The organism is Acinetobacter guerrae (assembly GCF_009372255.1).
Lineage (GTDB): Bacteria > Pseudomonadota > Gammaproteobacteria > Pseudomonadales > Moraxellaceae > Acinetobacter > Acinetobacter guerrae.
This window is the reverse complement of sequence record NZ_LXGN01000059.1, coordinates 1-82,447: the sequence shown is the minus strand read 5'-3', so window position 1 is coordinate 82,447 and position 82,447 is coordinate 1. Positions and strand designations below refer to the sequence as shown.

General features: G+C 38.2%; 70 protein-coding genes, 3 tRNA genes and 1 pseudogene. 34 read left to right on the top strand and 40 right to left on the bottom strand.

The features are described from left to right. The 3 genes and pseudogenes from A7A69_RS15945 to A7A69_RS15935 form a co-directional block, all read right to left on the bottom strand. Positions 1-632, bottom strand: a pseudogene (locus A7A69_RS15945) (transposase); the annotation flags it as partial. Positions 633-712: 80 nt separating this feature from the next. Beyond that, positions 713-1,498: a 3-hydroxybutyrate dehydrogenase gene (locus tag A7A69_RS15940; protein ID WP_152878592.1), complete on the bottom strand. Its 786-nt coding sequence runs from the start codon at positions 1,496-1,498 to the stop codon at positions 713-715. A gap of 81 nt (positions 1,499-1,579) precedes the next feature. Beyond that, positions 1,580-3,010 (bottom strand): GntP family permease, encoded by a 1,431-nt coding sequence (locus A7A69_RS15935; protein ID WP_152878591.1) that lies wholly within the window; start codon positions 3,008-3,010, stop codon positions 1,580-1,582. Between the two features lie 483 nt (positions 3,011-3,493). Here A7A69_RS15935 and A7A69_RS15930 point away from each other — a divergent pair, with 483 nt between their 5' ends. The 5 genes from A7A69_RS15930 to A7A69_RS15910 all read left to right on the top strand — a co-directional run bounded on the left by A7A69_RS15930 (position 3,494) and on the right by A7A69_RS15910 (position 8,662). Further along, on the top strand, positions 3,494-4,393 hold the full coding sequence (locus tag A7A69_RS15930; protein WP_152878590.1) for a LysR family transcriptional regulator: 900 nt from the start codon (positions 3,494-3,496) through the stop codon (positions 4,391-4,393). A gap of 149 nt (positions 4,394-4,542) precedes the next feature. Continuing rightward, a complete protein-coding gene (locus A7A69_RS15925; RefSeq protein WP_152878589.1) occupies positions 4,543-5,247 on the top strand; it encodes a CoA transferase subunit A in 705 nt (234 codons plus the stop codon). 2 nt (positions 5,248-5,249) lie between these two features. After that, the gene (locus A7A69_RS15920) at positions 5,250-5,891 is read left to right on the top strand and encodes a 3-oxoacid CoA-transferase subunit B (protein ID WP_152878588.1); all 642 of its coding nucleotides are present in this window, start codon (positions 5,250-5,252) and stop codon (positions 5,889-5,891) included. Positions 5,892-6,004: 113 nt separating this feature from the next. Further along, entirely contained in the window at positions 6,005-7,423 is a 1,419-nt protein-coding gene (locus A7A69_RS15915; RefSeq protein WP_151981420.1) for a short-chain fatty acid transporter, read from the top strand. A 57-nt stretch (positions 7,424-7,480) separates the two neighbouring features. Next, a complete protein-coding gene (locus A7A69_RS15910) occupies positions 7,481-8,662 on the top strand; it encodes a thiolase family protein (protein ID WP_152878587.1) in 1,182 nt (393 codons plus the stop codon). Positions 8,663-9,016: 354 nt separating this feature from the next. Here the strand turns inward: A7A69_RS15910 and A7A69_RS15905 are convergent, their stop codons facing one another. From A7A69_RS15905 to A7A69_RS15885, 5 genes are all read right to left on the bottom strand, one after another. Then, entirely contained in the window at positions 9,017-9,634 is a 618-nt protein-coding gene (locus tag A7A69_RS15905) for an ATP-binding cassette domain-containing protein (protein WP_152878586.1), read from the bottom strand. 7 nt (positions 9,635-9,641) lie between these two features. Continuing rightward, entirely contained in the window at positions 9,642-10,331 is a 690-nt protein-coding gene (modB, locus tag A7A69_RS15900; RefSeq protein ID WP_151981416.1) for a molybdate ABC transporter permease subunit, read from the bottom strand. After that, entirely contained in the window at positions 10,331-11,113 is a 783-nt protein-coding gene (modA, locus tag A7A69_RS15895; RefSeq protein ID WP_152878585.1) for a molybdate ABC transporter substrate-binding protein, read from the bottom strand. Before modA ends, modB begins: the two co-directional genes overlap by 1 nt. Positions 11,114-11,319: 206 nt before the next feature. Beyond that, positions 11,320-18,339 carry an autotransporter outer membrane beta-barrel domain-containing protein gene (locus A7A69_RS15890; RefSeq protein WP_171500833.1) on the bottom strand — a complete coding sequence of 2,340 codons (7,020 nt, stop codon included), beginning with the start codon at positions 18,337-18,339 and terminating at the stop codon, positions 11,320-11,322. Positions 18,340-18,486: 147 nt separating this feature from the next. Then, complete coding sequence (locus tag A7A69_RS15885) at positions 18,487-18,834, bottom strand: ESPR domain-containing protein (protein ID WP_152878583.1); 348 nt, start codon at positions 18,832-18,834, stop codon at positions 18,487-18,489. Positions 18,835-19,564: 730 nt separating this feature from the next. Between A7A69_RS15885 and A7A69_RS15880 the strand changes: the two genes are divergently transcribed. The 3 genes from A7A69_RS15880 to A7A69_RS15870 all read left to right on the top strand — a co-directional run bounded on the left by A7A69_RS15880 (position 19,565) and on the right by A7A69_RS15870 (position 22,496). Next, positions 19,565-19,654 (top strand) — tRNA-Ser (locus A7A69_RS15880). Between the two features lie 1,321 nt (positions 19,655-20,975). Next, entirely contained in the window at positions 20,976-21,566 is a 591-nt protein-coding gene (locus A7A69_RS15875) for a DUF1269 domain-containing protein (RefSeq protein WP_120371064.1), read from the top strand. Between the two features lie 228 nt (positions 21,567-21,794). Beyond that, entirely contained in the window at positions 21,795-22,496 is a 702-nt protein-coding gene (locus tag A7A69_RS15870) for a VIT1/CCC1 transporter family protein (protein WP_120371063.1), read from the top strand. Positions 22,497-22,890: 394 nt separating this feature from the next. Here A7A69_RS15870 and A7A69_RS15860 read toward each other — a convergent pair whose 3' ends face one another. Both A7A69_RS15860 and A7A69_RS15855 read right to left on the bottom strand, forming a co-directional pair. Then, positions 22,891-23,670, bottom strand: coding sequence for a TIGR03915 family putative DNA repair protein (locus A7A69_RS15860; protein ID WP_152878582.1), 780 nt, complete (start codon positions 23,668-23,670; stop codon positions 22,891-22,893). A 30-nt stretch (positions 23,671-23,700) separates the two neighbouring features. Beyond that, positions 23,701-24,960 carry a putative DNA modification/repair radical SAM protein gene (locus A7A69_RS15855; protein ID WP_152878581.1) on the bottom strand — a complete coding sequence of 420 codons (1,260 nt, stop codon included), beginning with the start codon at positions 24,958-24,960 and terminating at the stop codon, positions 23,701-23,703. Between the two features lie 217 nt (positions 24,961-25,177). Between A7A69_RS15855 and A7A69_RS15850 the strand changes: the two genes are divergently transcribed. Further along, positions 25,178-26,218: an NAD(P)H-dependent flavin oxidoreductase gene (locus A7A69_RS15850; RefSeq protein WP_152878580.1), complete on the top strand. Its 1,041-nt coding sequence runs from the start codon at positions 25,178-25,180 to the stop codon at positions 26,216-26,218. 23 nt (positions 26,219-26,241) lie between these two features. On the opposite strand, the gene A7A69_RS15845 is transcribed toward A7A69_RS15850, so the two are convergent. The 7 genes from A7A69_RS15845 to badH form a co-directional block, all read right to left on the bottom strand. Beyond that, positions 26,242-26,763, bottom strand: a complete 522-nt coding sequence (locus tag A7A69_RS15845; RefSeq protein WP_152878579.1) for a DinB family protein — start codon at positions 26,761-26,763, stop codon at positions 26,242-26,244. A gap of 12 nt (positions 26,764-26,775) precedes the next feature. After that, a complete protein-coding gene (gene dusB, locus A7A69_RS15840) occupies positions 26,776-27,822 on the bottom strand; it encodes a tRNA dihydrouridine synthase DusB (RefSeq protein WP_152878578.1) in 1,047 nt (348 codons plus the stop codon). A 317-nt stretch (positions 27,823-28,139) separates the two neighbouring features. After that, a complete protein-coding gene (locus tag A7A69_RS15835; RefSeq protein WP_152878577.1) occupies positions 28,140-29,438 on the bottom strand; it encodes a DcaP family trimeric outer membrane transporter in 1,299 nt (432 codons plus the stop codon). A 135-nt stretch (positions 29,439-29,573) separates the two neighbouring features. Next, positions 29,574-31,229 carry a cyclohexanecarboxylate-CoA ligase gene (gene aliA, locus A7A69_RS15825; RefSeq protein ID WP_152878576.1) on the bottom strand — a complete coding sequence of 552 codons (1,656 nt, stop codon included), beginning with the start codon at positions 31,227-31,229 and terminating at the stop codon, positions 29,574-29,576. Positions 31,230-31,352: 123 nt separating this feature from the next. Next, positions 31,353-32,510, bottom strand: a complete 1,158-nt coding sequence (aliB, locus tag A7A69_RS15820; RefSeq protein WP_120371055.1) for a cyclohexanecarboxyl-CoA dehydrogenase — start codon at positions 32,508-32,510, stop codon at positions 31,353-31,355. Between the two features lie 12 nt (positions 32,511-32,522). Beyond that, entirely contained in the window at positions 32,523-33,305 is a 783-nt protein-coding gene (gene badI, locus A7A69_RS15815) for a 2-ketocyclohexanecarboxyl-CoA hydrolase (RefSeq protein ID WP_152878575.1), read from the bottom strand. A 51-nt stretch (positions 33,306-33,356) separates the two neighbouring features. Beyond that, positions 33,357-34,124, bottom strand: a complete 768-nt coding sequence (gene badH, locus A7A69_RS15810) for a 2-hydroxycyclohexanecarboxyl-CoA dehydrogenase (protein WP_151981398.1) — start codon at positions 34,122-34,124, stop codon at positions 33,357-33,359. A 395-nt stretch (positions 34,125-34,519) separates the two neighbouring features. Here badH and A7A69_RS15805 point away from each other — a divergent pair, with 395 nt between their 5' ends. From A7A69_RS15805 to A7A69_RS15795, 3 genes are all read left to right on the top strand, one after another. Then, positions 34,520-35,038, top strand: a complete 519-nt coding sequence (locus tag A7A69_RS15805; RefSeq protein ID WP_152878596.1) for a MarR family winged helix-turn-helix transcriptional regulator — start codon at positions 34,520-34,522, stop codon at positions 35,036-35,038. A 142-nt stretch (positions 35,039-35,180) separates the two neighbouring features. Further along, on the top strand, positions 35,181-36,389 hold the full coding sequence (locus tag A7A69_RS15800; RefSeq protein WP_152878574.1) for a DUF1615 domain-containing protein: 1,209 nt from the start codon (positions 35,181-35,183) through the stop codon (positions 36,387-36,389). Continuing rightward, complete coding sequence (locus tag A7A69_RS15795) at positions 36,356-37,009, top strand: HAD-IB family hydrolase (RefSeq protein ID WP_120371051.1); 654 nt, start codon at positions 36,356-36,358, stop codon at positions 37,007-37,009. The genes A7A69_RS15800 and A7A69_RS15795 overlap by 34 nt, the downstream gene beginning before the upstream one ends. 23 nt (positions 37,010-37,032) lie before the next feature. Here the strand turns inward: A7A69_RS15795 and proB are convergent, their stop codons facing one another. The 8 genes from proB to uvrB all read right to left on the bottom strand — a co-directional run bounded on the left by proB (position 37,033) and on the right by uvrB (position 46,758). Further along, positions 37,033-38,166, bottom strand: a complete 1,134-nt coding sequence (gene proB, locus A7A69_RS15790; protein ID WP_152878573.1) for a glutamate 5-kinase — start codon at positions 38,164-38,166, stop codon at positions 37,033-37,035. A 94-nt stretch (positions 38,167-38,260) separates the two neighbouring features. Continuing rightward, positions 38,261-39,487, bottom strand: coding sequence for an Obg family GTPase CgtA (cgtA, locus tag A7A69_RS15785; protein ID WP_120371036.1), 1,227 nt, complete (start codon positions 39,485-39,487; stop codon positions 38,261-38,263). Between the two features lie 153 nt (positions 39,488-39,640). Continuing rightward, positions 39,641-40,315, bottom strand: coding sequence for a hypothetical protein (locus A7A69_RS15780; RefSeq protein ID WP_187349249.1), 675 nt, complete (start codon positions 40,313-40,315; stop codon positions 39,641-39,643). 11 nt (positions 40,316-40,326) lie between these two features. Further along, positions 40,327-41,070, bottom strand: a complete 744-nt coding sequence (locus A7A69_RS15775) for an MFS transporter (protein WP_152878571.1) — start codon at positions 41,068-41,070, stop codon at positions 40,327-40,329. A 178-nt stretch (positions 41,071-41,248) separates the two neighbouring features. Next, positions 41,249-42,706 (bottom strand): glyceraldehyde-3-phosphate dehydrogenase, encoded by a 1,458-nt coding sequence (locus A7A69_RS15770; RefSeq protein WP_120371033.1) that lies wholly within the window; start codon positions 42,704-42,706, stop codon positions 41,249-41,251. 270 nt (positions 42,707-42,976) lie between these two features. Continuing rightward, positions 42,977-43,915: an EamA family transporter RarD gene (rarD, locus tag A7A69_RS15765; RefSeq protein WP_152878570.1), complete on the bottom strand. Its 939-nt coding sequence runs from the start codon at positions 43,913-43,915 to the stop codon at positions 42,977-42,979. Between the two features lie 103 nt (positions 43,916-44,018). Then, positions 44,019-44,609: a lipocalin family protein gene (locus tag A7A69_RS15760; RefSeq protein ID WP_152878569.1), complete on the bottom strand. Its 591-nt coding sequence runs from the start codon at positions 44,607-44,609 to the stop codon at positions 44,019-44,021. Between the two features lie 127 nt (positions 44,610-44,736). Continuing rightward, positions 44,737-46,758: an excinuclease ABC subunit UvrB gene (gene uvrB, locus A7A69_RS15755; protein WP_120371030.1), complete on the bottom strand. Its 2,022-nt coding sequence runs from the start codon at positions 46,756-46,758 to the stop codon at positions 44,737-44,739. A gap of 166 nt (positions 46,759-46,924) precedes the next feature. Between uvrB and A7A69_RS15750 the strand changes: the two genes are divergently transcribed. Continuing rightward, positions 46,925-47,725: an A1S_2505 family phage non-structural protein gene (locus tag A7A69_RS15750; RefSeq protein ID WP_120371029.1), complete on the top strand. Its 801-nt coding sequence runs from the start codon at positions 46,925-46,927 to the stop codon at positions 47,723-47,725. A 191-nt stretch (positions 47,726-47,916) separates the two neighbouring features. Further along, positions 47,917-49,353, top strand: coding sequence for a sensor domain-containing diguanylate cyclase (locus A7A69_RS15745; RefSeq protein WP_152878568.1), 1,437 nt, complete (start codon positions 47,917-47,919; stop codon positions 49,351-49,353). 21 nt (positions 49,354-49,374) lie between these two features. On the opposite strand, the gene ykgO is transcribed toward A7A69_RS15745, so the two are convergent. Together ykgO and A7A69_RS15735 are read right to left on the bottom strand one after the other, a co-directional pair. Beyond that, entirely contained in the window at positions 49,375-49,500 is a 126-nt protein-coding gene (gene ykgO / locus A7A69_RS15740) for a type B 50S ribosomal protein L36 (RefSeq protein ID WP_010588981.1), read from the bottom strand. A gap of 150 nt (positions 49,501-49,650) precedes the next feature. Next, positions 49,651-49,833: a hypothetical protein gene (locus A7A69_RS15735; protein WP_152878567.1), complete on the bottom strand. Its 183-nt coding sequence runs from the start codon at positions 49,831-49,833 to the stop codon at positions 49,651-49,653. 217 nt (positions 49,834-50,050) lie between these two features. Between A7A69_RS15735 and A7A69_RS15730 the strand changes: the two genes are divergently transcribed. Then, on the top strand, positions 50,051-51,283 hold the full coding sequence (locus tag A7A69_RS15730) for an aminotransferase class I/II-fold pyridoxal phosphate-dependent enzyme (RefSeq protein WP_187349248.1): 1,233 nt from the start codon (positions 50,051-50,053) through the stop codon (positions 51,281-51,283). A gap of 72 nt (positions 51,284-51,355) precedes the next feature. Here the strand turns inward: A7A69_RS15730 and A7A69_RS15725 are convergent, their stop codons facing one another. The 3 genes from A7A69_RS15725 to A7A69_RS15715 form a co-directional block, all read right to left on the bottom strand. After that, positions 51,356-53,185 (bottom strand): FAD-dependent monooxygenase, encoded by a 1,830-nt coding sequence (locus tag A7A69_RS15725; RefSeq protein ID WP_241675280.1) that lies wholly within the window; start codon positions 53,183-53,185, stop codon positions 51,356-51,358. Positions 53,186-53,233: 48 nt separating this feature from the next. Next, positions 53,234-54,157, bottom strand: a complete 924-nt coding sequence (locus A7A69_RS15720; protein WP_152878566.1) for a VOC family protein — start codon at positions 54,155-54,157, stop codon at positions 53,234-53,236. A gap of 92 nt (positions 54,158-54,249) precedes the next feature. Then, positions 54,250-55,107: a fumarylacetoacetate hydrolase family protein gene (locus A7A69_RS15715; protein ID WP_152878565.1), complete on the bottom strand. Its 858-nt coding sequence runs from the start codon at positions 55,105-55,107 to the stop codon at positions 54,250-54,252. 159 nt (positions 55,108-55,266) lie between these two features. On the opposite strand from A7A69_RS15715, the gene A7A69_RS15710 reads away from it, so the two are divergent. Further along, the gene (locus A7A69_RS15710; RefSeq protein WP_151981383.1) at positions 55,267-55,950 is read left to right on the top strand and encodes an FCD domain-containing protein; all 684 of its coding nucleotides are present in this window, start codon (positions 55,267-55,269) and stop codon (positions 55,948-55,950) included. Between the two features lie 33 nt (positions 55,951-55,983). On the opposite strand, the gene A7A69_RS15705 is transcribed toward A7A69_RS15710, so the two are convergent. Continuing rightward, positions 55,984-56,409, bottom strand: coding sequence for a hypothetical protein (locus A7A69_RS15705; protein WP_120371065.1), 426 nt, complete (start codon positions 56,407-56,409; stop codon positions 55,984-55,986). Positions 56,410-56,645: 236 nt separating this feature from the next. On the opposite strand from A7A69_RS15705, the gene A7A69_RS15700 reads away from it, so the two are divergent. Continuing rightward, positions 56,646-56,721, top strand: a tRNA-Asn gene (locus A7A69_RS15700). A gap of 151 nt (positions 56,722-56,872) precedes the next feature. On the opposite strand, the gene glnA is transcribed toward A7A69_RS15700, so the two are convergent. Continuing rightward, complete coding sequence (gene glnA, locus A7A69_RS15695; protein ID WP_120371022.1) at positions 56,873-58,282, bottom strand: type I glutamate--ammonia ligase; 1,410 nt, start codon at positions 58,280-58,282, stop codon at positions 56,873-56,875. A gap of 352 nt (positions 58,283-58,634) precedes the next feature. Here glnA and yddG point away from each other — a divergent pair, with 352 nt between their 5' ends. Then, the gene (yddG, locus tag A7A69_RS15690; protein WP_151981381.1) at positions 58,635-59,525 is read left to right on the top strand and encodes an aromatic amino acid DMT transporter YddG; all 891 of its coding nucleotides are present in this window, start codon (positions 58,635-58,637) and stop codon (positions 59,523-59,525) included. 64 nt (positions 59,526-59,589) lie between these two features. Here yddG and A7A69_RS15685 read toward each other — a convergent pair whose 3' ends face one another. Beyond that, entirely contained in the window at positions 59,590-59,805 is a 216-nt protein-coding gene (locus tag A7A69_RS15685; protein WP_120371020.1) for a cold-shock protein, read from the bottom strand. A gap of 413 nt (positions 59,806-60,218) precedes the next feature. Between A7A69_RS15685 and A7A69_RS15680 the strand changes: the two genes are divergently transcribed. Then, positions 60,219-60,294 (top strand) — tRNA-Glu (locus tag A7A69_RS15680). Between the two features lie 382 nt (positions 60,295-60,676). On the opposite strand, the gene A7A69_RS15675 is transcribed toward A7A69_RS15680, so the two are convergent. Further along, positions 60,677-61,060, bottom strand: coding sequence for a hypothetical protein (locus tag A7A69_RS15675; RefSeq protein WP_152878564.1), 384 nt, complete (start codon positions 61,058-61,060; stop codon positions 60,677-60,679). A 34-nt stretch (positions 61,061-61,094) separates the two neighbouring features. Here A7A69_RS15675 and A7A69_RS15670 point away from each other — a divergent pair, with 34 nt between their 5' ends. From A7A69_RS15670 to A7A69_RS15610, 13 genes are all read left to right on the top strand, one after another. Then, positions 61,095-61,352 (top strand): hypothetical protein, encoded by a 258-nt coding sequence (locus tag A7A69_RS15670; protein ID WP_152878563.1) that lies wholly within the window; start codon positions 61,095-61,097, stop codon positions 61,350-61,352. A gap of 109 nt (positions 61,353-61,461) precedes the next feature. Then, the gene (locus tag A7A69_RS15665; protein WP_152878562.1) at positions 61,462-62,943 is read left to right on the top strand and encodes a replication initiation factor domain-containing protein; all 1,482 of its coding nucleotides are present in this window, start codon (positions 61,462-61,464) and stop codon (positions 62,941-62,943) included. Then, the gene (locus A7A69_RS15660) at positions 62,933-63,262 is read left to right on the top strand and encodes a hypothetical protein (protein ID WP_152878561.1); all 330 of its coding nucleotides are present in this window, start codon (positions 62,933-62,935) and stop codon (positions 63,260-63,262) included. Before A7A69_RS15665 ends, A7A69_RS15660 begins: the two co-directional genes overlap by 11 nt. 130 nt (positions 63,263-63,392) lie before the next feature. Next, positions 63,393-63,707: a hypothetical protein gene (locus tag A7A69_RS15655; protein ID WP_152878560.1), complete on the top strand. Its 315-nt coding sequence runs from the start codon at positions 63,393-63,395 to the stop codon at positions 63,705-63,707. A gap of 11 nt (positions 63,708-63,718) precedes the next feature. Then, the gene (locus A7A69_RS15650) at positions 63,719-63,922 is read left to right on the top strand and encodes a hypothetical protein (RefSeq protein WP_151788550.1); all 204 of its coding nucleotides are present in this window, start codon (positions 63,719-63,721) and stop codon (positions 63,920-63,922) included. A 23-nt stretch (positions 63,923-63,945) separates the two neighbouring features. After that, a complete protein-coding gene (locus tag A7A69_RS15645) occupies positions 63,946-64,230 on the top strand; it encodes a hypothetical protein (protein WP_152878559.1) in 285 nt (94 codons plus the stop codon). A 97-nt stretch (positions 64,231-64,327) separates the two neighbouring features. Beyond that, positions 64,328-65,557 carry a virulence factor TspB C-terminal domain-related protein gene (locus tag A7A69_RS15640; RefSeq protein ID WP_152878558.1) on the top strand — a complete coding sequence of 410 codons (1,230 nt, stop codon included), beginning with the start codon at positions 64,328-64,330 and terminating at the stop codon, positions 65,555-65,557. Beyond that, on the top strand, positions 65,550-65,828 hold the full coding sequence (locus A7A69_RS15635; RefSeq protein WP_152878557.1) for a DUF2523 family protein: 279 nt from the start codon (positions 65,550-65,552) through the stop codon (positions 65,826-65,828). Before A7A69_RS15640 ends, A7A69_RS15635 begins: the two co-directional genes overlap by 8 nt. 65 nt (positions 65,829-65,893) lie before the next feature. Further along, on the top strand, positions 65,894-67,417 hold the full coding sequence (locus A7A69_RS15630) for a zonular occludens toxin domain-containing protein (protein ID WP_152878556.1): 1,524 nt from the start codon (positions 65,894-65,896) through the stop codon (positions 67,415-67,417). Next, positions 67,414-67,668 carry a hypothetical protein gene (locus A7A69_RS15625; protein WP_152878555.1) on the top strand — a complete coding sequence of 85 codons (255 nt, stop codon included), beginning with the start codon at positions 67,414-67,416 and terminating at the stop codon, positions 67,666-67,668. The genes A7A69_RS15630 and A7A69_RS15625 overlap by 4 nt, the downstream gene beginning before the upstream one ends. Positions 67,669-67,921: 253 nt before the next feature. Then, entirely contained in the window at positions 67,922-68,743 is an 822-nt protein-coding gene (locus tag A7A69_RS15620) for a tyrosine-type recombinase/integrase (RefSeq protein ID WP_152878554.1), read from the top strand. A 217-nt stretch (positions 68,744-68,960) separates the two neighbouring features. Continuing rightward, positions 68,961-70,379 (top strand): amino acid permease, encoded by a 1,419-nt coding sequence (locus tag A7A69_RS15615; protein WP_120371019.1) that lies wholly within the window; start codon positions 68,961-68,963, stop codon positions 70,377-70,379. A 133-nt stretch (positions 70,380-70,512) separates the two neighbouring features. Then, positions 70,513-71,436: a lipase family protein gene (locus A7A69_RS15610; RefSeq protein WP_120371018.1), complete on the top strand. Its 924-nt coding sequence runs from the start codon at positions 70,513-70,515 to the stop codon at positions 71,434-71,436. A 52-nt stretch (positions 71,437-71,488) separates the two neighbouring features. Here the strand turns inward: A7A69_RS15610 and fdhD are convergent, their stop codons facing one another. From fdhD to hrpA, 4 genes are all read right to left on the bottom strand, one after another. Next, positions 71,489-72,286 carry a formate dehydrogenase accessory sulfurtransferase FdhD gene (fdhD, locus tag A7A69_RS15605; RefSeq protein WP_152878553.1) on the bottom strand — a complete coding sequence of 266 codons (798 nt, stop codon included), beginning with the start codon at positions 72,284-72,286 and terminating at the stop codon, positions 71,489-71,491. Between the two features lie 59 nt (positions 72,287-72,345). Next, positions 72,346-74,757: an FdhF/YdeP family oxidoreductase gene (locus A7A69_RS15600; RefSeq protein WP_152878552.1), complete on the bottom strand. Its 2,412-nt coding sequence runs from the start codon at positions 74,755-74,757 to the stop codon at positions 72,346-72,348. A 262-nt stretch (positions 74,758-75,019) separates the two neighbouring features. Then, positions 75,020-76,129 (bottom strand): beta-ketoacyl-ACP synthase III, encoded by a 1,110-nt coding sequence (locus A7A69_RS15595; protein WP_151981373.1) that lies wholly within the window; start codon positions 76,127-76,129, stop codon positions 75,020-75,022. A gap of 31 nt (positions 76,130-76,160) precedes the next feature. Further along, on the bottom strand, positions 76,161-79,982 hold the full coding sequence (hrpA, locus tag A7A69_RS15590) for an ATP-dependent RNA helicase HrpA (protein ID WP_152878594.1): 3,822 nt from the start codon (positions 79,980-79,982) through the stop codon (positions 76,161-76,163). A 388-nt stretch (positions 79,983-80,370) separates the two neighbouring features. Between hrpA and ahpC the strand changes: the two genes are divergently transcribed. Next, a complete protein-coding gene (ahpC, locus tag A7A69_RS15585; protein ID WP_120371013.1) occupies positions 80,371-80,934 on the top strand; it encodes an alkyl hydroperoxide reductase subunit C in 564 nt (187 codons plus the stop codon). A 176-nt stretch (positions 80,935-81,110) separates the two neighbouring features. Then, a complete protein-coding gene (locus A7A69_RS15580) occupies positions 81,111-81,317 on the top strand; it encodes a KTSC domain-containing protein (protein WP_120371012.1) in 207 nt (68 codons plus the stop codon). Between the two features lie 104 nt (positions 81,318-81,421). Here A7A69_RS15580 and A7A69_RS15575 read toward each other — a convergent pair whose 3' ends face one another. Next, a complete protein-coding gene (locus A7A69_RS15575; protein ID WP_152878551.1) occupies positions 81,422-82,009 on the bottom strand; it encodes an O-methyltransferase in 588 nt (195 codons plus the stop codon). Positions 82,010-82,048: 39 nt separating this feature from the next. Next, the gene (locus A7A69_RS15570; protein ID WP_120371010.1) at positions 82,049-82,264 is read right to left on the bottom strand and encodes a DUF1653 domain-containing protein; all 216 of its coding nucleotides are present in this window, start codon (positions 82,262-82,264) and stop codon (positions 82,049-82,051) included. Between the last annotated feature and the right edge of the window lie 183 nt (positions 82,265-82,447).

Below are 82,447 nucleotides of genomic sequence, written 5' to 3'. Positions count from 1 at the left end.
TGCTCGTTGCTCATGATAAAAGTAAGTACTTCGAGCCATTTGTGATGCACGTAATAGATATTTCAATTTATAGCTTTGCCTTAATTCAGAAATGAGTCTTGTAACCGTTGCTGTTCGGCTTGCTCCTGTTCTTGCTGCTTCTGAATAAAGGCTCTCCGCTTTTTTAAATAAGCATTCTCGGCACGTAGATATGCAAGCTCTTCTAGTAACTGTTCTTGAGTTTTGTCTCGATCTTCCAAGGTACATTGGACTCTTGTTGTCTTAGGTTTTGGCATCTGTTTAGATCGTCCTCTAGGCTTAGGCTTCAAACCCTCTATACCGCTTTTCTGGTACTGATGCAACCACATCGAAATTGTACCAAGTTCTTTAAGTTTGAACTTAACAAGTATCTCTGCATAACTAAGACCATCATTTAATACTGACTCAACAACTTGTAATTTAAACTCAACACTATAAACCTGATTTTTAATAACTCGATTTAACCCATCAGCTCCATGAATCTTATAAATATCGCCCCACTTATTTACAACACTCTTATGTATTTTGAAAACTTTACCAGTTGATTTGAAACCACCATCGTTAAGATAGTGATGCACAACTTTAAGTTTAAATTCTTGGGAATATTTAGCCATAGAAAAGCACCCTTCAAATTAGACTAAGTGTCCAACTTTCGGGGTGCAGTTCAAATTCGTGGTCTTTTTATCAAAACAAACTACTGAGCAGTATATCCGCCATCCATCACTACAGCTTGTCCTGTCACTCCACCCGCCTTATCACTGCACAAGAAAATAGCATAATCAGCAATTTCCTCGACACTTAATAAACGCTTTTGCGGAACCATCGCCAAAATCACATCTTCCAACGCACTGGTTTCACTCACATTTCGCGTTTTAGCCAAATCGGCAATCTGCCCACGAACCAAAGGTGTATCTACATAGCCAGGACACAAAGCATTTACTGTAATACCATCACGTGCGCATTCTAATGCTGCAACTTTAGTCAAACCAATCACACCATGTTTGGCACTATTGTAACCCGCTTTGCCTGCAAAACCGATCAAACCATTGATTGATGCCATATTGATAATACGACCTGATTTTTGTGCCTTCATAATAGGAAAGGCATGTTTAATCCCAATAAATGAACCCGTTAGCATGACAGCAATTAGCTTTTGATAAACTTCAGTTGGGAATTCCTCAATTGCTGCCACATGTTGAAACCCTGCATTATTAATTAAAATATCCAGTGTTCCGAAGGTTTTTTGGGTCAGTGCAATTGCAGCTTGATAGGCTTGTTCATTGGTCACATCACAAGGCGCCGAGATGGCATCAAAACCTTGACGTTTAAGTTCCTGTGCAGCTTCTTCACATTTTTGCGCATTCATATCTGAAATGACAACTTTAGCGCCCTCTGCTGCAAATTTTTTCGCAATTTCTAAACCAATACCACTTGCTGAACCTGTAATAAATGCCACTTTACCATCGAGTTGTTTTGTCAATTTCTTTCTCCTGCTAACCAATACAATGACTTCAATTTTTGCAAAACCAAAGCGATTGAGCACCTTGTATTTATCAATAAATTACACAATACCAAACCATGTAAATGCTGCAATTGCCACAAATACAGCAACTGTTTTAATGATCGTAACCGCAAAAATATCTTTATAAGATTGCTTATGTGTTAAACCTGTTACAGCGAGTAAGGTAATTACAGCTCCATTGTGAGGAAGCGTATCCATACCACCTGATGCCATCGCCACAATACGATGCATGACTTCAGGCGGAATACCTGCAGCCAAAATAGCAGCATTGTATTGCTCTGCCATTGCACTTAAAGCAATACTCATCCCCCCAGATGCTGAACCTGTAATCCCGGCCAATACTGTTGTTGTTACTGCACCATTGACCAATGGATTGGTAAATGCAGTTCCCAATGCATGACTCACCAGAGCAAAACCTGGTAATGCCGCAATAATCGCACCAAAACCATATTCTGATGCAGTATTCATAACAGCCAGAAGTGATCCACCAATACTGGCATTGATACCTTCCTTAAATTGGCTCACTACACGGCCATAATCAAATAAAATAGCCGCGATAATTCCTACAATCAGTGCTAAACCCACTGCCCAAATCGCACCCGTTTTTGCAACATCAACCGTATAATTTGCAAGACCAATTGCATTAAAATCAAAACCATTCGGATACCATGTTTTAATTGCAGTCGATAAATACTTATTCATCACAGCAACCAACACCAATGGAACAAATGCCAAAATTTGACGAACAATGGAACCATTATTGCGTACATTTTGCTGTACCGAGTTTATAGGTGTCTCAACATTTAAGGTTGTCTCACCATCAAAACCAGCATAGCCCTCACCCGCTTTGGCAGCAACACGACGACGCCATTCAAGATAAAATAAACCTGTACTCAATACGAATATCGCACCAATAATGCCTAAAAATGGAGCAGCATAAATATTGGTTCCAAAGAATGTTGTTGGTATCACGTTTTGAATTTGTGGCGTCCCCGGTAGCGCGTCCATGGTAAAGGTAAATGCACCAAGTGCAATCGTGCCGGGAATTAGACGTTTAGGAATGTTAGCTTGCTGAAATAACTGATTGGCAAATGGATAAATCGCAAATACAGCTACGAATAAACTTACACCGCTATAGGTCAAAATTGCGCCCAAGATGACTACAGTCAAAATCGCTTTTTTTGCCCCAATCAAGTTCACAATGGTTTTTGCAATAGATTCTGCAATCCCTGACATTTCAACCACTTTGCCAAAAATTGCACCGAGTAAAAATACCAGAAAATAATCTTTGATAAAGTTGACCATTTTCGGCATAAAAATACCCGAATAAAATGGTAGAACATTACCTGGATTAATTAAAAAAACCGCCAATAATGCACACAGTGGTGCCATCAAAATGACCGAAAACCCGCGGTAAGCGGTGTACATCAGTAAACCTAAAGACAGCAGAATAACAAATAAATCCCACATATTCTTTCTTACTCCATTATAAAGAATATAGGTCAGGTTTAACCCAAATATTTAGCCTAATATTTGATAACAGCTTCCCTAACAATAAAATAAATAAAACTTGTCAAAAAATAAAATTTCAACCATTTAAAAACAGGATTTTATATTTATTTTAAAATATCAACATTTAAAAAAAACACAAGAAAATTATCTAAAACAATATTAAATAAAAAGTTAACCATTGAAATATATAAACTTTATTAAAATAAATCAAATCGTGCATTTATTTAAAAAACAAATTAATTATTAAATAAAACTCATCAATTATTAAATAAAATTGCAATCTTGTTTTATTTACAGCCGATTTAATTCATCTACAAAATATAAGTTTTTATTATTCATTTAATCCTTTTGAATTTTACAAAAAATTAAGCATTCCAGTCACAGATTTAGATATAATTTTGCTTTAAAATCAAAAACTTTTGATTGGGACGGAATCTACAAATGACCCTTAAACAACTCAAAGCTTTTTTGGCACTGGCACGCACACTAAATTATGCCAATGCATCGGCTGAGCTTCATTTAAGTCAATCTGCTTTGAGTTTAAGTATCAAATCTTTAGAAGAAGAGTTGGGTGGAAAATTATTTAAGCGTAATACTCGCCGTGTCGAGATGACTCAAGAAGGCAAATCTTTAATTCCTTATGCTAGAAAGTTACTGGCAAACTGGGAAGATATGGAAAATGATGTAAAACAACGTTTTAAACTCAATCGCGGTACTTTAAATATTGCTTCAATGCCCTTTGTTACCCATGCAATTTTACCCGAAGTGATTCAGACTTTTTCCAATGCCCACCCAAATTTAAGTTTTTCAATTCATGATATTCCCAATGAAAAAATTATTGAAAATGTATTAGACGGAATTTTTGAACTTGGAATTTGCTTTCAGCCAATTTTGAATGAACAGTTGGAATTTAAAGCTTTATTTGATGAAGATTTTTTAGCTCTAATCCCCAAAACGCACCTATTAGCGAGTAAAAAAACAATCACATGGCAAGAGTTATATGCCAATCCATTTATTACCTTACAACACCCTTCAATCGTGCGTTACCTACTTGAACAAAACGCCTCACGTTTAGGTCTGGTGCTTGATTTAAAAGTAGAGTGTCACCAGATTAGTACATTCTCAAGTTTTGTGGCTTTAGGCATTGGCGTGAGTGCAATTCCACGTCATTTCCAACATTCGATCGATAAAGAGCATAATGTGTTACTGGAAATTGAAAATAGTCACGTACACCAAGCTGTCGGTATTATTTATAAAAAAGAAACTGAACTTTCAAATATTTCCAGTGAATTCATTCAAACACTTTCAAGTTATCCTTACGAAAAAATCCTTCAATTTTAATGTCTATAGGAAATCAACGATCAAAAAACGATATTCGCACATCAAACAGATTCATTAATTTTTCTCATTAATCCTTTAAAATTTTCAACTTCCTTAAATAAATTACAGATGTTAATAATAAGAAAACATAGGGACGTTGAGTAAACACAATGAATAAATTGTATGAAAGTGCGGAACTCGCACTACAGGATATTGTTAAGAATAATCAGACTCTTGCTGTTGGTGGTTTTGGTTTATGTGGTATTCCAGAAGCACTGATCAATGCACTAAAAGAAACCCACGTTACTGGTTTAACCTGTATTTCCAATAATGCAGGTGTAGATGATTTTGGTTTGGGAATTTTACTTCAAACAAAACAAATCAAAAAAATGATTTCGTCTTATGTCGGTGAAAATAAAGAATTTGAACGCCAATATCTTAATGGTGAGCTTGAGGTTGAACTGACGCCACAAGGAACTTTAGCAGAAAAACTTCGTGCAGGTGGTGCAGGCATTCCTGCGTTTTATACTCAAACTGGTGTTGGAACGCTGATCGCAGAAGGCAAAGAACAGCGCGATTTTGATGGTAAACCTTATATTTTGGAGCCTTCTTTAACTGCCGATATTGCATTGGTAAAAGCGTATAAAGCTGACAAAGCAGGTAATTTGATTTTTCATAAAACGGCACGTAACTTTAATCCCGAATGTGCAATGGCAGGAAAAATTACCATTGCGGAAGTTGAGCAAGTCGTCGAAATTGGTGAGCTAGATCCTGATGAAATCCATCTGGCAGGTATTTTTGTACAACGTATTGTACTCAATGCGCACCCAGAAAAACGTATTGAGCAAAAAACCCTAAAAGCACAGGAAGCATAATCATGGCATGGACACGTGAACAAATGGCACAACGTGCCGCAAAAGAATTACAAGACGGTTTTTATGTCAATCTCGGTATTGGCTTACCGACACTCGTCGCTAATTATATCCCAGAAAATGTTGATGTCTGGCTTCAGTCCGAAAATGGTTTATTGGGCATTGGAGAATTTCCAACCGAACAAACTGTGGATGCAGATTTAATCAATGCAGGTAAACAAACGGTCACCGCACGTGCGGGCGCTGCATTTTTTTCAAGTAGTGAATCCTTTGCCATGATCCGCGGTGGACATGTCAACATTGCCATTTTGGGTGCAATGGAAGTCTCTGAAAAAGGTGATCTTGCCAACTGGATGATTCCAGGCAAAAAGGTCAAAGGCATGGGCGGCGCAATGGATTTGGTCGTGGGTGTACAACGTGTCGTGGTACTCATGGAACATTGTGCCAAAGATGGTACACCTAAAATCGTATCTGAATGTAGTTTGCCACTGACAGGTCAGGCAGTGGTACATCGTGTCATTACCGATTTGGGAGTTATGGACATTACATCAGAAGGTATCAAACTGATTGAACTTGCAGATGATGTCACTTTTGAACAGATTCAAACGGCTACTGGTGTCAATTTAATTACAGAGATAGAAGCTTAGTAACTCCAATTGTTGCTATTTTTCTTGGAGAGTTTAATTAACGATTAATCGGGAAATAAGTGGTGATCACGTTTGGATGAATGATCACCTTTAATATCAGATGGATTTTGATCATGAATAAACAACCTGCAATTTTAGAACGATTTGCGATTAGTATTAGTAACTGGTCAGAAAAATGGTTTCCTGACTCTTATATCTTTGCCCTCTTGGGTGTCATTATTGTGGCTACTGCTGCGCTGTTCATTGGCGCACCTGTCAAAGAAGTCGCGAGTTCTTTTGGCAATGGCTTTTGGAGCCTGATTCCATTTACCTTACAAATGACCATGCTAATTATTGTGGGCTATGTCGTTTCCGTATCGCGCCCTATGAGAAAACTGATCCAGAAGATGGCCAGAATTCCGCACTCAGGGCGTAGTGCGATTGTTTTGATAGCGACGGTTAGCTTACTTATTTCTCTGGTGAATTGGGCGATTAGCACTATTTTGACTGCACTTTTGGTGATTGCACTTGCCAAACGTAAAGAACTCAATATGGATTATCGTGCTGCGGCTGCCGCAGCCATTATTGGAATGGGTGCAACATGGGCGCTTGGGATTAGTTCATCTGCGGCTCAATTACAGGCCAATAAAGCCAGTTTGCCTGATTCCATTTATAATCTAACAGGCGTCATTCCATTTACTGAAACCATATTCCTGTGGCAATCGATTGTAATGACCGCAATTTTAATTGTTGTTTCAATCACCATTGCCTATATGTCTGCGCCTAAAGGGCAGAATGTCAAAACCATGCAGGACTTTAATCTTAACTTTGATGAAGAAGAAAAACAGGAACTTGAACAAACTAAGTCGAAACGTCCAGGGGACTGGCTAGAAAATTCACCAATACTCACGATTTTGGTTGTGGCATTAGGTTTAATCTGGATGATTTTGGAATTTTCTAAAAACAATCCAATTATTGCGATTTCAAGTCTCAATACTTATAACTTTATTTTCCTGATGCTTGGACTGGCATTACACGGCACACCACGCAATTTTCTGAATGCAGTGAGTAAAGCGGTTCCTGCTGTTTCAGGGGTTCTTATTCAATTTCCACTTTATGGCAGTATTGCCTACATGATGACTCAGGCTGTTAATGCTGAGGATTTATCACTTTCGCATTATATTGCACACTTTTTTGTTTCAATTGCTTCACATGATACCTTCGCAGTAGTAATGGGAATTTATTCAGCAATTTTAGGCTTTTTCGTGCCTTCTGGTGGCGGAAAGTGGATTATTGAAGCACCTTATGTCATGCAGGCTGCGAATGATCTGAAATATCATCTGGGTTGGTCGGTACAAATTTATAATGCAGCAGAAGCATTACCCAACTTAATCAATCCATTTTTTATGTTACCCATGCTCGGTATTTTAAAACTCAAACCCAAAGATGTGATTGGTTTTACGGTCACTCAATTGGTTGTACATTTACCTTTAGTGCTTTTTTTACTGTGGATATTAGGTCAGACTTTGACCTATGCCCCACCCGTATTTTAAACAATGATGATGAGGTTCAGATCTACAATCTGAACCTGCATAGGAAGGAATCATTTCATGTCAAAAATTGTGATCGTCGCTGCAACTCGCACCCCAATGGGCAGCTTTCAAGGAAGTCTTTCTGGTTTAACTGCACCAGATCTTGGTGCAGTTGCCATTCAAACAGCAGTGAAGCAAGCCAATATTCCCGTCAATGAAATTGATGAAGTCATTATGGGCTGCGTACTTCCTGCGGGCGTTAAACAAGGCCCTGCACGTCAAGCGATGCGTAAAGCGGGCTTACCTGATCATGTCGGTGCAACCACGATCAACAAAGTCTGTGGTTCTGGTATGAAAGCTGCCATGCTGGCAAGCGATGCGATTAAAGCAGACAGTATTAAGATTGCCGTCATTGGTGGCATGGAATCCATGAGCAATGCGCCTTATTTATTGCCGAAAGCGCGTACAGGCTACCGTATGGGACATGGTCAGGTCATCGATCATATGTTTATGGATGGTTTGGAAGATGCTTATACAGGACGTGCAATGGGTTCCTTTGCACAGGACATGGCAGATAAGAAAAGCTATACACGAGAACAAATGGATGAATTTGCAATTCGCTCTTTGACTCGCGCACAAAAAGCCATTCAGGAAGGCTATTTTAAAGCTGAGATTGTGCCTGTTACGGTCACTACTCGCAAAGGCGACGTTGTGGTTGATACCGATGAAAATCCGGGCAATGCGAAAATCGATAAGATTCCCACATTACGTCCTGCGTTTGCCAAAGATGGCACTATTACTGCTGCAAATTCAAGCTCCATTAGCGATGGTGCATCGGCACTGATAATCACTTCTGAACAAGAAGCCAACCAGCGCGGCCTAAAAGTTTTGGCTGAAATAAAAGCGTATACGACCAATTCTCAATTACCTGAAGAGTTTACGATTGCACCCGTAGGTGCGATTGAAAAACTACTCAAGAAAGTCGGCTGGTCTGCCGAAGAAGTCGATTTATGGGAAATCAATGAAGCTTTCGCTATGGTAACAATGGCAGCGATTGATGCATTTAAACTCGATCCTGAAAAAGTGAATATCAATGGCGGTGCTTGTGCATTGGGTCATCCATTGGGCTCATCAGGTTCACGCATTATCGTAACTTTGATTCATGCTTTAAAACGCTTAGGCAAGCGCAAAGGTATTGCGGCGCTGTGTATTGGTGGAGGCGAAGCAACTGCTATTGCGATTGAAATCGCGGTTGAATAATCGAACTAACTCATCCATTCAAGAAAGAATATCTAAGCTGAATTGATGAAAATTTGATACGCAAAAACGTCATCTGCAACTGTACGAGCCATGGCTATATTGGCAAGATCCTGTTTTTACGAATGCCTATATAAACAGTAACTTTTCGCAAGTGTTGCAGATGACAATGGTTTTGCCTGCTTTTACTAAAACATTACGACGCTTTAAACACGTTTCAAGTCGAACTTAAAGTGAAGAAACCATCTAATTAGAACAAATAAAGCTTTAAAATTTGAAATAGATCTAGTTCAGATTAAACATTTTAATTTGCTTTTTTTTTATTAAAATTTGATCAAAGCTCATTTATACGTTTATTTACACATACCAAATACTGTCCGTGAGCTGCCGAATTTCATCGATATCATGACTGACATACAATATTGGAATCTGAATTTCTTGCTTAATTTTTTGAAAAAAAGGAATAATTTCAGCTTTATGGGCTGCATCCAAAGCAGATAAAGGCTCATCTAATAATAAAAGTTGCGGAGAGTACAGCAAAGCTCGCCCCAAAGCCACGCGCTGCTTTTCTCCACCAGATAATTTAGCAGGCATACGATTTAATAGATGATCAAGCTTTAATAAGTCAACAATATAATCTTCTTTAAAATATCTTTTTTCAGGTGCAATTCGGTTAAACCCAAAACGCAAATTCTTACTGACATTCATATGTGGAAACAACTGTGCATCCTGAAAAACAAGCCCTATGCGACGTTGCTGTGTGGTCAAATTAATTTTTTGTGAATGATCAAACCAAGTTTGTGCCTGAATTTTAATCCAACCTGCTTGAGGTGTATTCAGTCCTGCAATCGCATGTAAAATACTGGTTTTTCCTGAACCAGATGCGCCAAACAAACCAACGACACGCTGATCGGATTGGAAAGCTTGATTTAAACTAAACTTTCCGAGTTTCAACTGGATATGACAATTCAACATAGACTTTCTATCCCCGCTTATTTTTCTGATAGCGATGGAACCATTGGGCAAACCATAACGTAAAAAAAGCAACGCTTAAGGAAAGAATAATCAAACGCCAAACTTGATGTTCAGTATCAGGTTGTTGCATTAGACTATACATTGCCAAAGGCAAAGTTCGGGTTTCTCCTGCAATATTCCCTACAAAGGTAATCGTCGCACCAAACTCCCCCAAACTACGACAAAAACATAAAATTGCACCAACTAAAATGCCACTACTTGCTAATGGCAAAGTGATGCTAAAAAAAGTGCCTAATCCTGAAGCACCGAGTGTTTTAGCTGCCATTTCCAGACGCTGATCGACCAGTTCAATCGCAAGACGAATCGATTGAACAAACAAAGGAAAGCCCATCACCGCGGCGGCCAAAACAGCGCCTTTCCAGTTAAAAGCTAAACTTAAACCCCAAGCATTCAGATATTGCCCCAATATGCCATTGTTACCAAAAACCTGTAGCAGTAAATATCCTGGAACAACAGGTGGCAAAACCAAGGGTAAAAACACGAATGTTTCAAACAGTGATTTTCCCCAGAATTCTTTTCTTGCCAGCAACCACCCCACAAGCAAGGCTGGAATCAAATTGACCAATAAACTAAAGACCGCAACCTGACAAGATAATTTGAGGACATCAAGTTCCTCTGCCGACAGAGAAAAAAACATTATTTAGCAGGTAATAACACAGTAAAACCGTATTGTTTAAAAACGGTATTTGCCTGTTTTTTCTGTAAAAATTGATAAAATTTTACGGCGGATGGGTTATTTTTGATGAGGCCTAAAGGATAAATAATCGGTGCATGGGTATTTTCAGGAAATACTCCCACAATTTTAACATCTTTACTAATGGCAGCATCAGTTGCATAGACAATACCTAACTGACATTCGCCTCGGGCAACAAAATTTAAAGCAGCTCTGACATCCTCTGTTTCAACCAATTTGGGCTGAAGTTTTTGCCACCACCCTAATGAAGTAAGTGCCTGTTTTCCATACTTTCCAACAGGAACGCTTTTGGTATCCCCTGTACACCATTTCCCTTGAAAAGCTGTACTTGGATCGACATTTTTATCCATCTTAATATTATTGATTGTCGAATTTTTAGGTGCAATTAAAACCAGTTTGTTGCCCAATAAATTAATACGCTGATTAGACACAATGAGTTTTTTATTTTGCAGATAATTCATCCATTGTTCATCTGCCGAGATAAACACATCTGCAGGCGCACCTGCTTCAATTTGTTTGGCTAAAGTCGATGAGCCTGCGTAGGAGGTTTTAACTTCTATTTTATTTTGTTTCTCAAAAACTTTTTCTAAATCTGCAATCGCATTGGTTAAACTTGCTGCCGCGTAAACGGTGACATCATTGGCTGCATGAGCTTGAATGCTTAACCACGCACTACAACTCAATAGCGTTGAAATTATTATTTTTTTTGTGTAATGAGTTGACATGATGATTGCCTTTTTTTCAATATATTTTTAGAAATATATCGATAATTTTGTAAAAGTACAATCGATAAAATTAAGTAATTTAGAGATAATCGTTGGGTGTCTTTTCAGATTTTAATCAGAAAATTTAACTGCATTCATCAACTGAATAAATAAAAAAAAATGGCCATTTTTCAATGACCATTTCTGATGTTTAAATTATAAAGCCTTTACCATTGATATTTGAATCCAGCCATTGCCTTAACTTCTTTGTAAGATTGGTCTCCAATGGTGTAAGAGATATTACCCCAACCATTCCAGTTATTGCTTGTATTTCCTTCAAAGCCAAGTTTCAACTGATAACGGTTTTCTGGATAATCATTTTCAAAGCGATAAAGATCATTAAACACTAAACCTTGATCTTCATACTGACGTAGCCAGTTAACTTCTACAAATGGTTGAACCTGATTAACTTTGGTGGTATCAACATAAGTCATTCGACCACCTACACGTGATTCAAGTGATTTAGTTGTACTCTTATCAACCTCTAACCCTGATTCATGTGAACTTCCATCAGATCTAAGTTCGCCATAAGTCATTTGAACTTGTGGCTGGAATTGCCATTGTTTCAGTTTATCCTGAGACTCCGAAGCCAAGAATGTATGACCAATTTCTACCGAAACATTAAAACCTTCACTATCGTATTTGGTCGTCTCATATCCATTTAAACCGACTTTATTATCGTCATACCAGTTATATAATGCCCATGCATCCACATAACTATCCAGTGGGCGATCGGAATCTTGATAAATTGTCCCGTAGATACCTGCACTGTAGGCGTTATCAATACTGGCAGATGCTTTTGTCCCTGTACGACGAGAAGTACTGTCAAAATCACTTTGACCAAAACCACCCATGACCCCTAAACGAGCTCGATAATCCTTACCATTATTTTGCCAGCGATCCCAATTGATCACATCAGTACCAATTTGCAAGATTTGGCTATCACCATCCAGTTTTAATTGCTCATTGACCGCATTATAACGAGCGCCATTGACAACGGAACGGAACCAAATCGAGTTTGCGGTATTATTTGATTTTAAACTTTGGGCATATTGTGGCTCACCTAAACGGTCATGTAATGTCATATTAAACATCGACAAAGCATTTTGGTTGGCTAGGTAAGCACCAATAATTGGGTTTACAAAATGGTAGTCTGTTTGATTTTCATTTTCATCTGGAGGAAACACTGGATTATATGAACTTAAGTACCAGCTATCATCTTGGACACCTTTAAACAGTTGATACTCATATATACCAATTGCAACTGGCGCACCTAAAGTAAAGGAACCTTTGTCAGATGTACCCGCAACATCAACAATTTTAATTGCATCTGGCTGTGTGTAAGCACCCTGACCACCCACTGGTTTAACATAAATTGAAGTTGCACCGCCCGCACCTAAAATCACGTTACCACCAACCACCATTTGGTCAGTTTCAGTTTCTTCGAAACCTTTATTTAACACTGTATTGAGATATAAAGAACCGCCATTTGCAGTATAGTTACCATCAATATTGAGTTTGCTTCCTGTGCCTGTTGCACTACCTAAAATAATGCTGCCCGAGTTATTAAAGTTACCTTTGACCAGATAACTGGTTGCTGTGGTTAATTCTTCTTTATCCAACCCACCAACAATGAAAGTACCTTTGTTATTTACATCTCCCGCAATCGAACCATAACCTGCGAAAGTCGCATTTGGAGAAATATCTAAAAGTTTAGACTGTAGATCAACACTTTTCTCAGCAGTTCCAGCAATTAAGCCACCGCTTTGGACGTAGGTATTTCCAGTGTATTTCGCTGAATTTTGAGTCAATTCAACATTGTTTGAACCTGTTTTGAATACATCACCAGTGCCTTGTACGATGTTATTGACAGTCCAATCTTCTGAGCCTGTAAGAGTCAACTTACCTTCATTATTTACAACAGATTGACCTAAATGCTGTGTGGCTGAGGCAGTTAATGCTGCATTATCAGCAATGTTAAAGTTACCTGTAAAGGCATTGTTATCATCAGCAAGCACAACATCTGATGTACCATTAATATTGGCATTGCCATTATTTGATAAATTATTGGCAAAAGTTCCTGATGCATTATTAATATTCAGATTACCCGCAAGATCTATATCACCATCACCCAAACCTTGCGTACTATTAATATTTACAATGGCATCTTTAACAATATTGGTTTGACCGTGATAAGCCTGATTCGCACCATTTACATTGAGCGAACCACCATTAACATTTAAGGTCGCTAATTGATCTGAAGTAATGTGACCATTAACTGTACCACCATTATCAACATTCAATGTTCCCTTATCGAGTGCTAATGTTGAGGTAGTTTCTGTATTGACCTGACCTACATATTGAGTCGTAGCATTGAAGTTAACTTGTGTATTTTCTTTTAAAATCAAATTACTGGTATGTTTATCTTTCTGACCAAGTACAGTATCTCCACCAAGGTTCAGTTTGCCTTTAGCAACCGTTGTTGTTCCAGTATAATCATTAGCTGAATTTGACAGTGTAATTGAGTTATTTGTTGAATTAATCTCAATATTACCAGACCCACCATCTAGATCTGTAATACGTGCTCTAAAGTCTTCACCTTTACCTGTTGATGTTGGTGTCGTCTCCAGATTCAATGTTTCCCCATCTTTAATTGCGACTTGTTGTAAAATGTACGCTGCATAGAGTCCGTCCTGAACACCATTTTCATTATATGTTGATGCGCCTATTCCATAACTACCAATTGCAACAACTGAATCATTCTGGCGAATATCCTGTTTGGAATTAGGCTGTTCTGTAGGTTGGCCTGAAGTTGCATCAATCATATTCACAGTGATATTGGCTGCATCACCCGTTACGCTATTGGTTGCCTGAACCAAAGTCACCAAGTTGATACCATCATCTTGTTCAAGTAGGGTTTTGTTATTGACATCCTCAAGGAAATCATCTTCGTTATAATCATTGTCAAAGCCATTGGTGACCAGATTAACTGTACCATTTTTAGATACATCTAAATCTTTCACCTCAATATGACTATCTAGTTGTTGTTCTTTACTGCCAATAAATGATTTTTCAAAATTTAGTGTTCCCTCATTAAATGTCAGGCCACCCATTTTTTGGACGCCATTATCAGCTTTAACTGTGGCAATACCATTTTGATCCAATTGCAAGGTTGCATTGGTTAATGCTTTTGTATTATCACCTTCGATTGCAAAGGTACCATTACCTAGTGCTAAAGTACCTGTGAAATTATTCTGAGTATAAGCCGCATTTCCAAAATCAAACGCTTTACCATTGGTATCTGTTTTGATTGTACCCGCACCTTTAATACTTTGATCTAACACATAGTCGGAACTAGTTTTGTCAAAGTTAATGAAGTAAGTACCACCTTTGTCCAAATCAACAACATTTGTGGCTACGCCATCCCCCAAAAGTTGTAAATCTACATTGTTTACTTCAAATGTCGAACCATCGGTAACATGCAAGTTCTCGAAATTTTTGACCTGATCTACACTGGTCATTTGATAATAACTATTGTTGAGAGTCAGTACATCATCACCAGTTCCCCCATCAATCTGATCAAACAGTTTACTGCTACCATCTTTAGTTGTATTGATCAGCGTATAACTATCTTTTCCAGAACCTGAACTGATTGTACCGTTATCTGTCCCACCATAGATATTTACGGTATTTGTTCCATTACCTAAAGCAACCTGATTGGTTTTACTCGTGTCTTTCAAGTTAACAATATTATCGCCATCACCCGCAGTAATTGCACCCGAAATAGTGGCACCATTTGAAACAGTGATATTATTTTTACCATTTCCTAATGTTATATCTGCTGTCGTGCTCTTATCCTGAGCTGTAATGGTATTATTACCGTCGCCAAGAGCCAACGCTCCAGTTTGACTATTATTTTGTAGGTTAACAATATTATTACCATTTCCAGCTGATATTTCGTCAACTGAGGCTTTATCTTTAACAGTGATCTGATTATTACCATTACCTGCAGTAATTTTATCTGCTGTACTTTCATTTTCAAGTAATACGGTATTTGCTGCGTCACCAAGCTTCACACCACCCTCAATCTTACCTTCCCCTATATTCTCAACTGTAACAGCGACTGTTTGTCCCGTTGCATCAACTGCTAACGTTCCACCCTTCGAATTAATTTCTCCACTATTTACAAACTTAATAGGAGATGTTGCTTGTGTTTGAGTTAAATCAACCACGGCACTGGTCGTAGAATTTGAAGTCAAAGTACCCGTTTGCTCAATATCTGTAGTGGTTCCTTTAACAACCAAAGCGGATTGACCATCAGATGAATTAATATTAACACTGGTTCCGGATTTAACGGTTCCAGAGGTATTGGTCACAATACCATTACCTCCTTTATCATTCACATTAATGAGCAAGCCTTCTGAACCACGAGTATCCAGATTTGAATTAGACATTGTCGGATTACCAGCCGAATCTTGTCCTTCTAATGTTATACCCGCTGCATTGTCACCTGAAACTGTGATGGTACCTGTTCCACTTAATTTAAAGGTACCAGCGGCATCTCCTGAAGTATTCAAGAAATGGATACCACTGCCAGTTCCATCTACCGCAATATTTGCGTTTTCCGTGGATAGATTAGAACCTGCCATGACACGAATTGCATCAGCACTATTTTCACCTTTAATCACACCCTTACCACCAACGGTCAATGATGCATTTTCATTAAGACGAATCGCTGCTGTGCCATCAACTGCGGTAATATCACTATTGTTACTTACTTTCGATGGTGTATTTGGGTTGGTTTGATAGACATCAATACCAATACCATTAGACTTAATTTGGCCTTCATTTGTTAAAGTACCACCATCGATATACACGCCTGTGGTGTTATTTGCTGTGCTAAAGTCAATAGATCCTTTTTGAACCAATTCACCTTTATTCACAACTTTATAACCAATCGCATTTGCAGCAACAGTAGCATTAGAGCCACTAGAACTTAAAACTGCTTCAGAAATAAGTTTAGCACCGTCCTGACCTGTTTTATTGCCTAAAAGATCATAGGTATTTCCATCTACCGTCGCAACTGTTGCACCGTTTCCTGTCACTGAAATTTTAGTATTTGCGTTCAGTTTGACTTTATCATCTGTACCTGCACCACTATTAATATTTAAGCCTGTCGAATTGTCGCCAACAACATTAATAACTGCCGTACCACTATCAAATGTCGTGCCTTTGGTGGCAACCGTATAGCCATTGGAATTGCTTCCATTTACATTGGCAGTAAGACTTCCTGTACTTCCATCATATGTTGCCCCATTATCTACGCGGAATAATGTGGAAGACTGGTTATCCAAATCAAAATCAGCAGGATCTAAAAACTCAATTTTAGAAGATTGTCCCTGAGAATTTTTACCAGACACCCAAAAAACCACTTGTTGTTTGGCATTCGGATCTGCTGGAACATCAACCTGAGCACCAGCTTCTACAATGATTTCACCGCCTGTACGTGCATATAGACCTGTAGAGTAACTACCCTCAACTGTAATATTTGATCCATTTTTTAAAGTCACTTTAGCATTATCATTTTTAATGCCATACACCCGCGCCGATGCATCATCTTTACCAACTACAGATATATCACCTTCGTTAATGACTTCAGCGCCAGATGCAGCAAAAATACCTGCACTGCCTGAGTTGGTAACATTAATGGTTCCTTTATTTGAAATGCTATTCCCATTTGCTTCTTTAATGTCACCCGCAACCTTTATACCTGCACTATTTTTACCGCCGACATTAATGGTGTCATTATTTACAACTTGTAGATTTTTTACGCCATCCGTACTTTGTGCAATATTGATACCCGCACTATTGACTGCATTTTCAGCAATATTGATCGTACCGTCATTATTAATAAGGACGGTAGTACCAGAATTATCAGCTATAGCACTAATGGCATTGTTTGTATTATTTAAATCTAGATTGTCATCTTTAGCGCCACCAGTGGTAGAAATAACATTCATCTCCCCTTCATTGGTAAAGCTTCCTGAATTTTTAATATGTACGCCTGTTGCTGTCCCCTCAGCAGTGCCACTGGTACTACCTATATTATAAACACCATCTTTTGTATTGGTGGCTGTTGCACCATCTAATACTTCTGTGGCAATACTACGGCTTAATTTATAGTATTCATTTGGATGATTTACGTTAGGACTATTTTTTTCCGCATTACTAATATTAATGGTGCCTTCGTTGGTATAAGTAGAATCAGCGCCTGTGACCTGATCTGCCCAGTTAGTCACATTTTTGCCATTGCTACCTTTAGCGTCAAAAGTAATGACGCCAGTATTGGTAAAGGTTGAACCAGTCTCAATTAAAGCATTTTGAGTATAAGGACTTGCAACAGTAACTTCTCCATTATTATTTACAACCCCTTTATCATGCGCCCATACATTATAAGCATGATGCCAAGTATCACCAATCGCTTCTACATTGCCATTTAGGTTAACCACACCACCCGTATTTGCTTCAAAAATAGCGCGTTTTCCAACCGCTGCTTTCATGGCATCACTAAAATAATAACCTTGAGCATCATAATTTAATGCTAATGGGTCATATTCATAATGATAAATTTTATCACCTGCTTTAAATGCCTTATTAATTTCAGCATCGTAGTCTGTCGCTGCCAATGAATTATTTTTTATCGCGGCAATAAGAGCATTATTATAGCTATCTAAACTCGCTTTGCTGTCAATCGTAAAGCTTTGTCCCTGAAAAGTGATCGTGGAACCAGAAAGCTGTTTGGATGGCCCGAAATCCCCTCCTTTTTTTTCTGCATCTGCTGGATTACTGACAGATTCTGTATACGCAAAAGTAACTTTTATGTCCTGATTTTGATTAATAGTTGCTTTATCTTCAGCAGCAAACAAAGAACTTTGTTTCACCTGACCTGGTTTCCAGTCGATTTTTTCGTCTGCCTTAATATCAAGCGTTGTTCCACTGCCTGTCGCTGTAGCAATTCTTAAATCGACAAAGGGTTCAGTAGGCTGTCCCGTAATAATTTGGGCAGTAAAGTTGGTTGCAGTATCAATATTACCTTGAGTATCAATACCATCAACATTATAAACGGTCGTGGTTCCTGTCGATCCATCTTCTTTTACCCAAGTAATGGTATCTTGCTTTTGAGCCAAGTTCCAATCCTGAAAAGTAGGTAAAGGATTAACCACTGCGTTATTATTCGATTTATCTGTAACAGTTAAAGCACCCAGTTCAGCTAAAGTTGAAGCGGGCTTATATTCAATTGGAATTGGTGTTTTTGGCCCTTCTGGATCGGGTAATCATTTCACAGCATTATTTAAGCTAAATGTATTGCTGCCTGAATTAAATACCTGATTTTTTCCTTTATAACTTGCAGAGTCAGTTGAATCTATACCTGTAACTTTGCCACTTCCATTCTTAATTAAAGCACCTGAAGTATAGGACGGGTTGACTGTTGCATCCGCTGCATATGCGGTTGCTAACCCTCCGACTCCCGATGACATTGCTAAAATCATACTCGCCATTAACTGCTTAGGAACATTGACTGTTTTGCTAGATCGGGTTTTTTTATTGCCTTTTGCTAGCTCAGACACAACAACCAGTTGATTAGTATGTTTATTAAACACGATCTTATATGCTTTATTCATATGTTATACCCTTCGTCTTCTATAGTTATATGCAGTTGTGATTTATGTAATAAAATTATCGGTTATACTTATTTACAAGACATGTAATTTTTTCTTTCGCTATTCCTATAAATATGGTGCTTTACATGTTCTTGTTATTGATAATTTTACCTTCTCAGGATGTATATAAGCTAACACACCTAAACTGTAAAAAAAATATACTATTTTCAAATTTCATATTAAATAAATCATAGCGTTTATAACAAAAAGTTATTGTCAAAGTAGTTATTGAATATTAAATTTTATTATTAAGTTAATATTAAATTAATTTTTAGATTATTTAAATAATATTAGCATGATGTGAAAACCATCATTCGGATTAACAGCACAGATATAGAATACAATTCACATTAAAATTTCATTAAAAATAAATCTTTTACAATTAAAATTATATTTATAGTCCTTAGCATCAGATCAATGCCTTTATAAGCAAATAAAAAAATAGAGGACTTAGCCTTACCTCGAGCTTAGGCATTTCCTTTATCGATGGTACGCATGATTGCTTATGGCATTCGATCCCATATTCTCAAATAATCAGCCATAACATGTGGCCCAAAGGTCACGTTGAATTCTATAAAATTCCCCAAAACGGCAAAAGCATAACAGAATTGCTCTAATTTTGATCTTTCAATTTTTTTTTCATTGAAATAATTTGCCAAAACACACTTTTATTTATATGATAGCCGCCATTGGAAGCGTGGCAGAGCGGTTTAATGCACCGGTCTTGAAAACCGACGAGGGTGTGAGTCCTCCGTGAGTTCGAATCTCACCGCTTCCGCCAAATATCTAAAAGAGCCTTTGTAATTACAAAGGCTCTTTTTTTTGTGTCATTACTCTAATCTAAATAGAACTCATGCTTTATAAATTTGGTTTAATTGAGACCTATTTATGTCATAGAGGTAAGTGTTTAGAATGAATTTATCCTTATTACATTGTCACTGGTGACAGAAGTTAAAAACCTAACTTTTCTCTTATACTTTTTTAAATATTTCAGATAAGCTTAGCTGCTAAATTTGCAACGAGTCCAAGCTCATAATAAATGTAAAAAATTCAGGATTATATTTATATACTTTTTACTATTCCACCACTAAAAGTCTCTTTTTTACTTTAATGCCATTTATTTAAATGCACACAACTTTAATTAATATTTTACACTTTATTTAAAGAATCAACAGTTATATGCATCATAAAAATATCAACACATAAATCAAATCGATAATTATATTAAAATCAGCACTACCATTTTCATTGGTAAAATTTTGATAACTACAGACTATTGAGACAATATCAACTAATTTCTTAACTTGTACTTCATTTATTTATTTCAGACCAATTTTAAGTTTCACTTCAATTTTAAACCTCGATTAATTACATCAACTCCACTTCAGCCTTCGATAGAGATAGCCACTAGATCTTTATTTTTTCGCAATTTCAATCTAATTTTACATCTTATAAAATAAATATATAACAATAGCTTATACAACAAAAAAAGATCTACAATAGCACTACTTTCTTCACTTTTATACTTCAAATTGGACATCTAACAACCCAACTAAAAACTTTTTGCACATCATGTCGATCAATATTTATCTTAATAGGCTTTTTTTCAAAAGAAATTATGACTCTAAACAACAAAGTTAAAGATATTTTCCAATCTAAATAAAAGAATTATTTAACGAATATTACGGATGAATAAAATATTGTAAGTTTACGTGATTAAAAGTAAACAATGCATTTCATCAACAACTAAAATTATTAGTTAATTGTATAATAAAAACTAGTGCCAAAAGATGTAAAAAACCCACCATTTCAAACATATTACTTCATAAAATATTTAACTAAATTTCAAAGAATACCAATTTTAATTGCGATTAATATCACAATTACAAAAAAAGAAATAATTATAAATAATTTACAAAGAAACAAAAAACACATCTAAGATAAAAACAAATACTTTTACTTACCTTTCTTATACATCTCCTTTTTGCTTAAAACTCTAAGCTAAATCTGCTAATGTATTAGGTACATTAGAAACAACAAGCTTTAATAACAACTATTTATTCATCCATAACTAAATTTTATTTATATAGGAAGATCTAACAATGAGCCATAATATTTTACTTCTGACTTGGGATAATTCTTCAAAAGCCTATGAAGCCTATAGTCAGGTCAAAAATCAAATCACAGATAATGTATATCAGCTAGCAGTTATTGAAAGACAAACTGATGGTCAACTTAAAGTTAATGATGGCTATAGCTATACTGCCGGAAATAATACAATTGGTGGTGGCCTTGTTGGAACTCTGATTGGTATTCTCGGTGGTCCATTAGGTATGTTGCTAGGCTTTTCAACGGGCGCCCTGATCGGGTCATTGGTAGATATAGATGATGCAGGAACAGATGAAGCAGTTTTGACTGAAATTAGTAAACTTCTTCCTCTTGGTTCAACGGGTCTACTTATTGATCTTGAAGAACAAGATGAAAATGTAACCGACAGCATTCTCAGAGGCTCTGGCGGGGCGATCTACCGTTGGGATTATGATGTTGTTGAAGCAGAGGTTGAAGCCTCTATTGAGGCGTGGGAACAAGCCAATAAAGAAGCAAATAAAATTTTAAAAGAGCAACGTAAAGAAGAAAATAAACAAAAACGTCAGCAAAAATGGTCTGAATTTAAAGCAAAATTTAAAAAATAATCGATGATCCTTCCTAGGTTTCATTAAATGAAATAGCCGTTCTTATCACTATTCATTTTTTATATGAGTTGTAATGAGAGCGATTATTTTCATTGAAATGTTAGTTCAATTTTAATTTTTAAAATTTAGTGAACTCACTCAGATGAAGTATTCAATGATTTTCTTGCTTTTTTTTAATAGATTAAGCATTCTTAGCTATAAATTATAATAGAACAAAGCCTACACTTTATGTCGTACTCCCATCATGCTGAACCACATTTCATTCAACGCACAGGTTGGCTTCGTGCATCCGTTTTAGGTGCCAATGATGGCATTATTTCTGTGACCAGTTTAGTGATGGGAATGGCAGCCAGTGGCGCAAACACGCACACTTTATTTATTGCCTGTCTGGCTGGTCTAATTTCAGGTGCAACCTCAATGGCTGCGGGTGAATACGTTTCAGTTCAGTCTCAAAAAGATATCGAACATGCAGATTTAAAATTTGAAGCAAAATTACTTGAAAACCATCCACATTTAGAACTCGAAGAACTGACCACTATTTATATTCATCGTGGTTTATCACCTGAACTTGCCAGAGAAGTCGCCATTCAACTCACTGAAAAAGATGCTCTGGAAGCACACGCTCGTGATGAAATTGGAATCATTGAACAAACTGCTGCTCGCCCAATTCAAGCTGCATTATCATCTGCATTATCTTTTTCATTGGGTGCGCTATGTCCAATGTTGGCGATTTTATTCAGCTCAAGTGCGTATACAGCGCAAACGGTTTTAGTTACAGGCATTATTTCCCTGATGATTTTAGGTGCGTTATCTAGCTATTTTGCAGGTACTTCACTTTGGAAAGGTAGTCTTAGAATTACAATTTGGGGGATTTTAGCGATGGCTTTTTCAAGCTGGATCGGTTCATTATTTCATGTCAATCCCATGTAAAATTGACCTCAGATTAAATTTGAAGGAGTAACAAGCATCATGTGGAATTCAGTTTTGGTTTAATTTTGCAAATTTACTCATATCCAATAGCAATGCAAATTGGAGAGTATTTTCCTAAAATAAGGAATTAATGATTCCCCTTTTAATATCGCCCCTATCGAAGCGTAATGTATATGGCGAGCTATGCAACGTACTTAAAAATTTAATATTGGATTGAACTATCCAGCCGTTTCCCTGCAAAATGAATTATTAGTTTGCTCAGGCAAGTTGGCTTAGAAACTGAACAGCTTCATTTTTTTGGCTCGCGTTCATTGATCATCCATGGAGAACTGTTTTGGGGAAATGATTGTTATAGGGTGCTTTACTTTAGACTGGTCAAAATCTATCAACTAAATTACAGAATTTTTTCATTCATATAGCGCCAGTAGCGTTTCGGAACATATTGAATATGCAGTTTGATGTTATTACGTGCATCGATATTCACGCTTTTAAAATAATCTTTCCAAAGTTGATCATATAAGGCTTCATTCTCATCTAATGCCAAATTGAAATCCTGACTAAAACCATTATCCAGATTTTTATCAATATAAGATGCATCTAGCTCAACCTGATGCGTTTGATTTAAATCATAATAAATTCCATAATGCCGTTTTTCATCATAAATTAACCATTTTTGATCCTGATAACGTGCTTTAAAATGCTTTTCAATGAGTGGCAGTACATTAAAATCAGGGCGTACTAAACTGATAAACAGACCTTCTTGGGTTTTCTTGAATCGAACAAAAGCTTCCATACGATGCTTTTCACGACCTACCTGCTTTGTCCATTGGGATACACCGAGCACATCGACATGACCATAGTTTTTTTCAACTGAAAATGAACTTTGAAATACATAGATGGCAAAGTTAAACAAATGCTGAAATGCAATCAATTGCTCAGATAGAAACGTATAATAGAAACGCTTTAACCCTTCTGAAGACAGTTTTTGACTCAAGCCTGTCCAGACACGTTGCGCCTGCTGTTCATGACTCGCAACCAGAATACTTTCTGCAAAAAGTGAGTCTTGTACCTGATGCTCAAGTGCCAGTTGTACGTCAAACTCTTTGAACTGAAATGCTCTAAAAATACAGCTTAACAGTCCAGTCAAACTCCCATCAAACTGATAAATAATCATCTTAGAAATATCATTTCAACCATCATACTATTAAAAACCAAAGCCTAATTGTGGTGAAATCTGTTTGGTATATTTAGACTGACCTGATTGTAAAATTTGTTGGCGAACTTGATGTGGTTGTAAGTCACGTTGAAACTGAGGTGTATCCACACAGCGAATAAAATGCTGCGCTCGGCTATAAGCCACCCCCATGCGTTTCAACTGATCCATTCGTAATGCACCAAAACGTCGTGCCTGAACAATTTTTTTAGCTGATTTCACACCAATACCAGGGACACGCAAAATCATTTTATAATCGGCTTTATTCAAATCGACAGGAAATTGCTCTGGATGACGCAGCGCCCAGCTCAGTTTAGGGTCAATATCCAAGTCTAAATTAGGATGTTGTGGATTGACAATTTCATCGGCAGCAAAGCCATAAAAACGCATCAGCCAATCGGACTGATACAACCGATTTTCACGCAATAAAGGCGGTGCAGAACCTATTACAGGCAAGGCTTTTTCTTGTTCATTGATTGGGATATAACCCGAGTAATACACCCGTTTAAGTTTAAATTCTTTGTAATGATGATCTGCCATCATCATGACATCATAATCTGTTTCGCTGGCTGCACCGACCACCATTTGCGTGGTTTGTCCTGCTGGAACAAACTTGGGAACAGAACGAATTAGTTTTCGTTCATCTTTCAACTGTATTAAACGATCCCGCACGATCCCCAAATCTTTTTGCACTTCGGCATGTGTCTTTTCTGGGGCAAACCGTTTTAATCCTGCTTCAGTCGGCATTTCCAGATTAATACTCATCCGATCTGCATATAGCCCTGCTTCTGTAATGAGTTCGGGCGATGCACCTGGAATAGTTTTTAAGTGAATATAGCCATTAAAGTTTTCTTCAAGACGTAACTTTTTTACTACCTGCAACATACGCTCCATAGTATGATCTGCCGATTTAAAAATACCTGAACTTAAAAACAAACCTTCAATATAGTTACGTCGATAAAAGTTAATGGTCAGATCAACCACTTCCTGTACTGTAAATGCAGCACGTTGAATGTCATTTGAACGGCGCGAAACACAGTAAGCACAATCAAAGATACAGACATTACTAAATAAAATTTTGAGCAAAGACACGCAGCGACCGTCTTCGGTATAAGAATGGCAAATTCCTGAACCCGTATTGCCTATACCTTTGTCTTTATTTTGCCGATTACTACCACTGGATGAACAAGACACGTCATATTTGGCAGCATCAGCTAAAATTTGCAGTTTTTCGCGGATGCGATCAGACATGAGTATTACCCCTCATCATAGTTTTAGCTATACAGCATATATTATAAAAAATTGTAGAATGTACTGAATATTTCATGCTGACTAAAACGACATGAGATGTCGTCGTAAATGTAATTCAAATTTACACACTATTATTTAACAACTAAATAACCAACATTATTTGCATCTTTTAAACGATTCACGCTATGGTGATAAAAAAGATCGGGGTTATGAGAATATGTCAATTTTACAGCAACTTGGAATTAAACACCCTATTCTATTAGCGCCGATGGCAGGTGTATCAACACCAGAACTGGCAGCAGAAGTTTCTAACTCTGGTGGATTAGGTTCTCTTGGTCTTGGAGCAAATAATGTCAGTTCGGCTAGAGAACAAATACTTAAAACACAAGCCCTTACAGATGCACCATTTCAGATTAATTTCTTCTGTCATCAACCTCAAGTTTTAAATGAACAGCAAGCCCAAAGCTGGATTGATTACTTAACACCTGAATTTAAACGTTTTAATGCGACACCCCCTCAAACCTTGAATTGTATTTATCCAAGTTTTTTGGACAATGATGATTTTTTAAATCTGACATTGGAAACCAAACCTAAAGCGGTTAGTTTTCATTTTGGTATTCCATCTGCACATCAAATACAAGCCTTAAAACATGCAGGAATCTTAACATTGGTTTCAGCGACAAATCTGACCGAAGCCAAAGCAATCGAAGCCGCAGGAATTGATATTGTGATCGCACAAGGCATTGAAGCAGGTGGGCATCGTGGAATATTTAATGCTGAGATGGATGGTGCAGTGAAAACCGCCGATCTGGTGCAACTGATTACTCAGCATTGTAAAATACCTGTGATTGCAGCAGGTGGTATTATGAATGGTCGTCAAGCCAAACAAATCATAAATTTGGGCGCTCAGGCTGTGCAACTCGGTACAGCTTTTGTGCAATGTAAAACGTCGAATGCCAATGCAGCTTATCGTCAGGCACTTTTGAACCAGCCCCTTACTCAAATCACTGCAAGCATTTCTGGTCGTCCAGCACGAGGGATTATTAACCGTTGGCATATCGAAATGGATCAACCACAACGCCCACCAGTACCCGCTTATCCCTATACTTATGATTTGGCGAAACAGTTACATGCCGTCGCCACTCAAGCTGGAGATCATGGTTACGGCGCATTTTGGGCAGGCAGTAATGTCGCGCAGATTCGTGAAATGGAAGCACGAGATTTAATTAATCAACTGGTGTTAGAAATGAGTGAATAAGCATCATTTGAGCATCTATAAAATTATGGATGCTTCTCTAGCAGCATATATACCAGATCAAGTATAGGACATGTATAGCCTAATGCTGTCAAGGCTGCTGTGATTTGAGCCCGATGGTGTGTACCATGATTAAAAACATGTAATAGTGTCGCAGCAAAAGGTAAACACTTCTGCTCACCTGAGGTCGTTTGATAGTTTAAAACTCCATTTAATGTTACGTCATCTAATTGCTGAATCAACGGAATCCAACGATGACTCTTTGATTCGAGCTGATCAAGCAGCTTTATAATATCGGTTTCTACAATTGCATTTAACCTTAAATGTGGAGAAATAGACTGAGAAAATCGGACATACCAAAGAAAGTGTTCTCCAACCAAAAGATGATTTAATGTTCCAAAGATACTTTTAAAAAATAAGCCTGTATCGCGTTGTAATTCCTTATGAGAAAGCTGTCTTAAACTTTGCAGGAGTTGATGTGTCGCCCAAATATTATATTCTGCTAAAAGCAATAAACTTTGTTTACTGATTTTATATGGGTCTGTCATGTCAGCACACCCTTAACTTATTGCCAATAGGTCGACCTGTTCAACCTGAACATCACTCATGAGATGTCCTTGATCTAGCAGTTGAGTAAAATAAGCCTCTACAACTTTTGCCTGCTCATGCGTACTTTCAACTTTATACATATTTTGGCGAAACTCATTACTTGAACGTAAACCTTTTGTGTACCAAGCAATATGTTTACGAGCAATTCGGCAGCCCGAATATTCTCCATAAAATTGATAAAGCTCATCCAAATGCCCAAGTAGCACCTGTTTTACTTCTGCAATATCAGGTGCAGACAAATGTTGACCTGTTTTCAGATAATGCGCAATTTCCCGAAAAATCCACGGACGACCCTGTGCTGCACGACCAATCATAATGGCATCTGCACCTGTATAATCTAGTACAAATTTAGCTTTTTCTGGGCTATCAATATCGCCATTGGCAATCACAGGAATATTTATAAGTTGTTTTACATCCTTAATCAAATCGTAACGCGCTGTATTTAAATACATATCTTCACGAGTTCGACCATGCAAAGCCAATGCTGCAATACCTGCTTGTTCGGCACGTTTGGCAACTTTTAAAATATTTTCATGACCATTTAAAAAGCCCAGTCGTGTTTTTAAAGTCACAGGAACATCAACAGCGGCAACAACGGTATCTAAAATACGTGCCACTAGATCTTCATCTTGTAATAATGCAGAACCCGCCAGTTTGTTACAGACTTTTTTGGCGGGACAACCCATATTAATATCAACAATTTGCGCACCGTTCGCGACTTGATAGCGAGCCGCTTCAGCAAGCTGTTCAGGATCAGAACCCGCTATTTGCGCCGAAATAGGCGCAAGTTCTCCATCAAAATTAGCACGATATAAACTTTTTTTTGTCATTCTAAGCGTTTTATCTGCGGTCATCATTTCGCTCACTGCATGTCCAGCGCCAAAATATTTACATAGCGTTCTAAATGGACGGTCAGTGACTCCTGCCATGGGAGCAACCCAGATTTGAGTACGTTTCTTTGGATCAAATAAATCTTGAATAACCGTATTTTTTAACATTTTTCAATTTCCACAGATTTCAAGACACTTTTACGCACTTCAGGACTTAAAGATACAAAGGCAGGTGCAAGATAAGATAAATAGCAGTTCAATCAGTAATGCTTCTAAATCGCTTCGATCTAAGACGCACATTTTAGGCCTATATTTTAACCTTAGAACTGCAAGTTGTCTAAAAAGATCATTGTTAAATGCATTTCAGCAAAATAAAAAACACAGCGCTGAAATGAACTGTGTTTTTTATTTAAAATTAAATTGTGTAGTGCTTAAAATAGTTAGAATTTGATCCCTATAAAGTAGGTCAATATCATTATTTTATTTTAGAAATCATAAATTGCTGTAACATTTACACGATTATCAATTCCTTTTTGATCAGCAAAAGTCTTACGTTCTCCATACATATATTCAAGTCCGAAATTGACTGGCTTGACTGGATTATAGAAAATATTGATCCACCCTTCTTTTAACTCTTTATTTTGTGTCGTGTCATTACGTACTAACTTTGCAAAACTGTTGTCATCATTTGCCAGCATATAACCAAAACCAAGTGTTGAACGGATTTTTGGGGTAAATTTATGTGTTAAGCCAATCGTTAACGTATCAAACTCATTCGGCTTCATTTTTTCATTCGTATCAAAGACATATGCATAATTTGACCACAATATATTTTTGGTATCACCTTTAATATGGTTATAGTCAAATCGAAGTAAAGTATCGCTTGTTATTTGGTATTTTCCGCCAAAAGCCGCGCCCCAAGATAAAAAATCGTCGCCATTCCCAAAAGTTGTGGCTTTTTGAGTAAAAAATATACGTCCTGAAAGCATAGAACCATTTTCAAATTTATAATTAAAACGACCAACCGCAGAAGGCATTTTCAATTTTGCATTTGGATCTGTTTTAAAATCCTGCGTACCCGAGGTTGTCACTGTTTCAGCTTTTGGATCTTCTAAACTTACTGCCAGATTCATATTTTTATCAATAGGATAACTATATTTAATTTGGGCAACACGTGTTAGAGAACCACCCACAGATAAAGAAGCATCTACAGTTTCAGGAAAATACTCTATTGCGTTAAAGTTTGACCATGTTTGTCCAACTAACCATTTATCATAAGTTAAATAAGCATGTCGGATACGAAACGTATCGCGCCCCGCCCCGCCAAAAAAATCCATTTCAACTTTTCCACCTAAACGGTACTTACCCAGATTTGGCGTGGCAAAATTAAAACCAAAACGTGTTGCATTTAATGTGCTGAGAAATTTATCTGAGTTATGACTTTCATTTTCAGAGCCTTTCAGAGGTACCGAGCTAATATAGTTATACATGGTATTTGGGCCTTTCATCTGATACGTTCCATCGGCTCGGACATTTCCATATAATTCAATTTCAGCTCCTCCTTTAGTGATCATATGTTTTAAATCTATGGGAGATGATTGAGCTAGATTTTTCTGATCGTCTTCTTTTTGTTTTTGCTGTTCCATTTTTAGTTCTAAGGCCTGAACTTGTTGCTTTAACTCGGCCAGTTGCTCTTCCATTGTTTTAGCATGACTTGGCAATGTAATCAGGATCAATCCCAAACCAATTGCATGTTTATATATCAAAATATGCGACCTTTTCATCTCAAACTCCATTTTTGAGGCACAGAAATACATCAATCTCAAAACTTATTGTTTTAAGATTGTGTGGATTGAATCGAATAAAATTTCCCTGAAATACTTTAAAATTTGAAATCAGGGCATCAACGGGAAAATGATTTAAGTGATAGAAACCATAGATGTGCTAATCATTTCTCTCAGTTTAAATTTCTGGATTTTGCCAGAAGGCGTCATTGGAATTTCATTCCAGATTTCAAGACGTTCAGGAATATATTGAATTGCTAAATTATGTTGTTTTAGAAAATCGCTTATTTCTTTTAAATCGATAGAAGCACGATGTTCTTTAAGTTTAATCACTGCACAAGCACGTTCGCCCAAACGATCATCGGCATAAGCCACCAATGCTACGATCGCGATGTCTGGATGCTGATATAACAGCGATTCTATTTCTGCAACAGGGATATTTTCTCCACCTCGAATGATGACATCCTTGTTACGCCCACAAATGCGGATATAACCTTGTTCATCTTTATACGCCAGATCGCCCGTTTCAAACCAGCCGTTTGCATCTGTATCGTTCAAATGAGGGCGTTTCAAATAACCTGCAAAACCTGAACAGCTACGAATGACTAAACGTCCCGCTTCGTTGGATAATTTTTCCTCTCCATCTTCATCCAAAATTTTTACATCAACGCCAGACAGTGGCAATCCATCCGTATTGAAAGATCGTTCATCTTCATCTTCTGGGCGAGTCATGGTAACCGCACCGCATTCAGTCATTCCCCATGCAGAGATCACTTTGACTCCCAAGCTTTCTCGTGCCTTTTGCACCAATGGACTTGGAATAGGTGCGCCCGCACATAAAAAAGTTTTCAGCGATTGTAATTGGACATGCACATTGGCATCTGAATTCGATAAATCATTTAAAAATGGCGTCGATGCCATAGTAAATGTTACTTGATGCTTTTCAATCAATCGCGCAGCTTGTTCTACATCCCACATATCTTGTAAAACGACTTTCGCTTTGAGTTCGACAGGCATGATCAAACCGTACATAAAACCTGTTTGATGCGCCATTGGAGATGCCATAAGAATCACATCATCTTCGTTCAGATGTAAGCGCTGTGCATAAGGAATGATATTGGCAAATAAAGTATTTGCAGTATGCATCACTCCTTTTGGCTCTCCCGTTGTACCAGAAGTGAAAATTAACTGAGCAACATCATCTGCAGTAATATGAACATTATTTAATTGATCGAGTGCTTGCGGATTATTTTCAAGCCCATGATCAATGAATAACTTTTGATAGCTATTTTCACTTTCGCCATTGACCACCACGATGTGGTTTAAACTCGGAATTTTAGCTTGAAGTTGATTGGCTAATCTTTCATGATCAAAATTACGAAACTTTTGTGGAACCACGAAAATTTTAGATTCCGCGTGTTTCAACATAAATTCCAATTCACGTTCACGAAAAATCGGCATTAAAGGATTAAGTACCGCGCCAATGCGTCGACAAGCCATATAAAGCAGTGAAAACTCCCACCAGTTTGGTAACTGACAGGACACAACATCTTGCTTTTGGACACCCAATGCTTGTAAACCTAACGCAATTTTATTACTGATTTCCAATATTTCACGATAGCTAAAACTGGTTTCAGACTGATCAGCCGTTTTAAAACTGATTAAACCAATCTTATCTGGAAACTGCTTAACCGCCTCATCTAACGAATCCAGAATAGTTTTATTATACCAAAGACCACTTTTGAGCATTTTATCCCGACGTGATGGGATAAGAACCGTATCGAATTCCATTCTTCTAATCCTTTGTTATTATTTAAAGCAGCATAGATTGTGCAATCTCAACCATTTTTAGTTTTTTTCAAAAGCAAAAACTATTCCTTCTGAAAATTGAACAATCTATTTCTACTCAAACTTTTATGCTGGAACAGCTTTGCGTCCTGCTTTATGTCGGGCAATTATCGTCTTCATGATTTGCGCTGTTCCATCACCAATTTGAAAACCCAACACATCACGCAATCGTTGTTCCATCACACCACGATCGTATCCCGCATGACCAAAGGTCAATAGACATTGATGGACAACATCATAGGCTAATTTTGGCCCCCACCATTTACACATTCCTGCTTCTGAAGTATGTGGTAAGTGATGATCTTTAAGCCATAAGGTTTGCAGACAAAGTAATCGTGCTGCTTCTACTTGTGTTTCATAATCTGCCAAAGGATGAGAAACGCCCTGAAAAGCAGTGAGTGGTTTACCAAAAGCTTCGCGCTGTGCAGCATATTCCCATGCTTCATCCAAAGAAACACGAGCAACAGCCAACACCTGTAAACCAATCAAGGCACGAGAAAAATCAAAACCTTGCATCACCTGAACAAAACCTTTGTTTTCTTCACCCAAACGATGATTCACAGGGACTCGCACGTTATCAAAGAAAATTGAGCCACGACCAATCGCACGTTGCCCATGACAGTCAAAACGTGTCGTGCTAATACCCGGCAAATCCATAGGAACTAACAAAGCAGTGATACCATGCGCACCTGACTCAATGCTGCCTGTACGACCAAAAATTACCGATGCATCCGCTTGGTCTGCCGCTGAAATTGAGGTTTTTTCACCATTTAAAACATATTCATCGCCATCACGCTCAATTTTTAAGCGTAAATTACCTGCATCTGAACCACCACGCGGCTCTGTAAGGCCAATAGCAAAAATCGCCTCACCCGCAGTTAATTTTTCTAACCACGGACGCACCACGTCGGGATCACCATGTTCTGCCAATATCTGACCATTTAAGGAGGCAAGCAAATTGACATAGGAAAAGCTTAAATCAGCTTTGGCAATCGCTTCATGAATCACGCCTGCAGCCAGACGACCCATGCCTTGACCACCATATTGTTCTGGTAACTCAGGGGCAATAAAACCCATTTCACCCATTTTTTTGACCAGATCCCGATCAAATACACGGCTTTGATCTCGTTCTAAAAAACCTGGAGCAATATATTTTTGAGCAAATTTATCAGCTGTTTCTGCCAAAAATTCTAGATCTTCCGAAATATAAGGATTCTTACTCATCTTGATTGCTCCTTATTTAAAGTATTTGCGGAATTCAGGTTGACGCTTTTCTTTTAGAGCATTAACCCCTTCACGGGATTCTTCAGTGTCGTAATACAGTTTCAAGGCATACATGCCCATGCCTGCAATACCTGCCTGATGCGCGGTATCCATATTGAAACTACGTTTAGCAATCGCCAATGCTGTTGGACTACGCTGACACAGTTCTTCACCCCACGCCTGAACTTCTGCATCAAGTTGCTCTACAGGCACACATTTATTGGCGAGACCGATTTCCACAGCTTCTTGACCAGAATAACGGCGACACATATACCAGATTTCACGAGCTTTTTTCTCACCCACTACACGTGCAAGAAACGCAGTACCGTAACCGGGGTCGACCGAGCCCATTTTTGGCCCAACCTGACCAAAAATCGCTTTTTCAGAACAAATGGTTAAATCACAAATTGTAGCCAATACATTGCCACCCCCAATTGCATAACCTTGTACACGTGCAATAACGGGTTTAGGCACATCACGAATACAGTTATGCAATTCTTCCATCGGTAAACCAATGGTGCCACGCCCATCATAATTCCCATCATGTGCAGACTGATCACCACCAGTACAAAATGCTTTTTCACCCGCACCCGTCAACACGATTGCACCAACCTCACGGTCATAACCTGCGCGGTTCATGGCTTTAATAATTTCATCACAGGTTTGTCCACGAAAAGCGTTCATCTTTTCTGGGCGATTAATCGTGATCCATGCCACACCGTTTTTCACTTCGTATAAAATATCTTCAAAATTCATTTTTCTAGTCCCTTTTTAATATTCTCAATTCAAATCATGTCGTGTTAACTATTAACCACTCATGGTTAAACCGCCCGAAACACTCAATACTTGTCCTGTAATAAAGCTCGCATCATCACTTAAGAAAAAGGCAATTGATGACGCTAAATCGTCAGGCTGTCCTAAACGTCCCAATGGAATAGCGCGAGTAAATGCTTCACGTAGTTTTTCAGGGTTAGATGCGCCTTCTGTCACACCAGCGAGTAAAGCGGTATCTGTTGGTCCCGGACAAATGACATTAATGGTAATGTTGTTACGTGAATGCTCTCGCGCCAAAGTTTTGGAAAAAGACAGAAGACCACCTTTACATGCAGCATAAACTGCTTCACCTGATGAGCCGACACGTGCTGCATCTGACGCGATATTGACGATACGTCCAGAATTTTTTTCAATCATGAATGGAAGAACGGCATGATGCATATTGAGCATACCCACCAAGTTAATCTGAATTAACCGCTCCCATTCAGCCGCATTAGTTTTAATGAAAGGCTTGAAAACATCCCATCCTGCATTATTGACCAAGCCATCAATTGCACCCAATTCTTGTTGCGTCTTTTGTATCGCCTGATCGACAACTTCACGATTCGTAATATCGCACTGCACTGCAAGCGCTTTACCGTGATTCGCTTGAATATCTGCTGCCAATGCTTGTGCAGCGTCTAAATTCATATCTAAAACCGCAACTTTTGCACCTTCTTGTGCAAGGCGTTTACAAGTTGCTGAACCTATACCGCCTGCACCACCAGTCACAATAATGACTTTATCCTGTAATCCTTTCATCTTTTTTCCCTTTGTCTTTGTTCTGAATTTAGAATAAATATTCAACGTATTTATGTCAATATATTTACATAAATTAAATTATGATTCATTACAACCTCATGTATTTAATGGAAATTAAATTTTATTTAAATCACCATATTTACACATATCTTTAAAATATCTATATTTAAGATTGACAAAATTGGTGTTAGATTTATGAAGAAGCAATCCAAAATGAATACAAGGTTTAAACGGCTGAAAAGTGGTTTTTCTCACGTCTTTTTTTAAGAAGTTTTAATTCTGTCGATTTCTTTTATTTAAATCACCCAGCCAGACCTACTTTAGAATGATGAATATTTTGAATTGATTATTTTAATTCGGGTATGATGCCTTTAGTCAGGATCCTTGAGATGCAAATGAATCACACACAACAAAAAAATTATGATCCAGCATTATATTCAATCCACAACCGTTTGTTTTTTAGACTATTTCAAGTTGGAAATGCATTAGATCGACAATGTTTTAATCAACTGGGCATTTCACCTGTACATTGGTCTGTACTTGGTGCTTTATCGCGCCCTCATGTCAAATCTGGAATGTCTTTTTCAGATTTAACCGAATATCTCGGTGTGAGCCGTCAAAATTTGACACTTATATTAAAACGACTGGAACGTGATGGTTTAATAGAGCGCTTAATTGATGATCATGATCGGCGGGCAAAAATTATTGCCCTTACTGAAGCTGGACAGCAAAACTGGGAGAGCTTACAAACTCAAATTTTTAACTTTTATCATCAGGCTATGGATGGAATCGCTTTTGATGATGCTGCGACTCTCATTCATTTACTCAACAAAGTTAACGAAGGCTTAAACAAGATTAAGATTGAAAATTTTAATCAAAAAAATATGAATAATGCGCAAGATAAATCTGATTAAAATCAATTTTTTGCTACTTTTTACATGATAGATCATTTAAAATCGAAGCGCAGCATATACATAATATCCATGTATTTTCTAACCAACCTAGTATACTGCTTCTGTCTTTTAGCTCATCTTTTTATCAAGGTGCTTTGCTTGCATGAATAACCCTTTTCAATCTGGTTTTTACTTGAAATCATTAAGCACGATTGCTTTGAGCCTTGCATTGGCTGGATGTGGGGATGGCAATTGGTGGTCTCAAAAAGATGAACCTGAATTTAAACTTGAACAAATTAAACGTGTCATCCCAACACGAGTGAATGGTCGTGAATCATGGGCGAATGATATTAACGACATTATGGGAAAATTAGGCATTCCTAAAACCAGAGAAAATGTTTGCAGTATTGTTGCTGTGGTTGATCAAGAATCTAATTTCGTTGCAGACCCAGTGGTGCCAGGTTTAGGTGAAAAGGCTGTTAGGGAAGTTAACACACGACTCAATGAAAAATTTGAAGAAAAACTAGGAACCACAATCGGTGGTCAAGTTGCAGGTTATTTTGAGGATGTGCTTAAAAACCAACCTTCTCCAGATAATAATTATATGAGCCAAATGCGTAAAGTTCGTACAGAACGTGATCTGGATTTGCTATATCGTCAGATTTTTGACTTTATGGCAAGCCATTACCATGTGAGTGCATTAACAGGTGCAGCTAAACTGGTTGGGCAGGATATTGGCGAAAAAATGAACCCCATTACCACACTTGGTTCTATGCAAGTACTGATTACCTATGCACAGGATCATAAACGTTCACGTATGAATACCAATGAATTACGTGACGATTTATATACGCAATATGGTGGCTTATATTATGGAATTCATCGTTTAATGATGTATCCTGCCGATTACGATAAGTCAATTTATCGATTTGCTGATTATAATTCGGGTATGTACTCTAGTCGTAATGCAGCGTTTCAAAGTATGCTGAATGATTTAACCCCCAAAGAACTTGATTTGGATGGTGATTTGCTGCTTTACAATAAAGATGGTAGTCCCCGTGCAGTACTTAGCCAATCTGAAAAAGAATTGATTTCTGTATTTGCTCAAAATAATGTGTTGGTTACACCACGGCAAATTCATTTAGATTTAAAAAAAGAAAAAGAGAAATCTTTTGAAGATACACAAACTTATATTGCTGTAAAAAAATTGTATAAGGCAAAAACAGGCAAAGAACCGATTTATGCCATTATGCCGCAAGTCATTATTTCTGGACCAAAATTAAGTCGAGATTACAATACCAACTGGTTTGCCTCCCGAGTCAATGGAAGATATGAAACATGTATGCAACGAGCGAAACGAATAAAAATATAAATCTCGCCCTGTTCGATTTTGATGGAACGCTATGCACCAAAGATAGTTTCACTGGTTTTATTTTTTATACATTATCTAAAAGGCATATCGTTCGTAAAGGCATAAAAATTCTTCCATGGATTCAAGCCTATTATTTGAAACTTTACCCAGCCGATGCCATGCGTGCCAAACTTTTTGCCACCATGTTTAAAGGTAATTCAGCAGAACAATTACAACAGTTGGGTCAGGAATACGCGCAGACTTTACTCAAAAACCTAGATTCAAAATTATTACAACGTCTATTACAACATCAAGCGCAAGGCGACAAAGTTGTTTTGGTCTCTGCTTCAATCGACTTGTATTTAAAACCTGTGTGTGAACTTCTCAATATTGATCTGATTTGTACTCAGGTCGATATTCATCATGGAATAATTACAGGCGAGTATTCCACACCTGACTGTAGTTCTGAACAGAAAAAAATTAGGATTCATGACGCTTATCACCTGAATGATTACGCGCATGTTTACGCATATGGCAATAGCTATGAAGATTTAGAAATGTTTAGTCTAGCAGATAGTTGTTATATGGTCGGCGAAGACCAACACCTTCCCAAACTTGCAGATATAAAAAAACTCGCCTAAAACGAGTTTTTTTATTTTAAATTTTAATAAATCGCCATATGGTTGCGATGAATCATCTCTAAAGAACGCGCTTCACCCAAGACTTGGTACACCTTATCCGAGACTAAACCTTTAATAATATCAGCAGATTGCGAGCTAAAGTTGACTCGTCCAACGGCAATACGTTTACCTGATTTGTCCACACATTCAACCACATCACCACGGTCAAAATGCCCTTCAACCGCTTTAACACCAACAGGCAACAAACTACGATGACGTTGTTTAATCGCCTCAACTGCACCATCATCAATAATTAAGCGGCCAGCGGTTTGCAAATGTGCTGCTAACCATTGTTGATGCGCCGTCATACGATCTTTATCTGTACTAAATAAAGTACCCAACATTTCACCAGCCATCAAACGTGATAAAACACGATCGCTTTCACCACTGGCAATCAGTGTTGGACAGCCCGATTTAGCAGCAAGACGTGCAGCACGAACTTTAGTGACCATACCACCACGACCAAGCACACCACCGCCACCTGCCATTTCAAACAAGCTATCATCTAAAGCACGGACTTCAGTCAGTAGTTTAGCATCTGGATTGTTGCGTGGATCGGAGTCAAACATACCTTGCTGATCGGTCAAAATGATTAACAAATCTGCATGAACCTGACCCGCCACCATTGCCGCCAATGTATCGTTATCACCAAAACGAATTTCATCGGTAGATACCGTATCATTTTCATTAATGACTGGAATCACGCGCCAGTCAATCAAGTTTTGCAAGGCATCGCATGAGTTTAAATAACGACGGCGATCCGCAAGATCATCATGTGTCAAAAGCACTTGCGCAGTCTGGATATTATGCTTTTCAAGCACACTCGACCACGTATGAATCAAGCCCATTTGACCAATGGCCGCACAAGCTTGCAGACTGGGTAGATCGGTGGGTCGGCTCGCGAGTTTCATGCGCACCATCCCTTCTGCTACAGCACCAGACGAAACCAAAATAATTTCGTGTCCAGCAGTGTGTAGATCGGCAATTTGCATTGCCCAATGCGAAATTGCATCTAAATCTAAACCTTGCCCATTTGCTGTAAGTAGAGATGATCCGATTTTAACAACGATTCGTTTGCACTCATTGAGCTGACGTTGCCCATCCACCACTTCTATCATGTTTTCCTCAAATTATTTTCCCTCTTGCGAAGCGACAATCGCTTCTCAGGAGGAATTAAAGGGGCTTTTTAAAAAGTCTAATTGTGTACGTTAGTTAGTCACGTACATAAATACTTTCTACATCGTTATCATCATCTTCGTCATCGAAGTCATCATCGTCTTCGCCAGCCAGTAAGCCTTCCAGACGTTGTGCTCGACGCATGTTACGATACGCTTCTTTTGCCGCGATGGTTTGTTCACGTGTTTCAGCTTCAAGCTGTTCACGGAATGCTTTTACCTCTGCTGCATATTCAGGATCTTCAACTTCGCGTTCACGTTGTTGTTCAATCTGATCCATCAAATAATACACCACAGGTTTTGTCCCTTCTTCTAATAAACCCGAAGTTTTAAAGACTGGACCTGTCCATTGCAACTCATCAATAATATGCTGACACCATTCGTCACGGCTGTCTTCATTCAATTGATCAAGCTTGTTTAAAACCAAAACAATTGGAAGTTTGGCTAAAGTCGGAGAAAATTTTTCTAACTCGGCGACAATCGCTTTGGCATTATGCACTGGATCTGAACCGTCTATCGGCTGTACATCCACGATATGCAACAGAATACGAGTACGCGCCAAATGCTTCAAGAAACGGATTCCAAGTCCTGCACCTTCTGCTGCACCTTCAATCAAACCTGGAATATCAGCCATTACAAATGAGCGATGACGATCGGCATCGACCACCCCCAGATTTGGTACCATAGTCGTAAATGGATAATCTGCAACTTTTGGTTTTGCCGCACTGACTGCACGAATAAAAGTTGATTTACCAGCGTTAGGCATACCTAGCAAACCGACATCGGCCAATACTTTAAGCTCTAAACGAATTTCACGAAATTCGCCTTTTACGCCTGTGGTAAATTTACGTGGGGCGCGATTGGTCGAAGATTTAAAATGGGTATTACCCAAACCACCATCACCACCATGTGCAACTAAAACACGCTGACCATCCTTGACCAAATCGCCAATAATATCGCCTGACTCTGTATCGACGATGGTTGTTCCAACAGGAACTTTTAAAATAACCTCTTCACCGCCACGACCTGAACAGTTCGCACCTGAGCCATTTTTTCCACGTTCTGCGCGGAATTTACGGGTATAACGATAGTCTACCAGTGTACTGGTATCATCATCAGCTTGAATGTATACACTACCACCACGACCACCGTCGCCGCCATCAGGCCCACCAAACGGTACAAATTTTTCACGGCGAAAACTGGCTACGCCATTGCCACCGTCGCCAGCCTCTACGGTAATGACTGCTTCATCAACAAAGCGCATGTGCCAATCCTCTAAAATCTCTAAAAACCGCCTATTCTGCCATATTTTACTAAAATTCTCGAATAGAAAATGCAGACAAACTCTGAGTTTGCTAAAAAAATACTAAGCTCGAATAAAAACCAAGACCTAAAAAATGAAAATTGAGACTAATTTCTAGGGATGAATATTCTTTAATGGTAACTGCATCTGCATATCGAGGTTCGCTTGTGTAGTTTGTACCGAGTTATACATCACCGCCTTAAAAGTCGCAATTTTACGCATGGTCATTGGATCATTGATATTCAGCGTTGGTTTAAACTGATGCTGCACATTTAAATGTACAGGCTCACTAAACTCAAAATACACAGGACCACTAAATGAAATTTTGACAGGTAAGGTATAGCTGCGCTTTAACTGAAATGGCACATCAAGTTGAATTGGAATCGCCAGTTTTAAAGGAAATTTGGGTAATAATTTATTTTGATAGATCAGATCAGTTGTCGTTTCAAGCGGCATCGTTTCATCAATTTTCAACATCGTAGAATAATCGATATTTACCGTAATGGGCGTTTCGACTTCAAAGCTTAAATCGGCCAGATATTTACCACGTAGCGGTAAATTTAACTGGCGATTGATATCAATAGTAGTATCTAGTTTGCCTATCGATCGAGTTTGCAAATAATTTCCTACATGGATTTTAGTTGGAAGTGATTCTGGTAAATGAATCTGGGCATGGTGAGAAGACACTGAAACAGAAGCCAGTATATTCAAATAAAGCCAAAATAAAATCGCAACTAAGATCACAACACACACAAAAAGAACCAAGGTGCGTTTAACTGAAGCAAAAATCCACATCTGCCCTATTCCTTGTGTTGAGGTAACGCAGAAATATTTTTTGAAGAAGAAGCGTCAGTATCACCAACTTTTTGTAGGCGTACACTCGACAATGGAATTTTGAGTTCGCCCTGCTGAATTTTAATTGGCAAAGTATTTTGAACATCTACCGAAGCAGCCAAAGCCGTTTCGATCGGCACATTCAAATGGCCACTAATGGGAATATTGGTTTTTAGTGTAGTATCCAGTGGGATATTTAAATTTTCTTTTAATACTGTTCGCACAGGCGCATCAAATTTGAGATGCACATTTTGTTCTAGCGGAACCTGTATATCTATGGGTACATTCAGTTTGATTGGAATTGTGCCTTTCAACGGCAAGGTAATATCTTGACCCAATACTTTGACTTGAACTTTAGTGTCAATCGGTAAATCCTGATTAACTTTTAAAATCTCTTTGACAGGAATAGACGTTTTAATCGGAACCTGATTATCAAAATAAACCCGCGGAGTCAGGGTTTGGGTCAGCGGAATATTCAGATTTTCTTTAATCGGAATCGAAGCATTCACACGCCCCGTCACATCCACATCCAGCGCATCCTGAATTTTAACTTTGGCCTGTAATGGTTCTTGTAGATCAATATTAACAGCCTGATTTTTCAACGGAATATAAATATTAAAATACTTAAATACCCAGATGGCGATCGCAACTCCAATCAGAGTTGCTAATACAATAAAGGCTAATCCACTCAGCACACTTCTAACTTGCAATGCTCTATCCTTAAATGACACATTGTTTTATTTCTTTGAAAGCACAGTGTTTATGATTTATATGAAAGATTCATCATTGATTTTGTATCTATGAAACACGATGAGGTTTTACAAAAAAATCGATATAAAAAAGCTCAGTCGAAACTGAGCTTTTTTATAAAACAACATAACCTAGAAATTAAGCTATTGTTTCAGAAGGAACTTTTGGATAGCTTACGCCACACATTTGTTCAGCAATACGCAATACCTGACAGCTATAACCCACTTCATTGTCATACCAAACATAAGCTGTTAAACGGTTACCAGATGTAATGGTTGCTTGAGCATCAAATACGCCCGCAGTACGTGAACCAATAAAGTCACTTGAAACCACTTCAGTTGAATTGGTATAACCAATTTGACCTTGAAGATTAGAGTTAATTGAAATTTGACGAATATATTCATTCACTTCGTCACGATCAACTTCTTTATCTAATGTCAAATTCAAGATCGCAAGAGAAACGTTTGGTGTTGGTACACGTACAGAGTTACCTGTTAATTTACCTTTTAACTGTGGCAATGCTTTCGCAACCGCTTTAGCAGCACCAGTTTCGGTAATTACCATGTTCAAAGTTGCAGCACGACCACGACGATCCGCTTTATGATAGTTATCAATCAAGTTTTGGTCATTGGTAAATGAGTGGACAGTTTCAACGTGACCATTTAACACGTGATATTTTTCATCCAACACTTTTAAAATTGGGGTGATGGCATTTGTCGTACAGCTTGCAGCAGAAATGATCTTGTCTTCATCCAAGATATCTGTGTTATTTACGCCGTATACAACGTTTTTCATTTCGCCTTTGCTTGGCGCAGTCAACACGACACGTGCAATACCCGCACATTTCAAGTGTTGGCTTAGACCTTCAGCATCGCGCCATTTACCCGTATTATCAATCAATAACGCATTGTTAATACCATACTGGGTATAATCCACTTCACTTGGACTAGATGCATAGATCACTTTAATATAGTTACCATTCGCAATAATTGCTTCATTTTCTTCATCGACAGCAATTGTACCTGCGAAAGTACCGTGAATAGAGTCACGACGTAATAAAGAAGCACGTTTCGCCAAATCGCCATCAGAAGATTTACGCACAACGATTGCTTTAAGGCTCAAACCACGTCCTAAACCAGATTGGCTAATGATTAGACGTGCCAAGATACGACCGATACGACCAAAACCGTACAAAACAACATCTTTAGGTTGTTCAGAAGTTGCATTGCCTTTGATTGACTCAACAGCTTGAGATACAAATGCATTGATATCGCCGCCTTTTTCTTTGTATTCAACGGCAAGCTTACCAATATCAACTTCAGCAGAACCAATGTTCTCAACTTTGGCCAATGCTTCTAAAATTGGGAAAGTATTTACAACTGAAAGTTCAACATCTACAACGCGAGTACGACGATGCGTTTTTAAAATCTGAATCACAGAGCGGTTGATTAAAGAACGACCGTAAACAGAAACGACAATATTTTTTTCACGGTATAACTGACCGATTAACGCAATCATATGTTCCGCAATTTCTTCGCGGTTTTTCCAACGACCTTGGTGTTCCGCGTGTAGGGCGATGATAGTGTCTTTGCTCACAAATACGTCCTCTAATGATTAATTTCTAGGCGTGAATTTCAAAACCCCATAATTGTAAAGGAATTATCATCAAGATTGAATCAAAAGCTGATCGTGTCGGTGATATTTTCAATGATATTCACTATAAATTTATAAAATACTTATGATTTTTTATTTTAATTTTTCAATTATTTCCCAAAAAGTCGATTGAGCTTTAACTTTTATATCGATTTTTTTGATCACAACATTTATTTCAATAGGTCTAATCACCCCAATTTGCTGTTAATTTATTCAACTTTCATCTTGCAAGCGCTTCTGATAATGCTCAACATTTCGCTCAAGCGCGCGTTTATTTTTTTGTTGTCGATAAAGATGCCAAATGCCTTCAACCACCAATAAAGATACAGCGCACCAAATTGGAATATAGGTGTACCATTCTTGCGGCGTAATTTTTTCACCCAAAGCCAAAGAAGCCAATGCCAATAAAATAGGCTCAAGATAACTCAATAAACCAAAAAGAATCATCGGTAAAAAACGACTAGCTAAAATGTAACTCCCCAAACCAATCGCACTGAGGACACCAAGCCCAATGAAAACCAGTAACATCAATGGTTGATGCTGCAACAGCACCAATGTACCTTGCCCGCTTTGAATAAAATACAAAGCAACAGGTAAGATAATGACAATATCCCACCAAAAACCGCCCAAATTATCTGTACCAATTTTTTTACGCAATAAAAAATAAGCTGAATAGCCAAAAGCCACTAATGCAGTTTCCCATGCGATAGAACCTAAGCGGAAAATTTCGTGACCAACACCCACTACCGCGAAAATAACGGCTGCTATTTGAAATTTTGAGAGTCTTTCACCATAAAATAAACTGCCACTCAGCACTAAAACCAAAGGCAGCAAAAAATAGCCCAGTGAAACCTGTAAGCCACGCCCATTCATCGGGCCCCATAAAAATAGCCAAAGCTGAATCGAGGTCAAAACTGAGGATAAAATCAGGACTAAAAGAAAAGCAGGTTGCGCCAAAATTCGCTTAAAAATAGTTTTAATATGAACCAAATCACCCAATAACCACATAAGCAAGGTTAAAAAAGGCAACGTCGCTAACATGCGCCAACCAAAGGTTTGTTCGCCATTTAAACCAGTTAATAACTTGGTGTAAAAATACAGCACACCAAAGGTCACCGATGCGATAACCGACAATATTATGCCCTTAAACATCCCGACCTCTTATATTAATGCGCGAAAAATATCTGAAATATCAACCTATTAAAAAATGAAAAAACCATGCGTAAGCATGGCATTTTCATTTGAATTATAAACATTATTTTAGCGTATGCTGAGGGCGAATAATATCATTTAGTTGGTAACCTAGTGATTTTGCATAGTTCAAATATTCATTGACAATATCTTCAGAAAGATCGGGCGTTCTGGACAATACCCATAAATATTTACGTGAAGGTTCACCCACTAGCACAGTTTGGTAATTTTCATCAAGTTTAAGGATCCAGTAATCGCCACGCGCAACTGGAACCCAACGTACAGCTTCAGGTAAAAAGCTAACTTTTAATTTTGTATTAAAAGGAGGATTTTCAACAAAAGCCTCACCAACCGATTGTTTAAGTTCACCATCTTTGCTATAGCATCGGTTATCTAGACTCACATTACCATTTTCATTTAAGGTATAAGTCGCGGTAATATCTCTAGCACATTTATTTTCAAAGAACATCGGTTTGCGTGCAATTTCGTACCAGACACCCAAATACTTATCTAACTCTACTCGCTCCACGGTAGGTAACGGTTTACTTTGTGCATAAGCGACAGTCGCTACAGCTAAACCTGTCAATACAATCCCGCCCACTGCAATTTTGGTTAATCTCCAACTGGCTTTTGGGAGATTCTGTTTTAATGACATTTGTATTCCCCTGTTCAGTGCCTGATTTAATCATCATCAACTTAATCAACATTAGCCACATTAGCTTGTTTTATATGCAAATTATGTATAAATATGTAGCAATTTACACAGAGAATAGTGTCCAGATTTATTGCAACATCTGTGCTTTTAAACGCACGATTTCATCGCGTAAACGCGCCGCTTGCTCAAATTGCAACTCTTTAGATGCCTTGATCATTTCCTTCTCTAATTTACCAATATGCTTGGTAAAGAGTTTTGGATCTGCAAGAATATGTCGCTCATCGGCACTGAGTGCTTTCGCCTGTGCAGAAATTTTCTCGTCAATTTGCTCATCAGTGAATACTTCACCTGTATCAATTTCTTTAATTTTCTGACGCACTGCACTGCGCGGGGTAATCCCATGTTCCTGATTAAACTCAATTTGCTTATTACGACGACGATCTGTTTCATCGATGGCTTTTTGCATTGAATCCGTCACACGATCTGCATACAAAATAGCTTTGCCTTTAAGGTTACGTGCAGCGCGACCAATCGTTTGAATCAGTGAACGTTCTGAACGTAAAAAACCTTCTTTGTCCGCATCTAAAATCGCAACTAAAGACACCTCTGGCATATCCAGACCTTCACGCAACAAATTAATACCGACAAGAACATCATAAACGCCTGTGCGTAGTTCATGAATAATCTTGACCCGTTCAACCGTATCAATATCAGAATGCAGATAAGCGACTTTCACCCCATATTCTTTTAAATAAGAGGTCAAATCTTCTGCCATACGTTTGGTTAATGTCGTCACCAGAACTCGTTCATCGAGATCTTTACGTAAATTAATTTCAGACAATACATCATCGACCTGCGTCAAAACTGGACGAATTTCAATCTCAGGGTCGACTAAACCTGTCGGACGTACCACTTGCTCTACAATCTGATCTGATCTCTCAAGCTCATACTTAGCAGGTGTCGCACTGACATAAATCGTAGTCGGAACAATACGCTCCCATTCTTCAAATTTCATCGGACGATTATCCAATGCACTTGGCAAACGGAAACCATAATTGACCAGATTTTCTTTGCGTGAACGGTCACCCTTATACATTGCACCAATTTGTGGAACAGTGACATGTGATTCATCGATAATCAGTAATGCATCATCAGGTATATAATCAAATAAAGTCGGTGGCGCTTCGCCCGATGGACGACCTGATAAATGACGTGAATAGTTTTCGATGCCATTGGTATAGCCCAATTGCTGCATCATTTCCAAATCGTAACGCGTACGTTGCTCAATGCGCTGTGCTTCGATCAATTTGTCGTGTTCACGGAAAAATTTAAGCTGATCCTGTAATTCAACTTTAATGGTATCGATCGCGCGCGATAAATTGTCTTTTGGCGTCACATAATGGCTTTTTGGATAAATTGTCACACGCGGCACTTGACGCAACATTTTACCTGTTAAAGGATCAAACCAGCGAATCGATTCGACTTCATCATCAAACAACTCGATACGAATCGCATTTTGATCCGACTCGGCAGGAAATACATCTAAAATTTCACCCCGAATTCGATAAGTACCCCGTAAAAACTCAAGTTCATTGCGGGTATATTGCATTTCAACCAAACGGCGAATCAGGTCATCACGGTTGATACGATCACCCTCGACCACATGCAGTAACATTTTCATATAGGCTTCGGGATCACCCAAACCATAGATGGCAGATACTGATGCTACAATAATTGCATCACGACGTTCTAATAATGCTCGTGTGGCAGAAAGTCGCATCTGATCGATATGATCATTAATCGCCGCATCTTTTTCAATAAACGTATCAGACGAGGGTACATAAGCTTCTGGCTGATAATAGTCATAATAACTGACAAAATATTCGACTGAGTTATTGGGAAAGAAAGCTTTAAACTCGCCATATAATTGTGCTGCAAGCGTTTTGTTATGTGCCATGACAATCGTTGGCCGCTGAGTTTGTGCAATCACATTCGCCATGGTATAGGTTTTACCAGAACCCGTAACCCCCAATAGCAATTGATTGCGATAGCCACTTTCAACACCATGCACCAGTTTTTCAATCGCTTGAGGCTGATCACCCGCTGGCTGATAACTGGTCACTAACTCAAAGGGTTGCTTATCGCTCACTCGCCTGCTCTCTTCTTTTCAAAAATTCATTTCGCTAAGCCCTTTATGGGGCAATTCACCCTCAATTTAAAGGCTTTTCCTGTAAATTTAATTTCTACATTTTGTACTTGACCCATCCGCTTTTCCTCTGCAACATGGAACAAATCAAGCTCAGAATTCAAACCCTATGACATACCATTATCACGATGAAAGCATTGTTACTGAACTTCCTGAAGATACGGTTTTTGTCTTTGGCAGTAATATGGCTGGGCAACACACACATGGTGCAGCGCGTGTCGCTGCACAGCATTTTGGCGCAGTAAATCATGTGGGTCGTGGTTGGGCAGGTCAAAGCTTTGCCATTCCCACTTTAAATGAACACCTACAAAGAATGCCATTGTCTCAAATTGAGCATTATGTGAATGATTTTAAAATCTATGCCAAACATCATCCCAAAATAAAATATTTCATTACTGCTTTGGGTTGCGGTATTGCGGGTTATAAAGTTTCAGAAATTGCACCCTTATTTAAAGGCATTCATTCCAATGTGATATTGCCTGAGTCCTTTAAACCCTATATTGATGAAAATGCCATTTCTCAATTTCCAGATTTAACCTCCCATACCGTGCAGTCTTTTATTAACGACGATGTAATTTTTTATTTTGATCATGGCAGCGACTCTTTTGAAGAAGCATTAAACAAAACTGATTTAAATGATGCCGAAAAATCTATTGCCTTAATTGTTTTGAATGAAGATATTTACCCGCGTGATCGTTACGGTCGAGGTCGTGAACGTGAACTCGAAGACATCCTGAGTAAGCTCAATGGTAAAATTTTTAATTTTCATGGTAATAGCGAAGGGGCCATGATTTTTGTCGGTGTTATTGTTGCGCTGATGGAGTTATATGACATTGATGAACAAGATTTCATTAAACTTTGGCGCGGTGATATCACCATTCAACATCCCATTAATCGGATAAAATCATAAAGTCGATGTCTAGGCTGCTGTTTTATTCGCTTATAAAATAGCAACCTAGACTTTTTTTCAATTGAACACTTACGATAGTTCTCTTTACACACTTCACTTAAACTGTCTATTTTTTACACCTTTCTATTTCCAAGACTAGATGTTGGTTTTATACTCCCTGAAAAATTAAATAATTCATTGGAATTTCCTGAATGCAGACTTTAGATTCATCTATTTTTGACCTTGCACCGATTCCAATGTGGCTGGAAGACTATAGCGATATAAAAACCCAGTTTAATGCATGGCGAGCTCAGGGCATTGAAGATCTATACACGTTTTTAAGTAACGATCTTGATCGGGTTCGTCAATGTGCGCATAAAATCAAAATTATCTCTGTGAATCAAAAAACCCTCGATTTGTTTGAAGCAAATTCACAGGAACATTTATGCGACAATCTTGATCGTATTTTTCAGGAAGATATGTTCAAATCGCATATTCATGAATTAGTCGATTTATGGGAAGGGAAAACACAATTTTCCAGTGTTGCAGTGAATTACAGCTTATCTGGCAAACGTTTGGATATTCAATTGCGTGGCGCCATATTGCCTGGTTATGAACAATCTTTTGAACGATTATTAATCACCACCGAAGATGTCACAACTTATCAAAATGCACGCAGACTTGAGGAAAAAAATCGTCGATTAGCTGAAGCAAGATTTGTGTATTCACCTGCTTCTCTTTGGGTTGAAGATTTCAGTCGGGTCAAAGTTCGTATTGATCAATTAAAACAGATCGGGATTGATGATTTTCGTACTTTTTTAGATGTGCATCCTGAATTTGTCAATCAATGTATTGAGGACATTTTAATACTGGATGTCAATCAGGCTACACTGGATTTGTTTCAGGCGCCCGACAAACAAACTTTACTCAAAAACATCCACAAAGTCTTTTCAAATGAAATGCTGAATACTTTCCGTGAACAACTGATTGAACTATGGAAAGGCAACATTCACCATCAGCGTGAAGCTGTGAATTATGCACTAGATGGTACAATCCGAAATGTACTATTACAATTTACGGTCTTTCCAGGTTATGAAGAAGATTGGGGACTCATTCAGGTTGCTTTAACCGACATTACTGCACGGAAAAAAGCAGAAAATTATCTGGAATATTTGGGCAAACATGATGTTCTGACCAAACTGTATAACCGTTCTTTCTTTACTGAAGAATTAAATCGTCTGGAACGCAGCATATTGCGACCAGTATCTTGTATTTTTCTGGATATGAACGGCTTAAAAGAAGTCAATGATCAACTTGGGCATGACGTGGGCGATGGTTTATTGCGTCGTGTTGGTAGCGTATTGACTCAGGCTATTCAAAATACAACCTATACAGCATCACGTATTGGGGGGGATGAGTTTGTCATCCTGATGCCAGGAACAGATGAAGTGGCTGTTTTGGTCATGCTACAAACCATTCAGGAACTATTTAATATTGATAACCAATATTACTCAAGCCAACCAATTAGTATGTCGTTTGGTTCTGCCACCACACTCGAAAGTGAAAGTATCGAATCTATGCTTAAACGCGCTGACCAGCAAATGTATCAACGCAAAAAACATTTTTATCAAGATAAAGAAGCAATTTAAAAAAACAGGCAAAAGCCTGTTTTAACCCTGCCGTGCTTTAAAACGCGGATTAGATTTACAAATGACATAAAGCTTGCCACGACGACGAACAATTTGACAATCAGGCGAACGCTTTTTTGCACTTTTAAGAGAAGATAGAACTTGCATAAAAACAACCTTTAAAATATTATGTTATACTATAACAATAATATAAATAACGAAGATCCGTCAAGCTTAAATATGTGCCCCATAAAAAAACCCTTACATTTAGATGAAGGGTTTTTCTGATTTGTCGCTTTGATTAAAGATGACTGGAATTTAGCGTTTTCCCATCGACCTACGCGTACCACGTGGTGGCATCCAAGTACGATCTGCATATTGTTCAGGTTTTGGACGAACCTGATTATGCACAGCATCTTCGTCTTCGTAATCTGCCGCTTGAGGCATTGGAAAAGGTAATTTCACTAAAGCCTTTTTCGCTTTGGGCTTTTGTTCACTCATGATGTTCACTTAAATTTTGGGTGATCTTTGCTTATTTTAAATGATTTTCACCCAAGATGCCGCTAAAAATAACAAAGTAAATGTCTATTCGTTTATTTGAATTACACTCGCGTTATGTTTTTTATAAATTTGTTTTGATAATAAAACACGTCTCAACAATTTTGGGCTAAGATAGTATGCTTTTATTTTTTTTAATCCCATAAGAAGGAATGCTGCCGTGGACGTACGTCTGTCTGATCGTGTGAATGCCATCAAACCGTCCCCTACTCTTGCTGTTACCAATAAAGCTGCTGAACTCAAAGCTGCTGGTAAAAATGTCATTGGTTTGGGCGCAGGTGAACCAGATTTTGATACCCCGCAACACATCAAAGATGCTGCTATTGAAGCCATTAATAATGGTTTTACTAAATATACAGCGGTTGATGGTACGCCAGGCCTAAAAAAAGCAATCATTGCAAAATTTAAACGCGACAATAATCTTGATTATCAAGCGAACCAGATTTTGGTATCTTGTGGTGGTAAACAATCATTTTTTAACCTTGCATTGGCATTGTTAAATAAAGGTGACGAAGTCATTATCCCTGCACCTTATTGGGTAAGTTATCCAGATATGGTAATTATCGCAGAAGGGACACCTGTGATTGTAAAATGTGGTGAAGACCAACGTTTTAAAATTACACCACAACAGTTAGAAGCAGCAATTACACCAAATACTCGTTTATTGGTACTAAATAGCCCTTCTAACCCAACAGGTATGATTTATACCAAAGCTGAACTTGAAGCATTGGCTGAAGTTTTGCGCAAACACCCACAGGTTTATATCGCTTCTGACGATATGTATGAACCGATTCGTTGGGAAGATGAGTTCTACAATATCGTGACTGTTGCTCCAGATTTGTATGACCGCACCATTGTTTTAAATGGTGTATCTAAAGCCTATGCAATGACAGGTTGGCGTATTGGTTATGCAGCAGGTCCAGCAAAGCTCATCGGCGCAATGAAAAAAATTCAGTCTCAATCCACTTCAAACCCAACTTCAATTTCACAAGTTGCTGCTGAAGCGGCATTGAATGGCCCACAAGATGTACTTGAGCCAATGATTGAGGCATTTAAACGCCGCCATGACTTAGTTGTAAATGGCTTAAACGAAATTCATGGTATTAGCTGCTTACCAGCCGATGGCGCTTTCTACGCTTATGCCAATATTCGTCCACTGATTCGTGCCAAAGGTTTAAAATCTTGCACCGAGTTTTCTGAATGGTTACTTGAAGAAACAGGTGTTGCCGTTGTACCAGGTGATGCTTTTGGTCTGGGTGGCTTTATGCGTATCTCATATGCAACGGCTGATGAAGTTTTAGTTGATGCTTTAGCCCGTATCAAAAAAGCAGCTGAATCTATTGATGGAATTGACGCTGCCATTGCTTCAATCGAAGCAGAGAAAAAGGCTTAATTTAAAAATTTGAAATAAAAAAACCCGTTAGATTGATCTAGCGGGTTTTTTATTTATATGAACTTGTTAAATTTAATGTGCTTCTAGCAACACGGTACTGCGACCCACCGATGTAGATTCATGTGTAGAGATTATCCCTGCTCTATCCAGAATTTGATTCACAACATCCATTAATAATTGATTGGCATCATTGCTTGCCTTATTACTGCGCCATGCTACATGATGATCTGGTCGTACCAGTACACAACCATTTTCTTCTATTTCCCGTAATGATGCCCAATCTCCGTAGGAATCAAAATATTCGAGTCCAAGACCTATCTGTTTCACTTGTACCTTAAGTCCTGTTTGCTGTTCGACATACTGCACAGCTTGCTGCCAACAATCTCCACCATGCCCTGTTAACAAAGTCATCTGCCCATGTCCACAAATATCTAACGTTGAAAGTCGCTTGCCTTTGACATCGTGCAACCACGCATGAGGTAGTTTTGCTCCTGGGCTTGTCGTAGGCTGATAATATAATTCTGCATCTTGCGTTTTTTTCGGTGTGGTTTTCTCACTGACAATTGACTGACTGGCATAGTATTGTCCAAGTTCTACCCCATGACAGTTAAACTGGTAATGCTGTAATTGTACTGCCTGATGTAATTGATCACGACGTTGTTGCCCTAACTCAGTATCTCTGTACAGTTCATTTAAGCTATCCCAGCCTTCCTGCTCAGACTGCCCCGGTTTAAAACCCAATGCTTGAGAAATTGGCAACATATTTTGAACAGATTGCATGGCACGATTAACCACAGCTTTACCGACAGGCTGGCGTTCCTGTGTATAAGACTCAAGTAAACCATGACCTGCCTGACCTTTTAAAACCATTGCCAATTTCCACGCCAGATTAAATGCATCCTGTATCGAGGTATTGGTTCCTAAACCATTTGCTGGTGGATGACGATGTACAGCGTCTCCCATACAAAATACCCGACCTTTAGAATATTGCTCAGCCACAATATGATTGATTTGCCATTTACTGGTGGTTAAAACTTCGATATCAATTTCATCATCACCAATGACTTTTTTTGCACGCGCAATAATCGCTTCATGACTTAAATCAGGTTCACCTTCGGCAGGATCATACATATATAACATGATCCATTCATCCCAAGGTTTTACACAAATAAATGTGCCACTACCTACCCAGTAATCGCTCCCTGGTTGCACAATCCAATACAATACCCCTGGTCGATGTTCGCAGTATTTAGTTAAATCTGCTTTTAACCAAACATTGACTGCGCAACCTAATCCCATTTCACCCTGTAAATTAAGTCCTAATTTATCAACCACCAGACTACGTGCGCCATCAGCACCAATCATATATTGTGAGCGAACACGAAGCTGCTGCTGAGTAGTTCGATCTAAAATGGTTGCAGTCACCCCCTGATCATCCTGTATAAAATCAATCAATTCAGTATTAAAACGCGTGAGAGATCCTGCTCGTAATGCTTCATTCGCTAAAATCGGCTCTAAAATGTGTTGGGGAATATTACACATCTCCGATGGACTGGCTTTTTCATAATCTGACTTACGCTCAATGGCATTGCCCCATGTCAGCAATCGGGCTATTTCTTGTCCTGAAAAACTGGTTGCCCAAATATTGTTCGCCATTAAATCATGTGGTAGCGACAAGGCTTTGACCTGTTCTTCGACCTGAGCATCACGAAAGACTTCTACCGTACGCTGATTGGTAATGTGCGCGCGAGGACCATTGGCAGTCCAGCTATGCTTATTAATTAATAAACTTTTAATACCATATCGGGAAAGCAAAAGTGATGACACAAGTCCTGCTGGACCACCACCTACAATTAAAACAGGTACTTCGATATCATATTTTTGTGCGGTTGAATGACTCATGATGAAACTCCATTTCTCATACCGAGCGATAATTTGGTTTGTAACGATTTAATTAATTTCGTAATTCACAACAAAATCTTCAGGGACATTTGGCCCCCATAAATACAAAGAATCTTCGGGGTCATGATTGGCGGCAGGCCACTCGAAACCTGCGGGGATATAGTCAATGTCATAGGAATATTCACAATAACTTCCCCATGGATCACGTACATAGTAAAAATAGTTTGAACCCAATACGTGTCGACCTACTCCCCAACCACGATCCCAACCCTCAGCAAACATTTGCATCGCACCAAGCCCAACTTCTTCAAGCGAAGCGACATCCCAACTACAATGATGAAAGCCTGCTGCTGTAGACTGAGCGAAAGCAACCGTATGATGATCGGCACCATGCGGAGCATGCATAAATGCCACAATCCCTTCCGAATAATCAGACAAATTTAAACCAAGCGTACGATGATAAAAATCAATTGTTCGAGCTAAATCCGAAGTAAATAATAAAATATGTGATAAACGCTGCGGTCTAACCTGTGTCGTTAAACGCCGATAATTGGCTCCACGCTCGCCCGCATGTGCTTCAGCACAAGTCACTGGTTTTTTGCTATCAGGTGTAACTTTTTCAGCGATACGAACATCGACCAAAACACCATCCAGATCATGAAATGAAAAACCTTGAGCATGTTCTATAACAGGTAAATTCTCTGCCAAGATTCTGTGCTTCAGATCTTCAATATCTTGTTGATAAGCACCAAAACAAATCTCGCGCAGAATTTTTTTATCACCCTGTCCGATATAGGCCCAAATATGTTCATCCTGAAAGGTTCTTAAAAGCAGACGATCTGCCTGTTGTTCAACCCGTAAACCAAAATCTTGATAAAACTTATGAGCAACAGCCAAATCTGGAACATCAATATAAAAATGATCAACAGAATGGATTCCAAAAGGACGTTGTGTATCTGATGTAGTTTTCATTGCAATCCTCTTTAGGTCATCAAAAGTAGTCCTTACTTTCTCTCTAGATTTGAGCCGAATAACACCGTCTTGTTTAGCTCATTTCTTAATGACTAGCTTTCATTCACAATAGGTGAGCGTAGTATTCCAATTTTCTCGATCTCGACTTCACACACATCACCCTGTTTCATCCACAAAGGCGGTTTATGACCTAAACCCACACCCGCAGGAGTACCAGAAACAATCAAATCACCTGGCTCAAGCGTAATGGCTTCACTAATCGTACTAATTAAAGTTTCAATATCAAAAAGCATGTCACTGGTATTGGCCTGTTGCACCACTTTGCCATTTAGCCGTGTAGTAAGTAATAAGCCTTTAGCACCTGCGGGTAATTCATCCGCAGTCACAAACTCTGGCCCAAATGCACCTGTATCATCAAAGTTTTTACCGACCGTCCATTGCGGTGCTTTAAACTGATAATCACGAATTGAAGCATCATTAAATATTGAATAACCCGCGACATAATCCAGTGCATCTTCTTTTGCAATATGACGACCGCGCTTACCAATAATTGCGACTAATTCACCCTCATAATCCAGTTGTTCCGAGCACAAAGGGCGCTTTATCGGTTGACCATCCGCAATCAGACTAGAGTTAAATCTAGAAAACAAAGTGGGATAATCAGGCTGCTCATAAGGTGATTCTTTGGTATGGTCGGCATAATTTAAACCTACACAAATAATTTTAGGAGGTTGATTTAATGGCGGTAGCAATTCGACGTTTTCTAACTGAATGATATTTCCCTGTTTTAAAACTTCTGCGGCATCGGTTAAGGCTGTTTGTCCCTGTTGCAACAATTGTCCTAATGATCCTGGATAGTGTGCTTCTGATTCATTTAAACCTATAAGTTGATCATCCACTCGAATGGCTAATCCCTTTTTACCTGCCTGCATATAACTTAAAAAACGCATGGCTTTACTCCCTGTATATATCGATTAAAAACTGTTCATGATTCCAATATAATCCAAAAATATATTTTTTCAATATAAAAATATATTTTTTTAAAAAATATTTATATCTCAGAATTTTTTTCGTATACTTCAATTACACAGACAGGGAAGCTATAGCCAATGAAACAAATAAAAGCTCTAAGCCAAACCACTTTTGCATATCAGTGCATCAGGGATGACATACTTTCCTGTAAATTAGCACCAGGTTCGAAATTAAAAATTAATGAACTGTGTGAAAAATATACTGCATCACTCGGTGCAGTACGTGAGGCATTGTCTCGTTTAACATCTGAAGAATTGATTATTTCTGAGGCGCAAAAAGGCTTTCGAGTCTCGCCCATTTCCACCAAAGATCTACAGGATCTAGCCAATACCCGTATTCATATAGAAAGTCTTTGTATTGAACATGCAATTAAAAAAGGCGATTTATCTTGGGAAGCTAATATTATTGCAAGCCTACATCGTTTAAATCACCTACCTGAACGTCAGGTTAATGCCCCTGAGTTGACAGACAGTGTCTGGGAAGAAGCGCATAGTGCTTTTCATTACGCGCTTATTGCTTCTTGTGATAGTTATTGGTTACACCATATCCGCAAAACACTTAACGTACAAAATGAACGTTATCGCAGGCTTTCTGCTGTATTTGACCAGCATGACCGTGATTTAAAGCAAGAACATCAGAATATTGCAAATGCCGTAATTGAACGTGATATTGAAATGGCACAGCAACATATCAAAGATCATATTTCAACGACCACCAAAATCGTGCTAACAAATTTTGATGTTTCTGTGGCAGAGCTTTAACTAGAAAAGCTCCCCCATAAATATCTCAACCCATTAACTATAACGCTTAGGTCGTTCTAAACTTAAATAATGACAATAATAGGGCAATGTCTGTTCTAAAGTAATTTCTTTAATTTGTTGCTCTTCAGTACTCCATGCTAATGCAGATGTACCAGCAAACAAACCTTTACGCTCAATAGCGAAAAGAAATAAAGAATTGTGCCAACATTCGGAAAACTGTTCCCATAACCCGTGAGTTGCATCCTCAAGAACTTTAACTTGATGTTCTGTCCATTTATCGCCAAACCATAGCTGCAATAAATCACCCAGATAAATTTTTTCTTCACTAATAATAGAAAAATGAATATGAGCATCTAAAACAGGCTGATAGTACAACTCTGGATCATGCAAAATATCCAGATAATGGGATTGATAGTACTGAAATTGCGAGAAGATATCTTGAATATGAAGAATTGGCATAATACTGCCCTCCGATTTAGCCATTTAGTGCTGGCAAGTTGGGTTAAATCCACACGGTTTGATAATTGTTCAAACACTTGATGCTTTTAAACATAGCAAGCTGTCCAAAAAAGTACAAGGTTTTTTATGCTGTGGGCAACATTTGTTCAAATAAAGAACATACACACCTAAAATGAAGCAAACATGACAGATTGGGCTTGACCCTATTTTAAATCTCCTTATAATCGCTTTCAGATTCTCCCATAGCTCAGTCGGTAGAGCGACGGACTGTTAATCCGCAGGTCCCTGGTTCGAGCCCAGGTGGGAGAGCCAAATACAAAAAAGCCCGCAGCATTAAAGCGGGTTTTTTTATATCTAAAATTTGAGCATTAGAGCATAAATCTCTAATAACCTAATGCTATCACTCATAAAAAGATCAATAAAAAAAAGCCCGCATTAAGCGAGCTTTTTAATTCGAAATGGATTACAAGCTGTAATACATATCAAATTCAACTGGATGAGTCGTTGTATTTAAACGACGTACATCTTCAGTTTTAAGTTCGATGTAAGCATCCAACATTTCTTTAGTGAACACGCCACCTTTAAGAAGGAATTCGTGATCATTTTGTAATGCTTCAAGCGCCATATCCAGACTATGAGCAACTGTCGGGATTTTCGCTTCTTCTTCAGGAGGAAGGTCATACAAGTTTTTGTCAGCAGCTTCACCTGGATGGATTTTGTTTTGAATCCCATCAATACCCGCCATCAACAATGCTGCAAAGCCCAAGTACGGGTTCATCATTGGATCTGGGAAACGAGCTTCAATACGCTTACCTTTCGGGCTAGACACATAAGGGATACGGATAGACGCTGAACGGTTACGTGCAGAGTAAGCAAGCATAATCGGCGCTTCGAAGTGAGGAACCAAACGCTTATAAGAGTTTGTAGATGGGTTTGTGATTGCATTCAATGCACGAGCGTGCTTGATGACACCACCGATGAAATAAAGCGCCATTTCTGACAAACCAGCGTACTCATCACCAGCAAACAAGTTCTTGCCATCTTTAGAGATCGACATATGAACGTGCATACCAGAACCATTATCACCAACCATAGGCTTAGGCATAAAGGTTGCTGTTTTAGCGTACTGATGCGCAACGTTCCAAACTGCATATTTGAACTGTTGTACTTCGTCAGCTTTACGAACCATTGTATTGAAACTTACACCAATTTCTAACTGGCAAGATGCAACTTCATGGTGATGTACTTCTACACGACCAGGACCCATGATGTCTTCAATTTTTGCACACATTTCTGCACGCATATCTTGTGAAGAATCTACTGGAGGAACTGGGAAGTAACCCCCTTTAACACGTGGACGGTGACCTGAGTTACCTGCTTCATAGTCTTTACCTGTTGACCATGCAGCTTCTTCAGCGATCAATGTATGACGAGCGCCAGACATATCAATGTCCCATTTCACTTCGTCAAATACAAAAAATTCTGGTTCTGGACCAAAAAATGCTGTGTCGCCAATACCTGTAGATTTTAAATATTCTTCTGCACGACGAGCAATCGAACGTGGATCACGTTCATAACCTTGACCCGTTGAAGGCTCAATAACGTCACAAGTCACAACCACTGTCGGCTCAGCAAAGAACGGGTCGATAAAACCAGTTTCTGCATCTGGGCGTAAAATCATGTCAGATGCTTCAATGCCTTTCCAACCTGCAATTGAAGAACCGTCGAACATCTTACCGTCTTCAAATGTATCTTCATCAATTGAATCTGCTGGATAAGTAACGTGTTGCTCTTTACCTTTAGTATCCGTAAAGCGAAAATCGACCCATTTAGCGCCACTTTCTCTGATGAGTTCGAGGACCTTGTTCGCCATGCTCTGTATGCTCCAATGAAGTATTATTGCACTTGTGAAGTGCGTGTTAGTCGTTGGCAGATATAAAGCAATTCCCATACCAACTTTTTAGGACTATTCTAATTTATTGAATTCTTTAGCAGAATATTAAAATAGAAACCTGTATCCCTAGACTATTATACTGCGTGCAATTTTAATTGCACCATATTCAGACATTTTCATTTTCAGGAATTTTTATACATAAAATTACGAACCATATTGGTGCATTTTTATATTTATGACTTAATGCAGTGCATAACTTTAAAAAAATAATTTGTCTTCTTGCTCATTCTTCTGTTTAAAATAATTGTATTGTTCGTGTTGGTATTGTTGAATGAAGCCCATTACTGCCAATTTAGTTGGCTTATCTTCCATTTTAATTTGGGCAAGCATTGTTGGCGGAGTAAAGTTAGTTACCGAACAGTTGACACCCCTACTTGGTATTGCACTGCTTTATAGCATAAGTGCTATCAGCATCGTGCTATTAAATCCTCGCGCTTTTACCGTTGTATTACCCAAAAAATATTTAATTTTCTGTGGCAGTTTTTTTGTTCTTTATGAAATTCTATTTTTAAGTTCAATTGGTCTATCCCATACTCGTCAAGAAGCGTTAATTTTAGCAATGGTCAATTATTTATGGCCAAGTCTTACTCTTTTCTTTGCCTACTTAAATCGACAGCTTTTTTTTCGACTGCCAGCATTTTTAGGTATATTAATTTCTCTCATAGGACTTGGAATCGTCATTAATCCTGATTTTTTTAATTTTTCTTTATTTTTAGATATCATTACAAAAAATCCTGTTGCTTATCTACTTGCATTTATTGCGGCAATATTATGGTCAATGTACTGTGTAATGACTCCGAAATATGCACAAGGTCATAATGGCGTACCCCTATTTTTTTGTTTAACCGCAATTTCGTTATGGCTCTTATTTTTTATTACGCATCAATCATGGCAAATGCCATCCACATCACTCTGGTTGATTATTATCATTATGGGAACCATGATTGGCATTGCCTATAAAAACTGGAATCAAAGCTTACAATTTGGTCAGATTCAATTCTTATTACTCGCCTCTTATTTTACACCTGTTTTATCAAGCTTATTTGCAAGCCTATTACTTCAAACCATGCCACATTGGACTTTTTGGTTGGGAACCTGTCTAGTTAGTTTTGGAGCAATCATGTGTTGGAAATTTAGTCAAAATGTTGAGATAAGATCATAATTACAAAACAAAAAAAAGCCCATAATTTACTTATGGGCTTTTTTAAAAACTATCTAACTAAGGCTTAGTTACCTTGTACAACAGTAATATTGCTAGCCTGAAGACCTTTTTTACCTTGTACAATAGCAAATTGTACACGTTGGCCTTCTAGTAAGGTTTTAAAACCTGAATTTGAAATTTCGCTATAATGTGCAAACACATCTTCGCCAGAATCTGCCTGAATGAAACCAAAACCTTTAGTTTCATTAAACCATTTAACTGTACCAGTATTATTTGACATACCATAATCCTCTATTTTTTAAAAACATTGATCCAACATGGAATTAACTCAAAAAATAAACAATGAAACTAAAATATCTAAAACAAACGAAGGATTATGAATAAAACTGCGAAATGAGAGATTTACTGAAACAAAGCTATTTTTGCCAAGTATAATATACAGGCTTCATATAAATTTGCAACACCCACCTACTGCCAATTTGAAATAAATTGTTAATTACAGCATTTATCTTGATCTAAGCTATTATTGAAAGCGCATCATTTTTAACATTAGTCTAAAGCAAATTGATGCATAGTTCGTTTTCTATTCAGTATTGCTCTAAATTTAAACACTTATTTTACTTTGTCTTTTTTATTCCAAAAATCATTTGACACTCCCTGTAAATCGCCCTACTATACGCCCACCTGCTAAACGTCCCTATCGTCTAGAGGCCTAGGACATCGCCCTTTCACGGCGGTAACCGGGGTTCGAATCCCCGTAGGGACGCCATTTTCTCCAAAGCTCTGCGTTTTTCATGTCGATTTCTTGCATGACTAAGCAGAGGGTTTGGAACTGATCAAACCCAACAAATTCAGCCATTTGCATGACTTGAATTGTGTTGGGTTTTTTCCTTCCTGCTTTCCAATCTGAAATTACTGGCGGTAATACATCAAGCCTACATGCTAGTTTTTCATAGCTTCCAAATCTTTCTTTTCCTGCCTCAATTAGTTCTTTAAGCATTTTTTAACCTCTTGTGCTTCTAAAATTAGTTAAGTATTTTACTTAACAAATATTAGAAGTTTTTTTTGTTCATGCATTCCCAAATTTGGGAAGTTTTACAAAAAAGAACCCGATATTGATAATCGAGAACAATCAAGGGGCTTTTTATGCATCAGTATTTATTCAAGACACGTGCAAAATCTTTTTGCATTTCTTCTCTTGTTGGTACATGTGGATATCGTGCTACTACAAATAGTCCTTTTTTAGATACTGATTTTCCCCTGTTTGGATTTAGTGTAATAAAAACTAAGTCTTTTGGATTCTTGTTAAATAGTGACTTTTCGCTAATAACAACTTTATCTGTAAATTTTCTGACCTCTAAGCTTATGAACTCTTTTTTAGCTCGGTCATATAGAAGATTTAAATCTGATAAACGACTGTTTTTATCTGTTCCCATTCTTCTTACTTTGGGTTTTCCTTTTCTTTGTGTCCACCATGTCACTAAAGACAAAACTGTAAGAACAATCAATACAACAAGAATTTTTTCTAATATCAATTTTAAATCCCCTGTCTGTTTCGGAGCATTCTAAATGAACGATGCTCAATTAGTCTTTAAAACTAAAACAGATTTTATCCAAGCTGCCTTTGAACAAGTAGCCAAAATCGTATCAGATCACGCTGAACCATGTCTTGAAGCTTTAACACCTGCCATTTCAGCAGAAAAATGTCTAATGCATTTAGCAACTGTTGCTCATGACTGGTCTTATGACGCATCAACGATAGATGCTTTTGCAGAAATCTATAAAAACGCAAATCAAGAATTAATAGAAGCGTTTGGAGAAGAGTAATGGATATTCGAATCTTTTTTATTTCTTTGTTTATCGTCTTATCAACTCTTGCTTGGCTTCTTCATGATTTAAAAGAAGTTCAGTCATCTGAAGTAATGGGAGATATTAAATGAACAATTTAATGAATCTCATTTTTGAATTTGATAATTCATCATTATCACTTGTAGAAATCTATGATCGTCAAAAATTCATATTTGATGAAATCCATGCATCTACAGCTTTTGGCGATGTAGCTCTTTCTGATGGTCAGATTTTAAAGAACATGCTCGATGGCATTGTAAAAAATAAACTGTCTGCATTTGATCAACCACAAGAGAAAAAATCCAAACCTGCTGAAATTTCTATTCAAGAAATATTTGTACAAAAATTCGCCAAAACTGCGCAAAACACGGCAGAAAGCACCCCTTTTTATAATATAGGGGTAGCGGATACGCAACAGACATCTGAGTCATGGGCTTTTCCACGTCATTTAGATAACTGCAAGTTAATTTCAACTCCCCAAGGCGTTGTACCAGTTCTCACCTGTTCACCTATTGAAAATAATATTGTAGGTCTTGACTGGGTGACTTTTAGCTTTTGCCAAAGCACTTTTGGTGATAAATACGTTCAGCTTCAACCAGAACAAGTCGATGCTGCTGTCGGCGATGCAATAGAAACATGGCTTGATCAATTATTATTTGAAATTTTCGGTTTCGGTATTACTCAAAAACGTGACAAGGGAATGCACTGGAATAAGTACGGCTATGATCTGCAAGACAATTTGGGGGTTGTCTTGTACGGTCATAATAATAAACGAATTACGGTTCAAATTAATGGTACTGGTTGCGCTTTGGCTCGCAAGGGTTGGAATGAACAACTTTATAATTGGCTCAAAACAGAAGCCAAAACACCAAAATTAAACCGTGTTGATATTGCATTTGATGATTTTGAAAGCGAATGGGTGTCTGTCGATCTTGCTGACCAATGGGATTCTCAAGAAATGTTCTGGTGCGGTGGTCGCAATTCAGAAATAAATAAACTCGGTGACTGGAAGCGTATTAACGGCAAGGGTCGTACTCTAACTATCGGCAATCGTTCAAGTTCTAAATTTCTTCGTTTTTATGAACGTGGCAAAAAAGAGGGCGATTCATTAAGTCTTTGGACACGTGCCGAGCTTGAGCTTAAATCGACTGACCGTTATTTACCTTTAGATATTCTTCTAAAGCCAAGTGCTTACTTTAAAGATTCATACCCTGCCCTTGAAGTTTTATGTGACAAGTTGAATGATTTTGTAGCACCAGAAAAATGTGAGCTTGTAAAAAAACAGGCAACGATCAATGTCGATAAAGCATTGGAAATCGTTAAACATCAATTCGGTAAATATATCCGTCAGTTCCGCAAGTTCATCAATGATGAAGATTTATTAAACATCATTTCATCTGATAAGGACGTTGTACCAAAACGTCTTAATTTTTCACATGCTGCTGTTATGGCTGCATTACGTCTCGATCAACCAATCCAAGCAAATAACAATGATGAAGATTATTCATTATTTGTCGGTGTACCGCTTGTGAACCAATCATCTTATAAGGAATTTATCCATGCTATTTAAAACAGACATGATCGTTTTGGGTGCTAAATCAACTAAGGGCGAATACAACGGACGTCCATTTGATAGTACTACTGTTTTCTTCAAAGCTGACTTACAAGAGGGCGATAATTTCGTCGGTGAAGTTGGTGAACAAATGAAATGGGGTACTTCTGCCAATTTTGACAAGATCAAGCATCTTGAGTTCCCGCTTGTTGCTGAAGCAACACTAGAACAAGTTTCAAATGGTAAATCGATGACCACGATTATTAAAGACTTAGTTCCAAAGTCCTCCCCTACTGATCAAAAATCAACAGTCAATCAGGCTCAAAAATCTGCTTAGGCTATTTCGGAGTGGCAAATATGAAATATGTATTTATGAACGGTGACAATCAAGCCGAATGCCTGAAATGCTTTAGCTATTTTCATTATCAATATTTGCCGTTCCACATGTCTAAATGTGAGGGCTGATTATGTTTGGTATTAGTGAAAAAGAATATGACCGACAACAACATGCTGAACGATTGAATCGAATTACTTCTAAATCGGTTGTTTTTCAAGAATTGCTTTCTAAATCATCTGTAGATGATCTTGTCTTTATTGGTGAAAAAGCAATACGTAAATCGTTCATTCACTCTATTGGTCGTTATAAACATGAATCAGCTCAAGGTACGAGTATTAAATACTTTGATTTTGATCTTAACGGTTATTCGGATCGAATGACTTGTTCTATAGATATCTCTGATAAGCAAATGTCTTTTGCTGAAATACAAAAACTTTTGTCTTAGGAATTTAAAAAATGGACGTGTACGTTTGTTCCGCTATTGAAATTGTAAATAACGTAAAAACATGCACGGACTATGTTCCTTTGAGTATTGCTCAAATCTTCGGTGGTTTGGCAATTACTCAAGCCGATTCTATCGCGATTTCAAAAGAGATTGCGAAGATATGCGGTCTTTTGATCGCTTACAGCTTCATTATGAAAGCTGCAAAACTAGCCTAAACAACAACATAGGAGAAATTGTCATGGCTTATTCAAACGTAACACCAATGGTTCAACAAGTTCATCAAAAAACTTGGTTTCAAAAATTTCGTGGTCGTCTAGCTGCGGGTACTGCTGCAACTACGGGTTTAATTCTTGCCAATTCAGCTCACGCTGAGGTTACTGATTTGACTGCTGTAGGTACTGCAATTACTGGTCAGTTAGGTGCAGCGGGAACAATCATTGTTTCGATTTTGGTTGCTGCTGCAACACTTACAGCAATGATCATCGGTTATCGAAAACTTAACAAAGGTGCTAACGCTGCCTAAACCTTAGCCCCTTCGGGGGCTAACTTATTTTGGAGTGATGTATGCCAGAAGCTTCAATTTTTTATTGGATTTTACCGATTTCTATAATGGTGGTGACATGGGTCGTTATAAAACATATCTGACAATATTATTGATGTTCAGCATTTATATTGTTCCATTTCATCACGCTTTTGCGGGTGCTGCTGAAAAGTGGGAATATGAACCTGTTCAAAAACCATTAAATATTGAAGTTAAAGCGTATAAAGTTGATCAATATGGCGATGCTATTAACGATAAAAAATACGAAGTTAAAATTGATCCAAAAACTACTGCAAATAAAGCTAAAGCGGGCGCTGTTGGAATGTCTAGACTTTTACGTCGTGCTAATTGGGCATTGAATGGATATGATGCATTACAAGCTTTACTTGAAGCAGTTGACTGGATTATTGATCCTCAAGCTCAAAGTATCTGGCGATATAAACAACAATCTGATACTGGATCTCCGAATCAATGTTCTGGAAATATTTTCGAAGATGGAAAATATTTCTCAGTTAAATGGCAAGGTGGCCAGAATACATATGGTTGTCCCCTTGAGGCAGCGAAAGAACAATTAAGAATACGTGGTACTGACTTTAAATTCGTGAAGTGGGTTGGCGATCTAGAACAAAACAAAGTCAATTGGGTCAAAGAATATGAATTTTCTGGTCCTTGGGGAAACGATTTTGCTTCTGTTAAAGCGACAAAAGATCAAGAAATAAAACCAGACAAAGAAGTTCTTACTGAAGAAGAACTTGCAGAATATGCGAATCATACACATCCCGATTACTCAAAACCTGAACTGGCTGCAAAGCTTGAACCTAAATACAAACCAGAAGTTCAAACAAATCTTTGGAAACCCTTAAATGACTGGGAATATGCGAATTCTCCGACTGTTCAAGAAGTTAAACGTCAGCTTGAAAATGCATCTCCTCGTACTGAAGATGACAAAATTAAAGAAAATGAACCTGATCCTGAAACAGGTGCAAATTCATTTTCATTGCCTGCTTTTTGTTCTTGGGCAACTGCTGTTTGTGATGTTATTGACTGGGTAAAAAAAGATGAGCCATCTGATAACGAATTAGATATTGATCAAAATACAGAAACTGAACCTGATTCGTCTATAAACTTCTCTACTGCATGCCCTGCAAAAATCCCTCTCACTTTCCAATGGAACGGTGGAACTCTAGATTTTTCATTCGACTTTACGATGTGGTGTGAAGCTATATCGACTTTTGTATATCCGATTGTTGTTGCTCTTGGCTCATTACATGCGCTCTATATAGTCGCCGGAGTACGTCAAGATGCCTAGTTTATCGACATTACTTGCAAGCGTACAAAAAGGCTTCTTAAAAAATGTATTAGAAGGTGCGGGCGTAACTCTAGGTACTGCTGGTATTGCATTAGCAATCATTAATACGATGATTAATCACTTTCATAATTCTGTGAATCAATTGCCTGCTGTGCTTTTACAAATGCTCGGTGTCACTGGTCTGCATATTTACTTTTCATTGGTTTTGGGTGCAATTGTCGCAAAGCACTATAAACAAGCCTCCCCATTACATCTACTAAAGAAAAAATGACGACATAGCGCGGGCGCGGGAGTAGGAGCTTCGACGCCCGACCAAGCCCGCGCGTAGGAGTAAAAATGTTATATTTAGTCACTGGTACGCCAGGCTCTCAAAAAACTGCTTTTGTCGTTAATAAACTTGATCTTATTGAAAAAGCTAACTTTATTAATGTACGCAAAAACAAAATCATTTTTGAACATAACAAGCCATTATTTGAGAAATTCAAAGATGAATTTCTATTACATATCTATGAAGTAGGCTCTGGATCTGATCGCATAACACAAGTTGATATGCTTTCAGATGATTACTTTCATTTCTTAAATGAAGACTTTGAAGATTTACGTCCTGACGATTATTTTAAGAAAACCACGATTTATAATGAAATTGTAGATCGCATTAATGATCAATACGGAAAACAGGATTTTCAGTTTTTACAGCCCGTTCGCACTATTTATACAAATATCAAAGCTTGTAAAATCCCGTATTCACGTCCATTAATTTACGATTGGCGTGATGCCCCAGACGGCTCAATTATTGTTATTGACGAAATACAACTTGTAGAACCATATAAAAATAAAAAGTCTGAAGATGAAATGATTATGCATCTTACGATACATCGTCATCGTGGATTTGACTTCTATATCATCACCCAAGCAACACGATATTTGCATCCTGTGATGAAAGAGTTGTTTACGGCTCATTATCATTTGACACGTCCTTTCGGTTGGACGTGCAAAGTTTATCAGTACGGCTCTGCACGTGATAATCCCAATGCATTAATTAATAAAATTAACTGTGAATCTAAGACATCATTTAAGCCTGCTGACCGTATTTTTACATTGTATAAATCGACCACGATTGATACATCTCAGAAACGTATTCCCAGATTTGTCTATTTCATCGGTGCTTTCGTGATTGTTATGGCTTGTTTATTTGGCTATTTCGTTACACGCGACAACGTCATCTATGATCAAGTGTCTAATGGTTTGAATGGAAAGCCTGTAACTGCAAATCAATCACAGCCTAACTCATCCAAACAAACAAAAACTGATCAGCAATTTAACGCTGCTCAGGAATGTCGCAAGGCAGTTAATGTAGAAAAGCCTGAGTGTGTTCAGTGGTTCAATGACTTATCTAAAAATAAAGCTTCTGCCACTAATTCATCTGGTCAAACAACTGTAGTTTCTTATAACCCGAATAAACCGTTTGATACTGATCAAATTCAAAATTCTGTTCATTACGATGTGACTGCAAAGCCTGTTTTGTCTGGTTGTATGACCAATCGTGATGGCACTTTTACTGGATATACACAACAAGGAACGCGTCTACAAGTATCACAATCTGATTGCAAAAAAATCATGTCTGGTGATCGCCCTTTCAATTATTTTGCTCAACAAGGACAACAAAATGGACTATCTAATCAAAACAGTAATTCGCCAAGTAGTTCGCTTTATAGTCAACAAAATACTACGAAAGATAATGCCAAAATGACTGCTCAAGAATATGAGCTATATCTTTCATATTTGCATGATCAACAACAAGCAAATAATTACGTTCAATCTGACTTACAAAAGAAAATTACTGGAGCAAATGCGCTATGAAAGCATTTTTAAAATATCTTGCCTATACATTTATATTTCTAGCACTACTTCCTATTGCCCTGTTTTTCTTAAAGTATTTATGTATATTTTTATTTAACTGCTTTTTGACTTATGTTGACTACATTGATTATTTTATTGACTCAATTTATGTATCTCGTGGTATAGCGGTAATAACTGTTTTTATGGGATTCTTTATCTTATTGGCTTTGTTTGCAACCCATTACGAATATGAAGATGCTCATAAATCATAGAACGAGTGTCTACGAGTGAACTGACCCTATCGAATTTTGAAACCATTTCCCTGATTACAAGCTCCCGCTCAACTCTAAGCGGGAGTTTTAGAGCGTCCCGCAGGGCGCGAACTGACTTGCATTATCTACCAACTTCAGATCTTATCCTGGTTGAAAATTTTGCCAGGAACAAATTATTAAATTATTGATATTTATGTATATTGTAAATTCACTCAAAAAACACGATTGGCAAAATATTACATATTGGTGAATCATGGATATACAAGAAATAGTTAACTTTTACTGTAAAAACGGTCTTTATAATTCAAAGCATACATATTTAGAAAAATTAAAACACTTGGAGTGGTTTTATGATCATGACGAAATTACGATTAATCATATAACAGACTATTGTACTTTTAGAAAATTACAAGGTGTTAAAAACACTACAATTAATAGGGAGTTAAATTTAATTAGGTCGGCTTTTAATTACTATCTTAAATATAATCAGACTGCTAATTTTAAAAATCCATTTAATAGATTTAAACTTTTTGAAGCAGATTTCATTCCTCGTTTTTTAACATCTGTTGAATGTCGTATGTTATTAACTGCAACAAGGGATAATGTTATGCTTTATGACTTTATAACATTGGCTTTGAATACAGGTTGTCGAGCTTCTGAATTAACTACACTAACTTGGTCAAATGTGTCACTAGAACATAGATATTTAATTATTCGAAATTCATTATCAAAGAATAAAAAAACCGTTTATAAGCCTTTAAACACTGTTTGTATTGCTGCATTACTAAGGTTACGTTCACATAAACATTATGTTTTTTATAATCCTAAAACAGATAAAAATATTAGAAGCTTTCGACGTGGATTTGAATTAGCGGTAAAAAGAGCAAATCTAGGCTATGTAAGGATTCATGATTTAAGGCATACATTTGCTAGTTTTCTCGTTAAGAATGGTGTCCCTCTCTATCATGTTTCAACATTGTTGGGTCATTCTGACATCCGAATTACACAACGTTACGCGCATCTAGCGCCTGAACATTTACACGATGTGTTGAAAAAACTACCAATACTTCAATAAATTTACAAAACTTTACAAATATTATCATAGTGAAATATGACATTTGGGACATCGCCCTTTCACGGCGGTAACCGGGGTTCGAATCCCCGTAGGGACGCCATTTTATAAAATCCTTTTTTATTGTACTTGTTGGCTATTGTTTGTCTGCCTCAAGATTGCACATTTCAAATTTTTCTCTACAATAGCGCGCTTCTCCATTTTGAACGTGACGTTGTGTATGCAACCATCTGAATCTTCAAATATAACCTCCTCATCCAATCATTCCGCTCCTTTAAAACGAGCAATGAGTACGCGCCATTTGGTCATGCTTTCTTTAGGCGGCGCAATTGGTACAGGTCTTTTTTTAGGCTCAGGTGAAGTCATTTCACAAACAGGCCCAGTTGGCGCAATCCTTGCCTATATTTTAGGTGGGCTGATTGCCTACATGGTTATGCTATGTTTGGGTGAATTAGCAGTACACATGCCTGTTTCTGGTTCTTTTGGGGCATATGCTGCCAAGTATATTGGCCCAAGTACAGGTTATGTAGTGTCATGGTTATATTGGCTGACATGGACAGCGACTTTAGGAACTGAATTCACTGCGGCTGCCTTGCTCATGCAGGAATGGTTTCCTCATATTTCAATGTGGATCTGGACACTTATTTTTGCAATCACCATTTTCACCCTGAATTTAAGCTCAACTAAAATTTTTGCCGAATCTGAATTCTGGCTTTCTCTGGTTAAAGTTATTACCGTTATCAGTTTTATTATATTGGGCTTATTGGCCATTGTTGGCTTAATTTCTTTTCAAGGTTACGAAACAGCCCCTTTATTTAGTAATTTGACTGCGCAAGGTTGGTTTCCTCAGGGACTCATGCCCATTTTTGCCACTATGCTGATTGTCAATTTTGCTTTTTCGGGTACTGAACTGATTGGCGTTGCAGCAGGAGAAACCAAAGATCCTGCTGACAATGTTCCAAAGGCGATCAATGCAGCGATCTGGCGTTTATTAATTTTCTTTGTGGGTACGATTATCGTCATTAGCGCATTATTGCCCTTTGAACAGGCTGGTTTAGGCGGTCATAGTGTGAGTAATAGTCCATTTGTTACTGTGTTTAACTATATTGGAATCCCCTACGCAGACGATATTATTCGCTTTGTAATTATTACGGCACTACTCTCAGCCGCAAATTCAGGTTTATATGCTGCTTCACGGATGATGTGGTCTCTTTCTTCGCAGCAACATTTACCACGTATTTTTTCTAAACTTACCCAAAGTGGCACGCCTATTGTTGCGTTGATTGTTACCATGTTTGGTGCGATTCCTGGCCTATTATCTGAACAATTTGCACCTGAAACCATTTTTAAAAATCTATTGGGTGTTGCTGCATTTACGATGGTGGTAGTCTGGATGAGTATTTGTTTAAGCCAATTTAATTTCAGACGGCAGTGGTACAAAACAGGTCATACTATTCAGGATTTAAAATTTGCAGCACCTTTATTTCCTATTGTACCTATCTTAGGATTTTTCTTCTGTCTGATTACCTGTTTAAGCATGGCGGCAGATCCTGAAATGCTGACAGGTTTTATTTGCTGTCTTATTTTTATTGCGATTTGCTATATCAGCCACTTTATATTTTATCGCAATTCTAAGTAATAAGCTCTAATTACTTCATTTCTTTAGCAAAAGTGTAGCAAAACGCTACACTTTTTTTGTTCCGAGTACTGGTCAGGTAAGACATCTCAATGTTACAGTCAAATCAAGCATAAGAATAATTGATAGCATTATAATGAAACTGATTTTTATACACGGTGCGCAACAACAAGGCTTTGATGCTCAAAGCTTACAGGATCATTGGTTAAATATTTTTCAACTTGGTTTAACTCATCTTGATGTCCATATTCCGCTTCACAACTTAAATCTTGCCTTTCCCTACTATGGTGATTTAATTCATCAACATACATTGGCTCAACTAGAAACACCTTTAGATGCATTTATGCCTCAAGCATGGCAAGACTGGCATTTACCCTATTTACAACATTCTGAACCACAGCAAATTGATCAGGATCAAAGATTGATTCCTTTATTGGCAAAACACCACGAGGAACTTACTTTGACTTCGCGTCTATATTTATTTTCGCATTTAGCCAAAGATCATGTATTGCGTGAGTTTGTGATGCTATTAAATAAGTTTCCCAAATTACATGAAAATATGTTGCATCGTTATATTCTTGAGGTGTATCTCTATTTAGCTAATCCAGACTTTATGAACAATGTCCACGAGCGTGTAATTCAATCTTTTGACGAAGATGAAGAATACATTATTGTTTCCCACTCGCTAGGCACGGTTATCGCGTACAATCTGTTGCAACAACTTTCAAAAAAAATAAAAATCCGTCGTTTTATTACGCTTGCCTCTCCACTTGCATTTCGAGTGGTGCAATCCAGACTGAACCGTCCGACCGAACAACTCGAAGCCTTACAAGGCGATTGGCATAATTTTTACTCACATGAGGACTATTTAACGACGTTCCCACTGGATCATAGTTTTTTCAACTTTCAACCCTCTATTATTAATCAAGGGATTTCAACTTTTGCACATAAACCACATGAGATTATTGGTTATTTACAACATCCGCTCGTCGTACAAAGTATTATCGAATCGATTTGCCCAAATGAAGCTTTACGGCTTGATCCTGAACAAGCAGGTTAACAGCATAGATTTGATGCCAAAGCCAAAAATTTACAGTATCGCTAAGTTTTATTTATGTGTTATACAACACGAATCCCTTCCCTCGACAAAATCCAGCTAAAGCTAAGCCAGATTTTTTAGCCATCTCAATAGCCAAACTGGTTGGTGCGGAGATACAGGCCAATAATGCAATGTTAAGTCGCGTACATTTTCGTATTAATTCATAACTCGCTCGGCTAGTCATTAGTACAAAGCCATTTGTTACATCCAACCGATGCTGAGCAATGTAACCAAGCAATTTATCCAATGCATTGTGCCGCCCCACATCTTCAAACAAAACAGTAATTTCTCCGTTCGCTACCCATGCCGCAGCGTGTGCCCCACCAGTCAGCGCCGTGATTTTTTGTTGTGAGCCTAACTGCAGAACTGCATTTGGAATGTCATTTAACCATTCGGATAAAAATTCAGTGCTGACTGGCGTTAAATCCTGATGTAATTGCTGCAAACTTTCTATGCCACAAAGCCCACAACCTGTACGTCCTGTCATGGCACGGCGATGCAACTTCAAGGCTGAAAAAGCACGGGATGAAATTGTCATTTCAGCTTGGATACCCTGTTCAGTTTCTACAATATCAAGTGCATAAAGTTCACCCAGATGTTCAATAATTCCTTCAGATAGACTAAAACCCCGTGCAAAAAACTCTAGTTCTGTTGGCGTTGCCATCATGACTGCATGTGAAATTCCATTGTAAACCAGTGCTACAGGGGTTTCTTGCACGACGTCGTCTAACTGCTCCTGAACACTTCCATGACTATAACGCTGAACGATCAGAGGTTCATAACCTAATGGCAACTGCAAAGTATCATCCATTATTTTTTCCTTATCTGAAAACAATGCATTTAATGCGCTATCACTCACCCAGCCAAAAATTAACTTAATGGTGCTGTAGAAATAATTTGATCTGCTTTTTCAGGATCAACTTCTGCCGCCAGATTAAAATGCTCAGGGGCATGTCCCGTATGTAAAATCACCGGAACACTTTTGGAAGCAGGAATCTTGGCATATTTATCATGGCTACTTAGCGCGACTAATGGATTTGTTTCGGGATAATAGGCCGCCAGACTGCCCCGCGGAATGTTATAAGGCACAATACGAAAACTATGTACAATCCGTTTTACACCATCTGAATAAATACTTTCGATGTCCACCCATTGATCAGCTTGAAATCCTGCTGCCTGAATATCCAGTTCATTCATAAATAAGACACGGCGCTGACCATATACACCTCGATAGCGATCATCCAGACCATATAAAGTGGTATTGTATTGGTCGTGAGAACGGGTGGTCATTAAGGTATAAACTTTGGCTTGCGTATAAGCATCTGTATAACGATGTTCTTGGTCTGCATAGACTTCAGAAATCGGGGTAATTAAAAATTGTGCCTTGCCACTTGGCGTATTCCAGACATGCTGATTGGCGGGATGCTCCAGATGAAACCCACCAGATTGATAAACACGCTGATTAAAATCATGAAATTCATCAAATACTTCTGATATGGCATCACGAATACGATCATAACTCTCGATATACCAACGCCATTTGATTTGACTATTTGGCAAAGTTGCTTGTGCAATTCTGGCAATAATATCAGGCTCAGACAGTAAATCTGACGAGATCGGATCATTCCGTCCTGCTGATAAATGTACATTACTCATAGAATCTTCCACTGAAATCGACTGTGGACCATGTTCTTGTATATCGACTTCGGTACGCCCCAGACATGGCAGCATCAATGCGTCCTGTCCACACACCAAATGACTTCGATTCATTTTAGTGGTGATATGCACCGTCAATTTACAGTTGCGTAAGGCTTGCTGGGTATAATTGGTATCGGGTGTCGCGACAGCAAAATTCCCACCTAAACCAATAAAAACTTTAACTCGCCCTTCTGCCATTGCTTTAATGGTTTCAACCACGCCCATTCCATTTTCACGGGGAGATTGAATCCCAAAAACCCGATCAATATTGTCTAACATTTTAGGGCTTGGTCGTTCGTTGATTCCCATCGTTCGGTCACCCTGAACATTACTATGACCACGAATAGGTGCTAATCCAGCACCAGAACGACCAATATGTCCTCTTGCCAACATCAGATTGGCTAACATATGTACATTGGCTGTACCATGACGGTGCTGAGTAATGCCCATGCCCCAGCAGAAAATGGCACGTTTAGACTCACGATACAGTTTTGCTAATGCTTCCAAATGTTCAGGACTAAGACCTGTATGCGGATGAATCTCTGACCATGAAGTATTTTGAACTTCTGTCAGCATTTCATTGAAACCAATGGTATTCATCTCAATAAAGGAACGATCAAATACACTTTCCTGTGCTTTGGCAGTCGCTTGTTGATCCCACTCTGCCAAATGTTTGAGCATACCAAACATAATGGCATAATCACCGCCCACTTTTGGCTGAAAATAATAACGGCTTATCGGTGTGCTGCCATTGGTAATCATTTCTAAAGGTGCTTGCGGATCCTGAAAGCGTTCCAATCCGCGCTCTTTTAAAGGATTAATCGCAATAATCGTTCCGCCGCGTTTTGAAACCTCGCGCAATGTCGCCAACATTCGAGGATGGTTGGTGCCCGGATTATGCCCGAAACTAAACACAGCATCGGCTTGATCAAAATCATCTAGTGTTACTGTGCCCTTACCCAATCCAATCGAATCTTTTAATCCAACACTGGTGGTTTCATGGCACATGTTTGAACAGTCGGGGAAATTATTAGTGCCATAACTGCGTACAAAAAGTTGATATAAAAAAGCAGCTTCGTTACTGGCACGTCCAGAAGTATAAAAAGCTGCTTGATTAGGATCATCTAATGTCTGCAAATGCTTGGCAATTAATTGGAAAGCGTCATCCCAACTAATAGGAACGTATTTATCTACTGTTCTGTCGTAACGCATTGGATCGGTAATTCGTCCTGCATCTTCCAGAAAGAAATCACTTTGTTCCGATAACCAACTCACTGTATGCGTTGCAAAAAACTCTGGGGTTACACGCTTATTGGTTGCTTCAAATGCAACCGCTTTTGCACCATTTTCACAAAAGTTAAATGCATGAGCATCTTTTTTTTCGGGCCATGCACATCCAGGACAATCAAAACCTGTCGGCTGATTAATATTGAGTAAAGAAATAGAGCCTTTTTTGAGAGTTTCCTGTCGTTTTAAATTTCGTGCAACACTCAAAAGTGCCCCCCAACCTCCAGCAGGTTGATCATAGGGTTCAATTCTCGCATAGCTCTGATTTTCTTCTGAAGTTTGATTATCACGATCCATCATTTCACCTGCTTTACTTATTATAGCTGCATTAAATTATTTTAAAATTATGCAGTTATATGCAAAATGGGTTGAGCAATTATGAGTTTTTATAGCAACATTCTGATTGAAAGCATGAAATAAAATTTATTTCAGGTACTTTGGATCATTCTTTCAATATCTAATTTTCCTCAGGTATTTTCAATGTCTTATTACATAAATCCAAACACATTAAAATAAAAAACTCTACCGAAGTAGAGTTTAAAAGTATTTACGTTTAGGCTTATGCAGCTTTGTATTTTTGTACAATCACTGAACCAACCGAGTAACCCGCGCCAAATGAACAAATCACACCGTATTCGCCAGCATCAACCTGATCGCCTGTACGATGCAATGCAATAATTACACCTGCCGATGAAGTATTGGCAAACTCATCCAGAATGATTGGAGTACGCTCTGCTTCTGCTTCTTTACCCAGAACTAGTTTCGCAACCAGTTGATTCATATTGGCATTGGCCTGATGCAACCAAAAACGTTTAACATCATCTGCCTGAATTTGCATTTTTTCCAATTGACCCGTAATGATTTTCGCAACCAGTGGACAAACATCTTTAAATACTTTTCGTCCATCCTGACGAAATTGTTTATCATCACGATTGGTTTCTTCACTACGGTTCAGGAAGCCAAAATTGTTACGAATATTATTGGAAAACTGCGTAAACAAATGAATGTCGAGAATCTCAAAACCTGCTTTGCTGTCAGTTTCTTCAATAATTGAAGCTGTCGCTACATCACCAAAAATAAAATGACAGTCACGGGAACGATAATCAGTATGACCAGAGGTAATTTCAACATTAACCAATAACACACGACGTGCGCCACTTTTAATGGCATCGTAGGCCTGTTTTAAACCAAATGTTGCTGCTGAACACGCTACATTCATGTCATAGGCATAACCCTGAATACCCAAAGCCGACTGAATTTCAATGGCTACCGCAGGATATGCACGTTGTATATTAGAGCAAGCTAAAATCACGACATCGATATCTTCTGGACCTACTCCTGCATTTTGCATCGCTTGCTTAGCCGCAATAACTCCCCACTCAGCTTGCAACGAAATTTCATCATCGCTGCGTTCACGCAAATGTGGACGTAATCGTGCAGGATCGAGAACGCCTGATTTTTCTACAACATAACGACTTTTTACACCAGAAGCTTTTTCAATGAATTCCGCACTAGAACCACGGCGTTCAGGTAATTCCCCCGATGCAATCTTATCTGCATTTTCACTATTATAGCGTTCCACATAAGCATTAAGACTTTCAACCAGCTCTTCATTGCTGATGGTTTCAGTCGGGTGATAAAGACCAGTTCCAGTAATACGGATGCCCATGTAAAACTCCTTGTTAAGAATGCAGAATATTCTAACCGATTCCTAGTTTTTCCCATAGTTTTTGTAGCCGAGCGGGAGAAACAGGCATCTTGGTTTTCATTGGTTGAGAAAATAAGGAAATTCTAAATTCCTCAACCAGGAAATATAAATCTTTCATTTTTGGACTATTTTTAAACTTAAATAGTTTATCCATCCATGGATCAATCTCATTAATTGCAGCTTCGTCACGCTGCAAATTGTTTGGTAAACGCTCCAAACGCATCAATAATGCTTTTAAATAACGTGGATATTCAAGCCAAACATCTGACCCACAGGTATAAACAAAATCGCTGAGTTGCATCAAATCTAGCTGATCTTCAATATCATCAATGCTACGACCAAAAATATCGGAATCCAGCATCATCAACTGGCGGCGTATGCTTTGCCACTGAATAAAAATATCTGAAATTACCTGAAGTGCCTGTTGTCCAAACGTTAAAAATTTCTGCTTGACCTGCTGTAATAATTGCTGAAACTCCGCTTCATTCACTGGAAGCTGTTCGATACTTAGTTGTAGTGTCGCATAGACCAACATTTGTTCTAGTTTGCTTTTATCACCCAGCGGAGAATAAGCTAAAGCCAACGGCTTAGAAATCTGTTTTTTTAACTGCCTGATCAAATCACCAAGTTGCATATGTAATAAACGTATAACACCTTCTCGATGCTGTCGAATTGCCTCTGCCTGATCATTAAAAGTCTGAATCACTACACCAGATTCATCTTTTTGTTCTAATTCAGAAAACACCTTGACTGGAACGAGGGCTTGATATTGCTTCACCACCACACCGGTCACTTTTTGCGAAGCTTCAAAAACAAAACTTTCAGGAAAATGTTTAAACTCACCCTGCATTTGTTTAACAGGTCGATGCGTTTCGGTACGACAACGTGCTTTTAACTCGGCTAAATCACGACCTTTTTCAATGACTCGACCTTTTTCGTCGACGACCAATATGAACGGCACCAGATATTGATCGATTCTTTCAAAAGAAAAATCTTTTTCGGCAATATCTTCACCACGTAAGGCAAACGCTAAAAACTTAAAAATATGCTCGTGTAGATGTGATGCATCAACACTTTGCATAAGCTTTCGGGCAGTATCAGGGATTGGAACCAGATGACGGCGTTTATCTTTTGGCAAAGCTTTCAGTAGCGCTTCAATCAAATCTAGTCGCCAACCAGGAATACCCCATGACCAAAGATTTTCATCGACTTGCGCCAAAGCTTGGATTGGAATTTTAACAGTCGCACCATCCTGATCATGACTTGGATCAAAACGATATGTCGTTGCTAAACGCAAATCTCCATTATGTAAATAGTCTGGGAATTGCTGGGTGGTTGGTCGGTCACTTTGCCACAGTGCATCATCTTCAACAAATAAATAACGCGGCTTTTTCGGCTCAATGGTTGCACGCCAATCTTCAAAACTACTCCGACTTGCAATATCAGCAGGTACACGCTCGGCATAAAATTGATAAATGGTTTCTTCATCGACCACTAAATCACGACGACGCAACTTATCTTCAACCCGCTCTACTTCTTCAAGTTTCAGTAGATTATGCTTTAGAAATGGCGGCACAATGCCTAAGTTGCCCGTAGTTAATCCATCGCGCAAGAAAATTTCACGTGCCGCGGCATGATCGACTTTTTCAAAATTAACCAAGCGTTTCGGTTCTATAATTAAACCAAACAAAGAAATCTGGGCATATGCCTGCACAATACCCGCTTTTTTTGACCAATGTGGCTCAAAATAGTGATATTTCAGCAAATCACGCGCAGCGAGTAGAATCCATTCTGGATCTATCTTGGCTAATGTACGCAAATAAACCTGAGAAGTTTCGACCATTTCAAAGGCCATCACCCACGGAGTATTAGACTTATGCAAAGTACTGGCAGGAAAAACTTTCGCTTTTTGCTGACGCACTGCCATGTAAATATTACGCTCATCCGTTTTGTTGGCAACAAAGGACAACAACCCAGTCAATAACGCACGATGCAAGTTTTCATAACTAGATTGCTTGTCGTTGAAAGACAACTTGATACTTTGCGCCAAATCTACCAGTTGTGCATGGGTTTGTTTCCATTCACGTAACCGTAACCAACTAAAAAAATGCTGTCGAGCAAACTGGCGGCGTTTATTTTCGGTTGCCATGTCAGGATTATTTTGTAGCGTATCCCAAAGTTTTAAATAGAATAAAAAATCGGAATCTGCTTCGCGGAACAAAGCATGTTTTTGATCGGCCTGCATTTGCTTATCGGCTGGACGTTCACGTGGATCCTGTACTGCCAGAGCACTCACCACCACTAAAATTTCATTGAGTACACCGAAATGTGAACCGCCCACAATCATCCGTGCCAAGCGTGGATCAATTGGCATCCGCGACATCATTTGTCCAACTTTGGTCAAATCATTTTTGCGCTCATTCATTGCACCCAATTCAACCAGAAGTTTACGACCATCATTGACCAGACGATGATCTGGCGGCTCAATAAAATCGAAATCTTCGACATTGCCAAGCCCCAGACTCTGCATTTGCAAAATCACTGATGCCAGATTGGTGCGTTTAATTTCAGGTTCGGTAAACTCAGGACGACTTAAAAAGTCTTCTTCGCTATATAAACGAATACAAACACCAGGCGCAATACGACCGCATCGACCTTTACGCTGATTCGCTGCTGCTTGGGAAATCGCTTCGATGGGTAAGCGTTGTACACGTGAACGATAGCTATAACGTGAAATTCGAGCGAAGCCACTATCAATCACATAGCGGATATTTGGCACAGTCAACGCCGTTTCAGCCACGTTCGTCGCAATAATAATGCGCCGACCTTTGCCACTCGGACTAAAAATTTTCTGTTGTTCACCCAAACCTAAACGTGCATACAAAGGTAAAATTTCGGTATGACGTGGGCCATGCTTTTGCAAAGTTTCCTGTAATTCACGAATTTCCTGTTCGGTACTGGAAAAAATCAAAATATCGGCATGCTCTGGATGCCCTTTTTCTTCTGCATCAGCGAAACATTCTTCCACGGCCTGCACCACAGCACGCGGCAAATTTTCTTCAAAATCATCAAATTCGTCATCATCACTTCCCCCAATGCTGAGTTCAGAAATAGGACGATAACGTACTTCAACAGGAAAGCTGCGCCCTTCGACTTCAAAAATTGGGGCATCATTAAAATATCGACTAAACCGATTTACATCCAAAGTTGCCGAAGTCACGATCACTTTTAGATCTGGACGTTTTTTTAAAATTTGTTTGAGATACCCCATGATAAAATCGATATTAAGCGAACGTTCGTGGGCTTCATCGATTATGATCGTGTCATATTTATTTAAATAACGGTCGTGACCAAGTTCTGCCAATAAAATACCATCGGTCATTAAGCGAACAATTGAATCGTTAGATCCTTGTTCATTAAAGCGCACTTTAAAGCCGATCGACTCGCCAAGCTTTTCACCAACTTCTTCTGCAATCCGCTGTGAAACACTCCGCGCAGCTAATCGACGCGGCTGCGTATGACCGATCATGCCTGTAGCACCACGCCCAGCCAACATGGCAATTTGTGGCAATTGAGTGGTTTTACCTGAACCTGTTTCACCTGCCACAATAATCACTTGATGCTGTTGAATGGCTTCAATCAAACGATCGGCGTATTGGCTGACAGGTAAATCCTGATTCAGTTTTATTTTTGGAAAACGCGCAATTCGAGCTTTAACCTGAGCATTGGATTTTTCAAATAATTGTTGATATTGCTCTAAATTTTTTTCTTTACCTTTACCGAGTCGATTTAAACGATGTCGATCACGCACCATAACCCATTGATTTACATCTAAACCACTCTGCACAGATAAAATTTCCTAATTATTTCAAAATAAGTGTTCTATTTTACGTTGGATTAAAACATAACGAAAGTCATTCATTTTCGATAGACTTGTTGTTTTTTACATTTTGCCCTTGAATTTTTAATGAATCGCCTGCATGTTCATATGCAAATTAGATGAATTGGATATTGTCATTTTTAGATCATATTATTGAGATGAAATGATCGATGTCGTAGTGAGGAAGAATGGCTGTTTTTGCATCTTTATTTGTTTTTCCGATTTTAATCATGCAAAAATACCATTTCCCCAATAAAATAAAATTCTTTATGCTAAATCAGAATTTTAAATTTGAATATAAACCTCAATCATGGAGAAAATGATGAGCTTAATTAATACAGAAGTTAAACCATTCACAGCAACTGCTTATCACAACGGTCAATTCGTTGATGTATCTGAAGCAAATTTCAAAGGTAAATGGTCTGTTGTATTCTTCTACCCAGCTGACTTTACTTTTGTTTGCCCAACTGAACTTGGTGACCTTGCAGATAACTATGCTGAATTCCAAAAATTAGGCGTAGAAATCTACTCAGTTTCAACTGATACTCATTTCACGCATAAAGCTTGGCACGATTCTTCTGAAGAAATCAAAAAAATCCAATACGTTATGGTTGGCGACCCAACTTGGGCACTTGCTAAAAACTTTGACGTTCTGATTGAGTCTGCTGGTCTTGCTGACCGTGGTACTTTCGTGATCGATCCAGAAGGTAAAATCCAGATCGTTGAAATCAACGCTGGCGGTATTGGTCGTGACGCACAAGAACTTCTTCGTAAAGTGAAAGCAGCTCAGTACGTTCATTCTCATCCAGGTGAAGTTTGCCCTGCAAAATGGAAAGAAGGTGATGCAACACTTGCTCCTTCAATCGATCTAGTTGGTAAAATCTAATTTTTAGATTTTAGGCAACTTAAGAACCACCCTTTCGGGTGGTTCTTTCATTTTAAGTGATTAATTTATCATCATTTAAACATTTACAATTTTCATATATCGGCGCAGGATGAATTACATTACTGTTCAATTGAACAGCATATTTTTATCTTTATTCATGCCCAAAGGGAGAATATATGGAAAAATTGGTTGCCGTAACCTCTTGGAAATATAATGCTGCATCTAGATACTTAAAAATTTTTTATAATAATGGCAAAGGTGAACTTTACCACCCTGTTCCCGAATTTGTTTACGACAATTTATTGCGCTCTCAAGATAAAACTGCTTTTGTGCAGAAATACTTAGAATTTGATTTACATTTTAGTCGAATGTCGATCTTTTAAATCAAAACAATAATGTCTACAAGACTTACAAATCACCCTATTAGGTAAGGCAAAATCTTTTTTGTTTGTCTAAATTGCCTTACCTTATATTCAAATTTTATGCTCTATTTTGCTACCACCATAAATAGACCTGCACCAAATGCAATCGTAGTGGTCATAAAATCCATATCCTGTTTAATCATATTTAAAAACTCTTTGACTTCAGCAGCATGAGAAATCACATTATCGACAATCAAAACACCTCCATTTTTACGAATTAAACGCTTTAGATCATCCCAATACGTAGGATAATAACTACGCTCTGCATCGAGTAAAATAAAATCAAATGTTTGAGTGGCCTGTTTTAAATATTCAGCAGCATCTCCCGTCCAAAATTCAATGGAACTCTCTAAATTCAATTCTGCTGCATAACTCTGTGCTTGTAGACTTCGTTTTTCCTCTATTTCAAGGGTAATGATTTGAGCGCCAGTGGCCTGCGCCGCCTCAGCTAACCACAAAGTTGAATACCCTGTGGACGTTCCTATTTCCAAGATAGACTGAGATTGTTGAGTACGAATAAGCATGGAAAGAAATTTTGCTGAATCAGGTTCTATATTTCGAAACCGCTGTATGCGATCACATTGTTTGGCATCATGTTGTTGAAATTCATCATATAATGCAGACAAGCGCAATAAAAATTCACGATTTGGCATTCACTCACCTATTTTAGAGTTTTTTGAGGGCTATTTGTTTTACACTTGATGTAGAAAATTAAAACGAGGCACTGGATTTCCTTCGAGCTCAACTGTTTCAATAAACATAGTCAATGGTCTTACCCAGATCGAATAATCACCATATAAGCATTGATAAACCACTAGTTCTTCTTCTGTTTCACTATGTCTAGCCACGTGAAAAACCTGATAAAGATTTCCTTTATAATGTTGATAAATTCCTGCTTGTAGCTTCATGTCAATACTCCTTAAGCTTAAGGTTCCTCATCATCTTATCTCATCTCGAGATGTCATTTATATAACAAAGCGGCTTTAACTAAGTGTGAATGAGCAAAATGTGAAGTTTACAGCAAATAGTTATTCAATAATCCGATTAAAACAATAAAAACATACTGTTTCACCTATATCACCTTTTACCGT

Coding starts and splice junctions, on each gene's coding strand:
- A7A69_RS15600 (WP_152878552.1), bottom strand. CDS start 74,757: ATGGATCGTGATAATCAAACTTCAGAAGAAAATCAGAGCTATGCGAGA.
- A7A69_RS15805 (WP_152878596.1), top strand. CDS start 34,520: ATGAATCACACACAACAAAAAAATTATGATCCAGCATTATATTCAATC.
- A7A69_RS15915 (WP_151981420.1), top strand. CDS start 6,005: ATGAATAAACAACCTGCAATTTTAGAACGATTTGCGATTAGTATTAGT.
- aliA (WP_152878576.1), bottom strand. CDS start 31,229: ATGGAATTCGATACGGTTCTTATCCCATCACGTCGGGATAAAATGCTC.
- A7A69_RS15910 (WP_152878587.1), top strand. CDS start 7,481: ATGTCAAAAATTGTGATCGTCGCTGCAACTCGCACCCCAATGGGCAGC.
- ykgO (WP_010588981.1), bottom strand. CDS start 49,500: ATGCAAGTTCTATCTTCTCTTAAAAGTGCAAAAAAGCGTTCGCCTGAT.
- cgtA (WP_120371036.1), bottom strand. CDS start 39,487: ATGCGCTTTGTTGATGAAGCAGTCATTACCGTAGAGGCTGGCGACGGT.
- A7A69_RS15650 (WP_151788550.1), top strand. CDS start 63,719: ATGGACGTGTACGTTTGTTCCGCTATTGAAATTGTAAATAACGTAAAA.
- dusB (WP_152878578.1), bottom strand. CDS start 27,822: ATGTTAAAAAATACGGTTATTCAAGATTTATTTGATCCAAAGAAACGT.
- A7A69_RS15720 (WP_152878566.1), bottom strand. CDS start 54,157: ATGAAAACTACATCAGATACACAACGTCCTTTTGGAATCCATTCTGTT.
- A7A69_RS15760 (WP_152878569.1), bottom strand. CDS start 44,609: ATGTCATTAAAACAGAATCTCCCAAAAGCCAGTTGGAGATTAACCAAA.
- A7A69_RS15575 (WP_152878551.1), bottom strand. CDS start 82,009: ATGCCAAATCGTGAATTTTTATTGCGCTTGTCTGCATTATATGATGAA.
- A7A69_RS15835 (WP_152878577.1), bottom strand. CDS start 29,438: ATGAAAAGGTCGCATATTTTGATATATAAACATGCAATTGGTTTGGGA.
- A7A69_RS15855 (WP_152878581.1), bottom strand. CDS start 24,960: ATGTCTGATCGCATCCGCGAAAAACTGCAAATTTTAGCTGATGCTGCC.
- rarD (WP_152878570.1), bottom strand. CDS start 43,915: ATGTTTAAGGGCATAATATTGTCGGTTATCGCATCGGTGACCTTTGGT.
- A7A69_RS15795 (WP_120371051.1), top strand. CDS start 36,356: ATGTATGCAACGAGCGAAACGAATAAAAATATAAATCTCGCCCTGTTC.
- ahpC (WP_120371013.1), top strand. CDS start 80,371: ATGAGCTTAATTAATACAGAAGTTAAACCATTCACAGCAACTGCTTAT.
- A7A69_RS15665 (WP_152878562.1), top strand. CDS start 61,462: ATGAACAATTTAATGAATCTCATTTTTGAATTTGATAATTCATCATTA.
- A7A69_RS15630 (WP_152878556.1), top strand. CDS start 65,894: ATGTTATATTTAGTCACTGGTACGCCAGGCTCTCAAAAAACTGCTTTT.
- A7A69_RS15745 (WP_152878568.1), top strand. CDS start 47,917: ATGCAGACTTTAGATTCATCTATTTTTGACCTTGCACCGATTCCAATG.
- A7A69_RS15580 (WP_120371012.1), top strand. CDS start 81,111: ATGGAAAAATTGGTTGCCGTAACCTCTTGGAAATATAATGCTGCATCT.
- A7A69_RS15735 (WP_152878567.1), bottom strand. CDS start 49,833: ATGAGTGAACAAAAGCCCAAAGCGAAAAAGGCTTTAGTGAAATTACCT.
- A7A69_RS15925 (WP_152878589.1), top strand. CDS start 4,543: ATGAATAAATTGTATGAAAGTGCGGAACTCGCACTACAGGATATTGTT.
- A7A69_RS15725 (WP_241675280.1), bottom strand. CDS start 53,185: ATGAGTCATTCAACCGCACAAAAATATGATATCGAAGTACCTGTTTTA.
- A7A69_RS15930 (WP_152878590.1), top strand. CDS start 3,494: ATGACCCTTAAACAACTCAAAGCTTTTTTGGCACTGGCACGCACACTA.
- modA (WP_152878585.1), bottom strand. CDS start 11,113: ATGTCAACTCATTACACAAAAAAAATAATAATTTCAACGCTATTGAGT.
- A7A69_RS15705 (WP_120371065.1), bottom strand. CDS start 56,409: ATGCCAATTCTTCATATTCAAGATATCTTCTCGCAATTTCAGTACTAT.
- A7A69_RS15920 (WP_152878588.1), top strand. CDS start 5,250: ATGGCATGGACACGTGAACAAATGGCACAACGTGCCGCAAAAGAATTA.
- A7A69_RS15685 (WP_120371020.1), bottom strand. CDS start 59,805: ATGTCAAATAATACTGGTACAGTTAAATGGTTTAATGAAACTAAAGGT.
- A7A69_RS15935 (WP_152878591.1), bottom strand. CDS start 3,010: ATGTGGGATTTATTTGTTATTCTGCTGTCTTTAGGTTTACTGATGTAC.
- badI (WP_152878575.1), bottom strand. CDS start 33,305: ATGAATTTTGAAGATATTTTATACGAAGTGAAAAACGGTGTGGCATGG.
- A7A69_RS15845 (WP_152878579.1), bottom strand. CDS start 26,763: ATGACAGACCCATATAAAATCAGTAAACAAAGTTTATTGCTTTTAGCA.
- A7A69_RS15875 (WP_120371064.1), top strand. CDS start 20,976: ATGAGCCATAATATTTTACTTCTGACTTGGGATAATTCTTCAAAAGCC.
- proB (WP_152878573.1), bottom strand. CDS start 38,166: ATGATAGAAGTGGTGGATGGGCAACGTCAGCTCAATGAGTGCAAACGA.
- A7A69_RS15620 (WP_152878554.1), top strand. CDS start 67,922: ATGGATATACAAGAAATAGTTAACTTTTACTGTAAAAACGGTCTTTAT.
- A7A69_RS15850 (WP_152878580.1), top strand. CDS start 25,178: ATGTCAATTTTACAGCAACTTGGAATTAAACACCCTATTCTATTAGCG.
- glnA (WP_120371022.1), bottom strand. CDS start 58,282: ATGGCGAACAAGGTCCTCGAACTCATCAGAGAAAGTGGCGCTAAATGG.
- A7A69_RS15615 (WP_120371019.1), top strand. CDS start 68,961: ATGCAACCATCTGAATCTTCAAATATAACCTCCTCATCCAATCATTCC.
- A7A69_RS15610 (WP_120371018.1), top strand. CDS start 70,513: ATGAAACTGATTTTTATACACGGTGCGCAACAACAAGGCTTTGATGCT.
- A7A69_RS15750 (WP_120371029.1), top strand. CDS start 46,925: ATGACATACCATTATCACGATGAAAGCATTGTTACTGAACTTCCTGAA.
- A7A69_RS15625 (WP_152878555.1), top strand. CDS start 67,414: ATGAAAGCATTTTTAAAATATCTTGCCTATACATTTATATTTCTAGCA.
- A7A69_RS15570 (WP_120371010.1), bottom strand. CDS start 82,264: ATGAAGCTACAAGCAGGAATTTATCAACATTATAAAGGAAATCTTTAT.
- A7A69_RS15640 (WP_152878558.1), top strand. CDS start 64,328: ATGGGTCGTTATAAAACATATCTGACAATATTATTGATGTTCAGCATT.
- A7A69_RS15905 (WP_152878586.1), bottom strand. CDS start 9,634: ATGTTGAATTGTCATATCCAGTTGAAACTCGGAAAGTTTAGTTTAAAT.
- A7A69_RS15645 (WP_152878559.1), top strand. CDS start 63,946: ATGGCTTATTCAAACGTAACACCAATGGTTCAACAAGTTCATCAAAAA.
- A7A69_RS15635 (WP_152878557.1), top strand. CDS start 65,550: ATGCCTAGTTTATCGACATTACTTGCAAGCGTACAAAAAGGCTTCTTA.
- A7A69_RS15595 (WP_151981373.1), bottom strand. CDS start 76,129: ATGGGCATCCGTATTACTGGAACTGGTCTTTATCACCCGACTGAAACC.
- A7A69_RS15800 (WP_152878574.1), top strand. CDS start 35,181: ATGAATAACCCTTTTCAATCTGGTTTTTACTTGAAATCATTAAGCACG.
- fdhD (WP_152878553.1), bottom strand. CDS start 72,286: ATGGATGATACTTTGCAGTTGCCATTAGGTTATGAACCTCTGATCGTT.
- A7A69_RS15660 (WP_152878561.1), top strand. CDS start 62,933: ATGCTATTTAAAACAGACATGATCGTTTTGGGTGCTAAATCAACTAAG.
- A7A69_RS15715 (WP_152878565.1), bottom strand. CDS start 55,107: ATGCGTTTTTTAAGTTATATGCAGGCAGGTAAAAAGGGATTAGCCATT.
- aliB (WP_120371055.1), bottom strand. CDS start 32,510: ATGAGTAAGAATCCTTATATTTCGGAAGATCTAGAATTTTTGGCAGAA.
- A7A69_RS15860 (WP_152878582.1), bottom strand. CDS start 23,670: ATGATTATTTATCAGTTTGATGGGAGTTTGACTGGACTGTTAAGCTGT.
- yddG (WP_151981381.1), top strand. CDS start 58,635: ATGAAGCCCATTACTGCCAATTTAGTTGGCTTATCTTCCATTTTAATT.
- modB (WP_151981416.1), bottom strand. CDS start 10,331: ATGTTTTTTTCTCTGTCGGCAGAGGAACTTGATGTCCTCAAATTATCT.
- A7A69_RS15655 (WP_152878560.1), top strand. CDS start 63,393: ATGTTTGGTATTAGTGAAAAAGAATATGACCGACAACAACATGCTGAA.
- A7A69_RS15710 (WP_151981383.1), top strand. CDS start 55,267: ATGAAACAAATAAAAGCTCTAAGCCAAACCACTTTTGCATATCAGTGC.
- hrpA (WP_152878594.1), bottom strand. CDS start 79,982: ATGGTGCGTGATCGACATCGTTTAAATCGACTCGGTAAAGGTAAAGAA.
- A7A69_RS15885 (WP_152878583.1), bottom strand. CDS start 18,834: ATGAATAAAGCATATAAGATCGTGTTTAATAAACATACTAATCAACTG.
- badH (WP_151981398.1), bottom strand. CDS start 34,124: ATGAAAGGATTACAGGATAAAGTCATTATTGTGACTGGTGGTGCAGGC.
- A7A69_RS15870 (WP_120371063.1), top strand. CDS start 21,795: ATGTCGTACTCCCATCATGCTGAACCACATTTCATTCAACGCACAGGT.
- A7A69_RS15670 (WP_152878563.1), top strand. CDS start 61,095: ATGAACGATGCTCAATTAGTCTTTAAAACTAAAACAGATTTTATCCAA.